At 62.9% G+C, this 115,343-nt stretch carries 94 protein-coding genes, 1 tRNA gene and 1 riboswitch (2 of these 96 cut by a window edge); of the genes, 45 read left to right on the top strand and 50 right to left on the bottom strand.

Annotated elements, in window-relative coordinates; translation table 11 throughout:
- Together QM609_RS09930 and QM609_RS09925 are read right to left on the bottom strand one after the other, a co-directional pair.
- On the bottom strand, nucleotides 1–520 hold the 5' portion of the coding sequence (locus tag QM609_RS09930) for an ABC transporter substrate-binding protein (RefSeq protein ID WP_283337275.1). Its footprint begins 155 nt before the window's first position; 520 of the gene's 675 nt are visible here — the first part of the coding sequence; the start codon lies at nucleotides 518–520; its stop codon lies off the left edge, out of view.
- Nucleotides 521–523: 3 nt separating this feature from the next.
- The gene (locus tag QM609_RS09925; protein WP_283337274.1) at nucleotides 524–928 is read right to left on the bottom strand and encodes an ABC transporter substrate-binding protein; all 405 of its coding nucleotides are present in this window, start codon (nucleotides 926–928) and stop codon (nucleotides 524–526) included.
- Between the two features lie 99 nt (nucleotides 929–1,027).
- Here QM609_RS09925 and QM609_RS09920 point away from each other — a divergent pair, with 99 nt between their 5' ends.
- Entirely contained in the window at nucleotides 1,028–1,483 is a 456-nt protein-coding gene (locus QM609_RS09920; RefSeq protein ID WP_054188021.1) for a MarR family winged helix-turn-helix transcriptional regulator, read from the top strand.
- A gap of 74 nt (nucleotides 1,484–1,557) precedes the next feature.
- Here QM609_RS09920 and QM609_RS09915 read toward each other — a convergent pair whose 3' ends face one another.
- Nucleotides 1,558–3,216: a GMC oxidoreductase gene (locus QM609_RS09915; protein WP_054188022.1), complete on the bottom strand. Its 1,659-nt coding sequence runs from the start codon at nucleotides 3,214–3,216 to the stop codon at nucleotides 1,558–1,560.
- Between the two features lie 152 nt (nucleotides 3,217–3,368).
- Complete coding sequence (gene purD, locus QM609_RS09910; RefSeq protein WP_007734401.1) at nucleotides 3,369–4,625, bottom strand: phosphoribosylamine--glycine ligase; 1,257 nt, start codon at nucleotides 4,623–4,625, stop codon at nucleotides 3,369–3,371.
- Nucleotides 4,626–4,796: 171 nt separating this feature from the next.
- Here purD and QM609_RS09905 point away from each other — a divergent pair, with 171 nt between their 5' ends.
- The 6 genes from QM609_RS09905 (at nucleotide 4,797) to QM609_RS09880 (ending at nucleotide 11,202) form a co-directional block, all read left to right on the top strand.
- Nucleotides 4,797–6,419 carry an ABC transporter substrate-binding protein gene (locus tag QM609_RS09905; RefSeq protein WP_054188023.1) on the top strand — a complete coding sequence of 541 codons (1,623 nt, stop codon included), beginning with the start codon at nucleotides 4,797–4,799 and terminating at the stop codon, nucleotides 6,417–6,419.
- On the top strand, nucleotides 6,416–7,450 hold the full coding sequence (locus tag QM609_RS09900) for an ABC transporter permease (protein ID WP_007734398.1): 1,035 nt from the start codon (nucleotides 6,416–6,418) through the stop codon (nucleotides 7,448–7,450). Before QM609_RS09905 ends, QM609_RS09900 begins: the two co-directional genes overlap by 4 nt.
- Entirely contained in the window at nucleotides 7,443–8,264 is an 822-nt protein-coding gene (locus tag QM609_RS09895; RefSeq protein ID WP_054188024.1) for an ABC transporter permease, read from the top strand. Before QM609_RS09900 ends, QM609_RS09895 begins: the two co-directional genes overlap by 8 nt.
- On the top strand, nucleotides 8,261–9,178 hold the full coding sequence (locus QM609_RS09890; protein ID WP_054188025.1) for an oligopeptide/dipeptide ABC transporter ATP-binding protein: 918 nt from the start codon (nucleotides 8,261–8,263) through the stop codon (nucleotides 9,176–9,178). The genes QM609_RS09895 and QM609_RS09890 overlap by 4 nt, the downstream gene beginning before the upstream one ends.
- A 1-nt stretch (nucleotide 9,179) precedes the next feature.
- Nucleotides 9,180–9,827 (top strand): ABC transporter ATP-binding protein, encoded by a 648-nt coding sequence (locus QM609_RS09885; RefSeq protein WP_054188026.1) that lies wholly within the window; start codon nucleotides 9,180–9,182, stop codon nucleotides 9,825–9,827.
- A gap of 70 nt (nucleotides 9,828–9,897) precedes the next feature.
- The gene (locus QM609_RS09880; RefSeq protein WP_076948586.1) at nucleotides 9,898–11,202 is read left to right on the top strand and encodes an HNH endonuclease signature motif containing protein; all 1,305 of its coding nucleotides are present in this window, start codon (nucleotides 9,898–9,900) and stop codon (nucleotides 11,200–11,202) included.
- 85 nt (nucleotides 11,203–11,287) lie between these two features.
- On the opposite strand, the gene QM609_RS09875 is transcribed toward QM609_RS09880, so the two are convergent.
- On the bottom strand, nucleotides 11,288–13,426 hold the full coding sequence (locus QM609_RS09875) for an ArnT family glycosyltransferase (RefSeq protein ID WP_054188099.1): 2,139 nt from the start codon (nucleotides 13,424–13,426) through the stop codon (nucleotides 11,288–11,290).
- Nucleotides 13,423–14,664, bottom strand: coding sequence for a bifunctional glycosyltransferase family 2/GtrA family protein (locus QM609_RS09870; protein ID WP_007734387.1), 1,242 nt, complete (start codon nucleotides 14,662–14,664; stop codon nucleotides 13,423–13,425). The genes QM609_RS09875 and QM609_RS09870 overlap by 4 nt, the downstream gene beginning before the upstream one ends.
- 87 nt (nucleotides 14,665–14,751) lie before the next feature.
- Between QM609_RS09870 and QM609_RS09865 the strand changes: the two genes are divergently transcribed.
- The 3 genes from QM609_RS09865 to QM609_RS09855 all read left to right on the top strand — a co-directional run bounded on the left by QM609_RS09865 (nucleotide 14,752) and on the right by QM609_RS09855 (nucleotide 17,107).
- Nucleotides 14,752–15,180, top strand: a complete 429-nt coding sequence (locus tag QM609_RS09865) for an HIT family protein (RefSeq protein WP_054188098.1) — start codon at nucleotides 14,752–14,754, stop codon at nucleotides 15,178–15,180.
- A gap of 238 nt (nucleotides 15,181–15,418) precedes the next feature.
- Nucleotides 15,419–16,054, top strand: coding sequence for a ScbR family autoregulator-binding transcription factor (locus QM609_RS09860; RefSeq protein ID WP_007734383.1), 636 nt, complete (start codon nucleotides 15,419–15,421; stop codon nucleotides 16,052–16,054).
- A 156-nt stretch (nucleotides 16,055–16,210) separates the two neighbouring features.
- Nucleotides 16,211–17,107, top strand: coding sequence for a serine hydrolase (locus tag QM609_RS09855; protein ID WP_054188096.1), 897 nt, complete (start codon nucleotides 16,211–16,213; stop codon nucleotides 17,105–17,107).
- Between the two features lie 71 nt (nucleotides 17,108–17,178).
- Here the strand turns inward: QM609_RS09855 and QM609_RS09850 are convergent, their stop codons facing one another.
- The 7 genes from QM609_RS09850 to QM609_RS09820 form a co-directional block, all read right to left on the bottom strand.
- On the bottom strand, nucleotides 17,179–18,798 hold the full coding sequence (locus tag QM609_RS09850; RefSeq protein ID WP_058039306.1) for a PucR family transcriptional regulator: 1,620 nt from the start codon (nucleotides 18,796–18,798) through the stop codon (nucleotides 17,179–17,181).
- Between the two features lie 47 nt (nucleotides 18,799–18,845).
- Nucleotides 18,846–19,961 carry an o-succinylbenzoate synthase gene (gene menC / locus QM609_RS09845; RefSeq protein ID WP_058227615.1) on the bottom strand — a complete coding sequence of 372 codons (1,116 nt, stop codon included), beginning with the start codon at nucleotides 19,959–19,961 and terminating at the stop codon, nucleotides 18,846–18,848.
- Complete coding sequence (locus QM609_RS09840) at nucleotides 19,958–20,830, bottom strand: GNAT family N-acetyltransferase (protein WP_063836232.1); 873 nt, start codon at nucleotides 20,828–20,830, stop codon at nucleotides 19,958–19,960. Before QM609_RS09840 ends, menC begins: the two co-directional genes overlap by 4 nt.
- A gap of 68 nt (nucleotides 20,831–20,898) precedes the next feature.
- Nucleotides 20,899–21,993, bottom strand: a complete 1,095-nt coding sequence (locus QM609_RS09835) for a M20 family metallopeptidase (protein ID WP_051649497.1) — start codon at nucleotides 21,991–21,993, stop codon at nucleotides 20,899–20,901.
- A gap of 143 nt (nucleotides 21,994–22,136) precedes the next feature.
- Nucleotides 22,137–22,994 (bottom strand): tryptophan 2,3-dioxygenase, encoded by an 858-nt coding sequence (locus tag QM609_RS09830; RefSeq protein WP_019747028.1) that lies wholly within the window; start codon nucleotides 22,992–22,994, stop codon nucleotides 22,137–22,139.
- A gap of 14 nt (nucleotides 22,995–23,008) precedes the next feature.
- Nucleotides 23,009–24,289 (bottom strand): MFS transporter, encoded by a 1,281-nt coding sequence (locus QM609_RS09825; protein WP_037132270.1) that lies wholly within the window; start codon nucleotides 24,287–24,289, stop codon nucleotides 23,009–23,011.
- A 208-nt stretch (nucleotides 24,290–24,497) separates the two neighbouring features.
- A complete protein-coding gene (locus QM609_RS09820; RefSeq protein WP_054188092.1) occupies nucleotides 24,498–25,343 on the bottom strand; it encodes a M55 family metallopeptidase in 846 nt (281 codons plus the stop codon).
- A 203-nt stretch (nucleotides 25,344–25,546) separates the two neighbouring features.
- On the opposite strand from QM609_RS09820, the gene QM609_RS09815 reads away from it, so the two are divergent.
- Complete coding sequence (locus QM609_RS09815) at nucleotides 25,547–27,022, top strand: amidohydrolase family protein (protein WP_054188091.1); 1,476 nt, start codon at nucleotides 25,547–25,549, stop codon at nucleotides 27,020–27,022.
- An 86-nt stretch (nucleotides 27,023–27,108) separates the two neighbouring features.
- Nucleotides 27,109–28,380 carry an alanine racemase gene (locus QM609_RS09810; RefSeq protein ID WP_228232448.1) on the top strand — a complete coding sequence of 424 codons (1,272 nt, stop codon included), beginning with the start codon at nucleotides 27,109–27,111 and terminating at the stop codon, nucleotides 28,378–28,380.
- A gap of 25 nt (nucleotides 28,381–28,405) precedes the next feature.
- Here the strand turns inward: QM609_RS09810 and QM609_RS09805 are convergent, their stop codons facing one another.
- Nucleotides 28,406–29,857 carry a sensor histidine kinase gene (locus QM609_RS09805; RefSeq protein ID WP_003945873.1) on the bottom strand — a complete coding sequence of 484 codons (1,452 nt, stop codon included), beginning with the start codon at nucleotides 29,855–29,857 and terminating at the stop codon, nucleotides 28,406–28,408.
- Nucleotides 29,854–30,570 carry a response regulator transcription factor gene (locus tag QM609_RS09800; protein WP_007734368.1) on the bottom strand — a complete coding sequence of 239 codons (717 nt, stop codon included), beginning with the start codon at nucleotides 30,568–30,570 and terminating at the stop codon, nucleotides 29,854–29,856. Before QM609_RS09800 ends, QM609_RS09805 begins: the two co-directional genes overlap by 4 nt.
- Nucleotides 30,571–30,734: 164 nt before the next feature.
- On the opposite strand from QM609_RS09800, the gene QM609_RS09795 reads away from it, so the two are divergent.
- The 5 genes from QM609_RS09795 (at nucleotide 30,735) to QM609_RS09775 (ending at nucleotide 35,070) form a co-directional block, all read left to right on the top strand.
- The gene (locus tag QM609_RS09795) at nucleotides 30,735–31,235 is read left to right on the top strand and encodes a hypothetical protein (RefSeq protein ID WP_054188090.1); all 501 of its coding nucleotides are present in this window, start codon (nucleotides 30,735–30,737) and stop codon (nucleotides 31,233–31,235) included.
- Nucleotides 31,222–32,493 (top strand): hypothetical protein, encoded by a 1,272-nt coding sequence (locus QM609_RS09790; protein ID WP_054188089.1) that lies wholly within the window; start codon nucleotides 31,222–31,224, stop codon nucleotides 32,491–32,493. The genes QM609_RS09795 and QM609_RS09790 overlap by 14 nt, the downstream gene beginning before the upstream one ends.
- Before the next feature lie 43 nt (nucleotides 32,494–32,536).
- A riboswitch (guanidine-III (ykkC-III) riboswitch) is annotated at nucleotides 32,537–32,602 on the top strand.
- Between the two features lie 14 nt (nucleotides 32,603–32,616).
- Nucleotides 32,617–32,931, top strand: a complete 315-nt coding sequence (locus QM609_RS09785) for a DMT family transporter (RefSeq protein ID WP_007734365.1) — start codon at nucleotides 32,617–32,619, stop codon at nucleotides 32,929–32,931.
- A gap of 47 nt (nucleotides 32,932–32,978) precedes the next feature.
- Nucleotides 32,979–33,794, top strand: a complete 816-nt coding sequence (locus QM609_RS09780; protein WP_003945831.1) for a hypothetical protein — start codon at nucleotides 32,979–32,981, stop codon at nucleotides 33,792–33,794.
- A 478-nt stretch (nucleotides 33,795–34,272) separates the two neighbouring features.
- Nucleotides 34,273–35,070: a GAF and ANTAR domain-containing protein gene (locus QM609_RS09775; protein WP_003945473.1), complete on the top strand. Its 798-nt coding sequence runs from the start codon at nucleotides 34,273–34,275 to the stop codon at nucleotides 35,068–35,070.
- Between the two features lie 70 nt (nucleotides 35,071–35,140).
- On the opposite strand, the gene QM609_RS09770 is transcribed toward QM609_RS09775, so the two are convergent.
- Nucleotides 35,141–35,212, bottom strand: a tRNA-Thr gene (locus tag QM609_RS09770).
- 122 nt (nucleotides 35,213–35,334) lie between these two features.
- Here QM609_RS09770 and QM609_RS09765 point away from each other — a divergent pair.
- A complete protein-coding gene (locus tag QM609_RS09765) occupies nucleotides 35,335–36,762 on the top strand; it encodes a threonine/serine exporter family protein (RefSeq protein ID WP_007734361.1) in 1,428 nt (475 codons plus the stop codon).
- 83 nt (nucleotides 36,763–36,845) lie between these two features.
- Here the strand turns inward: QM609_RS09765 and QM609_RS09760 are convergent, their stop codons facing one another.
- From QM609_RS09760 to QM609_RS09745, 4 genes are all read right to left on the bottom strand, one after another.
- On the bottom strand, nucleotides 36,846–37,094 hold the full coding sequence (locus QM609_RS09760; RefSeq protein ID WP_003945538.1) for an MbtH family protein: 249 nt from the start codon (nucleotides 37,092–37,094) through the stop codon (nucleotides 36,846–36,848).
- Nucleotides 37,091–38,437 carry a lysine N(6)-hydroxylase/L-ornithine N(5)-oxygenase family protein gene (locus QM609_RS09755; protein WP_007734359.1) on the bottom strand — a complete coding sequence of 449 codons (1,347 nt, stop codon included), beginning with the start codon at nucleotides 38,435–38,437 and terminating at the stop codon, nucleotides 37,091–37,093. Before QM609_RS09755 ends, QM609_RS09760 begins: the two co-directional genes overlap by 4 nt.
- 150 nt (nucleotides 38,438–38,587) lie before the next feature.
- Nucleotides 38,588–55,297, bottom strand: coding sequence for an amino acid adenylation domain-containing protein (locus QM609_RS09750; protein ID WP_502942715.1), 16,710 nt, complete (start codon nucleotides 55,295–55,297; stop codon nucleotides 38,588–38,590).
- Nucleotides 55,298–55,382: 85 nt separating this feature from the next.
- Complete coding sequence (locus QM609_RS09745) at nucleotides 55,383–55,967, bottom strand: class I SAM-dependent methyltransferase (protein WP_054188087.1); 585 nt, start codon at nucleotides 55,965–55,967, stop codon at nucleotides 55,383–55,385.
- 143 nt (nucleotides 55,968–56,110) lie between these two features.
- On the opposite strand from QM609_RS09745, the gene QM609_RS09740 reads away from it, so the two are divergent.
- The 3 genes from QM609_RS09740 (at nucleotide 56,111) to QM609_RS09730 (ending at nucleotide 59,132) form a co-directional block, all read left to right on the top strand.
- Entirely contained in the window at nucleotides 56,111–58,258 is a 2,148-nt protein-coding gene (locus tag QM609_RS09740) for an MMPL family transporter (protein ID WP_076948584.1), read from the top strand.
- A gap of 103 nt (nucleotides 58,259–58,361) precedes the next feature.
- Nucleotides 58,362–58,772 carry a DUF302 domain-containing protein gene (locus tag QM609_RS09735; RefSeq protein WP_003945447.1) on the top strand — a complete coding sequence of 137 codons (411 nt, stop codon included), beginning with the start codon at nucleotides 58,362–58,364 and terminating at the stop codon, nucleotides 58,770–58,772.
- Between the two features lie 90 nt (nucleotides 58,773–58,862).
- On the top strand, nucleotides 58,863–59,132 hold the full coding sequence (locus QM609_RS09730; protein WP_054188085.1) for a metal-sensitive transcriptional regulator: 270 nt from the start codon (nucleotides 58,863–58,865) through the stop codon (nucleotides 59,130–59,132).
- Nucleotides 59,133–59,192: 60 nt separating this feature from the next.
- Here QM609_RS09730 and QM609_RS09725 read toward each other — a convergent pair whose 3' ends face one another.
- Nucleotides 59,193–59,996 (bottom strand): alpha/beta fold hydrolase, encoded by an 804-nt coding sequence (locus QM609_RS09725; RefSeq protein ID WP_003945829.1) that lies wholly within the window; start codon nucleotides 59,994–59,996, stop codon nucleotides 59,193–59,195.
- Between the two features lie 110 nt (nucleotides 59,997–60,106).
- Between QM609_RS09725 and QM609_RS09720 the strand changes: the two genes are divergently transcribed.
- Entirely contained in the window at nucleotides 60,107–61,042 is a 936-nt protein-coding gene (locus tag QM609_RS09720; RefSeq protein ID WP_007734348.1) for a methionyl-tRNA formyltransferase, read from the top strand.
- Between the two features lie 44 nt (nucleotides 61,043–61,086).
- Here QM609_RS09720 and QM609_RS09715 read toward each other — a convergent pair whose 3' ends face one another.
- Together QM609_RS09715 and QM609_RS09710 are read right to left on the bottom strand one after the other, a co-directional pair.
- Nucleotides 61,087–62,874 carry an ABC transporter ATP-binding protein gene (locus QM609_RS09715; RefSeq protein ID WP_257216403.1) on the bottom strand — a complete coding sequence of 596 codons (1,788 nt, stop codon included), beginning with the start codon at nucleotides 62,872–62,874 and terminating at the stop codon, nucleotides 61,087–61,089.
- 11 nt (nucleotides 62,875–62,885) lie between these two features.
- A complete protein-coding gene (locus QM609_RS09710) occupies nucleotides 62,886–64,640 on the bottom strand; it encodes an ABC transporter ATP-binding protein (protein ID WP_083471214.1) in 1,755 nt (584 codons plus the stop codon).
- A gap of 156 nt (nucleotides 64,641–64,796) precedes the next feature.
- Here QM609_RS09710 and QM609_RS09705 point away from each other — a divergent pair, with 156 nt between their 5' ends.
- Together QM609_RS09705 and QM609_RS09700 are read left to right on the top strand one after the other, a co-directional pair.
- Nucleotides 64,797–64,970: a hypothetical protein gene (locus QM609_RS09705; RefSeq protein ID WP_164490548.1), complete on the top strand. Its 174-nt coding sequence runs from the start codon at nucleotides 64,797–64,799 to the stop codon at nucleotides 64,968–64,970.
- A gap of 103 nt (nucleotides 64,971–65,073) precedes the next feature.
- Complete coding sequence (locus QM609_RS09700) at nucleotides 65,074–66,537, top strand: alpha,alpha-trehalose-phosphate synthase (UDP-forming) (protein ID WP_085989962.1); 1,464 nt, start codon at nucleotides 65,074–65,076, stop codon at nucleotides 66,535–66,537.
- A gap of 88 nt (nucleotides 66,538–66,625) precedes the next feature.
- On the opposite strand, the gene QM609_RS09695 is transcribed toward QM609_RS09700, so the two are convergent.
- From QM609_RS09695 to QM609_RS09640, 12 genes are all read right to left on the bottom strand, one after another.
- The gene (locus QM609_RS09695; protein WP_007734345.1) at nucleotides 66,626–67,174 is read right to left on the bottom strand and encodes a hypothetical protein; all 549 of its coding nucleotides are present in this window, start codon (nucleotides 67,172–67,174) and stop codon (nucleotides 66,626–66,628) included.
- Nucleotides 67,171–67,974, bottom strand: coding sequence for an Rv1363c family protein (locus QM609_RS09690; protein ID WP_083471213.1), 804 nt, complete (start codon nucleotides 67,972–67,974; stop codon nucleotides 67,171–67,173). Before QM609_RS09690 ends, QM609_RS09695 begins: the two co-directional genes overlap by 4 nt.
- Nucleotides 67,974–69,368 (bottom strand): MCE family protein, encoded by a 1,395-nt coding sequence (locus QM609_RS09685; protein ID WP_019747002.1) that lies wholly within the window; start codon nucleotides 69,366–69,368, stop codon nucleotides 67,974–67,976. The genes QM609_RS09690 and QM609_RS09685 overlap by 1 nt, the downstream gene beginning before the upstream one ends.
- On the bottom strand, nucleotides 69,365–70,612 hold the full coding sequence (locus QM609_RS09680) for an MCE family protein (RefSeq protein WP_007734342.1): 1,248 nt from the start codon (nucleotides 70,610–70,612) through the stop codon (nucleotides 69,365–69,367). Before QM609_RS09680 ends, QM609_RS09685 begins: the two co-directional genes overlap by 4 nt.
- Nucleotides 70,612–71,916 carry an MCE family protein gene (locus tag QM609_RS09675; RefSeq protein ID WP_083471212.1) on the bottom strand — a complete coding sequence of 435 codons (1,305 nt, stop codon included), beginning with the start codon at nucleotides 71,914–71,916 and terminating at the stop codon, nucleotides 70,612–70,614. Before QM609_RS09675 ends, QM609_RS09680 begins: the two co-directional genes overlap by 1 nt.
- Nucleotides 71,913–72,971: an MCE family protein gene (locus tag QM609_RS09670; protein WP_003945728.1), complete on the bottom strand. Its 1,059-nt coding sequence runs from the start codon at nucleotides 72,969–72,971 to the stop codon at nucleotides 71,913–71,915. The genes QM609_RS09675 and QM609_RS09670 overlap by 4 nt, the downstream gene beginning before the upstream one ends.
- Nucleotides 72,968–73,987, bottom strand: a complete 1,020-nt coding sequence (locus QM609_RS09665) for an MCE family protein (protein WP_054188084.1) — start codon at nucleotides 73,985–73,987, stop codon at nucleotides 72,968–72,970. Before QM609_RS09665 ends, QM609_RS09670 begins: the two co-directional genes overlap by 4 nt.
- A complete protein-coding gene (locus QM609_RS09660) occupies nucleotides 73,987–75,171 on the bottom strand; it encodes an MCE family protein (RefSeq protein ID WP_003945815.1) in 1,185 nt (394 codons plus the stop codon). Before QM609_RS09660 ends, QM609_RS09665 begins: the two co-directional genes overlap by 1 nt.
- An 11-nt stretch (nucleotides 75,172–75,182) precedes the next feature.
- Nucleotides 75,183–76,034, bottom strand: coding sequence for an MlaE family ABC transporter permease (locus QM609_RS09655; RefSeq protein ID WP_003945759.1), 852 nt, complete (start codon nucleotides 76,032–76,034; stop codon nucleotides 75,183–75,185).
- A 64-nt stretch (nucleotides 76,035–76,098) separates the two neighbouring features.
- Nucleotides 76,099–76,863 (bottom strand): MlaE family ABC transporter permease, encoded by a 765-nt coding sequence (locus QM609_RS09650; RefSeq protein ID WP_003945687.1) that lies wholly within the window; start codon nucleotides 76,861–76,863, stop codon nucleotides 76,099–76,101.
- A gap of 502 nt (nucleotides 76,864–77,365) precedes the next feature.
- Nucleotides 77,366–78,283, bottom strand: coding sequence for a 3-oxoacyl-ACP reductase (locus tag QM609_RS09645; protein WP_054188083.1), 918 nt, complete (start codon nucleotides 78,281–78,283; stop codon nucleotides 77,366–77,368).
- A 109-nt stretch (nucleotides 78,284–78,392) separates the two neighbouring features.
- Nucleotides 78,393–78,584, bottom strand: a complete 192-nt coding sequence (locus QM609_RS09640) for a ferredoxin (RefSeq protein WP_007734330.1) — start codon at nucleotides 78,582–78,584, stop codon at nucleotides 78,393–78,395.
- 265 nt (nucleotides 78,585–78,849) lie between these two features.
- Between QM609_RS09640 and QM609_RS09635 the strand changes: the two genes are divergently transcribed.
- The 3 genes from QM609_RS09635 (at nucleotide 78,850) to QM609_RS09625 (ending at nucleotide 82,858) form a co-directional block, all read left to right on the top strand.
- On the top strand, nucleotides 78,850–80,031 hold the full coding sequence (locus QM609_RS09635; RefSeq protein ID WP_003945878.1) for an acyl-CoA dehydrogenase family protein: 1,182 nt from the start codon (nucleotides 78,850–78,852) through the stop codon (nucleotides 80,029–80,031).
- 12 nt (nucleotides 80,032–80,043) lie between these two features.
- Complete coding sequence (locus tag QM609_RS09630; protein ID WP_054188082.1) at nucleotides 80,044–81,165, top strand: acyl-CoA dehydrogenase family protein; 1,122 nt, start codon at nucleotides 80,044–80,046, stop codon at nucleotides 81,163–81,165.
- 61 nt (nucleotides 81,166–81,226) lie between these two features.
- Nucleotides 81,227–82,858, top strand: coding sequence for a long-chain-fatty-acid--CoA ligase (locus QM609_RS09625; protein WP_007734324.1), 1,632 nt, complete (start codon nucleotides 81,227–81,229; stop codon nucleotides 82,856–82,858).
- A 9-nt stretch (nucleotides 82,859–82,867) separates the two neighbouring features.
- Here the strand turns inward: QM609_RS09625 and nagB are convergent, their stop codons facing one another.
- From nagB to QM609_RS09580, 9 genes are read right to left on the bottom strand one after another with little or no spacing between them, the layout of a single operon-like run.
- Nucleotides 82,868–83,647: a glucosamine-6-phosphate deaminase gene (gene nagB, locus QM609_RS09620; protein ID WP_054188081.1), complete on the bottom strand. Its 780-nt coding sequence runs from the start codon at nucleotides 83,645–83,647 to the stop codon at nucleotides 82,868–82,870.
- A gap of 11 nt (nucleotides 83,648–83,658) precedes the next feature.
- A complete protein-coding gene (locus QM609_RS09615) occupies nucleotides 83,659–84,840 on the bottom strand; it encodes an N-acetylglucosamine-6-phosphate deacetylase (protein WP_073512001.1) in 1,182 nt (393 codons plus the stop codon).
- On the bottom strand, nucleotides 84,840–85,532 hold the full coding sequence (locus tag QM609_RS09610; protein WP_042449509.1) for an SGNH/GDSL hydrolase family protein: 693 nt from the start codon (nucleotides 85,530–85,532) through the stop codon (nucleotides 84,840–84,842). Before QM609_RS09610 ends, QM609_RS09615 begins: the two co-directional genes overlap by 1 nt.
- On the bottom strand, nucleotides 85,529–86,236 hold the full coding sequence (locus QM609_RS09605) for an N-acetylmannosamine-6-phosphate 2-epimerase (protein ID WP_054188079.1): 708 nt from the start codon (nucleotides 86,234–86,236) through the stop codon (nucleotides 85,529–85,531). The genes QM609_RS09610 and QM609_RS09605 overlap by 4 nt, the downstream gene beginning before the upstream one ends.
- A complete protein-coding gene (locus QM609_RS09600; RefSeq protein ID WP_007734314.1) occupies nucleotides 86,233–87,162 on the bottom strand; it encodes an ROK family protein in 930 nt (309 codons plus the stop codon). Before QM609_RS09600 ends, QM609_RS09605 begins: the two co-directional genes overlap by 4 nt.
- A 1-nt stretch (nucleotide 87,163) precedes the next feature.
- Nucleotides 87,164–88,093 (bottom strand): dihydrodipicolinate synthase family protein, encoded by a 930-nt coding sequence (locus QM609_RS09595; protein WP_007734313.1) that lies wholly within the window; start codon nucleotides 88,091–88,093, stop codon nucleotides 87,164–87,166.
- Between the two features lie 46 nt (nucleotides 88,094–88,139).
- On the bottom strand, nucleotides 88,140–89,198 hold the full coding sequence (locus QM609_RS09590) for a Gfo/Idh/MocA family protein (protein ID WP_054188078.1): 1,059 nt from the start codon (nucleotides 89,196–89,198) through the stop codon (nucleotides 88,140–88,142).
- Nucleotides 89,195–90,190 carry a Gfo/Idh/MocA family protein gene (locus tag QM609_RS09585; protein ID WP_076948581.1) on the bottom strand — a complete coding sequence of 332 codons (996 nt, stop codon included), beginning with the start codon at nucleotides 90,188–90,190 and terminating at the stop codon, nucleotides 89,195–89,197. The genes QM609_RS09590 and QM609_RS09585 overlap by 4 nt, the downstream gene beginning before the upstream one ends.
- Complete coding sequence (locus tag QM609_RS09580) at nucleotides 90,187–91,245, bottom strand: Gfo/Idh/MocA family protein (RefSeq protein WP_054188076.1); 1,059 nt, start codon at nucleotides 91,243–91,245, stop codon at nucleotides 90,187–90,189. Before QM609_RS09580 ends, QM609_RS09585 begins: the two co-directional genes overlap by 4 nt.
- Nucleotides 91,246–91,519: 274 nt before the next feature.
- Between QM609_RS09580 and QM609_RS09575 the strand changes: the two genes are divergently transcribed.
- The 6 genes from QM609_RS09575 (at nucleotide 91,520) to QM609_RS09550 (ending at nucleotide 98,062) form a co-directional block, all read left to right on the top strand.
- Nucleotides 91,520–93,145, top strand: coding sequence for an ABC transporter substrate-binding protein (locus QM609_RS09575; protein ID WP_007734285.1), 1,626 nt, complete (start codon nucleotides 91,520–91,522; stop codon nucleotides 93,143–93,145).
- Nucleotides 93,146–93,188: 43 nt separating this feature from the next.
- A complete protein-coding gene (locus QM609_RS09570) occupies nucleotides 93,189–94,148 on the top strand; it encodes an ABC transporter permease (protein ID WP_003945671.1) in 960 nt (319 codons plus the stop codon).
- Nucleotides 94,148–96,226, top strand: coding sequence for a dipeptide/oligopeptide/nickel ABC transporter permease/ATP-binding protein (locus QM609_RS09565; protein ID WP_054188075.1), 2,079 nt, complete (start codon nucleotides 94,148–94,150; stop codon nucleotides 96,224–96,226). The genes QM609_RS09570 and QM609_RS09565 overlap by 1 nt, the downstream gene beginning before the upstream one ends.
- Nucleotides 96,223–97,041 (top strand): ABC transporter ATP-binding protein, encoded by an 819-nt coding sequence (locus QM609_RS09560; RefSeq protein ID WP_042449495.1) that lies wholly within the window; start codon nucleotides 96,223–96,225, stop codon nucleotides 97,039–97,041. The genes QM609_RS09565 and QM609_RS09560 overlap by 4 nt, the downstream gene beginning before the upstream one ends.
- Nucleotides 97,042–97,101: 60 nt before the next feature.
- Nucleotides 97,102–97,839, top strand: a complete 738-nt coding sequence (locus tag QM609_RS09555; protein WP_007734278.1) for a FadR/GntR family transcriptional regulator — start codon at nucleotides 97,102–97,104, stop codon at nucleotides 97,837–97,839.
- A 67-nt stretch (nucleotides 97,840–97,906) separates the two neighbouring features.
- Nucleotides 97,907–98,062, top strand: a complete 156-nt coding sequence (locus tag QM609_RS09550) for a hypothetical protein (RefSeq protein WP_003945810.1) — start codon at nucleotides 97,907–97,909, stop codon at nucleotides 98,060–98,062.
- Between the two features lie 55 nt (nucleotides 98,063–98,117).
- Here QM609_RS09550 and QM609_RS09545 read toward each other — a convergent pair whose 3' ends face one another.
- Both QM609_RS09545 and QM609_RS09540 read right to left on the bottom strand, forming a co-directional pair.
- Nucleotides 98,118–99,233: an NAD(P)H-dependent flavin oxidoreductase gene (locus tag QM609_RS09545; RefSeq protein ID WP_003945863.1), complete on the bottom strand. Its 1,116-nt coding sequence runs from the start codon at nucleotides 99,231–99,233 to the stop codon at nucleotides 98,118–98,120.
- A complete protein-coding gene (locus QM609_RS09540) occupies nucleotides 99,233–100,906 on the bottom strand; it encodes an acyl-CoA synthetase (RefSeq protein ID WP_039973409.1) in 1,674 nt (557 codons plus the stop codon). Before QM609_RS09540 ends, QM609_RS09545 begins: the two co-directional genes overlap by 1 nt.
- A 79-nt stretch (nucleotides 100,907–100,985) precedes the next feature.
- Here QM609_RS09540 and QM609_RS09535 point away from each other — a divergent pair, with 79 nt between their 5' ends.
- On the top strand, nucleotides 100,986–101,810 hold the full coding sequence (locus QM609_RS09535; RefSeq protein WP_007734275.1) for a crotonase/enoyl-CoA hydratase family protein: 825 nt from the start codon (nucleotides 100,986–100,988) through the stop codon (nucleotides 101,808–101,810).
- A 137-nt stretch (nucleotides 101,811–101,947) separates the two neighbouring features.
- Here QM609_RS09535 and QM609_RS09530 read toward each other — a convergent pair whose 3' ends face one another.
- Nucleotides 101,948–102,922 carry a hypothetical protein gene (locus tag QM609_RS09530; protein ID WP_042920440.1) on the bottom strand — a complete coding sequence of 325 codons (975 nt, stop codon included), beginning with the start codon at nucleotides 102,920–102,922 and terminating at the stop codon, nucleotides 101,948–101,950.
- A gap of 173 nt (nucleotides 102,923–103,095) precedes the next feature.
- The gene (locus QM609_RS09525) at nucleotides 103,096–104,133 is read right to left on the bottom strand and encodes an LLM class F420-dependent oxidoreductase (protein ID WP_019746980.1); all 1,038 of its coding nucleotides are present in this window, start codon (nucleotides 104,131–104,133) and stop codon (nucleotides 103,096–103,098) included.
- Nucleotides 104,134–104,206: 73 nt separating this feature from the next.
- Between QM609_RS09525 and QM609_RS09520 the strand changes: the two genes are divergently transcribed.
- The 6 genes from QM609_RS09520 (at nucleotide 104,207) to QM609_RS09495 (ending at nucleotide 109,320) form a co-directional block, all read left to right on the top strand.
- Complete coding sequence (locus tag QM609_RS09520) at nucleotides 104,207–105,184, top strand: Zn-ribbon domain-containing OB-fold protein (RefSeq protein ID WP_019746979.1); 978 nt, start codon at nucleotides 104,207–104,209, stop codon at nucleotides 105,182–105,184.
- A gap of 10 nt (nucleotides 105,185–105,194) precedes the next feature.
- Nucleotides 105,195–106,265: a thiolase family protein gene (locus QM609_RS09515; RefSeq protein ID WP_007734273.1), complete on the top strand. Its 1,071-nt coding sequence runs from the start codon at nucleotides 105,195–105,197 to the stop codon at nucleotides 106,263–106,265.
- Entirely contained in the window at nucleotides 106,265–107,446 is a 1,182-nt protein-coding gene (locus QM609_RS09510; protein WP_007734272.1) for a thiolase family protein, read from the top strand. Before QM609_RS09515 ends, QM609_RS09510 begins: the two co-directional genes overlap by 1 nt.
- 36 nt (nucleotides 107,447–107,482) lie before the next feature.
- On the top strand, nucleotides 107,483–108,346 hold the full coding sequence (locus tag QM609_RS09505) for a TIGR03619 family F420-dependent LLM class oxidoreductase (protein WP_283337272.1): 864 nt from the start codon (nucleotides 107,483–107,485) through the stop codon (nucleotides 108,344–108,346).
- A gap of 9 nt (nucleotides 108,347–108,355) precedes the next feature.
- The gene (locus QM609_RS09500; protein WP_007734269.1) at nucleotides 108,356–108,766 is read left to right on the top strand and encodes a nuclear transport factor 2 family protein; all 411 of its coding nucleotides are present in this window, start codon (nucleotides 108,356–108,358) and stop codon (nucleotides 108,764–108,766) included.
- 173 nt (nucleotides 108,767–108,939) lie between these two features.
- On the top strand, nucleotides 108,940–109,320 hold the full coding sequence (locus tag QM609_RS09495) for a VOC family protein (protein WP_020906296.1): 381 nt from the start codon (nucleotides 108,940–108,942) through the stop codon (nucleotides 109,318–109,320).
- A gap of 194 nt (nucleotides 109,321–109,514) precedes the next feature.
- On the opposite strand, the gene QM609_RS09490 is transcribed toward QM609_RS09495, so the two are convergent.
- Nucleotides 109,515–110,765, bottom strand: a complete 1,251-nt coding sequence (locus QM609_RS09490) for a cytochrome P450 (protein WP_007734267.1) — start codon at nucleotides 110,763–110,765, stop codon at nucleotides 109,515–109,517.
- A 174-nt stretch (nucleotides 110,766–110,939) separates the two neighbouring features.
- On the opposite strand from QM609_RS09490, the gene QM609_RS09485 reads away from it, so the two are divergent.
- From QM609_RS09485 to QM609_RS09470, 4 genes are all read left to right on the top strand, one after another.
- Nucleotides 110,940–112,103: a steroid 3-ketoacyl-CoA thiolase gene (locus QM609_RS09485; RefSeq protein ID WP_003945509.1), complete on the top strand. Its 1,164-nt coding sequence runs from the start codon at nucleotides 110,940–110,942 to the stop codon at nucleotides 112,101–112,103.
- Between the two features lies 1 nt (nucleotide 112,104).
- The gene (locus tag QM609_RS09480; protein ID WP_050655745.1) at nucleotides 112,105–112,593 is read left to right on the top strand and encodes a nitroreductase family deazaflavin-dependent oxidoreductase; all 489 of its coding nucleotides are present in this window, start codon (nucleotides 112,105–112,107) and stop codon (nucleotides 112,591–112,593) included.
- Nucleotides 112,594–112,650: 57 nt separating this feature from the next.
- The gene (locus QM609_RS09475; protein WP_042449485.1) at nucleotides 112,651–113,064 is read left to right on the top strand and encodes a hypothetical protein; all 414 of its coding nucleotides are present in this window, start codon (nucleotides 112,651–112,653) and stop codon (nucleotides 113,062–113,064) included.
- 94 nt (nucleotides 113,065–113,158) lie between these two features.
- The gene (locus QM609_RS09470) at nucleotides 113,159–113,830 is read left to right on the top strand and encodes a GNAT family N-acetyltransferase (RefSeq protein WP_050655744.1); all 672 of its coding nucleotides are present in this window, start codon (nucleotides 113,159–113,161) and stop codon (nucleotides 113,828–113,830) included.
- A gap of 67 nt (nucleotides 113,831–113,897) precedes the next feature.
- On the opposite strand, the gene QM609_RS09465 is transcribed toward QM609_RS09470, so the two are convergent.
- Nucleotides 113,898–114,812, bottom strand: coding sequence for an SDR family oxidoreductase (locus QM609_RS09465; protein ID WP_003945561.1), 915 nt, complete (start codon nucleotides 114,810–114,812; stop codon nucleotides 113,898–113,900).
- Nucleotides 114,813–114,914: 102 nt separating this feature from the next.
- On the opposite strand from QM609_RS09465, the gene echA20 reads away from it, so the two are divergent.
- On the top strand, nucleotides 114,915–115,343 hold the 5' portion of the coding sequence (gene echA20, locus QM609_RS09460; protein WP_003945611.1) for a (7aS)-7a-methyl-1,5-dioxo-2,3,5,6,7,7a-hexahydro-1H-indene-carboxyl-CoA hydrolase. The gene runs 348 nt beyond the window's last position; 429 of the gene's 777 nt are visible here — the first part of the coding sequence; the start codon lies at nucleotides 114,915–114,917; its stop codon lies beyond the right edge, outside the window.

Raw genomic sequence — 115,343 nt, 5'->3', positions numbered from 1 at the left:
GGTCCCCGCCCTGCACGCCGTAGAAGATCCAGTCGGCGTCCGCCACGTTCAACTCTTCTTCACTGATGTCTCGGGAAGTGTCGTCGAACTGCTGCGACTGCGGACGGGTCAAGCCGGCATCCTCGGCGATACTGCCGGTGAACGAAGGAATACCGAAGATGCGCAGACGATTTCCGTTCTGGCGCGTGAACGACACCGTCGGCGGCGACGAGAGGGAAGCACCGAGGGCCGCGGCATCGGTATTGAAGGTATCCAGCAGTGCCGCCGCCTGCTGCGTCTTACCTACCCCGTCGGCAACCAGCAGGAAGTCCTGCTTCCAGTAGACGCCGGTTCCCTGTGTTGCCACCGTGGGTGCGATGGCGGAAAGCTGGTCGTACAGCGAATCAGCGTCCTTTCCTGCAACATTCATCAAGATCAGGTCAGGATCGAGCGTGACGATCGCTTCGAAATTCGGTGTGAAGCGTCCACCTGCGTCAACGACATCACTTAGCTGAGTACGGAATTCGGGGTACGCAGACAACAATTACGGAGGCACCAGGTCCGCACCGTCACCACGCGTCGAACCTGCGGGCACGACACCGAGCGACAGGAGTGCATCTGCTTGCCCGGTCGAGATGACAACAACCTTTTCGGGCTGCGATTCGATCGTGGTGTCCCCTTTGAAGTGTGAGACGGTACGAGGGAACTCGCCGTCCGACTTTCCGCTCCCCATTCCAACCGGGACTTCTCGCGGAGCGACAAACGCAGAGTCCGCCGGAGCCGACGCACTGATCTCGGCATCTGTGGGCGACGCGTCCTCGCTCGAGCAGCCACTGAGAGCTGCCACCAATGTCAGTGCGCCGATCAGCATTACACTGCGTGACTTCTTTCGAAAATTCATGATCGTGTCCCGTACGTCGTGAAGCATGACAGCTTCATCTTCCGTCATGGTTAGGTGACCCTACCCTATGAAGAACTGTAAACTATATCTGTGTCAGATACAGTTCCAGGGCGAGGATCACACGGGGTCGATCGCTACTCTGATCACGTGCCCACCGCGGAAGAAGCATCGAGATCACTCATCGCTGCGGCGTTCGAATTGCGTCGAGCGCTGCGGGAATACATGGATACGTCGGGTACCGACGCGACTCTGCCAGAGGCACAATCCGAAGTACTTCACGATGTCGCACACCATCCGGGCACTCGCATCGGGGCCGTGGCCGATCGTCTCTCCAGACGCCCGAACACCGTCAGCACGCTGGTGCGCACACTCTCCGACAAAGACCTGATCGAACGGCGACCCGATCCCACGGACGGCCGAGTGAGCACACTTTTCGTGAAGGACGAGCGAAGCGCGCGACGAGACCGTCGATCCGAACTACGCATCGGCGTTCTCGCCGAAGAATTGGCGTCCCTCGACGAGGGCGCCCTCGACACATTGACCACTGCCGTCGGTATCCTCGACCGAGTCAATCGATCATTGCGAGATCACGCGCCGCGATGACACTCCGGGACATACAGAAGCGGTGCGGTGCAGCACCTGCCGCACCGCACCGCACCTGCTGACGAGTTACCGCCCTAGTTCATGTCGTTCGCAATGATGTTCTCGATATTCCGTTCGGCCAGAGCGGTGATGGTGACGAACGGATTGACTCCCACATTGCCCGGTACGAGGGATCCGTCCATGACGTACAGACCCGGGTACTCCGGCAGACGACCGTAGCCGTCGGTCGCCTTGCCGAGCACACAACCGCCGAGGGGGTGGTACGTCAACTGATCGCCCCACGTCTGCGTCGGGCCGAAGAGGTCGGTCCGGTAGATCGTGCCTTCCTTCTTGTTGATCTTGTCGAAGAGCTTCTTCGCCATGTCGATCGACGGCTGGTTCTGCGAGCGCTGCCAGTTCAATCCGACCTTGCCTGTTGCCGAGTTGAATTGGAACTGAGCACGTTGCGGATTCTTGGCAATCGCCAAGTACAGGCTGACCCACAGTTCGGTACCGGCCGGGAAGGGTGCGATTTCCGCAAAGACGGGAGCGGATGTGTCGGCCCAGTTGTCGATACCCATCACGGGGATCGCCGACTGCTTCGCACCGGTGGCGTCCCACATGTGATTGGCGCGGCCCACCATCACGTTGCCGTTGTGACCCCATTCCTGTCCAACTGCACCCGGCAAATTCGCCAGCTGCCCTTGCGCTTTCATCGCGACCAGGAGCTTGCTGGTCCCGATACTGCCGGCCGCGAAGAAGACCTTGTCCGCCGTCACTGTCTTGGTGCCGACGGTATTGCCCTGCTCGTTGATCTGGTTCATCACCACTTGATAGCCACCGCCGGTCGCGGCCGGGGAAACCGAGGTCACGACGTGCAGAGCTGAAATGGTGAGCTTGCCGGTGGCGGATGCCGCAGCGAGGTACGTCTTGTCCAGAGATTTCTTTCCGGCATTGTTGCCGTAGATGACCTCACTGACCAGAGCGGACTTGGTGACCTGGCCGGCAGCTTCTTGCTTCATGTAGTTGAAGTCGTAGACATTCGGCACGAACGTTGTTGTGTAACCGGATCTCTCAGCGGTCTTTCGCCCCGTCCGCGCGAACTTGTAGTACTCGGTCGATTCGAACCAGGCCGGGTCGATGTTGTTGACTCCGAGCGCAGCGTTCGCGCGCGGGAAATACGTCGAGTACATCTCGTTGGAATCGACACCGGGCAGGATCTCTTCGAAATAGTTACGCTTGGGTGTGACGGCCATACCGCCGTTGACCAGCGACCCACCGCCGACCCCTCGGCCCTGGTAGACCTTGATCCCGCCGAAGTCCTCGGCGTCGAGAACACCGACGTAGCGGCTGATGTTCTTGTCCACCGAGCCGCCGGAGAAGTGTGAAACCGGTTGAACTGTACGGTCTCTGAGCCAGAAGGACCGACCGTCGGGCGAGAGCATCGGGCAGAAGATCTTGCCGTCGGACCCTGGTGTGGTCCACGACTTCCCCATCTCGACCATGTGCGTGTCGATACCGGCCTGTGTCAGGCGAAGTGCCGCAACGGCACCGCCGTATCCACTGCCGATCACGAGCGCGGGGACACGGTCTCCGTCGTTCAATGCTCGTCTGGGCGCAGCGGCCGCCGTGGTCCACGAGGACGAGAGTGCGGCGGCCCCCACAGCTAATCCTGTTGCTGCCAAGAAGTTTCTACGCGAGAGCGTGGAATTGGTACGTGCGTGCCGTTCGTTGGATCCAGCGCGAATGCTCAAGTGTGCCCTTCTCTTTCCGTGACCCCCGCGCTGAGATATACCGGGAGAAACCGAACGAGAAGTCCATACTCGTGGGTAACTTCAAGGAACCGTTGATTTTCCATGAAAAGGGCCGATGAACAGAAAGTTCACCGGCCCTCCGAAAGAACGAGTCAGGGAATTGAGATGCGACCTTCGACGGCGCCGAGCCCGATGTCCTTGCGGAAATGACCGCCGGGAAGCTTGACGTCGGCGATCTTTGCGTAGGCGTCGTCGCGAGCTTCGGTCAGATCCTTGCCCACTCCGACAACACTCAGCACACGCCCGCCGGCCGAGACGACGGCACCGTCTTCACGCTTCTTGGTACCGGCGTGCAGGACTCCGTCGGCGTCGGCTCCGGTGATCACGTCGCCGGTGCGTGGGGTTGACGGGTAGTTCTCCGCGGCAATCACGACCGTGACAGCGGAACCGTCGCGCCACTGCAACGGACCGACCGAATCGAGTGTTCCGGTCGAGGCCGCATTGAGTAGACCGCCCAGCGGCGTTTCGAGGAGAGCAAGCACGGCCTGAGTTTCGGGGTCACCGAACCGGCAGTTGAATTCGACGACGGCCGGGCCGTCGACACCGATCGCCAGACCGGCGTAGAGAAGGCCGGAGAAACTGCTACCGCGCGCGACCAACTCGGCAGCGACAGGCTTGACGACGTCGTCGACGATCTGCGTGACCATCTCGTCGGGCAGCCACGGCAATGGGGTGTACGCGCCCATGCCGCCGGTGTTGGGTCCGGAGTCTCCGTCGCCTACTCGCTTGTGGTCCTGAGCCGGGAGCAGCGGGATCACGGTTTCGCCGTCGACGAGGCAGAAGAGCGAAACTTCCGGACCGTCGAGGAAGGACTCGAGGAGAACCGGGTGTCCGGTCTCGAGCAGTTCTGCGGCATGATCGCGCGCGGCGAGACGATCCGTCGTGACGACTACGCCCTTACCCGCGGCCAATCCGTCGTCCTTGACCACCCAGTTGGGACCGAAGCGGTCGAGTGCTTCGTCGAGCTTGGCCGGATTGTCGACGATCTCACTGTGAGCGGTCTTGACGCCGGCGACAGCCATCACGTCCTTGGCGAAAGCCTTCGATCCCTCGATGCGGGCGGCGTCGGCCGAAGGCCCGAAGCAGGCGATACCTGCTGCGCGCACCGCGTCTGCGACACCGAGGACCAGCGGAACCTCGGGTCCGATGACGACGAGGTCGGCTTCGACCTTCTGGGCCAGCGCGGTAACCGCGTCACCCGAAGCGACGTCGATGGGGTGCTGCTCGGCGATTTTTGCGATCCCGGCATTGCCAGGCGCGCAGATCAGGGCCGTGACACCTGGATCGCGAGCAAGAGAGAGAAGGAGGGCATGTTCACGGGCTCCGGAGCCGATTACTAGTACGCGCACGGTGAACAGACTACGGCCTGCGATAACAGGGCTCTCGGAGTGCCACTGGCGGGGCCAAGGTCCCAGCGTTCGGCCTTTGTGCGAAATATCCGTTTCGAGATGAGATCATATGAATACCTGAATAGGTGAACAGATGTTTTCGTACACCTGTCCACCAAGGAAAGGACACCCGTGAAACTCCACAAACCAGGCGTTCTGACGCTCACCGCAACCGCCGCAATCGGCGCACTTCTGATCACGTCGTGCAGTAGCCCGACTGGCACCGACTCCTCGGGCAACAGCGACGGCCTGGTCTTGGCCGACGGCTACGAGCTGGGCGGCTACAACCCGGTCGCAGGCTTCGGCGCTGCCGGTGAGGCCAAGATGTACGACGGCCTCGTCCGGCTCACCGGAGGGACCGGCATGCCGGGATTCGAGCCGTCTCTGGCCGCGGAGATGCCCACTGCCAATGCCGACGCGACAGTCTGGACGGTCAAACTCCGCGACGGGGTCACCTTCTCCGACGGGTCGACCTTCGACGCCGACGACGTGGTTGCCACGTACAAGGCGATCCTCGATCCCGCTTCCGCCTCCGAAGCGCGGTCGTCGTACGACATGATCAGCGACGTCGTGGCCGTCGACGACAGCACAGTCGAGTTTCGTCTCGCCTACTCGTATGCGCCCCTGCTGACGAAGATGCTGATCGGCATGGTCCCGTCGGAATCCCTCGCGACACCCGGACTGGCCGCCGAATCGCCGTTGAACACCGCGCCTGTCGGTACGGGTCCGTACACACTCGTCGATCTCTCACCGGATCGAGCGGTCTTCGAGGCGAACGAGAACTACTGGGACGGTGCACCGGAGATCAAGAAGCTCACTCTCCTCTACGTTCCGGACGACAACACCCGCGCCCAACGTATGGTATCCGGCGAGATTGACGGAACCAATCTCCCTCCACTGCTTGCCAATACGTTCTCGGGCAAAGACAACATGTCGGTGACTGCCCATCAGTCAGCGGACTGGCGCGGTCTCTCACTTCCGACGAACAATCCCGTGGCAGGCGACAAAGCCGTACGGATGGCGCTCAACCTCGCCGCCGATCGCCAGTCGATGATCGACAACGTCCTGGGCGGACACGGCCGCGTCGCCGCCACTCCGATCCCCGAGGTCTACGGCGATTCGTACAACCCGAACGCAACCTTCGCCTACGACCCGGCCGAGGCCGAGCGAATTCTCACCGAAGCGGGCTGGATCGAAGGTGCCGACGGAATCCGTTCGAAAGACGGTCAGCGGGCGCAGTTCACGATCATGTACAACTCCGTCGACACCGTTCGACGTGATCTCGCTCAGGCATTTGCCTCCGATGCTCTCGCTGTCGGCATCGAGGTGGATCTCGAAGCGCTCTCCTGGGACCGCATAGACCCTCGAATCAACCAGGATTCGACGCTTCTCGGTGGTGGAGACGAACCTTTCGATCCAGACACGCAGGCGTACGACGCGCTGAACTCGAAGTACATAGCGCCCGGGGTCGGCAGCATCTACGACAACGCCAGCGACTACTCCAATCCAGCAGTCGACGCAGGCTTGGAAGTAGGACGCCGCAGCCTGGATCAGGCAACGCGTGACGCCGCGTATCGCGACGTGCAGCAGGCGTACGTCGAGGATCCCGGATTTGTCATCCTCGTATTCCTCGACCATACGTACGTTTCGAAGGATTCCGACTGGCAGATGTCCGGACCTGTACTCGAGCCACACTCACACGGTGTGACCTGGGGCCCGTGGTGGTCACTGCAGACGTGGGCCAGAGGGCAATGACAGCGGTCGACGTTCGGGTAGACGCGCGGCAATCGCTCGACCACCGTGGCAACTCCCGCCGAAAGGCCATCCTCACGATGGTCGGTCGGCGGGCGTTGTTCATCGTGCCGGTGATCGCCGTGGTGTCCGCGGGACTCTTTGCCGCCGCCGCGATCTCACCGTTCGATCCACTTGTCGGCTACCTGGGCACGCGATACATGACGACCAGCGACGCGGACAAAGCGTTGATCGCCGATCAGATGGGTTTCGACAACCCCTGGTACAGCACGTACTGGAATTGGCTCCAGGGCGTGTTCACCGGTGATCTCGGGATCTCCAGATCGTTCAATCAGCCTGTTTCCCAAGTTATCTCCGAGCGTCTGCCATGGACCCTGCTGCTGGTCGGTATCTCGCTCCTCATCGCGATTCTCGCCTCGCTGACACTCGGTGTTCTCGCCGGAATCCGCAGTGGAGGATTCTTGGACAAGACCGTGTCCGGGCTGAGCGTCGTGGTCCAAGGACTTCCGCCGTTTGTCTTGTCGCTGGGTGCCATCGCGCTCTTCGCGTTGACTCTCGGCTGGCTCCCGGTCGCCGGGTTGACCGACGGGGGTGCCGATCCCACACCGGGACAGGTGATCCGGCACTTGGTCCTACCGGTGACGGTCCTCTCCATCTCGCAGATGCCGTGGCTCCTACTCGCGGTCCGAGAATCCGTCGTGGGTTCGAAAAGTGAGGGATTTGTCGCGGGCGCCGTAGCACGCGGAATCCCGACGCCGACCATCACGAAACGCCACATACTGCCGACCTCACTGGCGCCTTTCGTGAACATCGTCGGCGTGCGACTGCCCGAGCTGATAGTCGGGGCAGTGCTGGTGGAAGAGGTCTTCAGTTGGCCAGGGATCGCCGGCGCCATCGTCTCGTCAGCCCGTGACCTCGACATGGCACTGCTCGCGTTCCTCACCGTCGGTACGACATTGACGGTCATGCTCGGCTCACTAATTGCCGACGTCCTCGTTGCAGTACTCGACCCGAGAGTGAGTACCGATGGCTGAACGACGCTTCAAGATCGCCGTCGGCGTGCTGATCCTCGTGGCGCTGTACGCGGCGTTGGTCCCATGGTTGGCCGACGTCGACGACCGAGTCACAGACTTCTCGGCGGCTCGCCTGGCTCCGTCGTTCGATCACCCGTTCGGAACTGACTCGGCGGGCCGAGATCTATTCGTGCGCATAGCTGCAGGCATCAGAACCTCACTTCTGATCGCACTCGCCTGCGCACTGCTCGCCACGGTGATCGGCGTCGCCGTCGGCACTACGGCCGGACTGGTCGGCGGCTGGGTGGACAGGTTCGTCATGCGCGGCACCGATGCCGTCAACGCACTCCCCCACCTGTTGCTCGGCATCGTCATCGTCGCGATGTTCCGTGGAAGCATTGCCGCCATCGTGCTTTCGATCGCACTGACCCACTGGACCCAAGTGGCCCGGATCATCCGCTCCGAGATCTTGAGTCTGCGCGAGCGTCCCTACATCGACGCCGCCATTCTCGCGGGAGCCAGTCGACGTCACGTGATCATGCGCCACCTCGTGCCGGCGACGGCGCCACAGGCTTTGATCGCAGTCGTTCTCCTGCTGCCCCACGCCGTCTGGCACGAATCGACGTTGTCCTTCCTGGGATTCGGCCTTCCCCCGCACAAGCCCAGTCTCGGGACGCTTCTCGAAGAGGCACGCAGTTCTCTGCTCCTCGGCGGTTGGTGGACGCTGGTATTCCCCGCCACAGTTCTCGTGATCGCCACCGTCGCAGTTGCCGTCGCCGGTTCGGCCCTGCGGTCGATGCTCACGCCCCCTCGACCTTCGGAGTTGCGACTGTGAACCACGGCCTGCGCATCGAATCTCTCACCGTCAGGATCCCTCTACTCGGAGGATCGGTAGTTCACGCTGCGAGCGACATCGACCTCGACGTTCAAGCTGGCACGGTGACCGCACTTGTCGGGGAATCGGGGTGTGGCAAGTCGATCATCGCCACCTCGGTCATGAACATGTTGCCGCCGAATGCTTCTCGAACCGGAACGGTCACCGTCGGAACACCGGACCTCGAGATCGACGTCTTCTCCGGCGCCGCGTTCCGTGGGCGGCACGTGGCTCTCGTTCCACAATCCGCCGCAACACATCTCACCCCCGTCCGCACTGCGCGATCGCAGCTACAGGAGACGATCGACGCACTCGGCAGCGATCACACTTGCGATGCCTTGGCACTTCGCGTCGGACTCGAACCGTCGGCCCTGGACTGCTACCCGCACGAACTGTCGGGCGGCATGGCGCAACGCGTGGCCATTGCCGGTGCGCTGGCCGGGAATCCGTCGGTGATCGTCGCAGACGAACCCACCGCCAACCTCGACCGCGAACTCACCGACCACGTCATGGGATTACTTCGAGAGTGCGCGGACGCCGGAGCGGCGGTCCTGCTCATCACCCATGACCTGGCATCCCTCACCCGCAGCGGTGTCGCTGATCGACTTGCCGTCATGTACGCATCACGCATCATGGAGACCGGCCCGGCCGCGCTGGTGTTCAAAGATCCGCTTCACGATTACACCCGAGACCTTCTCGGCGCCTTACCTTCCAGAGGTTTGACTCCCATGCCGGGATCGCCACCGCAACTCACCGATCTCCCCGAGGAGTGCGTCTATCACCTACGACGCCCGGAGTCGAAACAATCCGGTGGCCCGACCGAACTCGTCACATTGGGTGACCGCACGTACCGAACGCTGCGGAAGGTGGGCTGACATGAGTTTGCAAGCTCTGGGAATTACCAGCGGTTACCACCGGAACCGACCGGTGCTCGAGAACGTCTCGCTCGAAATTCCGCCGAGAAGGCTGATCGGCCTGAGCGGGACTTCGGGCACCGGAAAAACAACACTTGCAAGGATTCTCGCCACGTTGGACGCACCGTGGTCAGGCGAGGTGCGGATCGACGGATCACCCGTTGTGGGTACCAAATTCTCGGTACCCGCGGCACTACGCGGCACGGTGTCCATGCTGTTTCAGTCACCTCGCGCATCGACCGACCCTCGGCAGACGCTCGCCTCGATCATCGGCCAACCCGGTGACATTGCCAGTAGGTCAATCGATGTGGCCGCGCTGGCAGCAGAAGTGGGCCTCACTCCCGATCTCTTGTCGCGCAGACCACACCAGGTGAGCGACGGCCAACTACAGCGCGCCTGCCTGGCGAGATCGCTGGCGCAACAACCGAAATACCTCATCTGTGACGAGGCGACGGCGATGCTCGACGCCGCCACGACGGCCGCGCTCATTCGGTTGATCGAGAGTCGCGCCGCCGAAACCGGCGTCGGCGTATTACTCATCAGCCATGATCGCGAATTGCTCGGCGCCTGCTGCGACGTTGTCCACGACCTCGACATTATTAGCGCTTAGCCCCTGCGAAATCGGCCCTTGACTCGAACACGTGTTCGAGTATGGTTTGGGGAGGGGATCGGGGGATTCAATGAGCGTCTTGTTGTCGGATGTGGTGTCTGGTTCTGCGGTGGGGTTACGCGGACGCCTGTGGCAGTTGACTGCTGCCGAGTTGCGTGCTGCTGCTGTCGAAGCGAGTGCGGAGATTCTGCGTCTCGAGGCTGTGCGGGTGGCGGTGGTGGACGAGTTGTCGTTGCGCCCGGATGATCAGGTGATTGCCAGTCGCGGGGTGGGTGCGTGGTTGGCGGCTAACACGATGCTGCAGGTTCGGGACGGGAAGAAGATCGCCGCGTTGGGTGCGGCGTTGCGGCCGTTTCCGGCGGTGGCTGCTCGGTTCGATGGCGGGGATTGCTCGTTCGATCATGCTGTGTTGATCGTGGCGTTCTGTGAGTCACCGCCGAAGGGGATGCCGGAGGAGGCGCTACCGAAGTGCATCGATTTGTTGTTGGCGGCTGCGTCGGGTGTGGAGGCGACGACGACGAAAGTGCGGAACGTGATCGCGACGTTGGAGCGGTTGTTCGAATCGGATGAGATCCCGCCCGCCGAGGATGTCGATCTCAACGAGTTGCGGATCGCGTCGACGTTGAACGGTCGGGTGGTGGTGCGTGGTGATTTCGATGCCCTGACCGGTGAAATGCTGCTGTCGGCGTTGTCGAATCTGACGATGCCCACCCCGGCACCGGATGGAACCCCGGATGCTCGGTCGGCGGCCAAGCGGACGGCCGACGGGTTCACCGAACTGATCCGCCGGTACCTCGACTGCGCCAAAACCGGCACCGACGGTGGTCAGCGCCCGCACGTGAACGTGCACATCAACGCCCGTGATCTCGCTGAGCATCGGGACTGCGCCGCAGCACCCTCCACTGCTGATGACGGAATGGCTGTGTCGGATCTTGATGTCGGGCACATGCCCTGGCTCGGACCGCTGTCGGTGTCGCAGACCAGGCTTCTCGGGTGTGATTGTTTCCTGTCGACCGTTCTGCTCGACGATCATGGGGCACCGCTCGATGCGCAACCAGGAAAACGGTTGGTCACCGCCGAACAGCGAGTGGCGTTGATTGCCCGAGACAGAGGCTGCGCGTTCCCGGGCTGCACATGCGTGCCCGCGTGGACTGATGCGCACCATATCCGGCACTGGGCGAACGGTGGCCCGACGGTGATGAACAACCTGGTGCTGCTGTGCCGTTCACATCATCGGTTGATGCACCGAAAAGCCGGGTTCGTCGGGAAATGGGTGATCCGAATCGGTGTCGACAACAAACCGTGGTTCATCCCGCCACCCTCGATCGACCCGCAGCAGCACCCACGGCCGGCGAACACCACCTTCAAAACCTGAGGACGAACCTCAGGCATACAACTTCACGCCAGGTCCGCATCGGAGGAAGCACCTCCGATGCGGACCTGGCGTGCGTTCCTGTTGGTCAGCCTGCAACCGTCAAGTCGTAGAGGGTTACTCCGTCCACCGTTGTGGCGGTGAAGTTTTCGGTCACCCACGTCGAGATAGCGGTAGCGGTGCCTTCGGCGTTCATACCGCCACCCATCCCACCGCCGGCGATGAAGAAGTGAATCTTGCCCTCTGCCACGTACTGCTGGAACTGCGCGAGCGTCGGCGACGGATCGCTCCCGTTGAACCCTCCGATAGCCATGACCGGTGACTGCGTCGCAAGCTGATAACCCGATGCGCTGTTGGACCCGATTGCCGCGGCTACCCACGTGAACTGGTCGGAGTTCTCTTCGAGAGTGGACACAACAGCGGCTCCCGGCGTGCTGCCCTGCAGTAGACCACCGGCACCGCCTCCCATTGCGCCCCGCGTTCCGTCGGTGGTCGGCGTGGTACCGCCCGGAACTGTTGCACCACCGGGCATCTGACCCATTCCTACAGGGGGCGTGCCCGGCATTCCGGTCCCAGCCCCGTCAGTCCGACGGTTACCGCCATCAGCCGTGCCACCGAATCCACCGAAGCCTCCGCCGGGCCCGCCCATTCCACCTTCGACGCTCGGTCCGGCCGAAACTATGGAACCGGTATGCGGAGTGTTGATCGTGTCGATCGCGTATGCAGTCGGACCTGCCAGACCGGTGAAGATCGCTGCGAGAATCACTGCCACAGCCAATCGACCTCGCGTCACTGCCGGAATCAGCACTGCCACGGCACTGACGATGCCGACCACCAGAATGGTCCAGCGAAGCCACGGTACGAACGAAGGCGAGCGTCCGAGCAGTACCCACGCCATCGCGACGGTTGCGGCCAAGGACACCGCCAGAATGATGCGAACCCAGAGGACGTCACGATGACGCCACGCCACTACCGATCCTGAACCGATCAGCGCGGCGATCGCCGGCGCCAGCGCAACGGTGTAGTAGGCGTGGAAGATTCCCGCCATGAAACTGAAGGTCAGTCCGGTCACCAACAGCCAGAGCCCCCAGGCGATGAATGACGCACGCTGCGTGTCAGCGCGGGGTGCCTTGCCTCGCAGCACGATTCCAGCCACCAGAAGTATCAGTGCAGCAGGAATCAACCAGGCGATCTGTCCGCCCTGGGCCGATTCGAACAGTCGGGTAATGCCGGTACTCCCCCACATACCACCGCCGGCCCCACCACCTGGTGCCATACCTCCCCCGGCCATACCACCTGCGGCCTCGCCCATGCCGGGGAAACCGCCCGCAGCAGCGCCGGCCGCAGCATCACCAGCACCGCGCATTCCGCCGCCGCCGACGCTTCCGGTCTCGTTGCCGCTCAAGCGCCCGAGCCCGTTGTAGCCGAGCGTCAGTTCGAGAATCGAATTGTTCTGTGAACCACCGATCCACGGACGCGAGTCGGCCGGCCACAGTTCGACGATTGCCAACCACCATCCGGCGGAGACGATCAGTCCGCCCAGTGCCGCGAACAGTTGGAGTACGCGCTTACCCAGTTTCGGCGGTCCGGCGATCAGATAGGTGAGCGCCAGCGGTGGAACCACCAACATGACCTGTAATTGCTTTGTCAGAAAACCGAATCCGCAGAAGATACCGACCAACACGAGCCAGCGGGTGCGGCCGTCCTGCACGGCGCGCATCATCGCCCACACTGCTGCGATCATCAGGAGCACCAGCAGAGCATCCGGGTTGTTGAACCGGAACATCAGCGCCGCTACGGGTGTGAGCGCAAGTACCAGGCCTGCGAGGAGGCCGGCGGCCGCACCGAAATACCGTCGAACCGTTCCCCACAACAGTGCAACCGATCCGACCCCGAGGAGTGCCTGCGGCACCAACATCGCCCAGGAATTGAGTCCGAAGATGCGAACCGACAGCGACATCAACCACAGGGACATGGGCGGCTTGTCGACGGTGATCGAGTTTGCAGCGTCCGAGGAGCCGAAGAAGAAAGCCTTCCAAGACACCGAACCTGCCTGTACCGCAGCAGCATAGAACGAGTTGGCCCATCCGGACGCGCCCAGGCCCCAGATGTAGGCGACTCCGGTGCCCACCAACAACACTCCCAGTGCCCACGGTTCCCAGCGCACCTGACGTTGCGGTTCCGGCGCCGGCAGCGGCGCGGCGAGTGTCTCTGCAGTGGCGGTCATCGATTGGCTCCTACGGATTGTGCGGTGCGAAACACCCAGCGCAGTGCGATGAATCGACTGACTGTGGCAACAAGATTGGCGATGACGAGTACGGCAAGCTCCACGTGCTTGGAAGCATCGGGCGCCATGACGTCGAGCACGAACAACGATCCGCTGGTGAGCAGTAGACCGAACCCGAACACGAGCAGGCCCTGCATCTGGTGACGAGCGGATCCTTCCGACCCTCGGATCCCGAAGGTGAAGGCCCGGTTGGCGGCGGTGTTGAATACCGCGGTCACCAGCAATGCGACGGCGTTGGCCCACTGCGCACCCATGATCGAGTGCAGAGCGAGGTAGAGCAGCGCGTACGCGAGCGTCGAAATGACTCCCACCACGGCAAAGCGTGAGAGCTGCCCGACCATTCCTCGTGGAACTCCGGGAACCAACGGTTCACGTCCGAAACTAGCCCTGAGCTCGGCCAATGGAAGGGAACCAGTAGACAGTGCTCGCCCGACACGGACCACACCTTTGAGGTCGGCAACTGCCGTGGCAATGATGTCCACCCGGCTGTCCGGGTCGTCCACCCAGTCGACAGGGACCTCGTGAATCCGCATGCCCGCTCGCTCGGCCAGCACCAGCAATTCGGTATCGAAGAACCACCCGGTGTCCTCCACCAGCGGAAGTAGTTGCCGTGCAACATCGACGCGCATGGCTTTGAATCCGCACTGGGCGTCGGAGAAGCGAGCATGCAGTGCGCTTCGGAGGATGAGGTTGTAGCTACGTGAGATGAACTCACGCTTGGGGCCGCGCACCACGCGGGACGATCGTGCCAGCCGGGAACCGATGGCGATGTCCGAGTGTCCGGAGAGCAACGGAGCAATCAACGGCATCAGGGCGTTGAGGTCGGTCGAGAGGTCGACGTCCATGTACGCGACCACGTCGGCATCGGAGTCGCTCCATACCTGCCGCAGTGCTCGACCACGACCCTTCGCATCCAGGTGGACGACCCGGACGTCGTCGAATTCTTCGGCGAGGGAACGGGCGAGTGCCAACGTGCCGTCGACACTGGCGTTGTCCGCGATGGTAATTCGTGCAGAGAATGGCACCTGCGTGCGTAAATGCCGGCGCAGGCGCCGCACGCACGTCTCGAGGCCTGCCTCTTCGTTGTATACCGGGACGACCACGTCCAGCACTACAGTCGTCGCGGAGACCTCCTCTGCGTCCGTGCTGCCCGCGGTCTGCATGGCTTCTGTCGTCATGCGTCCTAGATTTATCGGGCCGGCTCCGACGAACCTGCGTCCAGCCTGGGAGTTTCCTGGCAACCGGACGCGGGCTAATCTCGGGATATGCCTTCAGTCTTCAGTGCCATCATCAACGGGGATCTACCAGGACGTTTCGTGTGGGAGGACGAGGACGTCGTCGCGTTCTTGACCATCGCGCCGGTAACGCAGGGCCACGTGCTTGTGGTTCCGCGAGCCGAGGTCGATCAGTGGCAGGACGTGGATCCTGAACTCTTTGCCAAGGTCACCGCTGTTGCCCGCAACCTCGGCCAAGCCGTGCGTAAGGCGTTCGACGCGCCTCGGTCGGGTCTCCTCATCGCAGGTCTGGAAGTTCCGCATCTTCACGTTCATGTTTTCCCCGCATACGACATGGGGAACTTCGACATCAGTGGCGCCGACACCTCGCCGTCACCCGAATCTCTCGACGAGGCACAGTCCAAACTCAAGTCGGCGCTACGCGACCTCGGCTTCGAGGCAACTGTCTCGACTCGTTGATCGCATACCTTCGACCGAATTTCGCTGGCCGATAACTGGACTCCCCGCCGCAGCCTCCAACGGAGGTTGCGGCGGTCGCATTTGTCGCTCCTACCGACCGTGACCTGCGATTGCACACCGAACAGTCCGTTTCGCGCTGTCGCGCGAGCACGAGATTCGCTGCTACCGTGGGTCGCTGGTCCGGGACCTAGGGCCCTAAAACTGGTTCACGTGTTAACAGTCGGAGGACAAGGGAGCAATGCAGGAACGTGCCAAGATCAGTCGCCGACAGATTCTTCAAGGTGCTGCTGATCGGTTCGAAGTCACGGGGTACGGCAGCACGAGCATGAATGACATCGTGTCCGCGGCGCAGATGACCAAGGGCGCGGTCTATTTTCACTTCTCGTCCAAAGACGAACTGGCTCAGGCGGTGATCGAAGAACAGCACCAGATCTCGATCAGTGCCTTCACCGCAGTTGCAGCCACAGGCGCACCGGCACTGGAACAGCTCGTTATGGTGTGCCATGAGATGGGCCGCCAACTCGTCGCAGAACCTATTGTTCGTGCGGGAATCCGACTTACCCTCGAGTTGGCCTCTGCCGACGGTTCGCAAGGCCCGTACGTCGCGTGGATCCGCGAGCTTCGAAAACTGGCCGAGGCCGCGAAGCTCGAAGGCGACATCCGCGACGATGTGGAGCCGGAATCGGTGGGTCGCGTGGTGATCTCGGCATTCACCGGCGTTCAACTGGTTTCGAACGTGCTCACCAGACGAAGCGATTTGAACGACCGTATCGACGAATTGTTCACCCTCCTGTTGGCAGGCGTGGTCTCCGACAAGCGACGCAGCGCCGTCGCCGAACTGGTCGGATGTCGCCTCGAAACTTATGCGTCCTGATCCGGAGAACACCCCGACGCCCGGATGATTCGGCGCATCAGCACCGAACCGTGCGCCAACCTTCGTCGATTCGTACAAGACCCCCCGTCGTCGACTCACTATCGTCAGATCCACGAATAACCCAGATACATGGATACCGACGAAAGGGCTTCTCGAATGACCGAAACCGCCACGTACGTTGAGAGCGCACAGCAGGAGATCGCTGCTGTACTCGCCGAAGCGAAGACCGATGCCTACGTCCACGCACGCGACATCGATTCCGGCGAAGAGTTCGGCTACGGCGCGGACGAAGGTGTCATCCTCGCCTCCGTTTTCAAGATTCCTGTTGTGCTTCAGTACGCCCGTGAAGTAGCGGCAGGCACCCTTGATCCGACCGAGCACGCCACGGTGACCTCCGAGTTCCGCTCCGGCGGCATCGGTATCGGCGGCTGCGCCGACGACGTGACTGCAAGCTGGCGAGACCTCGCCCTGCTCATGATGAGCTTCAGCGACAACGCCGCCACGGATTTCTTGTACGAACGTCTCGGACTCGACAACATCGTCGCAACGCTGCGCGGGCTCGGTTTGGAGAAGACCAACTTGGTCCGTGACTGCCGAGGCCTCTTCAAGACGGTCTACGACGACCTCGGCGTCGACAAGGGCACCTTGCTGGAAATGCCCCCCATCGAAATTCTTCGGACAATTTCCGTCATGGATCCCGCCCGCTCCAATTCCAGTACTCCTCGTGAGATCACAATGTTGCTGGCTGCAATCTGGAGGGACGAAGCCGGCCCCGCATCGGCTTGTGAAGAGGTCCGAACCATCATGAGCAAGCAGGTCTGGCCGCACCGCCTTTCGTCCGGTTTCCCCGACGAGGTCACTGTCGCCGCCAAGACCGGAACGCTGGGACTGGTACGAAACGAAGCCGGCGTCGTGGCGTACCCGGACGGCAAGCGTTACGCCGTCGGTGTCTTCACCAAGTCCCACGAGCTCACCCACCGCGCCCCGAAGATCGACGCCTCCATCGGAACCGTCGGCCGCATCGCTGTCGAAGCACTTCGCAACAACAGCTGATCCGAACCCACTGACAAAGAATGCGGGTCGCGCTGAGAAATCAGTGCGACCCGCATTTTTCGGCTTTCGAGCTAGCGTGGACCGCGCAGACGAAGATGCACCATCAACCGGAAGCGGACGTTGGGGTCGTCGAGATCCAACGCGGCCATACCCTTCAACTTGCTGAGACGATACCGAAAGGTGTTGGGGTGCACGTGCAATGACGCCGCGGCGTCACCGACATCACCGAACGCGTTGAGCCACGCATCGAGAGTGTCCACGAACGAGGTCGCATGAGCGGCGTCGTGGCTGGCGATCGCCTCGATCGGTCCGAGGTCCGAGAACCCTTCGGCTGCAGCTTCCGACGCGATCTCCAACAGGATGGCATCGACGTGGACGCTACTGAAGGTGGCGACGCTGCCCGACGCTCGTCCCGCCAACAACACTTCGAGGGCATGTTCGGCGTCGCGCTTCGATCGGCTCAGCTGCGCCGGTCTGGTCACGACCCGGCCGATCCCGATGATCGTGTCGCCGGACGCTCCGGTGCGGTCCAGGAAGTCCGAGGCCACACGGAACGCCTGCAACTCGGCTTCGGCCGGGGAATGCCCTCGCACAGACAGCACCGCGTAGCCGGTTCCGTTGACCAAGGCTGCCGCCGACTGCGAGTGGACGGCGCCGAGGTGCATGGCCAGAGCGTCGGTCAGTCGCACCACGTGGGCGGCATCGTCCGGCTTCGACGATCCTTCGAAAGACCTACGACCCAAAGCCATCACGAGTGCGGGACCGGTCCCGAGACCGAGGCGATTCATCGCGTCGACCGCACCTGACCCACCGTCGAGAAGGGTTGCGATCAGGTCTGCGCGCAGTCGGCGCTCGGCGTCGGCGCCGCCGCGCAACCGCAACATCTGCAGCGCGATCAACCCGGCTGAATCGCGCAGAGCACGCATCCGGTCGTCGGACATCGGCTCACCGGTTGCCACCCACATGGAGCCGAGGAACTCGTCGCCGGCTCTGATGGACACGGCGATACGACCCATTTTGGTACCGAGGGTCTCGGCCGAGACCCACACCGGATCGTCGCTGCGATAGAGCCGGTCGAAGACCCCGGCCTCTTCGAGCACTCGAATGTACTGGTCAGGAACTTGCCGCTCCAGAACGGTCGCGATACGTGGACCGTCTCCTTCTTCCTGGCGGCCGGAGAAGGCGATGACCCGTGAGCTTCGGTCCTCGATCGTGATCGGCGCATCGAGAAGTGCGCTGACAGCGTTGGCGAAGGCGAACAGATCGCCGGCCGGGCCACCTCCGCGTGAGTGGATGTGCCCGACTTCGTTTCGGGCCGAGAGCACCGAATGAAGCAGGCTTGTCAGCTGAACCCACGAGACTCCACGCGCCAAGGCCAACAGCACGACGCCCGAGGCGATGACGGATTCGCGGTCCGCATCGCTGACCTCGGCGGTCACTCGCGCGACCACCACGCGTACTCCGCGCTCGGCCAGGCCGGCCACGGACTCCGCGATACGTTCGCCTCCGGTGACGCCGACGAGCAGCACCATGGAGTCCGGTGTCGAGGGTGAGTCGTCGTCGGGGTCGTGAATGACCACCGAGGCGATCTCCTGGACCGCCTCCGGGTCGCCGACAACCGGATTCAGCACCGTAGTTCCCACGTCTTCGAGAAGCCGCACCAAACTGATGCGAGGTCGTACGGTGCCCACGTCTATCACTCCTTCGTCCGGTGAACGAAGTGTGTCATAGTGATTCGTCAAAGCCGATCCATGCCGATCCATTCGACCGACGTGGTAATTGCTTCGAGCAGGTCGGGGATCGGTTCGACGCCGATACCCGGTCCTTCCGGAACCTTCACGTAACCGTTGTCGAGTACGAACGGCTCGGTGATGTCTTCGGCGAAGTACCGGTCGGAAGCCGATGTATCGCCTGGTAGGACAAATCCGGGGAGCGCGGCAAGCGCGACGTTGGCGGCCCTGCCGATTCCGGTCTCGAGCATTCCGCCGCACCACACGGCAATTCCGTTGGCCTTGCAGACGTCGTGGATACGACGCGATTCCAGATAACCGCCCACACGTCCCGGTTTGATGTTCACCACGCTGCACGCACCGATTGCCAGCGCGTCGGCGGTGACCTTCGCGGAGGTGATCGACTCGTCGAGGCAGACCGGCGTCCGCATCATCTCGGCCAGCCTGGCGTGGCCGCGCAGTTCCTCTTCGGGAAGCGGCTGCTCGATCAGCAGGAGGTCGAAGTCGTCGAGCCGCTGGAGATGGCGGGCGTCAGCCAGGGTGTACGCGGTGTTCGCGTCGACCTGGAGGAGTACGTCGTCGCCGAACCTCTCGCGGACTGCGCGAACCGGCTCGATGTCCCAGCCCGGTTCGATCTTCAGTTTGATGCGCAGGTATCCGGCATCGAGGAACCCGCCTACCTCCTCTAGCAGCTCATCGATCGAATTCTTGATACCCACCGAGACACCCGCGGGTACGCGATCGACCACCGCGCCCAGGTACGAAGACATGCTCGTCCCGGCAGCCCGTAACTCGGCGTCGAGAAATGCGGTTTCCAGTGCCGCTTTGGCCATGGGGTGCCCGGCGAACTGTTCCATCGTCGCGCTCAGTGCGTGCACGTCGGGATCGGTGAGTTGACCCAGAGACGGAATCAGGAACTTACGAAGGACTTCGGCGGCGCCGTCCGTGTATTCGGAGCAGTAGCGAGGCTCGGACATCGCCACGCACTCGCCCCAGCCCTCCGACTCCGAGGTGACTACCTTGACGAACAACACGTCCTTGGTGGTCTCGGTGCCGAACGAGGTACGGAACGGCGCTTTCAACGGCATTGCCGCCCGGCGTAATTCAACTCCGTCGATCTTCACGATGTAACCTCCGCTGTTGTCCTGCCTGCCTGTGTTCCCGGCGCACGGTCCAGCACGTACTTTCCGGTTCTGGTAACTGCGAGAACCACTCCGTTCTCGGCGAGCACACCACCGAGAGTCTCGCGGACTGCCAGGCGCCAGTCGTTCGCCGCCGCCGGGTCCGACTTACGCAGTGTGTACACGTCATTCGGTGTAGCCACCGTGACGAATCGATTCTTGGTCGACTTCAACACGGGCAGGCCGGCTTCGGAGACGGACAGCAGTTCGCTCGCCCCCAAGGACTCGGGAGTCGGGACTTCTCCCGAACCGGCGACGACGTCGGAAACCTTGCTGCTACCGATTTCCCAGTCGATCAGCAATCGGTCGCTGTCTGCGCCGCCGTTGAGACTGTCGTTCATCGGCGCGTAGAAACGCGGCAGATACTGGATCGGGAGCGCACCGAGTTTCGAGACGTTGAAGTAGGCATTGCGTGCGACGAGCGGGTCGAAAGTCCACCGCACGTGGAGAATTCCCCGTTCCAGTGCCCACGCTCGCTGGAACAGTTTCAACGCGAGGCCGATGTGCCCGTTCTGCACGTTCGGGAGGATCCCCGTGATGTGCGAATGCAAAGAACGATGTTGCGGTTCCTCGAAGAATGCAACCGAGCCGCCGATCAAGTCGCCGCCACGAAACGCGCCGGCGACGTAGTTACCGGAGTGTGCGAGCGCTTTCATCATGTCCCGATGGACGGGAGGGTTACCGCTCTCCGGCTGCCATACCTTCTCGAACAGACCGAATACCTGTTCCAACTCGGCATGCCCGGTGACGGTTTCGATAGTCACACATGCAAGCAGGGCGGCCTGCTCGGCTTGGCTGATTGCTTGCCGCATCCGTGAAGGCGATACACCTCCGAATGGTTGAACGGTCTTGCGTTGGACATTGTTCGGCGACGTCATAGTCACAGTCCTCCCTCCAGGATTCGAGTCACCAGACCGGCCAACAAGGTGGCGCGCGGGATCATCTGATCTATCTCTACGTGTTCTGTCGCTGCGTGGGCGCCACCGCCGACGGCACCGAGGCCGTCCAACGTGGGAGTTCCTACTGCGGCAGTGAAATTTCCGTCCGATGCACCGCCGACGGCGCAGTCGCGCAGCATCCCCAAGCCGCTCTCACTGCTGACCTGGTGAGCGAGAAAGTACAGCTTCTCCGAAGACACTGATTCAAGTGGTCCACGGTTGGGGCCTCCGGACACCGAAATTCGACTTTCGGCCAGCGCCGGTGTCAGTGCACGGATCGAACGGTCGATGCGTTCCTGTTCCTTCGCCGACCACATGCGAACGTCACACCACAGTTGCGCTTGCGCTGCAACAGTATTGGTGGTCGTGCCGCCACTGATCACGGACGGCACCACCGACGTTCCCGCCACCGGGTCCGCGAGCTCCACCACGGCCTGAATCTGGTGTGCGAGCTCCACTACAGCGTTCACACCTCGTTCCGGTTCCAGTCCGGCGTGTGCAGCGCGTCCCTCGATGTCGACGCAGTACAGCGACATACCCTTGCGCGCGGTCTTCACTGCGCCGTCGGCTGCGGCTTCGAGGACCAGCACCGCGTCGACCTGACGTGCTTGCTCCTCGATCAGTGCGCGCGAGGTCGGGGAGCCGATTTCCTCGTCGGAATTGAGGAGCACGACCACCCCGTCGAGCGACGGAAGCGATGCGAGCGCGTGGAAGAGCTGGACGATGCCGGCCTTCATGTCGAAGACTCCGGGTCCGGTGGCGATGTTGTCGGTGACAGACCAGGGCAACTCCGCGAGCGTTCCGAGAGGCCAGACGGTGTCGAAATGGCCCAGGAGCATCACCTTCGGCTCCGCGCCGAACGACCAACGCAAGTGCTGGCGCCCGTCGATGCGGATACGTTCGGGGGTGCTTCCGAGGTGGCGTTCGCCGATTTCGGCCACCACGTCCGCACATGCATCGACTGCGCCGAGATCGGAACTGGGCGACTCGGCGGTTACCAACGCCGCCAGGTCTGCCACCATTGATTTCTTGTCCACTCCGACGCTCTCCTGTCACCGACTTGCAACTTCGCAGTCAAGCTTGGTCGAAGCGACCCTGTCGGATCTTGTCCAAGACTCCTGTCCTTCGTGCTCGGATTCGTCGTGTGTCACGAACAGCTGGGTGTCATCAAGCAGGTGTGTCAGGTACCGATCTCTGTTCGGGCGGCAAACAGCTCGGGAAAGAAGCTCAACTCCAGCGCACGTTGCAGGAAGCCGGCACCACCACTCGAACCGCCGGTCCCCTTCTTCATGCCGATCACCCGCAGCACGGTCCGAAGGTGCCGGAACCGCCACAGCTGAAAGCTCTCCTCGAGGTCGACCAACTCCTCGAACGCCTCGTACGCCGTCCAGTGCTGTTCGACGTTCTCGTAGATTGCTTTGACCAGCGGAATCAGTTCGTCGTTTCGCACGTAGGGCGCGCTGACGTCTCGTTCGAGAGCCGACGCCGGAACGTCGTACCCCTGCCTGGACAGGTACCGCCAGAACTCGTCGTACAGTGTCGGCTCCCCGAGCAGGGTCTCCAACAATCGATGGGCGGACGGATCCGATTCGAACACCTTCAGCATGCCCGCGTTCTTGTTTCCGAGCACGAATTCCACGGCGCGGTACTGGTACGACTGGAACCCCGATGAGTTGCCGAGAACGCCCCTGAACTCCGCATACTCCGCCGGCGTCAGTGTCGCCAGCACCGACCACTGCTCGGTCAAGGTGGCCTGAATGTGTTTGACACGTGCGATCCGCTTGAACGCGACCCGAATGTCGTCGGCAGCGATCGCTGCTCTGGCCGCCCGTATCTCGTGGAGAAACAGCTTGAGCCACAACTCGCTGGTCTGGTGCTGAATGATGAACAAGAGTTCGTCGTGGTGTTCCGGCTCGCTCACCGGGTGCTGCGAATCCAGGAGGGTATCGAGTCCGAGGTAGGCCCCGTAACTCATCTTCTCGGAAAAATCGGTGACGACGTCGTCTTCGATCTTTCGTGTGCCGTCCGTTGCCGACATCTTCGGTCTCCTTGTCAGAATTTCGCCGGGGTCTGCGGAACGATCATGGCCACCAATGCGGCAGCGCTCGTCGCTCCGACCAGGACTCCGAATGCAGCCATGTACGAGAACTGGTCCACCATCCATCCCATCACGAGCGGGGTGATGAAACCGGCGAACTGACCACAACCGTTGATCAAACCCATTCCGGAACCGAGGAATTCGGCCGGAAGTGCCCGCAACGGCATCGCGAAGATCGACATCGAACACAGACCGCTGATGCCTAGAGCCAACGTCTCGTAGAACGTGAACATCGCGACGGTGTCAGCGGTGGTCATCAGGAACAAAAGGACTGCCGACGTGGCCATACACGGAACCAGAAGGATCCTGGCCCGGTCGTGGAAGTACTTGTCCACCAACCGCCCGCCCACAATCGTGGCCAGCGCCGTGACGATGAAGGGAATTGCGGCAAAGATTCCCGTGTCGATCAGCGAGAGTCCCTTGTCGTTGAGCAGATAACTCGGCACCCAGGTCATCAGCCCGTACGCGGACATGTTGGCCAGGCAGAACAGAATCGCGAACTTCCACACCGACGCGGACTTGAACACGGCGGCGCGAGAGTGCTCGCTCGCCAGAGGTTGCAAGGCTGCCTCGGGATCTTCCGAGATTTCCGTGTCCAGCGGTGCGGGCAGCACCAACCACACCACCGTGCCGATCACTGCGCCGACGATCGCCACCAGCCAGAACGCGTCACGCCACCCCACGGCCATGAGGACCGGCGCGATGATCAGCGGTGCGATGCCGGGGCCGAGGTTGTTGGCGCCGAGCATGAAACCCATCGCGGTCGCCCTGGTTTTCGGACGGGTCCGCTCAGCCAAAGCCTTGAACGACGCCGCTGGAAAGAGCCCCTGGCTGATGCCGAACATCGCACGCATGACCATCAGCGAGACGAGACCCCACGCGAACCCTGTCAACGCTGTGAACACCGACCACAGGATCAAAGCAACGATCAACAGTGGCCTGGGTCCGAAGCGGTCGGCCAACATTCCGCCGGGGACCTGCCCGAGCATGTAGAAGATCGCGAATACCGAGACCACGCCACCCAACTGCGTACTGCTGAGCGAGAATTCGTCGCCGATCATCGGAAGCGCAAGCCCGATCATGACGCGATCCACCATGTCGATCAACCAGATGGTACTGAGCAGCCCCACCGTAACGGTGGTCGTACGACGAATCGACCTGTTGTCCATCATATTTCGAACCGGACCGTCGCTCGCCCGCGACGGTCCTTCCACTGTGACGCGTTCCGCCTTCATCAAGCCTCCCGAATTGTCTTGTGCCGCATGGACTGGAACATTGAAAAGACTGATGAAGTGTGACAGCGAACACGTCTACCGCATTGGTCCGTTTCACCAATAGCCGAAGCAACGTTTGGTCGGTCGGAACATGTTCTGCCCCAAGAGATGACAAATGCCGCCGGCGCACACGGCGTCGGCGGCATTTCGCGATGGAGTCGCTACTTCACTACGTGCGATTGGCGACTGCCACGATCGTCGAGACGCCTGCGGCTGCAAGCCGGGCATTGACAGTGATCAGACCGAGAATGTCGTCGACGCTGCCGAGTGTGTGCGAAATCGTACGATCCGAAATCCGTCGCGAGCCGGGAACAGCCTCGGCGAGTTCAGCTCCCGTGGTGGTGGGGTGAACGATCTCGAGGGTCCATTCGTCACGCAGCTCGACCGGCTTCAGTGTGTCGGCCTTACGCACTGCGCGCTCGGCTCCTGCTCGGATCTGCTCGCACGCCAGCGACGGCGGCAGCGAATTGGTTGCCGACCATCCATGTGCCTTCTTGACCTCGACGGTCTCGGTTGTCGGCGAGGCCGCGTCGACCAAGCCGCAGATGATGTCGTCACCCGTCACCAGGCCGACGGGAACGCCCTGGGTGGCAGCGTAGAGGGTGTTGACGTCGGTCTCCGAGACGGACTTGCCGTCGAGGCGGACGTCGGCGAACAAGCTCGAGAACGTGTGCGCCAGGACACCGGGCCCACCGGCGGGTGCGTGATAGCCGACAAACAGCGCGACGTCGTGATCGGACGTCAGTCCCTCCGCCATGCACTGCATCTTCGGTGTTCCGAAGATCAGACGCGCCCGTGGATCCAGGTCGGCGTGAAGCAGATTGTCCATCGTTCCGTGGCTGTCGTTGACCAGGACGCTCGTCGCACCGGCGTCGAACGCACCGGCGATCGCGGCATTGGTCTCGGCGGTCATGAGCATCTGCGCACGGTGGTAGCCGCCACCGCCGCGGATCGTCTGATCGAGCGTCGCGATACCCGCGATACCCTCCATGTCCACCGAAACATAGACGTGCATTCCTGTCCTCCATCGATCTCAATCGGCTGAATTGATAACTTCGCTTTCACCTTCACACTCGAGCGCATCCGTTTCTTGTCCGCTCGAACGGTGAGTCGGCCTCCATTTGGGACGTTCACACCAGAATCCGATACCCGAGCCGTGAAACCATCGGGACATTCGCCGGGCCAGGCGGTTCGACCAACGACAGGAGTGCAGCGCTGATGCAGGTCCACGACATCGTGTTCACCGGCGGCCGTGTCGTCGATCCCGCATCGGGGACCGACGAGGTTCGAGGCATCGCGATCACCGACGGCAAGGTCTCGGCGTGGGGTCGCGACGCGATCGAAGCCCGGCAGACGATCGACGTGACCGGTCAGGTCATCTGCCCCGGATTCATCGACCTGCACAGCCACGGACAGGAAATCGCCGAGCAGCGACTTCAGGCATTGGACGGAGTCACGACGGCCCTCGAACTGGAAGCCGGCGTCATTCCTGTTGCAAAGGCATATGCCCGGGCCGGCACCGAGGGCCGCCCGATCAACTACGGCTACGCGACGTCGTGGGCGCACGCCCGAATGATCGAACTCTCAGGGGCCGATCCCGACGGCGACATCAGAACGCTCCTGCACCATCTCGGTTCCCCGAGCTGGCAGGGCGAGCCCACCGCCTCTCAGCGCGCCCACATTCTCGAACTCCTCGAAAACGATCTGGCCGCAGGCGCTCTCGGCATCGGCGTGGTGGTCGGGTACGCGCCGAAATCCGATCCGGTGGAGTACCTACAGGTGGCGGATCTCGCGGCCCGAGCCGGTGTTCCCACCTATACCCATGCGCGCCCGCTCATCTCGGCCGATCCGTCGAGCCCGGTGGATGGTGCCGTCGAAATCGCCCGTGCAGCAGCTGAAACCGGCGCACACATGCACTACTGCCACGTCAACAGCACCTCGGGAATGCACGTCGACCACGCGCTGTCGGTGGTGGCACAGGTTCAGGCAGCCGGATCGCGCGTCACGACGGAGGCGTATCCGTACGGTTCCGGGTCGACGGCCGTCGGAGCTGCGTTTCTCGATCCCGACAAGCTGCACCTGATGAATCTGACACCACGGTCGCTGACATTCGTACCCACCGGTGAACGTATCGCGGACCGCAAGCAGCTGGAACATCTTCGGGCCACCGACCCCGGTGGGTTGGTGCTGGTGGAGTTCCTCGACGAGAACGACACCGTGCAGCGCGAATTCCTCGAACGGGCGATGACTTTCGATCGCGCCGCCATCGCGAGCGACGCGATGCCACTGACCTGGCCCGGCCGTTCGCCTGCCGACTCATTGCAGTGGCCACTGCCGAAGAAGGCACTCGGCCACCCCCGCGGCGCCGGCACCTACGCACGTGCGATTCGTACGCTGTACCGCGAGCGTCGGCTGCTGTCGCTGTCGGAGATCATCGCGCGCTGCTCGTTGATCCCTGCGCAGATTCTGGAGGAGTCGGTTCCCTCGATGGCGACGAAAGGCCGGATCAGCCCCGGTAGCGACGCGGACATCCTCGTTTTCGACCCCGAGCGAATCACCGACAACGCCACGTACATCGACGGCACCCGCCCCTCCACCGGTATCAGCCGCGTGCTGGTCGGCGGAGTACCCGTCGTCGAAGACGGTGTCGTGGTCCAGGACGCGTTGCCTGGTCGCCCGGTACGCCGCTCGTAGCCGGATCTCATTCTGACCTGCATAGTTCTGACAGAAAGTCACCACACATGAACACATCGTCTGCAATCAACGGCACAATCGATGCCATGACGGATTTCGCGAACCCCCCGATCGGTTGGCAGCACAAGGCCTTCGGCACAGACCTCGAAGGTCGCGACGGTTCCGACCTCGAGCCGCTGGGGATCTCGGCACTCGACGGCAACCTCCTGCTACCCGTGATGACACTCAACCGTGCAGCGATCGCGCACAATGTCGACCTCATGGCGCAGTTCTGCTCCGACCACGATGTGGATCTGGCGCCTCACGCGAAGACCACGATGAGCCCCGAACTGGTTCGACGGCAACTCGACGCCGGGGCTTGGGCGATGACAGCCGCAACCGTTGCGCAGGCACGCATTCTGCGTGAGTTCGGTGTGGACACCATCATCATCGCCAGCCAGGTTCTCGATCCCGCCGGTATTCGGTGGATCTGCGACGCCCAGGCCACCGACCCCGATTTCTTCGTCACCACCCTCGTGGACTCGGTCGAGAGCGTCCGCCTGATGGAACAGTTGATCGCGAAAGTCTCACCGGCCAGCCGTATCCGGGTTCTCGTCGAACTCGGCTACGACAGCGGACGCGCGGGCGCTCGCACTGTCGAGCAAGCACTCGACGTCGCACGCGCAGCATCGCAGGCACCTTCGTTGATACTCACCGGAGTCGAGGGGTTCGAGGGCATGATGCCCGGAGCCTCGGTAGCAGCCCGCCGTATCTCCGTCGATTCGTATCTCAAATCCGCGCGGGTTTTCACGGAAATCTGTGTGGCCGAGAACCTGTTCGAGAACAACTCCGCAAAGGCTCCCCAGCCACTGGTCACTTTCGGCGGCAGTGCGTTTCACGATCTGGTTGTACGCGAGCTGGCCGGCCGATGGGCACTCGACAACGGTGTACGCATCGTGCTGCGCAGCGGTTGCTACATCACTCACGATCACGGTCTCTATGCCGAAACTTCGCCGTGGGCTGACGGTCCGCGAACTCTGCAGGGAGCCGCAGAGGTCTGGGGCGTAGTGCTCTCCATACCTGAACCCGGACGGGTGATCCTGGGCTTCGGCCGCCGCGATGTCGGTTCCGACGCAGGCTTTCCCATAGTCCTGTGGCGCCGACGCGACGGATCCAACCGATCAGCGCGAGAGCTGACGATCACCGCACTCAACGACCAGCACGCGTACGTCGACGTTCCGGATGACTTCGACGTGAAGGTCGGCGATCTGCTCGGTTGCGGAATCTCGCATCCCTGCACCACATTCGACAAGTGGTCACTGATTCCCGAGGTCGATTCGGATTACCGCGTCGTCGGCACGGTGCACACCTACTTCTGAGGGGACCGGTTGCGGCAATCCGGCGTCAGTCGTCCTTCGGGTCACGCGGCAATTCGACGCGGAACGTCGTCCCCTGCCCGAGGGAGGTCTCGACGCTGACGGTTCCGTCGTGCGCTGCAACCAAAGCCGAAACGATGGACAGGCCGAGACCGGCGCCCCCGGTCTCACGGGTGCGAGAGGTGTCGGCGCGGTAGAAACGCTCGAAGATCCGCGCGGCATCCTCGTCACTCAAACCCTGACCGGTATCCGAAACCTCGACCACCGCGGAGTTCTCGGTCGTACCGACACGAACGGTGACCTGCGCATCCGGCGGCGTGTGTTTGATCGCGTTGCCCACCAGATTGGCAACTACCTGACGCAGTCTGGCCTCGTCACCATGCACTTCGGGCAGGCCTGGGCCGCCGGTCATCTGAAGTTCGACAGTTCGATCCGGTGCGATCGCTCGTGCCGCCTGTACCGAATCCGCCGCAACTGCAAGCAGATCCACAGGCTTGTTCTCGAGTGGACGCTGTTCGTCGAGTCTTGCCAGCATGAGCAGATCTTCGACCAGAAGTCCCATCCTCGACGCCTCGCCCTCGATCCGGTTCATCAGCGTTTCCGTATCAGTCATGGCGCCTTGGCGATACAACTCGGCGAACCCACGAATAGTCGTCAAGGGTGTGCGCAACTCGTGGCTCGCGTCGCCGACAAACCTACGCATCTTCTCCTCGGAACGCCGGGCCGATTCCTCCGAAGCCTCGGTCGCGGCAAATGCGTGCTGAATCTGCGCGAGCATTCCGTTGAGCGCCACGGACAGTCGACCGACCTCGGTGCGGTCATCGCGCTCCGGAACACGTCGATGAAGGTCGCCGGCGGCAATGGCAGCGGCAGTTTCCTCCACCTCGACCAGCGGACGGAGGCTCCGACGAACCACGAAATACGCTGCGCCGCCGAGGATCAGCAGGACAACCAGGCCGATGCCGAGTTGCAGGCCGACCAAGTCGTCGACGGTCTGCTCGTTATCCGTCAGTCGCACACCGATAGTCGTGGTCGTGCCGTCGCGGACCGTCGTGAGAACCCGCCAGTTCACGTCCGAACCGTCGCTCGATCCGACGGTGATCGGGCCGTTGGTGGAATCTTTCGACAGGTCGGGTTCGGTCGTCGTCGACTTGTCGTTCAGGATGATCACCCGTCCGTCCGGGGTCACGGTCCGAACGAAGAAGGGGCTGGGTGGGCGGGTGCCCGGGCCGACGTCACTGGGCGGCTGCAGATCTCTGCTGTGCGGCTTTGCCCAACCGTCGACCGCTTCGTACAGCGTTTTGTCGGTTCGCTGGGTCAGTGAATTCTCGAGAGCAGAAGTGACCGCTACACCCGACGCCAACAGACCCAGCGCGGCCAACACCAGCAAGGCCGCAACAAGGGTGAAGCGCAGCGGCAGTGAATGGAGACGGAAACGACCCCGCTTCGGAAGCTGATCGTTTTCCGCGGCGGCGATCATTGCCGCGGTTCACGCATCACGTAGCCGACCCCACGCAATGTGTGAATCAGCGGTGTCTCCCCCGTGTCCACCTTGCGCCGCAGGTAGGAAACGTAGGACTCGACAACTCCGACCTCCCCACCGAAGTCGTAATTCCAGACGTGGTCGAGAATCCGCGGTTTGCTGAGAACCGTCCCGGCGTTGACCATGAAGTATCGGAGCAGTGTGAACTCGGTGGGCGAGAGTGCAACCAACTCGCCCTTCTTCCAGACCTCGCGGGTGTCGTCGTCGAGTTCGATGTCGGCGAACTTCACCCGCGGCGACTGCTCCGGCGCGACCCCGCGACCGGCGCGGCGCAGGATGACCCGCAACCGCGTCACGACTTCTTCGAGGCTGAACGGCTTGGTCACGTAGTCGTCCGCGCCGAGGGTCAGGCCGCTGATCTTGTCGTCGAGCGAATCCTTCGCCGTCAGAAACAGGACGGGCGCGTCCACACCGTCGGCGCGCAGGCGCCGAAGCAGACCGAAGCCGTCCATCCCGGGCATCATGACGTCGAGAACGATCGCGTCGGGACGGAATGTCCGTGCGACGTCCAGGCCTTGGGCGCCGCTCGAAGCAGTTGCCACCTCGAAACCCTGGAATCGGAGGCTCACGGAGAGCAACTCCACGATGGTGGGTTCGTCGTCGACAACGAGGATGCGGGCTTCGGGGGTCTTGTCGGTCACGAGAACCATCTTCTCCCCTGCCACTGGATTCCCGCTGTATGTTCCCTGGGAGCTTCCTGTGAACGGCCGGGTGCATGTGATGGACTGAGTACAGGTGAAAAGCCAGGTGCAGGTGAAAAGCCGGGTGCAGCTGAAAAGCTGGGGTGCAGGCCCACGAACCGGAAGGATGCGGCATGTCACTACCCCCACTGTGGAACATGGAGTGCTTGACCTGGCGTATTCCTCTGTTCACCAACAACTCCGATACCGGCGAGGATCCCGGCTTCGCGCCACCGGAGTCTTGGGCACAGGCCCTCGCAGGTGTTGCCCAAGATCTGCGTTGCCTGCGATTCGGACCTGAAGTTGTTGTCGACCGTTTGATCTGGGAATTTTCGATCAACAGCGACTACAACGTCACGATCGGCTGGCAAGGCACACGTGACATCAGCGGATTCAGCTACTTCAACGCACTGTCGATGGAGACTGCATTCGCGGACGCTGCGGTGTGGGTCGCCGACGCAGTTCAGACAAATTTGGCCGGCTACGACTTCGTTCAGTGGCCGAGTCGAGGACGCCATCTGCTGGTTCCTCGACTTCGAGACAGGGAACCGGTGTGGATGGATCCGCACGGCGATGTGACGATAAGTCGTATCGGCGAGTTGTGCAAGAATTCGACGAATTATGCAGCAACGTAGCCCAGTTCAAATCGCTCAGCTCTACGGTCCTGTGGCGTCCGCGCTGGTCGGCGGTGTGGTGGCCGCGTACGCAGTGGCCGAGTCCCGAGTTGACGACTTCTCCTTCTCCGACGCCGGCGTTATCTCGGTGGTGATCACGCCGCAGTGGGCGGGAGCAACTGCCGCTGTGGTTGCGGCCGTCGGCGTAGCGCTACTGCATCGCTGGGGACGTGGCGGTCTCGCGAGTGTCTTCGCTGTAGTCGGCGCCCTCGCCATCGCGCTACCTGCATTCGTCCCCGTCTCCGCCCAGATTTCGGTGACTCTGAACGCAGTCGGAGCAGGCGCTTTCCTCGCGGCAGCGGCATTTCCGACGAAGGGTCACCGCGGAGCACAAACCGCTCTCGGACTCGGCGTAACCACGACGACCCTGTACTTCGGCGCAGCGGACTTATGGCGCGATCGCGTCCCCAGGTGGTCGCTCACACTTCCGGGCGATTCCTACCCCGTGCCGTCCACGGTTCCCGTCTGGATTCTGCTCGCCGCAACTCTTCTCGTGGGTGGAGTCGCCGCACTCGCACGACCGAATCAGGAGCCGGGCGACATCGACGCACGCCTGGTGAAGCTGGGAGTTGTTCTGCCCCTGGTATTCACGGCTCCCTATGTGTGGTTGGGCTCGACGACATCACCTGGGTCATGGGTGATCGCGGTGGTATCGGCGGTTGCCGTTACCGTCGCACTGGCTTGGCGGTTGCCGCCACACGACGGTCGTTTCGTACTCGTCGGACTGGCAGTCAGCGCGGTTTCGGTCAGCTCGATTTCCTTTCCATCCGACTGGACCTGGGCGATGCCCGCGGGAGCTGCTGCCCTGGCGTTGGGCGTCGTCGTCGGCTGGAGAAGACCGATGCCGCAACTCGGGCTGGGACTCCTTGCCGTGACTGCACTCTCGGGATTGCTGGATGCCGCCCCGACCACGGTTGCCTACGTCCTCATCCTCCCGCTTGCGCTGGGACTGGCCGTCACGTCATGCATGCCTGTTGCCGTCGAAGCAGTCTCGAGCGGGGCGATGCTGCCCGTCGCTTTCACGTTGTTCTCGGTTTCACCGACCTTCTTGGACCCGGGCTCGCGGGAATTCGGGTGGTCTACCGGTGTGCTCGTCGAACACGGACCGGCCGCCGTGAACACGCCGATTCCTCTGACTGTTCTCGCTGCGACGGCGACGATCGTGGTGTCCGTGTCGACCATCCATCTGAAGAGAGTTCGAACGGCGGTGGTGACCTAAATCGCCAGCTGATCGGGTCGGAACGCAGAATTCTGTTGCTATGGTTGGGTGGTCAACGACGACATCCGGACGAGCGCACCGTACCCGGCCAGCGAAAAGACGGTGCCTTGGGAGTTGTTCACCATGGCATGGATCGTGCTCGTCATTTCCGGACTTTTCGAAGCTGTCTGGGCTACCGCACTCGGTAAGTCCGACGGATTCAGCAAGATGTCGCCCACCATCGTCTTCGTCCTCGGCCTGATCGTCAGTATGGCCGGCCTCGCGTATGCAATGCGTACCCTTCCCATCGGGACTTCCTACGCGATCTGGGTCGGCATCGGCGCCGCCCTGACCGTGGGATATGCGATGATCACCGGCGCGGAGTCCACGTCGATCGTCAAGATACTGCTGATCCTGGGCATCGTCGGCTGTGTCGTCGGTCTGAAGGTCCTTCACTGACCGGCGATCCTGGTGAGTGTTTGTGTGTTACCGGTTACAGTTAACGCATGAAACTGCTGGAGATGCTCACGCTTCCCCTACGCGCGGGCATTGCAGCCGCAGAGATCAGTTTGGGAATCGCCGAGCTGACGGTCACGACAGTTCGTATCGCCGTCGGTAATACCGGCGCCGTGACGGCGGGTGCTGCCGGCTTGGCAAGCCCCCGCGGACCCATGCAGATGATCCAGCAGTTGTCATCGCTCACCGCTGACGATCGGCCCATCGGGCAGGCCTTGGCCCCCGGTGGGCCACTCGATCGACTTCTCTCTCCCGGCGGCCCGGTCGACAAACTGACTGCACCCGACGGCACTCTCGAACGACTACTCGCTCCCGGCGGACCACTCGAAAGACTTCTTGCCCCCGGCGGACCGCTGGATAGGGTGCTCGCCGAGAACGGCGCATTGGAACGCTTGCTCGCGCCGGACGGTCTCCTCGACCGAATGATGGCGGAGGACGGTCCGCTGGAACGCCTGACAGCGCAAGACGGTGCCGTCGAACGCCTGACTGCCAAGGACGGTGTCATCGATCGCGCACTGGCCGAGAACGGCATCCTCGAAACACTCCTGGCAGAGAACGGCGCCTTCGAACGGCTCATCGCCGAAGGCGGCCCGCTTGACCAGATCGTTGCACTGTCCGACACCTTGACTTCCCTCGCCCCCAACCTCGAGCGGATGAGCGCGAGCATCGAGGTCCTTCAGGAAACCGTCGGAATCCTCAGCGCTGCAGTCGGTCCACTCGGAGAACTTGCCGGCAAACTTCCCAATCGGTGGCTCAAGAGCAAGAGCGACCGCCCAGGGCCGGACCTTCCGATCGAATCGGCATAACAAACGGTTACTCGCCGATTACGCGGTCAGTTGTTGATCACGATGTTGAGGTTGATGATGATTCCGCCGAAAGTCAGGATCGTGTTGGCCAAGCCAACGGTCATTCCACTGTTCAGAGCCGCGATCAGTCCGTTCATCGTCGTATCCCCTTCACTGTCTACGGGTTACGCGTACAAGATTGTGCGCTGGCGCTGACAATAGGCCAAGTTCGTGACCTGCGCGCCATTGCGGAGAAAACTTGTACCCCGGTCGCAGTTTCCACGTTAACTGTTGCAGGACAACATAATTCCAAGATCGGCGCACTACCCGCTAACGGCCGAATCAAACATCACGATTGGGCATACGCAGACCACTTCACATAACCGTCCGCCCCATCAGACACTTGTCCACCGAAACAGAGTGCACAACAGTTAGTCCGGTGCAACAATGAGACGAATCGGACATGCCTGCGACGTGATGGGGAAGGGTGGTTGAGACAATGACGGCGCCGCGCATCGCCAGAGGACACCGCGGCCCCACCGGGGGCCGAAATTCCGCGTCGCAGGACAGCCTGGACGCCGCCTCGGACGCCCTGCAATCGCTGTACGCGCACCTCGATCCACATGCCCAGGCCGAGCAATTTCTCGAACAAGTCTGCAGGCATGCCGTCGATCTCATCGCCGACGCCGACATGGCCGGAATTACCATCGGCGGTTCGGACACGACATTCCGAACCGTCGCCGCCACCCACCAACTTGTTCGCACCGTCGACTCGATCCAATTCCGACTGGACTATGGACCGAGTGTGACGTCGTCACGCACGGGAACCGTTGTCCGCGCACATGCCAGCGAAGCCCACAGCCGGTGGCCTCAATTCGCAAGCGCGGCAAAGGCAGTCGGCGCCGTCAGCTTCTTGTCCATGCCACTGCCTGGCCGGGAACGCCCGCTCGGAACCCTCAATCTCTACAGCCACGACCTCCGAGGTTTCACCGGCGCCGACGTGGCATTGCTCCAACTGTTCGCCGTGACCTCGGCCTACGCGCTGCACAGCTCGCAGCGCCTCGACATCGCCAGAAAGCACGCGATGGACCTCGAGCGAGCACTCGAATCGCGAGGCGTCATCGAACAGGCCAAGGGCATCATCATGGGCACCCACCACGTCGACGCCGACCGAGCCTTCCGCATTCTCATCCAGGACTCGCAGCGCAGCAACGTCAAACTGCGAGTGATCGCCCAGCAGTACATCGACGGCGCGATCGACCCGCGCCAGGCTACGAACAAGCCCGAGACCAACTGAACCGGGCGCCTATCGGCACCTCAGCAAATACAGAGGCACCCACCACGTTGGTGAGTGCCTCCTCTTTCGGAGCCTCCTGTCGGGATTGAACCGACGACCTTTCGCTTACAAGGCGAGTGCTCTACCACTGAGCTAAGGAGGCGAAGACCGACGCGTTGCCGCGACTGACTTTGCGGAGCCATCATATCCAAGCCGTCACGGTGGCCGCGCGCGGGTCACGTTAGATAGCGTGGGCCCCATGCGCAACTCCCACTCCGCCCCCTGATGGCGAAATTCACCGAAGTACTCACACGCCTGACGGGAAACCGGCAAGCCACCGTCGACACGGTCACGTCGGCTCCCGCACCGCTTCAACCGATCGACCTGACAGACGACGCCGTCGTCGCAGAGGTCCTGGACCTCGCGGTTCGGGTGGGCGAAGTCCTCCTCGCATCCGGAACCGCGGCCATGGACACCGCTGAGCAGGTGCAGTTCATCGCCGCCACGTACGGCCTTGCCCAGTGTGACGTCGACGTCACTTACAACTCGATTGTGCTCTCTGCCTATCGCGGCCCGACGCGACCGCCGGCGAGCACGATGCGCATCGTCCACTACCGCTCGATGGACTTCACGCGGCTGGCGGCCGTCGACCGTCTGACACGTCGTATCCGCCGTGAGGCGATCACACCGGACCAAGCGCACGACGCGCTCACAGCCATCACGACGGCGCCGCACCCGTACAACCGATGGACCGCGACCATGGCCTGGGCTGCGATGGCGGCTTCGGTCTCCGTCCTGCTCGGCGGCGGGTTCCTCGTTGCCACAGTCGCGTTTCTGACGACGATGGTCATCGATCGAGTCAACCGCGTACTGAACCGGTTCGGCCTGCCGTTCTTCTTCCAGCAGGTTGTCGGTGGTCTCATCGCGGCTGCGCCCGCCGCCACGCTCTATACATTTCAGGACCAGCTGGGGATCAGTATCCGGCCGTCGTTGGTCATCGCGGCCGGAGTGGTCGTTCTGCTGTCCGGGCTGTCGTTGGTGGGCTCGGTCCAGGACGCGATCATGGGTGCACCCATTACAGCTGTCGCGCGATTCTTCGAAGTGGTGATGATGACGGGCGGCATCATCGCGGGCGTCGCAATCTCGTTGCGAATGACCGGGATGTTGGGTTCGACGCTTCCACCGATCAATGTGGAAGTCTCCACCATCACGCAGTTGCCGATCCTCATGCTCTCCGGTGCGTGTGCGTCGGTGTTCTACGCGCTCGCCTGCTACGCCGAGAGGCGTGCACTCACCGCGGCGTTCCTGGGCGGTGCGGCAGGCAGTGGTGTGTCGATCTTCGTGCAGACACTCGACGTCGGTCCCGTGATCGCCGCCGCAATCGCCGCAACCGTGGTCGGTCTTGCCGGTGGTCTGATGGCTCGCCGCGCACTGACGCCTCCGCTGGTTGTCGCGGTCGCAGGCATCACTCCGCTGCTCCCCGGTCTGTCGCTGTACCGAGGCCTGTACGCGCTGCTCAACGACCAGGTACTGATCGGATTGACTGCCTTGCTGTCGGCCTTCGGCATCGGCTGCGCCCTGGCCGCGGGCGTCACGCTCGGCGAATGGGGAGCGCGCACGCTGCGTCGTCCACGGATTCTGATGCGCGTGGACTCGCTACGTCGCCCGATGGTCCGCAAGCGCAGGCGTCGAGTTCCCGTCACCGAGAAGTAGGCGTCGTTCAAGCAGAAAGAGCTGGGCACCTGACGGTGCCCAGCTCTTTTCTGTTCACTCGGGGGTTCCGAGCGGTGAGAGAATCAGCTCTCGACTGCGTGCTTTCCACCGGCAGCCTGATCGGCTTCCATGGCCTCACGCAGGCTCTTCGGACGCATGTCGGTCCAGTTGGCCTCGACGTATTCGAGGCACGCCTTGCGGCTGTCTTCACCGAACACCACTCGCCAGCCGGCGGGGACCTCGGAAAACGTGGGCCACAGCGAGTGCTGGTCCTCGTCGTTCACCAGCACGTAGAAGCGGCCGTCTTCGTCATCGAAAGGGTTAGTGCTCATCTCGCCTCACTCGTTACGTACGTGTCTTGTGCGCCCAGACTAGCAAGCGCACCAGTTCGGTTCTGGTGGCTCAGCACCGACGCCAGAATCTCCCCCGCCCGCACTGCCACGTTCGACAGCAGCGACGACGTCAATCCGTGAGTCTGTTCTGTCCCACCCTGCAGATAGATACCGCCTGTCACGTCCTCCGTTACAGCCAGTCGATAATCCCGACTGACGTTACGCGGAACGGACGAATCCGGCACGAGTTCACCCAACAAATCGTCCAGAGGTGCCGGGGTGAAACCCGTGGCCAGAATGAGTGCGTCGCACGCCAGCGTGTCGGTCAAGCCGTCGAGATTGCTACGGACAGCCAGTTCGATGCCGGATTCGGTCTCCACGGCACTCGTGATCTCCGAGGCCCGACGCATGAACAGTCGCCGCGGCCCACGAACCATCTCCTGATATTCGGTGGCATACAGCTTGTTGATCAGTTCGATGTCGACGACCGAGTAATTGGTACTGCGGTGCAGATCGAGCAGTCGGCGTCGTTCCGCGGCGTCTGCACCGTGCAGCTGATCGACGGCTTCGGGATCGAAGATGCGGTTCGCGTACGGGCTGTCGTCTGCCGGGCTGTAGCCGTAGCGGGCAAAAACACTGTGAACTTCGGCGTTCGGGTAGTTCGCGTGCAGGTAGTCCACGATCTCCGCGGCACTCTGGCCGGCGCCGAGAACGACGAACCGGTTGTGTACGGGCTCCGGCATTGCTTCGAGATGGAAGAGGAACTGGTGATTGTGGAAGCACCGCGACGAAGGCGTCGCCCACTCCGGGATCCGCTCTTTCAGTCCGGCTCCGACAACGATGTTGCGCGCGATCACCGTTTCACCGTCGGCGGTGCGAACCGCAAAGCGATCGACAACGCCGTCGGAGTTCTTGATGCCCTCGACCCCGTCGACGGTTGTACCGAACTGCACGTCCGCGTCGACTCGTCGAGCTGCCCAGCACAGGTAGTCGTTGAATTCGTGGCGCGTGGGGAAGAAGGTCTGGTGGTTGACGAAGTCGACCAGTCGACCCTGCTCGAACAGATACGAGAAGAAGCTGTATCCGCTCTGTGGATTCCGGAACGTCACCAGGTCCTTCGGAAACGCGATCTGCATGGTGGCACCGTCGAGCAGCATCCCGGGATGCCACGCGAACTGAGACTGCTTTTCGAAGAACCGCGCGTTCACCCGATCAACGGCCGCACAATTTGCATTGTGTTCTTCGACAGCAATGGCCAACGCGAGGTTGGCCGGACCGAACCCGACGCCGACGATGTCGACAATGGCAGGTTCGGCGCTGGAGTCTCTTGGTGATTCACTCATTACAGGTAGTCCATCCCCGACGGAACGACCTGGTACGGCCGCCAATCGATGTCCCGAAGTAAGTAGCAAAGGCTACCCTTAATGAGGTGAGGGTATCAACACTGTGAGCCCCCGTATAGCGGTCGACCCCACGGAGCGATGCGACGTATGTCATAGTTTTGCCCCCTCGCTCGCGTCATCCCCTTCGGCGGCGACTGCAGCCTCGATCACGTCGACCAATTGACCTGCCCATACGCGGACTGCACCCGCATCGACGCGGTCGGCACGGAACCCGAGAGTTGCAAAGACAGGCCCATCGCCCACCGGCTCGTAAAAACTCAACGTCACATCTGCCTCGGGCACTCCCACCGGAATCGGTACGAGAGAACCGAAGTCGCCGAGCCCGTCCAAATCGGCCTGTTGATGATGGATCACCATCACCTGAGGCCTCATGGACGCCGGATTACCCAGCGCCTGCTCGACATACACATATGAGACGTCCTGATTGCTCAGCGCTTCCAGATTGTTTTCCCGGATGCGAGCCAGCAAGTCTGCAAACGTCGGACTACCGGACGTATCCGTGCGCAGGAGAACAACATTGAAGAACGATCCGATCATCGGTTCGAGACGGGGATCCGACCTGCCCGCAACCAATGAACCGATGGGAAGATCAGTACCCGCGCCGGCCTTCGTGAGAACGCTGGCCAGTGCGGCCTGCAGGACCATGAACATACTCGTGCCGGTGCGCGCAGCCAGGGCGTCGATTCCGGCGTGCAGACCCGCGTCGATGTCGACGGCGATCACGTCACCTCGAGGCTCCGAGTCACCTTCCGGCAACGGAAGATTCACACTGGTCGGTATTCCGTCGAGCGCATCCCGCCAATATGCAAGTTGCTTCGACGCACGGCTGTCGACGTCTCGGGGGTCTCCCAACAGCTCGTCCGACCACACGGTGTAATCGGCGTACGTCAATGCAAGCTCGTCCCAAACCGGTTGATCTCCCTGCGACCGGGCTGCATAAGCAGAGACCAGATCTCCCAACAGCGGCACTACTGACCACTCGTCGACGGCGATGTAGTGCATGACGAGAAGCAGTGTCCTAGAGCCGTCTTCACCGAGCACCAGATGAACCCGCAACGGTGATTGCTCACGCAGATCCATCGGAAGTTGAGCCAGTTCGAACACCACTCGACCCACATCGCCGGCGCCGACATCGACCACATCGACAGTCGGACGCACCGATTCTCTTGCCACGACGATGCCGTCGACCTCGACGAAGGTGGTCCGCAGGGGTTCGTGCCGCGAAGTGACATCGTCCAAGGCGTGCCCGAGAATCTCCGGATCGATCTTCGATTTCAGGGTCAGCGCCAGAGCGTGGCTTGCTTGCGGTTGCGCGCCGGACGCGCGGAACAACTCCCATTGACGACGTTGCGGCGCAGACAGACCCATCGTCTCGGGACGTTTCACCGCCGGCGCCAGGATCGGCCGCCTACCTTCCGAACGCGCGACGACGGCCGCCAACTCCGCAACACTCGGCGCGTCGAATACGTCTCGAATACTGACGTCCACGCCGAACGCTTCCCGAATGCGACCGACCAGTTTCATCGAAGCCATCGAATGGCCGCCGAGTTCGAAGAAACTGTCGTGGACTCCGACGCTCGGTAGCTGCAGGATTTCCGCGAACGCAGCCGCAACCGTGGACTCCACTGCCGTGCGAGGAGCAACATCACCCGCCAGCTCCGACCAGTCCGGAGTGGGCAACGACTTGCGGTCGAGCTTTCCGTTGGGCGTCAACGGCAGCGGACCGTCAAGGGCGACAACCATGGTCGGAACCATGTAGTCGGGCAACGACAGTGCCGCGAGGTTCCGCACTGCCGTCGTGTCGACGACGACACCGGGTTCCGGTGACACGTAACCGACCAGGCGCGTGATTTCGCCCTGCCGATCCGCGACGACCGTTGCCTGCTTCACCGAAGGATGAGCACTGAGAGCTCCGATGATTTCGCCCAACTCGATTCGGAAACCGCGGATCTTGACCTGATCGTCGACGCGGCCGAGGAAGTCGATGTTCCCGTCAGAGCGCCACCGCGCGCGGTCCCCGGTGCGATACATGCGATCGCCCGCGGTGAAGGGATCGGCGATGAATCTCTGTGCCGTCAGATCGAATCGGCCCAGATAGCCTCTCGCCAGGCCGCGTCCCGCGATGTACAGCTCGCCGGATACTCCCGGCGGAACCGGACGCAGTTGATCGTCGAGCACGTACGCCTGTTCGTTGGGGTCAGGGATTCCGATGGGCACGGGACCGTTCCAACCGGGTTCCGCCTGCCACAGTGTGTTGTTCACCGTGGCTTCGGTGAGTCCGTACGCGGCAAGCAAATTCAGCCGCTCCGCCCATCGCCCGATCAGCTCCGGTGGCACCGTCTCGGTTCCGACCAACACGGTGCAGCCCTGCGGCACTTCACATCCTGCCGGCAGAGCGGCCAGCAACGAGGGAGGGATGATCGCGTGGGTGACACGATTGCTCGTCATGAAATCGGTCAGCGCCGGACCGGCAACTCGTGCATTCTGCGGCACGATCACCAGGGTGCTGCTCGTGCACAGTGCCATCGCCAGCTCGAATACCGCGACGTCGAAGCCGACCGAAGCGAACTGCATCACCACCGAACCCGGTACCAGTCGCATCCGAACCTCGGCTGTGGCAACAAGACTCGGAATACCGTCATGGGAGAGGACGGCTCCCTTCGGCTTGCCGGTCGATCCCGAGGTGTAGATGACATAGGCAGCGTGGCTGACGCCAACTGGTGGCCGGGGAGTTTCGACGATCACTGCCTCGTCCAGTTCCGCACGGATCAGCGGATCGTCCAGGAGGATTCGCTCGACGCCGACCACATCCTCGATCCGCGAGCTTTCCTCCGCAGTGGACAGAAGTACCGAGGCGCGGGAATCGGTGAGCATGTATGTGATGCGCTCGCTCGGGTGACTCAAATCCAGGGGTAGATACGCGGCCCCCAGCTTGAGCACGGCGAGGACCGACGCGACCATTTCCACCGAGCGCGGGACGGCAAGCCCCACCACGTCTTCGACCGACACTCCGCGGCGATACAGCACGCCGGCGATCCGATCACACTGCTCGGAGAGTTCGCGGTACGTGGCCTGCCCCGCCTCGTCGCGCACCGCAATCGCCTCGGGCGTAGCAGCGACCCCACGCGCGAAAGCGTCGTAGAACGTCTCTTCCGGCACGTCGACGGCGGTGTCGTTGAACGAGGTGACAACTTGCTCGAGTTCGCCTGGCAAGAAGATGTCGATGTCGCCGATCTCGATGTCGGCCGATTCCACGACTGCCGCGATCACCGATTCCAATCGGTTCGAAATTCGCTGTGCTGTTTCGCGATCGAAGAGGTCGCTGCCGTATTCGAGTCGGACGTCGATGCAGCCTTCGTCGCCTAGGTACTCGGTGAAGTTGAACACCAGATCGAACTTGGCTGTGTACTCCTCGAGTTCGAACGGATCCCCTCCCATCTCCTCGCGGCTGTGATAGCCGACCATGACTTGGAACAGCGGGTTGCGTGCCAAAGTACGCGACGGATTGAGGCGTTCCACCACAGTTTCGAAGGGAACGTCGGCGTTGGCGAAGGCCTCGAGGTCTCTCTCACGAACGCGATCCACCAACTCCCGGAACGTCGGGTTACCTGACGTATCCGTGCGCAGCACAATCGTATTGACGAAGAAGCCGACCAGTTCGTCGAGTCCCTGCTCACTACGTCCGGCGACGGGAGCGCCGAGGGGAAGGTCCTCACCCGCTCCGAGCGCAGTCAGCAACGCCGCCGACGCCGCGTGCAGAACCATGAACATCGAACTCCGGCTCTCGCGCGCCAGATCTCGCAGTGCAGCAGTTGTCTCCACGCCCAACCGTGTCACCACTGCACCACCGGAGAAACTCGGTCTGGCCGGTCGACTCCGGTCGGTGGGAAGCAGCAGTTCTTCGGGGGCTCCGTCCAAACTCTTCGCCCAGAAGTCCAACTGCGTGCTCAGGATGCTCGACGGATCTTCAGGGCTGCCCAACAATTCCCGTTGCCACAGAGTGTAATCCGCGTACTGAACCGGAAGCGGTTCGAAAATTGGATCTTCGCCCTGGATCCGAGAGGAGTATGCCGACATCAGATCGCGCAGGAATGGCCGATCGGACCATTCGTCCGTAGTGATGTGATGCAGGACGATCACGACCACTACGGCACCGTCCACCTCGGCACCGTCCACCCGGATCAGACGTGCGCGGATCGGAATCTCGTCAGACAGGTCGAACGGACGACCCGCTGCCACGGCAATTTCACCGGCGACACCGGATTCGTCTCGATGAACTGTCTCGACCGGAATCGTCGCCGATTCGAGAATTATCTGCTCCGGCGATCCGTCCACCAACCGGAACACCGTACGCAGGGATTCGTGTCGTTCAACGACGTCGCCCAGCGCCGCGGCGAAGACGTCCGCGTCCAATGCACTGTCCAAGCGGAGCACGATCGGGAAGTTGTAGGCCGCGGAGTTCTCTTCCATCTGTCCGATCAGCCACAAACGCTGTTGAGCGGCAGAAAGTGGAAGGTGGTCCGGCCGCGGCTTCGCTACCAGCATCGGTCGAGTCGATCCCTGCTCGGCCACAATGCGTTCCGCGAGTTCCGCGACGGTCGGCGCTTCGAAGAGATCACGCATGGTCAGACTGTTCGGAAGGGCGATCCGAGCTCGACTGATCAGTTTGGTGGCCAGAAGCGAGTGCCCACCGAGGTCGAAGAAGTTGTCGTCGACCCCGATATCGTCCACATCGAGTACGTCGGAGAAGAGGTCGCAGAGGACCTCTTCCGTGTGGTTACGCGGTGCGATCGACTCCCCACTCCGCTCCCCCAGCACCGAATCGGCGGTGGGCAGTGCCTTGACGTCGAGCTTGCCGTTGACGGTCATCGGTAGTGTCTCCACCTCGATCACCACGGCCGGAACCATGTAGTCGGGTAGGAGAACTCGCGCCTGCGCGCGGTAGTCGTGCCCGGCGCCGAGTCGCACGGGTGTCACGTAGCCGACGAGCCTCTTGACTCCACCTGCCCCGACGTCGACCACCACTGCCGCTTGCCGCACATGTTCATCGGATTCGAGAACGGAGACGATTTCGCTCGGCTCGATGCGGTGACCTCTGATCTTCACCTGATCGTCGGTGCGGCCGAGGAAGTCCAGGTTGCCGTCACCGCGTCGCCGCACGAGATCCCCGGTGCGGTACATACGTCCTCCGGTCCCAGCCGGATCTGCGACGAAGCGCTCGGACGTGAGCGCGAAGCGTCCGAGGTAGCCGCGAGCCAAACCGGCTCCGGCAATGTACAGTTCGCCGGCAACTCCATCGGGGACCGGACGCAGCCAGCCGTCGAGAATATGCGCGGCGGTGTTCCAGATCGGTTTGCCGACGGTCGGGGTGTCGCTGTCGAACGTTCCGCCACCGAGCGTGTTGATCGTGTATTCCGTCGGACCGTAGAGGTTGTAGCCCCCGGTTCCCTCGGTGTCGCGCAGCCTGTTCCACACCGAATCCGGAACGGCTTCACCGCCGAGCAGGACCAACGGCGGGCGGTGGTGTCCCACACCGTCGTCGAGAAGCCCGCTGTCGATCAGGTGCGTCGCGTAGGTCGGTGTCACGTTGACGACGTCGATGTCCAGTGCGTCGCAGTATGCAACGAGTGCCTCGGCATCACGACGCAGATCCTCGTCGCAAATGTGCACCTCGTGGCCTTCCACGAGCCACAGAAGTTCCTCCCACGACATGTCGAAGGCGAAGGACACGGTGTGCGCGATCCGCAGGCGCCGGCCCGCCGCGGCGATCACGGGTTCGAAAATCGCCTCGCGGTGGTTGAACTGCATGTTCGTCAAGCCGCGGTAACCGGTGACCACGCCCTTGGGCTTGCCGGTCGAACCGGAGGTGTAGATGACGTACGCGGGGTGGTCGAGTCGATGCGGTGCCCCCGGAGCGAATGCTCCGAGTTCCGACGCGGAGAGTGCCCGCGCCGAGATCGTCAGTCTCCTTGCTGCTGTATCTGGTTCGTCGATCACGATAGTGCGGACGTCGGCTCCTTCGAACCTCGGTGAGGCCGAAACGGTTGTCAGCAACACGACAGGATCCGCGTCGTCGATCATCACGGCCAACCGTTCGGCCGGATGGTCGAGTTCGAGGGGTAGGTAGGCAGCACCCGTGCGCAATACCGCGAAGAGCGCGACGACCATGTCCACCGAACGTGGTAGGCCAAGAGCGACAATCTTTTCCGGGCCGGCGCCGCAATTGATCAGCAACCGCGCCATCCGGTTGATCTCGCCGTCGAGATCGGCGTAGGTCATCCGGCGCTTCCCGAACACGAGTGCCGTGTCGTTCGGTTGCGCCGACGCGACTTCTTCGAACAGGTCGGCAATGGTGCGCTCCGGCAACTCCCGGATCTGCGTCTGCTGCGCTACTGCGGGAACCGGAGACGCAACAACCGATCCCGCCATGTCCTGCGACCAACTCTGCAGCAGGTCGACGAAGTGACGCAGTAGGTCCTCGGCCCGGCGCGCGGTCACCAGATGCGGATGGAACTCGAACTTGACGTTGACGGTGGCACCCGGTGTGACCACGACGGTCAGCGGATAGTGCGTGTGATCGATACTGTCGCTTCCACTCACGTCGTGAGCGGCGTTGAGCGCGTGGACTTGCCTCTCGTCCACGAAGTTCTGCAGGACCATCAGCACGTCGAAGAGTTGACGATGCTCGGAAACACGCTGGATCGATGCCAGACCGAGGTAGTCGAAAGGCATCAGCGAAAGTCGATCCGCCTGTGTCCGACGAAGAAGTTCCTCGACGCTCTCGTTCGGATCCAGTTGCAGCCGAACGGGAACGGTGTTGAGGAACATTCCCACCACGGTGTCGATTCCCGGTACCTCCGGTGGCCGTCCGGCAACCGTGGAGCCGAAGACGACGTCCTGTCGACCGGTGGCCGACGCCAGCACGAGGGCCAGCGCTGCATTCAGTACCGTGTTGAACGTGACGCCGGACGCGGCAGCGCGCTCACGCAACGCACGCGAAAGCGTTTCCGACAGAACCGCATCGCGGCGATCCGGAAGCTGAACTTCGACGCCGGGCATCGGCTCGGCAACAAGCGTCGGCTCCTCGAGTCCTGCGAGCGCTCCGCGCCACCCCTCGTCGGCGGCTGCACCGTCGCGATCGGCCAACCAGGCGAGGTATGTCTCGAACGACCCCTCGGGTTCGCCGAATGCGCTGTCGTCGCCGCCGGTATCGTAAAGCGCCAGAAGCTGACTGACGACAAGGCCGTTGGACCAGCCGTCCCACAGCAGGAACTGCCTGTTGATCACCAGACGATCCTGGCCGCCGGGCAGATGCAGCACACTCATACGCCACAGCGGCGGCGCGGTCAGGTCGAATGGCGTCACTCGGTCTTGGGCGGCGACGGCCTCGGCACGCTCACGAGCAACCGAGACGTCGAGTTCACGGAGATCGTGGACGACGACCGGAACATCGAGTCCAGCGCTGAAGAACTGCACCGGCTCGTTCAGCCCTTCGCTCACGAAACCCGCTCGCAACGTGGGATTTCGTCGTTGAAGTGTCCGGGCGGCCGCAGCCAACCTGTCGACATCGAGGGTGTGCCCGAAGTCCATCGAGAACTGTGCCGTGTAGATGTCCCCACCACTGCTGCTGTCGCTGCTGCCCGCGTAGCCGGCTTGGAAGTACAGGCCTTCCTGCAACGGTGAGAGTGGGAGGATGCTGCTGACACCTGCCGGACTCGCATCGGCTATCGCGTCGATCTCGGTCTGACTCAGGTCGAGCAACGTCACATCGGACGGGGTCAGAATGGGAGGCCCGGCGTGACGCGCGGCCGCAGCCGCCAGATCGCCGAGGGCCGAAACCCAGCCGTCGGAGAGTGACTGCGCGTCCTCCTCGGACAAATCTTCACTTGCCCAGGCAAACTCGGCGCGGAGCCCCGAATCCACGCTGACGACATTCACGATCAGTCGGTACGGGCCTCCCATGTCTGCGTCGGGATCGGTGGACAAGGCTTCGGATTCCGCTGCCAAGGACCATGCTGTCGATCCAGCTGTCGTCGTACGTCCGAGATAGTTGAACAGGATCTGAGATTCGGAGCGCCCCGCCAATGTCGATGCCGTGCGGGCATTCACGTATCGCAGCATCCCGTAGCCGATACCGCCGTCCGGAGCCGCCCGCAGGCTCTCCTTCACCTCGCGTAGCGTGTCCACCGGGTCGATTCCGCCGTGCAGCCGCATCGGGGCAATCGTGGTGAACCAGCCGACTGTTCGCGACAGATCGATGCCCGCCACCAACTCCTCGCGGCCGTGCCGTTCCAGATCGACCAGCAGTTCGTGCTCACTGCGGCCGGTGGAGCGGCGCCAGCGATCGACCGACATCGTCAGCGCTGCCAACAGAACATCCGTCCCCTCGGCACCCACCATTGCCGCAACCGATCCAAGTGCTGCCTCGGAGATTGCTCCGTCCACGGTGACCGTCCGCCTCGAGCCCCCGGATACGACGGCATAGCCCGCGGCATCGGGGATCAACTGCGCGCCCGGAGCGGTCACGGTCAGCCAGTGATCGAGTTCGGCAAATCGATGGGCACTGTGGGCGTGTTCGGCCACAGTGCGGGAGAAGGTGCGCAGCGAAGTTCCGACGGCATCCAGTGCGGCGGACTCTCCGGCTTCGACCGCCACCCAGGCCATCGCGAGATCCTCGAGCAGGGTTCCCCAGGAAACCCCGTCCACGACCAGGTGATGGGCGACGATCGCGAGCCGGCCCAGATTCTCCGCGCCACAATCGAACCAGACCACCGAGACCATACGCCCTGCAGACGGATCCAATCGACTGGTCGCTGCTTCGGAGTGCTCCGCAATGAGCGTTCGCAACTCGCCGTCGTCCAGTCCTTGCGCGTCGACTCGGGCGACCACGTCCGCTGCACGGACACTGCCGGGTTCCTCGACCCGCGCCGACCACATGCCGCGGTCGTGTCGGATCAAGGTTTGGCGAAGCCCGTCGTGGTGATCGAGCACTGCCTGCAACGCACTGGTGATCGAACCGAGAGATGTTGCCGGAGAGTGGATCAGAACTGCCTGGTTGAAGCGGTCGGTACCACCCGTCCATTCGGACAAGCGGTGAACCACCGGCAGCGGAACCAGCTCACCCACGCCGATGTCGGCCGTGACGGTGGCATCCGAGGTGGCGACATCACCCACCGCTGCAGCGATCGCAGCGGGAGTGCGCAATTCGAAGATCTGACGCGGGGTCAGCACTACCGAATCACGACGAGCCAGGTTGACCAGTCGGATCGCCAGGATACTGTCGCCGCCGAGAGTGAAGAAATCGTCGCGCACCCCGACACGGGGCAGTCCGAGAACCGTCGCGAAATGCCCGGCGAGGAGGTCTGCAACGCCCGAGGAAACCACTCCCGTCAAGTCGCCCACCTGTGCCGCAAAATCCGGTGCAGGTAGTGCTTTTCGGTCGAGCTTGCCACTCGGGCTCAGCGGCAGCGACTCGAGCCGCACGAAGGCACTTGGCACCATGAACTCCGGTAGCACTGACAACAACTGAGCTCGAACCGCAACATCATCAGCATCTCCGACCAGGTAGGCGACCACCTGTGCGCGGTTGCTCGGACCGTCGGTTCGGACGATCACGGCACTTGCCGTGACTCCGGGGCACAGCGCCAATTGCGCTTCGATTTCGCCGAGTTCGATTCGGAATCCACGAACCTTCACCTGCTCGTCGGCACGGCCGAGGTACTCGAAAACGCCGTCGGCATTCCACCGCACGATGTCACCGGTCCGGTACATCCGCGAGCCGCCGTCGCTGTACGGATTCGCCACGAATCGTTCGGAGGTCAATCCCCCACGTCCGTGGTAACCACGCGCCAGTTGTGGCCCTGCCAGATAGAGCTCACCGGTGGCACCGGCCGGGACGTTCTGCAGGTAGGGATCGAGAACCAACAGGCCGGTGTTGGCGGCAGGTGCGCCGATCGGGACGCTGACGGCGTCTGCCGGAGTTTCCTGCACCGACGGTTGCCAACTGACGTCGACGGCGGCCTCGGTGGGGCCGTAGAGGTTGTCCACCAGAGTATTCGGCAGGATCTCGGCGACCTTGCGTGCAACGTGAACGGGCAGTGCCTCACCGCTGCAGTTGACGATCTGGAGCGAAGAGCACAGTGCTGCTTTCGGCTCCGCGAGAAACACGTCGAGCATCGACGGAACAAAATGCACTCGGGTCACGGAATGTTCGACGATGACGTCGGCCAGATAGCCAGGGTCCTTGTGCCCGTCCGGCTCGGCCATCACGAGAGTTGCCCCCACCAGGAACGGCCAGAAGAATTCGGGAACGGAGACGTCGAAGCTCGACGGGGTCTTCTGCAGCATCCGGTCGGAGACGTCCATCGGACGTATCTGCTGTGCCCAGAGCAATCGGTTGACCACACCCTCGTGGTTGACCACAACGCCTTTGGGGCGACCGGTCGAACCCGAAGTGTAGATCATGTACGCGGCATCCGCGGGCGATCCTGGGACACTCAGCGGATCGGCGGGGAACTGCGCCGACTCCGATACCGTCACCCGCGGAACCGAACCCGAATCGAGTGAAGAATCTTCCGACACCACGACGCACACAGGATCGGCGTCACCCAGCATGTACGTCAGCCGCTCCGCCGGGTAGCCGGTGTCGAGGGGAACGTATGCTCCCCCGGCCTTCCCGATGCCGAGTATCGCGACCATCAGATCAAGAGAGCGAGGCAAGGCCACCGCTACCAACGATTCGCGTCCGACGCCACGTTCGCGCAGCAGATGCGCAAAACGATCAGCGCGAGAGTGAAGTTCGGCGTAGGTCAACGACTCTTCACGGAAGATCACTGCGGTGGCTTCGGGCGTACGCCCGGCTTGATCCTTCAGCAGCTCGGTCAGCGTTGCGCGCGGCCGATCCAAGGCCGTGCCGACGCTCCCCGGCTGTGCGGGTGCCAGCGCGATCCGGCCGATGACCTGATCGAGATCGCGCGAGAGCTCGGTGAGTACGACTGCGAGAGTTTCGGCCAGCGACGCAGCGGCGTCGCCGTCCACCTGAGCAGCGTCGTACTTGAGCTCCAACGCCAATCGATCGCCGGGGACGACGATCAGGGTCAACGGGTAGGCCGGTCGCTCGTCGAATCGAATTCCCGTCAGTCGCACCGAGTTCGTCGGATCAGCGATTGCCGTGTCACCGAGTGGATAGTTCTCGAACACTACGAGTGATTCGAAGTCCTGCTCCAGTCCGCCGGTCCGTCGCAGTTCGGGTAACCCCAGGTACTGATGGTCGAGTAGTTCCGATTGTTCCCTCTGCCAACGGGAAAGCGCTTGCGCGGCTGTCTCTGCCGGATCGAACCGCAACCGAGCCGGCACGGTGTTGATGAACAAGCCCACCATGGACTCGATCCCGGGCAGGTCTCCACCGCGTCCCGATACGGTCGATCCGAACAGCACGTCTGTTCGGCCGGTCATTCGGCCGAGCACCAGCCCCCAGGCGCCGTGCACGAGCGTGCTCAGCGTCAGGCCATGGGAGCGTCCGTTGATCGCCAGTGCGCGAGTATCACTGTCGGACAGCTCGACTCGGGTGGCACAGACGCCGCTGCTGCCCGCGCTCGGCGCGGGAAGTTCGACCGCGGGCCCGGGAGAGTTCAGCGCTTCTCTCCACACCGCTGCCGAGGCCTCGTGATCGTGGCGGGCCAACCATTCGAGATAGCTGCGGTACGGCGCCGGAGTCGGGAGCACCACGCCGGAGTCGCCAACGCTGTACGACGCCATCAGCTCCCGCAGCATCACCGGAACCGACCATCCGTCTGCGACCGCATGGTGAATCGACTGCAGCAGAAGGTACTTCTCCGAAGAGGCACGGACAAGCGTGTAACGGACGAGCGGCGGTTGCGCCAGGTCGAACCCGCGCGCGCGGTCGGCGGAAAGCAGTTCATCGACATCGGCGCCGGCCACCTCGACTACCGCCATCTCCACGACAGCGCTCGGGTGCACCACCTGCACGACCCGGCCGTCACCCAGGACCGAGAATCCGGTGCGCAGCGCCTCATGCCGATCGACGACGGATTGCAGCGCGCGGTGCAGCGCCGCACTGTCCACGGCTCCGGTCAGTTCCACAACCTGTTGCACGACATACTGATCGGCCCCCGGATCGGCAAACGCCGAATGGAAGTAGATCCCTTCCTGCAGCGGAGTGAGTGGGAGAATCTCTTCAGCCTTCGGTAACCCGTCCACGTCTGCCTGAGCGAGCGCCACCAGAGGGTAGTCCGAGGGTGTGGCTCCGCCGAAGGCTGCGAGCCCGGACACGGCCTCGAGCGAGTCCAGCCACAACCGCGCAAACTTGTCGATATCGCTACGCAGGAAGATGTTCGACGCCCAGGTCAGGGTGGCTCGCAGGCGTGGTCCACCGGCGGCGTCCTCGGCTACGACGTCGACAGACAACGCGTGACCCATCGGCATGGACGGATCGGCAGCACCGTCCATCGACACCGGGAACCAGTCCCCCTCCGCTGCGGCAGTGCGTCCCAGATAGTTGAGCACCACCTCCGGCGCTGCGAAACTACGCAACTGATCCGAGCCGCCGAGGTATCGCAATGCTCCGTACCCGAAGCCGGCGTTCGGGACCCGTCGAAGTTGCTCCTTGACGCTCTTGAGAACCCCCGCCAACTCGCCGCTCGCGTCGAGATCCGGAGCGGCTGTACCGATCTCGAGCGCCACCGGAAACACTGTGGTGAACCATCCGACGGTACGAGTCAGGTCGACGTGCGCATCGCCGTCACCGCGAACGATGTCCTCGTCGCGTCCGTGCCCCTCCAGGTCGATCGTCACCGATCCGGCACCGCTCCAACGGGTCAGCGCCACGGCAAGTGCGGTGACCAGCACTTCGCTCACATCGGCTCCGAACGCCCGTGGGACACTGCCCAACAGCTGATCTGCAAGTTCTGGAGGTAGGGTGATCGACCGCGCCGCAGCGGTGCGCGCGAGGTCAACTGCCGGGTCGAGTGCCCGACGGCCGAGAGATGCCCGTTGTGCGGACGTCACCGAGTCCCAGAACTCGATTTCCGAGTCCAGTCGCCCGGCTCCGACCGCCTCCGAGACGAGTTCGGCGTACCTTCGCACCGACGTGCCGACCGGAGCGAGTGCGGGTTCGTCGCCATTCATCGCTGCGATGCCGGCGCGCGCGAGGTCCTCGAGGATGATGCGCCACGAGACGCCGTCGACCACCGCGTGGTGGATGACAAGCAACAGCCGTCCGGGACCGGTCACAGGGCGGAACAGAACAGCGCTGACCATCGTGCCGTCGGCTGGATTCAGACGGCCGACAGCTCGCTCGGTCTCGGCGACGATCAGCGGTCCGCATTCTTCGAGCGGTGCCGGTAGTGCACGGGTCTCGAAGACCACAGCCGCTTCGTTTGTCTCCGGAACAAGCAGCGTTCCTTCGGAAGTCAACGTCGCACGAAGTGCATCGTGGCGCGCCACCAGGGCGTCGAGCGCCGACTCGGCGTGCTCGGAGGTCAAAGCTGACGGGGTCTGAATCAGCGCTCGCTGGTGGAAGGTTCGTACTGCGTCCGACACTCCGAGAACCTTGGCGGCAATCGGCGTCGTGGCTACGTGGCCGATCGGTTGGTCCGCGTGGTCGACGATCTCAGCCACTCGGGAGGACTGGGCACGCGCCATAGCCTCGGCGGTGCGCAGTTGGAACACCTCGCGAGGACTGATCGACAAACCGGCAGCACGAGCCGCGGTCACGAGTGAGATCGCGACGATGCTGTCGCCGCCCAGTGCAAAGAAGTCGTCGGTAACGCCGACCGAATCGAGGCCGACTGCCGACGCGATCAACGTGCAGAACTGTTGTTCGACTTCGTTTCTCGCAGCGACATGTGCACTCAGTTCGGCGAGATCGGGCTCGGGTAGCGCGCGACGGTCGAGTTTGCCGTTTGCCGTGAGCGGAAACTTGTCGAGGACGGTGACGGTGGTCGGGACCATGTAGTCGGGCAGCTTGCTCGCAGCCCACTCGCGAAGCTCACGTGAGTCGATCGCGAGGTTCGTCCCCGACGCTGCGCTCACGTAGGCGGCGAGATACTTTGCACCGGTTGGTGCTTGGCGCACCAGAACTGCCACGTGACGCACTGCGGGGTGCGAAATCACGGCGGCTTCGACATCCTCGAGTTCCAGGCGCATGCCACGAATCTTCACCTGATTGTCCGTGCGTCCGAGGAAGTCGAGGGTGCCGTCCGGGGCCCATCGGGCCAAGTCACCGGTGCGGTACATCCGGGATCCGGCCAGATCACCTGAGACGAAGGGATCCGCGACAAAACGAGATGCGGTCAGTGCCGACGCGCCGACGTATCCGCGTCCCAGCAGGAAGCCCGCGGCGTAGAGTTCGCCGCCGGTGCCGATCGGAACCGGCTGCAGGTCGCCGTCCAACACGTACAGGCGAGTGTTGGGGTTCGGCCGCCCGATGGAGGTCGCGATTCGTTCCGCGTCCTCTCGGTAGATCACATGGGAGACACCGATGGTCGCTTCTGCCGGCCCGTAGCCGTGATACAGCGTCGTGGACAGTTGGGCACGGAACCGGTCGAAGAGTTCAGGCGTGAGAACCTCACCGCCGCACCACACGTGCTTCAACGAATCTAGCTGATCGGTCTCGTTCGCCAGGTCCAGCAGTATGTCGAGCATGGACGAGACCAGGTAGACGAAGGTGACCGATTCTCCGGCGATCAGGTCGAGCAGGTATTGCGGGTCGCGTTCCCCCTCGGGCTTCGCGATCACCAATCGACCGCCGGAGACGAGCGGGAGCAGGATCTCGTTGATCGAGATGTCGAACGAGAGTGGGGCTTTGAACAAGGAGGCATCGCCGGACCCGAACCCGAGAATCCGCTCCCGTTGCCACAGCAACCTTGCGCAGATTGCCTCGTGGCGGATCATGGCGCCCTTCGGACGTCCGGTCGAACCGGACGTGAAGATGACGTATGCGAGTTGGGCACCGTGAATACGAATGTCGGAGGTCATTGTCTCGGACAGGTCCGAGGGCCCGTCCTCGTACGCCCACGCGGAGAGATCGACCGGAACGAAGTCGTCTACACCGTCCGAGGTGAGCACCAGTGTGGCGCCCGCGTCGGCAAGTACCGATTCGCGGCGTTCGGCAGGCCATGACGGATCCAGCGGAACGAAGGCACCACCGGCACACATGACGGCCAACAACCCCACCACCATCTCGGCGGATCTCGGAAGCCCGATCGCCACAACGGTTTCGGTCGCGACACCGCGAGAGATCAAGTGCGCGGCGAGCTGTGATACCCGACTTTCGAGTTCGCCGTAGGTCAGCCGGACGTCGCCGTCGACCACGGCGACAGCGCCCCGATCGGCAGAGAAGCTGCTGCGCAACAAATCCGGCACCGTCGTGATTGGCTGCGGCTCTGCGGTGTCGTTCCACCCGTGGAGCACGAGTTCTCTCTCCGCGAGCGACATGGGGTCGAGTGCCGAGATCGGAAGCTGCGGCTCGGCTACGAATCGATCGAGGAACTGTTCGATTCTCGCGGTGTGATCGGCCAACTCCCTGTCGAATCCGGCCGGGGCGCGGACGTCGATCTCGATCGGCTCCCCGTCCTGACCACCGCGCACACTCAGATCCAGGTCACTGACTCGACCGGTTACCGAATTACGCACGCGCACCGGGCATCCGCCGAAGGTGAGTGTGTGTTCGAACATCATCGAGTTGATGCCGGGGCCGAAGACCTGACGGTCGGGATCGATCGCCCGAATGTCGCGAGCAAGATCCTCACCTCGGTACCGCCCGTGCTTGAGAATCGAGACCAGGGCGGTGTCGAGACGAGTTGCCAACTGGCCGATGCTTTCCGAGCGTTCTACCCGAATACTCAGCGGCAAAATCGTCGACGCCATCGAAGGAGTGCGACGCATGTCGCGCCCCACCCGAGCGGCCATCGGTACCGAGACGACAACGTCGTGCTGTCCCGTGGTCCGCGCAATGTACGCGATCAGCGCGGCCATGGGGAGACGAGTTCGTCGAATCCCGGCGTCGGCCGCATAGCGATAGAGCTGTGCCGCGCGATCAGCGTCGAGCGTGAGCATCGCTGAGATCGGCGGCAGCGAATCATCCACCTGCCCATGCAGAATCCGCGTCGCTTCCGGTCCGGATTCAACGCGCTCGGCCCAGTACTGACGGTCGGTCTGGAATCGCGGAGAGTTCCGGTAATCCAGATCGGCTGCAACCACGGCGTCGAGTGACCACTGCGGCGCGGCAGTCCCGAGATTCGGATCGTCGTATCGCTCGGCGACGTCGGCGACGATGAGCGAGATGCCGTACCCGTCGACCACGCTGTGGTGATAGCGCTGATACCAGATGACTCGGTCGTCAGCGGTCAGCAGAAGCACCTGCCGGAACAGCAGATCGTCCGGACCGAAGACCCGAGCCATGTCGGTGTCCATCCACGACTGCGCAGTCGAATCGGGATCCGCCTCGGCCCGAAGGTCGAGAATTTCCACGTCCCAGCGCGCATCCGGAATCGGCACCTGGATCAGCTGGTTGTCGGCATCGACCTCGAAGTGCACGAACAGCGCTTCGACGCGTCCGACGCTGGCCTCGATCGCCGCTGCCGCGCGCTCGATGTCGATCGTGCCGTCGACCTCGACGACAAGTCCGATGTTGTAGACCGGACTGCTCGGATCGACGTTCTGAGCAACCCACACCTCACGCTGAGCGGCCGTCGCCGGGAGCGCTGCGTCCAGATCGGCACCGCCCGATACCGCCGGGTGAGCTACCTGAGAGTGGTCAGACATCAAGAATCCGATCATCGTCGTTCATGCTCATCGAACGACGAACACCCTCGCAAGTTTAGGGTAGGCTACCCAGGAACGTGAAGGTGCGCTCCCGCCCTTGTCAGACCTGTTCCCACGGACCGAATTCGAGCAAAACGTCAATTGCTGTCTTACCGTCTTGCGGCCGAACGACATGTTCGAGGGCATAGACCCTCGATCCCTCCGCAGCGCGAGCGAGATCGGAAATACCGGGCAGAATGGTCGGTTCGGGTGGACCGCCCACACCACGATGGAAGTTCTCGATGGAATGCCCCAAATAGAGGACCCGTCCGCCGGGCGTCAGCCACTCCCCGACGCGATTCAAGGTTGCGGCCAGATGGTCGACCTCGAGGTGAAGAAAGCTGACCAACACTAGGTCGACCAGCCCTTCCGGCTGCCACTCGGTCGCGTCGCCGACCTGCCAGTCGACAGCCTTGTCCCCGTCACTCGCCCGTGCCAGATCGATCGCCACCGACGAGTAGTCGACCGCAGTCACCGACCAACCTTGCCCAGCCATCCACCGCGCGTGACGGCCGTCGCCGCAGGCCAGATCGATCGCGGTGCCCGGTCTCAGATCGGAAATTCTTGTTGCGACGGTTCCCGCCGGGTCGACTCCCCATGGCTCCGTCACCGCTCGGTATCGCTCGTCCCAGTCGCGTGCGTCCATGATTGCTCTCCCATATCCGTTTCACCGTTTCAGATCGGACGGTGCCCCCAGCAGCATAGAGAACCCTCGAATGTGACAGATCGATACCCCTGGGGGTATACAGGTGACGGACAGGAATACCCCCACCCGTATCAGGAGTGAAGATGTCAGCGACCAGAACAGTCACCGCGGACCCACCCACCCGAGCCGACGGCATACTTGCGCGTCTCGGTCGATCGATGGCGACTCACACCCACCTCGTCGTCGGCGTCTGGTTGATCGCGTTGATCGCACTCGGCGCCGCAGCACCCAGCGTCTTCACCTCCCTGGCCGGCGCGGGTTGGCAGGCAAACGGATCCGAATCCGTGCAAGTTCGCGAGTTGGCCGAGCAGCATTTCGGTGGAAATTCCTCCGCCGCAGTACAAGTGGTCGTTCACTCGGATTCTCTACCCATCACGGATCCGTCGATGCAGCAAACCCTGGCCGCGGCAACGGAAATCTTTTCCGCGGACCCTCGCTTCGGCGAAGTGATCGCCCCGCAGCCCGGTATGACCATCAGCCCGGACGGACATACCGGCATCATGGTCGCGGGCGCCAACGCGAGTACCGACGAGATGGTCAGCGCGGTAGACGAACTCGGCAAGAAGCTCACGGGCTTGTCCACCGACACGATCGAGGTGTACCCGACGGGTGCGTCGGCGTTGTGGAGCGATTTCAACAAGGCCAATCACGAAGCCATGATCAAAGCCGAAATGATGTCGTGGCCCGTCACTCTCGCGATCATGGTGTTGGCCTTCGGCTCCCTGGTTGCCGCGGGTCTACCACTACTGCTGACGCTTGCGGGCCTGGTCGCTTCGGCGGGCGGGCTTGTAATCCTCAACGAGATCACGCCGATTTCCGTGTGGGCCATGAACTTCGCGATGATGTTCGCTCTCGCGCTGGGCATCGACTACGCACTCTTCCTCGTCGCCAGGTTCCGGGATGCATTGCGAGCCGATCCGGATCCAAGGGCCGCCGTGGCTCAAACCATGGACACCGCCGGCAAGGCTGTGGTCCTTTCCGGCCTCACAGTTCTGGTCAGTTTGTCTGCGGTTCTCATCGTTCCAGCCCCGGCCGTACGCACGATGGCTGTCGGAATCATGCTCGCTGTGATCTTCGTTCTCGCCGCAACACTCACCCTGTTGCCTGCCGTGCTCGGCAGGATCGGCGCGAAGGTCAACGGCGGTTCTCTACCGTATGCAAAGCGCCAGCAGCACCGCTCCCCGATGTTCGCAGGTTGGGCATCATTGCTGCACAAGCACCCGTGGCCATTCGGCTTCGGCGCCTTACTCATCCTGATCGCACTCGTTGTTCCGGTCTTCGGACTGAAGGTGGCAATGCCCTCCATCGCCGTGGTTCCCGAGGACGACCCGGTTCGCCAGGGCTATGAACTGGTGCAGCAGCAATTCGGGGACGGCGCCCCGGGGATGTTGCAGATCGTCACGTCCGCCGACGATGCAGCCGACACCTCACGAATTGCCATGAGCGTTGACGGCGTGGCCATGGTCACCCCAGCGCAACAAGCTGCCGACGGGTCCGATCTTGTTATGCTGCAAGCAGTTCCCACCGTCGACCCGTCAGATCCTGCGATGGAAACCATCCTTGCCGACCTTCGGTCGCAACTGCCGGAATCGGCGCTCGTCGGCGGCGCTCCGGCCGAAAATCTCGACCTTCAGCAGGCACTCGACGACTACCTTCCCATCGTCGTGGTCGTGATTCTGACGCTCGGATTCCTGTTGCTGCTGATCGCCCTCCAGGCGCCTTTGATCGCCTTGATCGGCACGCTGGTCAGCCTGCTGTCCACTGGGGCCGCATTCGGAATCGCGAAGCTGATCTTCCAGGACGGTCACGGAGCAGGCCTGCTCGGCTTCGATCCCCAGGGGTTTCTCAACGGGTGGGGTCCGGTCTTCTTCTTCGCCATGATCTTTGCGATCGCGATGGACTACACCGTGTTCCTGCTTTCGAGTGCCAAGGAGCACTACGAACGCACAGGTGACCCCGAGATCGCACACATCGACGGCCTCGCGCATTCGGGTCGGGTCATTGCGGCGGCAGCAGCGGTGATGGTTGCGGTCTTCTTCACTTTTGCGCTCGCAGATCCGCTGCCGCCCAAGGAGATGGGCATCATCCTCGGCGTAGCTGTGCTCCTGGACGCAGTGCTCGTCCGCTTGGTGCTGCTGCCCGTTCTCCTACGCCTCACCGGCCGGGCAGCCTGGTGGGCGCCGGCATGGCTGCGTCGCGTCCTGCCGAACATCAGCTTCTCGCATGGCTGATCGTGTACCCGACATCACTGTCCTACTGATACCCCCAGGGGTATGATGGGGACAAGAGAAATCAAAGCCGGCGACAGTGACAGCCCACGACGAGGAGTGCGCAATGACAACACCCACAGAACCGATAGCGATCGCAACCAAGGTCACCGGAACCTTCGACGACGTCGTCACCCGCACGCGTGGCGCTCTCGCCGAGCAGGGCTTCGGCATCCTGACCGAGATCGACATGCAGGCAACACTCAAGGCGAAGCTGGACGAGGACATGGAAAAGTACCTGATCCTGGGTGCCTGTAACCCGCCGTTGGCCCATCGGGCAGTTTCGGTGGATCGTCAGATCGGCCTCCTGCTGCCGTGCAACGTCGTCGTCCGCGAAGATACGACTACCGAGAATTCGTTCTTCGTCGAAGCGATGAATCCTGCTCTCATGGTTCAGGTTTCCGGCGAACCCGGCCTGGAGTCCGTGGCGGCCGACGCAGCCGTCAAGTTGCGCGCGGCCGTCGACTCGTTGATCTGACACCGCAGCCGGATCAAACACTGAATCAAGCAGTGACATGCCCCCAGGGGTACCCTTGACCGCAGCACGAACACTCGAGAAGGGGCCACCATGACCGGCGACGAAGAGAGCATTGCGCTCGTATTGAACAGACTGCGTCGTGCCCACGGCCAACTTGCCGGGGTCATCTCGATGATCGAGAACGGCCGCGACTGCAAGGACGTCGTCACGCAACTCGCCGCCGTGTCCAAGGCGCTGGACCGAGCAGGGTTCAAGATCGTCGCTTCCGGGCTGCGTGAATGCCTGAGCGGTGGCAGCGCGGAAGGTCAGGAACCGATGACCGAGGCCGAACTCGAGAAGCTGTTCCTGGCACTGGCCTGAAACATGAGAAGGGCCTGACCTGCAGTTAGCAGGTCAGGCCCTTTCTCGCGTGCGAAAGAACTACTTCGCCAGGAAGTCGATCAGCACCTTGTTCACGGCCTCCGGACGCTCGAGGTAGCCGTAGTGCCCGGCGTCGGGAATCTCTTCGTACGACGCCGTAGCGATGCAGTCCGCCACCTCGCGGGAGAGGTAGGGCGGGATCATGCGGTCGTCGGCGAAAGCGACGGACAGGCACGGGCGCATGATCGACTTGTACGCACCCCGTCGATCGAAGGCGCGGTCCATACCGAGCTGTGCGCGAACACCCGGTGACGTTGCGCCGCCGGTGAACTCGAAGATATCCATCCAGTCGCGCGCCGAGTGATCGTCTGCCAGCGTGGCCGGCGAAAGGTTCATCACCGCGGTCACTGCGGCACGGTACTTGGCCGGCAGAGCGACGCCACTGTCGAACAACTGGCGCTCACCCTCGGTCAGGACCTGCTGGAAATGATCCATCCGGGCGTGACCGGCGAGGAACACTGCTTTGCGAACCAGATCGGGCCTGGCGAGCGTCAGTTCCTGCGCCACCCGGGCGCCCATCGAGGTTCCGATGACATGGGCCGGACCGCCACCGAGGTGCTCGATCAGTCCGGCGGTGTCTGCGACCATGTCGGGCATCGTGATGCCGCCGAGGCTCTCGCCGGACGGTGCGATTCCGCGGTTGTCGAACGTGCAGACTCGGTAGCCTGCGGCCACTAGTGCCGGGGTCTGGTGCAGATCCCAGACGCGGCCGGGGCTGCCGGTCCCCATGATGAGCACCACCAGATCTCCATCACCCTTGACCTGGTAATTGATGGGGATTCCGTTGATTGTGGCGACCGTCATGTCAGCCTTCCTCCTCGTACGTGTGATCAACAATTTTGGTTGGATAGCCTAAGCTGATGGGCGGTCGTGTGACCGCAACCCCAGCCCATGCTCGTCCAGGAGGACCCCCGTTGAGAGTCGCTACGCTCGGATACCAAACCTGGGGCCACCGTACCCTGCAGGCCTTGATCGACTCCGATCACGAGGTCGTGCTGGCAATCACACACCCGAAGAGCGAACACGTCTACGAACAGATGTGGGCGGACTCGGTTGCAGATCTGGCGGCCGAGAACGGTGTACCCGTTCACGTGGCGAACAAGCCTGACGACGCCTTCAAAGCCGCGCTGGCCGAAGCAGCTCCCGACATCATCGTCGCCAACAACTGGCGTACCTGGTTGCCTGCGGAGGTCTTCGACGCACCCAAGTACGGCACCCTCAACATCCACGATTCGCTGCTGCCCAAGTACACGGGATTCTCCCCGCTCATCTGGGCTCTGATCAACGGCGAAGAAGAAGTCGGGCTCACGGCGCACCTGATGGACGAGGAACTCGATGCGGGCGACATCGTGCTGCAGCGTTCGACGACGGTCGGCCCGACCGACACCGTCACCGATCTGTTCCACCGCACGATCGACATGATCGGCCCCATCACACTCGACGCCCTGGATCTGATCGCGTCCGGCCGTACCGACTGGACGCCGCAGGACCGATCGCAGGCCACGTTCTTCCACAAGCGCGCACCGCAGGACAGCCACGTCGACTGGTCCTGGCCCGCCGAGGTCATCGAGCGTTTCGTCCGGGCACAGTCCGATCCGTACCCCAACGCTTTCGCCGAGTTCAAGGGCCAGCGCATCCGCATCCTGAAGGCGTCCGTCTCACGCGGGCACTACGGCGGAACCCCCGGCCGAGTGTTCATCCAGGAAGACGACGGCATGGTGATCGTCGCGGGCCCCGACGCGTGGTCGGGCAAGAACAAGGGACTGCGGATCGAGCGCGTCCGACTCGACGACGGCAGCGAGTACACCGCCGCCGAGTTCTTCCCCCACGGCGGCGGGTACCTCACCTGATCGCCGGATCAGACCCCCTCAGTACAAAACCCAGTACAAACCCCTCAGTCGCGACCTTCCCAGGCCGCCCACAGTTGTGCGTAACGCCCGCCCGCGGACACCAGTTCGCGGTGCGGGCCTTCTTCTACGATCTGTCCGTGTTCGAGCACGATCACTCGGTCGGCGCCCGCGGCCTGGGTAAGCCGGTGTGCGACAACCAGAGTGGTGCGGCCCTCCGTAGCGGCGTCGGCAGTCGCTTCCAGTTCCCGCGCTCCGGCGCTGCCCGCCTCCGCTGTTGCCTCGTCCAGTACGGCGACGGCGGGATCGGCCAACACCAGTCTCGCCAAAGCCAACTGCTGCGCCTGCGCCGCCGTCATCTCGTGCCCGCCTTCGCCGACTACGGTCAGCATTCCCTCGTCGAGAGCCTCCACCCACTCGTACGCGCCGACCGTCCGCAGTGCCGCGGCAACGTCCTCGTCCGAGGATTCGGGAGCCGCCAATCTCAGATCCTCGATCAGGGGTCCGGCAAAGACATGGACCTCCTGACTCACGATCGCGATGTGGCGTCGTAGGTCGTCGAGGTCGGCAAGCGGGACACCGCCGATCGACACCCGGCCCGACGTCGGAGTGATCGAACCGGCAGCGATCGCCGCGAGCGTCGTCTTTCCGGCTCCGGTCGAACCGACGAGCGCCACGCGCTCCCCCGCTCGCAGTGTGAGGCTCACTCCGTGGAGAACCTCATGACCACCGTCGTAGCTGTGCCGAATGTCATCCAGACGCAGCGAACCGTCGGCCGGAACGGAACCTGCATCCGTCGAAGGCTCCGTTTCCTCGATCTCGACGACGCCGACCAGTCGCGCGAGGCTGGCGCCGGCCGACTGCACTTCGTCGAAGGTGTAGAGCAGTGAGCCGATCGGGTTGAACAGGCGGTGGAACAGCAGGGCAGCAGTCGTCGTCTGGCCGACTGTCACGACGTCCTCACGGACCAGCAGGAATCCGACGACGAGAATCATGGACAGGCCCACGAATTCGGCGCGGTTACCTCGACCGGCGAACCTCGTGAACAGGCCGAACACTCCGACTGCCAGATCGCGCGCTTTTGCCGACGCCGCATCGATCTGCCCGAGGTGTTCCTTCTCGAGGCTGTACGCGCGGACCGTCTTCGCACCCTGGAGACTGCTGATCAGCGCTTGTGAACGAGCGCCCATCGCTACCCGCTCGGCTGCGTAAACAGGAGCCGAGCGTGGCAGGTACCACTTGAGCGCCAGCGCGTACATCGGCAGCGCGACCATTCCGGCCAGACCGAGTCGCCAGTCGAGTCCGAGCATGGTCACCATGCTCAGAGCCACGAGCAGAACCGCCGCGATCATGCCGGGAACCACGTCGGCCACGGCCTTGGCGATCACCGACACGTCGTCGCCGACACGCGAGAGCAGATCGCCCTTGCCGACCTTCTCGACGGTCTGGATCGGCAGTCGCAGTGCCCGGTCCACGGTCCGCTCTCGCAGATCCGCCAGGATCGTCTCACCGAGCCGCTTGATCAGATAGGCAGCCACACCGGTGAACACACCGCCCACGATTGCGGCAGCGGCGATGATCACGACCACCCCGACGATCGTCGACGTGGGCGCGTTGTCCCGGACCCGGTCGACCAGGACGCCGAAGACGTAAATCGGCACCAAGGCCATCGCCGACGCCGAAGCCGCGACGATCAGGACCAGCAGGCTCTGCATCCGGTGTTCGGTCAGCGCCGCCCGCAACCACTTCCAGGTCTGGCGACCACTCGCGATCGGCAACAACTCGCGCTCTGTCACCTTCTCGGCGTTCTCCCCGGCCGGCATTTTGGTTGTCATGTCCGTGGCCGTCACCGCAGCACCGCTCCTCGGTAGTTCGCGTCGCCGCGAGAGAGTTCGGAATGTGTGCCGATCGAGGCGATCACTCCGTCGTTCAACACGATCACTCGATCCGTCACGGCCAGCAAGGCTGGGCTGCTGGTGATCAATACCGTCGTGTGGATGCCACCGGCACCCTCGTGCCGCAGTTGTGCGATTCCTTCGGCGATCGACGCCTCGGTCACCGCGTCCACCGCCGTCGTCGGATCGTGCAGGACCATCACGGGTGCCTGTGCCACCAGGGCGCGCGCGAGGGCGACGCGTTGCCGCTGGCCTCCCGACAAACTGGCGCCCCGATCGGTCACTTCGAGGTCGAGACCGTCCGGATGTGCGTCGACGACATCCGCCGCTGCCGACGCCACGAGAGCACTCTGGATGTCGAGAGCAGCGCCATCACCGGCGCCCGCGGTGACGTTCGACGCAAGCGACCCGGAGAACAGATCGGTGATGTGCGGCTCCACCAGCACCGTCCGACGTGCCAATCGCAAGTCCATGTCGGACAGGCTGATTCCGCCAACCCTCACCACTCCGCGATACGCGTCCTGCGCCAGCTGACCGGACAGGACCGCGACAAGAGCGTCGGCGTCCTGCGGCTGGTAAGCCACGACGCCCAGCAGTTCTCCGGCAGGCAGATGCAGGTCGATGCCCTTGAGTGACTTGTACTCGACTCTGTCGAGAGTCAGGTCGGTGCCTTCGAGTTCGGTCTGCGAACCCGCGCCACGCAGTGGCTCCGCGTCCAAGACCAGTGCCAGTCGATCCGACGACGCCCGCGCCACCGCGAAGTATCCGGGAATGGACGCAAGCAATCCGAGCGGTTCGATGATGAACTGCGCAAGCCCCACCACGGTGATCAGTTCACCGACCGTGATCCGGCCCTGCAACGCGAAGTATCCTGCGAAGCCCGCAACACCGACCGCGAGCAACGCACTGATGGTCGCGGCAACGCCGGTGTAGATACCGGTCGCCTTGGCCGTGCCGATCGTCGATGCGAGCGCTTGACGGCTGACCGTGCGGTAGCGCGCCGACGCGGTCTTCTCACCGCCGATACCGCGCAGCGGACGCAATCCGCTGACCAGATCCGTAGCCATCGCCGACGCCCGAGCGATCGACGCCTGCTGACCGGTGGCCCTCGACGTGATGAGAGGCGCCGCCAATTGCAGCAGACCGAGAATGACCGGCGTTCCGATCAGAACGGCCAGCCCCAGCCAGAGGTCGATCCACACCAACGCCACCGCCGACGCCACCGCAGCTGTCAGGGCCGCAGCGGCGCGCGGGACGATGTCCGCGATCCACGAAGTCTGCTCGGCATCGGATGTCGAGACTGTCAGCAATTCACCCGAACGCAGATCGGTGCGCACCCCACGCGGATCGAGGACGCGGTGCGCCACCTCGAGCCGGAGGCGATGAGCCTCCTGCTGCATCGCGGTGACGATGAAGCGTGCGCCGAAGCGCCAGGCGGCCGTCAGAACGAGAAAGAGAGCCGCGAGACCGACGATGGAGACGATCAGGGCCGTGGTGTCCGAAGTCTCCACCGCACGGTCGATGATCACACCGATGGAGATCGGCACCGCCGTCTCGGTCAGTTGGTGCAGACAGACCAGAACCGTGCCGATGGCGAGCGGGCCACGGTTACGGACGAGGACACGTCGCAAAATCGCAGCACCGCTGTGATTGCCACTATCCGGCTCGTCCGAGTCGACGGTCACACTCGAGGGGGTCGAACTCATGGAACTCCAAGCATCGATGGAAGCGATAAAGTTGAGTACAGAGATAAGTAAGTCGACCCTAATACATGAGCAACTAGCGTCGACACGCCCAGTTCTCATAGAGTCGCGAGTAAGAACCATTGCTTGCGCCGTGCAGGCAAGCACGAGAGGAACATGATGGCTGAGAACACGACCGTCGAAACCGAGATCGCGGACGAGGACCTCGAGCCCGTAGCGGACGAAACTGCTCGTCAGGCACAGCGCGTCGTCGCTGCCTACGCGGAAGATGCCGACGAGTGCAGGATGCTGCTCTCGATGCTCGGTATCTCCCCCGCCGCCAAGCTCGACTGAATCTTTCCCTCACCGACCGAGAAGGAACCACGTGCCTGTCAGTCCGGATTCGACCAGTTCAACCCTTTCTGACAGCGCACCTGCTTCTTCGACCGGTGAAGCCGTGTCCGGGCAGGCTGAGTTCGTTGTCGTAGCGAACCGCCTGCCCGTCGACTTGGAACGGCTTCCCGACGGCACCACCCGCTGGAAGCGAAGCCCCGGCGGACTGGTCACCGCTCTCGAGCCGATCCTGCGCAGCAATCAGGGCGCGTGGGTGGGCTGGGCGGGGGTGGCGGACGCCGAGCTCGACCCCATCGTCGAAGACGGACTCGAGCTCTACCCCGTGCCGCTGAGCGCCGAGGAGATCAACGAGTACTACGAGGGATTCTCCAACGCCACCCTCTGGCCGCTCTATCACGACGTCATCGTCAAACCCGAGTACCACCGCGAATGGTGGAACGCCTACGTCGAGGTGAACCGGCGATTCGCCGAAGCCACCTCCAAGGCAGCGGCACAGGGCGCGACAGTCTGGATCCAGGACTACCAGCTGCAGTTGGTACCGAAGATGCTGCGGATGCTGCGCCCCGACCTGACCATCGGCTTCTTCCTGCACATTCCGTTTCCCCCGGTCGAGCTGTTCATGCAGATGCCGTGGCGCACCGAGATCGTCGAAGGCCTCCTCGGCGCCGACCTCATCGGCTTCCACCTTCCGGGTGGCGCACAGAACTTCCTGTACCTGGCCAGACGCCTTGCCGGGCAACAGACTTCACGCGGAACCGTCGGCGTCCGCTCCAAACTCGGTGTGGTGCAAGTAGGTTTCCGTAGCGTCCGCGTCGGCGCCTTCCCTATCTCCATCGACTCCGGCAAGCTCGACGAGCTCTCGCGCACCAAGGCAATTCGAGACCGCGCCAAGCAGATTCGCAAAGAACTCGGAAACCCCAAGCACATCATGCTGGGCGTCGACCGCCTCGACTACACCAAAGGCATCGACGTCAGGCTCGCTGCGCTCCACGAACTTCTCATGGAGAAGCGCATCGATCCCGCCGACACCGTCATGGTGCAGCTGGCGACCCCGAGCCGCGAACGCGTCGAAAGCTACGTACAGATGCGCGGAGACATCGAGCAGAAGGTCTCCCGGATCAACGGCGAGTTCAGCGAAGTCGGCCGCCCCGTCGTCCATTACATCCATCGGCCGATCCCACGCGACGAACTGGTCGCGTTCTTCGTCGCCGCCGATCTCATGCTCGTCACGCCGCTGCGTGACGGCATGAACCTCGTCGCGAAGGAATACGTCGCCTGCCGCAGTGATCTGGGTGGTGCATTGCTGCTCAGCGAATTCACCGGTGCCGCAGCAGAACTCCGCCAGGCATTCCTGTGCAATCCTCACGACCTCGACGACGTCAAGGATTCGATGGAGAAGGCCCTCAATCAACCGCGCGAGGACGGCCGGCGCCACATGCGTGCGCTACGTCGTCAGGTCCTGACGCACGACGTCGACCGCTGGGCGCGCTCGTTCCTCGACGCGCTCGCACACGGCGGTGCCGCAGGCCCGGCGCTGATCGCCCCGGCCGAAGCACAAGACCACTGAGGACAGTGCACAAAGGCTGGGGCCGCGGAGAGTGAATCTCCGCGGCCCCAGCCTCTTTCGTACCCGGCTCCAGCCTTCGTGTGTTTGATCAGAAGGGTTGGACGTTGTTCACGAGCCAACGTCCGTCCTGCTTCTCCAGACTCATCTTCACGCGACTGCCACTGGCAACGGCTTCGGGCGATTCCGAAGACGTGGTGATCTGATTGAGGAACAGCATCGTCGTCGCACTGTCCGCCTCCGCGTCGAGAACCGCGGCGCCCTGGACGACGACCTGAACGGTCAGCGACTTTTCCTTGGCTCCCGGAATGATCACCGATTCGATCAGATTGGTGAACGTGCCTTGAAAATCGCCCGTCAAACCGTCTGTGGCTGCATGCAACTGCTGGTCGACGTTGTTGTAGTCGTACTGGAACATCGCTACCGCCTGATCGGAAGAGGCCTGTGCCACTTCGTCTCTGGTCTGATCGATCGCTGCGGTGTCACGCGTTCCGTCCGGACCGAAGTAGAGATACGCCGACACTGCCGCCAACGCGATGGCCACTGCACTGATGACGCACAGGATGATGGCGAGCGGTGAGGCGCGCTTCGGCTTCGGCGAAACTTGCTTGGACGTCTCGGGGTTCACTTCTGGGGTCATGGCACAAACTCCACATTCGAGGCAAGCAACTGCCCGTCGACGTCGCACATGGTGATTCGGAGTCGGTAGTTGCGTTCGGCGGGCGCTTCGTCGCCGTTCTTCTGCATCGCGCGCACCGCGACAAGAGAAGTCCCGCAATCACCGTCCGACTTCTCGAACCCGGCTTCGAGCACCTCGCCGTCGGTTTGAACTCCGGCCTGCCCGAGGACGTTGACGAACGAATCCTTGCGTCCGTCGAACTGCGACTTGAACTCGTCGGTGGTGCCGGCGAGAAACTTGTCGAGGTCGGCAGCCGCTGTATCCGCGTGCAGTGTCGTCAGATTCAGTGCGGTGGTCCGGGCACCGGCCACGTAGCGGGCTCGGTCCTCGTCGGCATTGGACGCCTTGTTCCGGTCGACGAGAAGAAACACCGTCAGGGCCGCAAGAGCAACAGCGATCACCGAAGCAATGGCGATCCCGACTACCAACCCGGCCTTGGGCTTCGAACGAACAGGGGTGTCCACAGATGTTTCTGCGGGGGTTTCGGCGGTACCGGTCGGCTCAGCCTTGGTCGCGACCTGATCACCGCTGACGACCTTCTCAGGTGGAGTATCGGGCTTGCCCAAAGCAACTGGCGCCGCCGCCTTCTGCTCAGCTGACTTCTGCTCGGCCGGCTTCTGCTCGGCTGGCTTCTGCTCGGCCGACTTCTTTTCGGTGGGCACTACTACCGCGGCAGCGTCTGCATCCGCACCCGTGGGTCCGGCGCTGCGAGACGCGCGACGGCGCACCCGCTGCCCGGCCTGTGGATCTTCGTCTGTCATCAACCCTGCTGACCCTTCATGAACTGTTCGAGACTGACGTCGCCGCCACCGAGGTTCGGTTGCGAGTACGTCCTTCCGTCCGGCCCGATGTACGTGCCTGTAATCGGATCGTACCGACGAGCCGAGACCGAAGGCGTCGACGTGTACGAGCTCGGGGTCGCGGTAATCGGTTCCGGAGGCCCGGATTGCGGGTTCGTGCCCATCGGTACGTAGCCGGAACGGCACTGTTCGACCGTCGGCGCACGACGTCCCGGATACTCCTCGCAGGGAAGGTTTCTCGCGCCGCGCACGGCGATCGGCGAATCCTGGGCAACCTGACAGAAGAGATCCGACGGCGTCTCGATCGGTGATTCGTCCTTCGGACTGCGCCACTGCTCTGCGGGCAGGAATCCTGTAGTGCACGGCGGCGGGTCGTTGACCTCCATGTGGAAGTCCACCAGTGCACCATCCGCAGCCGGGCCGGAGCCTGCCACCGTGACCAGCGCCGCGGCCAGCGGCGGGTAGATGACCAGAATCTGCTCGATCGCGTTGTTGTAGATCACGCCGACCTGTCCGACGGACACGAGGTTCGCCAGAAGAATCGGCAATGTCGGCTGCATGTCTTGCAGAAGAGCATTCGCCTCCGCCGCTGCGGCCGGACCCTTCTGGATGACGGCACGCAGATCAGGGTCGCTGGCGCGGAGCTGGTCGGTGAACGTCACCAGATTGCTTGTCCAGGAACGGATGGCGTCGCTGCTGACCACCTGGGTGTCCAGGAGTGGACCGGCCTGCTCGATCAGGGTCTTGGTCGCGTCGGAGTTGTTGTTCGCCTCTTCGACGAACAGCCGAGCCGAGTCGATCAGCTTCTGCAGATCCGGGCCGGCACCGTTGAACGCCTTGAAGGATTCGTCGATGACGGTCTTGAGCTTGGTGTCGGAAATGCTCTGCAGCAACAGATCTGCCTGATCGAGCATCGCGCCGACATCCTGGGGAATGCTGGTTCGGTCTTCGGGAATCACCGATCCGTTTTCCAGATGCCCGTCGACCACGATCGCTCCGGAGCTGTCGGTGTGCGGAATCAGATCGACGAACTGCTCGCCGATCGCCGACACACTCTTGACCGCAGCGTCGACGTCCGAGGGCACCTTGACGCCGCTCTCGAGAGACAGACGCGCATTCACGCCCGTTTCCGACAACTCCACCGCGTTCACGACGCCGATGGTCTGACCGCGGTAGGTGACGTTCGAGTTCTTGTACAGCCCACCGGTGGCGGGCAATTCGACGGTGACGTCGTATCGGCCGATACCGACCATAGCGGGAACACGCACGTACTGAGTGGCCATCACGATCAAACCGACGACCGTCAAGACGGCGAAGATGGTGAGCTGGATACGGACGAACTTTGTGAGCATCATGGTGCCGGTGCCCCCTGAGGAAGTCCTGGAATGTTGATCGGCGGAAGTCCCGGAATCTGAATGGTATTCGGATCCGCTGCCGGGGCCTGCGCAGCGGGAGCCTGTCCGGCGGGAGCTTGGGCCGGCGGTGCGGCAGGCTTGAGCGGATCGCTCAACGGGTTGCCTGTCTGTCCGGCCAGCCCAGCCTGCTTACCCAACACGCCTTCCGGTCCGGAGAGCGTTCCGGCCAACGGAGTTCCGGTGAGGAAGTTCGCGTCCAGCCGGGGCAGCGAGATGTCGATGGTCATGGCCAGGTTGGCGTAGTCACCGCGAATGACGTTGTCGATTCCGTTCTGTGGGAACGGGAACGTCAAGAGGACTCCGAGAACCTGAGTGAGAGCGTTACCCGAATCCGCCAAGGCCTTCAGAGTCGGCGAAAGAGCCCGAACGTTGGTCGCGAAATCGTCGCCGCTCTCCTGGATGACACGGCTCGCCACCTCGCTGAGACCACCGAGTGAGGTCAACGCGTTGGTTATGTCCTGACGCTGAGCGACAAGAATCTCGAGTGCCGGCGGAATACCTTCGAGCGCTTTGTTCAAGGTGTCGTGCTGGGCCTGGACGGTCGAGGACAGTCGATCGAGTCCTTCCATCGCCGAAACGATGTCGCCTCGTTGCTTGTCCAGACTTCCGACCAGCTGATCGAGCTGAGGCAGGAGGTCTCGAACGGAATCTTCACGCCCACCGAGAGCGGCGTTGAGTTCCTTCGTGATGTCCTGAACCTGAGCGAGACCGCCGCCGTTGAGAACAACCGACAGCGACGACAGCGTCTGTTCCGTCGTCGGGTAAGCGCCCGCCCGCTCGATCGGAATCAGGTCACCGGCTTCGAGTCGGCCCTCGGGCTCCTCCCCTACCGGCGGCGCCAACTCGATGTGCTGAGAGCCGAGCAAGCTGGTCTGACCGATTTTTGCCGTCGCGTTGGCCGGCAACTGAACCTCGGGATTCAGCGACACCGTCACCAGAGCGTGCCAGCCTTGAACCTCGATGTTCGAAACGCTTCCCACTGCCACGTCATCCACCCGGACGGGCGAATTCTGCGACAGTGTAGTCACGTTCGGCATCTCGATCTGAACCTCGTATGCGCCTTCGCCCCGGCCTTGAGTGCCTGGCATCGGCACCGAGTTGAGACCGTTCCATTCACAACCGCTGGCGCCGAGTGCCACTGCCGTGGCCAACACGGCAACCGTGGTCTTGCGAGCTACCCGCATCAGTTCCCTCCGCCCATGTTGAAGAGTTCGGCGAGATCCTTGGGAACACTCGTCATGGGAGCACCCGACATCGGTCCTGCGACGGTTTCCGGCTGATTCTGACTTGCCGCTTCCAATCCCGGTTCGGTGTAGACGATCTGATCCGGGAAAGCCTGCACGCCCGCGACCGGGTTGAACAGGAATCCGGGGTAGTTGCCGATCATCGTGCTGAGCACCGGCCCGAGGTACTGCTTACACAGGTCGGCACTGTTCTGGGAGTTACCACTCTCGATACCTTCGATGGAACCACAGATCCACTGGATCGGATTCTTGAAGTTACTCAGTGCAATTGCGCCGGTCATACTGCCCTGAGCCGGCTTGTAGATCTGATAGAAGTTGGCAAGCGACGTCGGTCCGGAGTGCAGAACCTGCTCGATCTCCGGGCGCTTGTCAGTCAGTACCTGAGTGGCATCGGCGAGACGCGCAACCGATTCGCTCAGTCCCTCGCTGTTGTCCTTGACGAACCGCTGGACGTCGCCGACGGCCAGGTCGAGATCACTGAGGGCGGTACCCAACTCGTCGGAGCTGCTTGCGAGAACGCTTGTCACCGAAGCGAGGTGACCGCTGAACTGCACGATCTGCTCGTTACTCGAGGACAACGCAGTGACAAATGCCTGCAGGTTCCGAATGGTGGAGAACAAATCGGTCCGGCCTTCGGACAGCGTGTGCATCGTGGCCGAGAGTTCGCGCAGCGTCGACCGAATCGACTCACCGTTACCGTCGAGGTTCGTTCCCACGGTGTCGATGAATCGACCGAGGGAACCCTGATCGTCCAGACCCTCCGGTCCGAGTGCGTCCGACAGTTTGGTCAGTTCGGTCTTGATCTCGTCCCACTCCACCGGAACGGCGGTGCGCTCGATCGGGATCTCGCCGCCGTTGGGCATCTGTTCCCCGCCGGAGTACACGGGGGTCAATTGCACGAAGCGTGCGGACACGAGGCTTTGAGCAACGATGAGCGCCTTGGCATCTGCCGGAACGTCGACGCTCGAGTCGATCTTCATCTCGACGTACGTGTCCCGATCACGCGGTTCGATCTTCGTCACCTTGCCGACGTTGACACCGAGCACTCGCACGACATCGCCCTCGTAGAGACCGGTGGTCGAGACGAAGTGCGCAGAGATCTTGGTCTTGCCCAGGCCAGGGATGAAGAGGTAGGCCGCACCCGCCACGAGCAGCGCGACCAGCACACCCGCTCCGATCAGCACCCACTTCTTGCGTGGGTTGGTGGAGCCCTGTGAATCCTGTGAAGTCATGGTCTCGGTCATTCTCCCGGCCCCCTGATCGTCGGTGGAATACCGGGGAAGAAGTCTTCCAGGTCGCCCGGAACCTGCTCGGGCGCGACGCTGGTGTCCACCAGGGTCTTCCACCAGTTGCTCGGCAGAATGTTGATGATGAAGGCGTCGAAGAACGGGCCGCTGGCCACGGTCTCACCGAGCGCGGTGATGTACGGTCCGAGTCCGTCGAGCGCTCCCGCGATGTTGTCCTTGTTCTGCTGGAGAACCTCGGCGACCGAATTCAGCTTCTCGAGGGTCGGCCCCATCTGAGCCTCGTTCTCCTGCACCAGCGCTGACAGTTGACGTGAGACTGCGCCGGTGTTGACGATCAGTTCGCTGATCGCGTCACGCCGCAAGCTCAGTTCGGCAAACAACTTGTTGCCGTCGACCAGCAACGAATCGATCTGACCGCTTCTGTCGGAAAGGATCTTGGTGACATCTTCGGCCCGCGAGAGCAATTGGAGCAGGCTCTCGTCGCGTGAGTTGATACTCTGCGAAAGCCGCGTCATTCCGTCCAATGCGGTGCGAAGTTCTGGCGGAGTATCGGCCAGGGTGTCCGAGATCGCGTTGAGCGAATCGTTGATCTGTTCCGTGTCGAGTTCGGACACCGTTGTCCCGAGGTCACCCAGAGCGTCGTTGAGCGAGTACGGGGAGTTGGTGCGTTCGACCGGAATCGGCGTGTCCGTCCGCAGCAGTCCGGATCCTTCCGGCCGCACCGCTAAAGACTTTCGGCCGAGAACCGTGTTGGTCTTGATATCGGCCGCTGTCTGCTCGCCCAGGGCGACGCCGTCCTGAACGGTGAAGGTGACCAACACCTTCTGGTCGTCGAGTTCGACGTCGCTGACCTTGCCGACCTTCACGCCGGCCATGGTCACGTCGTCGCCGGTGACCAGGCCGCCGGCATCTTGGAAGTACGCCGAGTAGCGAATGCCACCGTTGATGAACTGGAGTTGATCGTATTGAAGCGCGGCACCGACGGTTGCCACCGCCAGGACGAGACCGATGACACCGATCTGTACCGGATTACGTTCACGGGTAGGGGTCATGAGACTTTTGCGCACCTTCCCGTGTCCTGAACTGCCGTGGGCAAGATGATCGTCGTCCCGTCAGGTCCGGAGAACTTGAAAGTGTTGGCGCACAGATAGAACTGGAAGAACGCTCCGTACGTGCCCACTCGGATCAGCTTCCGGTAGTCGGACGGCAGACGATCGAGAGCGGTGTTGATGTCGTCCTTGCCCAGGTCCAGCTGCGTCATCGTTCGGTTGGTCTCCCCGATCAGCGTCTGGATGTCCGGACGTGTCGCCTGCAGCAACGACGCGAGATCTCCCGTGGCACCGGCGATCTCGGTGATCGAGTTGCCGATCGGGCCACTGTCCTTCGCCAATCCACTGACCAACTGCTGGAGCTGATCGATCGTGGTAGAGAACTGATCGCCCTTGTCGTTGATGGTGCCGAGTACGTCGTTGAGATTGGTGATGACGTCCCCGATCAGCTGGTCTCGGTCCGCCAACGTGCTGGTGAACGAACTGGTGTTTCCCAGCAACGAAACCAGCGTTCCGCCCTGGCCCTGGAGTACCTGCAGCAGTGCCCCGGAGAGGTCGTTGACCTGCTGCGGGTCGAGCGAACGAAGCAGCGGCTTGAATCCGCCGAGCAGCAGATCCAGATCGAGCGCGGGCGACGTCTGGTCGACTGGAATCGATCCACCTGACGAAAGCGTCTCGGTGGAACCAGCGCCCTCGAGCAGTTCCATGTAGCGGTCGCCCACCAGGTTCTCGTAGCGCACAGTCGCTTTGGTGCTCTTCATCAGTGAGTACTTGGTATCGACGTCGAACTCGACCTCGGCCTGGTTGGAGTCACCGATGGACACTCCGGTGACCGACCCGACCGGAACACCGGCGATGCGGACCTTGTCGCCGGACTTGAGTCCCGAGACGTCCGAGAAGGTGGCGTGAAATCCGTTGCTGCTGCTGAAGCGCACCTGACTGAAGACGATCGCCAGTCCGGCGAAGATGACCGCCATGACGACGGTGAAAATCAGCAGCTTGACCGTGGTCGGTCTCATCACTTCCCGTCTTCCTGCTCGTAGGAGTCACCGAAGAGATACTGGAAAATGGTCGGCACGGTAACGCGCAGTTCGGTGTTGGGAACGAAGGGCACGTTGCCGGTGTTGGTGACTGCGAACGGTGCATGCCCGTCGACCTTCGGATCGAATTCGGGCAGACCATAACAATTGGGTCCGCCGGAGGCCGCGACCTTGGGGAGAGATTGCGGATTCTGGTACGCCTCGGCGCCGTACATGAAGCTCGCACTCAGCATCAGCGCCGCTTTGTCCCCGGTGCCTGCCAGTGGCTCGAACTTGATCCGACCGTCGTTCAATCCGACGATGAAGCACGTCAGACCCGACGAGTACTTGTCGAGCAGGGTCGTCGTCGCGGTCAGAGTGTCGAGGGCGGTGGTCAGGTTCTGCTCGTTGTCGGTCAACAACGCGTTGCCGGTGTCCGCGAGGCCGGTGACGTTGAGTAACAGCAAGTCGAGGTTTGCCTGCTCGGCCACGATCGATCCGCTTGTCGCGGTGGCATTGTCGAGGATGCGCATCAGATCCGGTGCCACGTCGGCGTACAGATTGGTGACATCGGCGGCGCCGACCAAGTCTTCCTGGAGCTGCGGTAGAACCGGATTCATCTTCTTCAGATAGGTGTCACCGAGCTCGAGAACCTCACCCAGCGACTCGCCGCGCCCGTTGAGTGCGGTGGAGATCGCGCCGAGTGTGGCGTTGAGCTTTTCCGGTTCGATCTTCGCGAGTACGTCCGAAAGATGTTCGAAGACACTGTTGAACTCGACGGTGACGCTGTCCGAAGCGATGACAGCACCCTCCTGGATCGGCTGGGTCGACGGATCGTCGGGGATCACGATGTTGACGTACTTCGCACCGAACACCGTGGTGGTCTTGATCTCCACCCGGGCATTCGACGGAATCTTCGACATCTGGCCCGGGTCCATCGCCAACTTCAGGTTTGCCTGGTCCCCGACGAGGGAGATCGACTCGACGCGGCCGACCTGCACTCCGCGCAACTTCACCTTGGCATTGGGTTCCATGACGAGGCCGGCACGCGTGGACGTCACGGTGATGGGCGTGCTCTTGGTGAACCCACCCGAGAACATGGTGAGAGCAACGGCGACGATCGCCACGAGTCCGAGGACCAGGCCGGCTGCGGCCAACTTCTTGTGCCATCTGGGTACGGTCATCGCTTGCCCGCCTATCCCGACAGGTTGAAGTTGCCGGACCCGCCGTAGATGGCGAGTGAGATGAGCAGGGTGACCGTGACGACCGCGATCAACGAGGCGCGCACTGCGTTACCCACCGCGACACCGACGCCGACCGGGCCACCGGTTGCGTTGAAGCCGTAGTAGGTGTGGATGAGCATGACGGCCAGCGCCATGACTATCGCCTGGGCGAACGACCACAGTATGTCCGTGGGTATCAGGAAGGTCGTGAAGTAGTGGTCGTACACGCCGCCGGACTGGTTGTAGAGGAACACCGTCGCAAAGCGGCTGGCGACGAACGACGCGATCACCGCCAGTGAGTACAGCGGGATGATCGCGATCATGCCGGCCATGACGCGGGTGCTGACCAGATACGGAATCGACGGGATCGCCATCGTCTCCAGCGCGTCGATCTCTTCGGAGACGCGCATCGCACCGAGCTGCGCGGTGGAGCCGGCGCCGATGGTCGCGGCGAGGCCGATTCCGGCGATGACCGGCGCTGCGATGCGAACGTTGATGAAGGCGGCGAAGAAGCCCGTCAGTGCTTCGACGCCGATGTTGCCCAGCGAGCTGTAGCCCTGAACGGCGATGGTGCCACCGGTGAACAGTGTCAGGAATCCGACGATCACGACGGTGCCACCGATGACGGCGAGCGCACCGGTGCCCATGCTGATCTCGGCGATCAGTCGCAGAGTTTCACGTGGATAGCGCATCAGCGCCTTGGGAGCGTGACCGAGAGCCTTCGCGAAGAACAGCGCTTGATCACCGATGCTGTCGATACTGCGAGAGATCGAACCGATCTGTCGACGTGTGCGCGGGAAGCGTCCCGCTGCGGCCAACGCCATCAGATCTCCTCCCGTCTGTCGTTTGTCGTTCTGTCCACTTCGATCTCTCCGACTGCCGTGGGCCTCATCCGGCCGTCAACTTGATACCGATGGTCGTGATGAGCACGTTGACGACGAAGAGCGCCATGAACGCGAACACGACGGTCTGGTTGACCGCGTCACCGACGCTCTTGGCGCCGCCTTTGACGTTGAGTCCGAGGTAGGCCGCAACCAGGCCGGCGATCATGCCGAACAGCCCTGCTTTGACCATGGAGAGCATGAGCTCACCGAATCCGGTGAGCAGTGTGATGCCGTTGACGAACGCGCCGGGGTTCACGTCCTGGATGAACACGGAGAAGACGAAACCGCCGAGGATGCCGATGGTGCAGACCAGTCCGTTGAGGAGCAGCGCCACACCTGTCGACGCGAGCACTCGGGGAACGACCAACCGGTGGATGGGATTGATCCCGAGCACCTTCATGGCGTCGATCTCTTCGCGGATGGTTCGGGCCGAAAGATCCGCGCAGATGGCGGTTGCGCCGGCGCCGGCGACGATCAGCACGGTGACGATGGGGCCGACCTGCGTGACGGTGCCGAGGGCAGCTCCGGCACCACTGAGGTCGGCTGCACCGATCTCGCGCAAGAGAATGTTGATGGTGAAGCTGACCAGCACAGTGAACGGGATTGCGACCAGCACCGTCGGCACCATCGAGACTCGGGCCACGAACCAGGCCTGATCGATGAACTCTTGCCGCTGGAAAGGGCGGGAGAAGACTGCCCTCAAGGTTTGGGCGGACATCTGAAAGAAGCCACCGACCGCTCGTAATGGCACCTCGACGAGGTCTACCATTCGCCCTCCTCGTCCTTGGTTGCCGCAGTACTGTCTGTTCTCATAGTCCAGCCCCCGACAGCTTGTGACTCAGGTCATATTAACTAGAACGTGTTCACCTGTCAAAAACAAGTGTCCAACTCTAAGGAGTAGCCTCACGGCGCCGATCCGAAACCGGAAGATCGGAGACATGGGAAGCATCCCTTTTCGATGCGATTTTCGCCGAAATATCCTGGAAATTAATACTTTTGAATGATCGGCGCCTTTCGGCGCCAGGTTCGAAATTCAGCCATGCGAGAGCCTTGACTGGGCACGCCGATCGAATATCGCATCGTTCGCAGGAATGCAAAATTGGAACACAGTCCAGTTTTTTCGAGACCGTTGGTCTCGTTACAGAACGCAGGCAAACTGCCGCGCCCACCGACTCGTGAACACGCTATTTCTACCAGGAAGTGGACACGTAGACCGTCTGAGTGTGAACAACGGTTCTACGTGTCGCGCACCCGAGAATCAGCGCCGTCGATCAGCCCAACGCGCGCAGGGCCGCCGATGCCGAGAACATCTTTGCCGGGTCACGGTCAGCGAAGTAGTCACCCATCACCGCGGACAGCGTTTCCGGCGACCAAGAATCTCCCTCGGCGTCGAACCGCTGCTCGACGACGGGCGCCGCCATCAGCGCAACCATCGGTCCGTACACCACGAATACCTGACCGTTGACGGCGTCGGCCGCTGGTGATGCCAGGTACGAGACGAGCGAAGCCACGTGCTCGGGCGAGAGCGGATCCATGCCGTCGGCCGGCGCGTCGCCGAACACGCCTTCGGTCATCGACGTCCGTGCCCGCGGGCAGATCGCGTTGGCCCGTACGCCGTAGCGCGAGAGCCCACGTGCGGCCGACAACGTCAGCGCCGTGATTCCGGCTTTTGCAGCGCCGTAGTTGGGCTGCCCTTCCGGTCCGAGGAGACCCGCCTCCGAAGAAGTGTTGACGATGCGCCCGTACACCGGCGCCCCGGCTTCCTTGGATTTCGCCCGCCAGTAGGCAGCGGCGTTGCGGCACAAGAGGAAATGGCCGCGAAGGTGCACTTCGAGTACGAGATCCCAGTCTTCGTCGGACATGTTGAACAGCATCCGGTCGCGTACGACCCCTGCATTGTTGACGACGATGTCGACACTGCCGAACTGACCCTGCGCTGCTTCCATCAGTGCGTCGGCAGTAGAACGCTCACCGACGTTGCCTGCCACGAATTCGACCTTGGCACCGAGACCACGGATTTCCTCGAGCGTCGCTTCGACGGCCTCGTTCGGGGCCAGATCGTTGACGACCAACGAAGCACCGGCCTTCGCCAGACCGATGGCCTCGAACTTTCCAAGCCCCGATCCGGCACCGGTCACGATGGCGACCTTGCCTTCGAGACTGGTTTCTGGGCTGTTCACAGCATTCATCGAAGCGCTCTCCCGGTTCTCTGCGGTCGTGTGTCGAGTTACCCGGCTCGATTGCCGTGACCCACGAGTTCGCAACTTTAGAACGTGTTCTTGTTTTGGGCAACCATCGTCATGGATGTTCGGTCAGTGCCGCGCGCGGGCACTGAGCGATCGCGGAACGGACATCCTCCCAGCGATCCTCCGGTGGGCGCACAGAACTGATCACGAGCTCCTCGTTGTCGTCGAGGTCGAAAATATCGGGCGCGATCCCGACGCACACACCGTTTGCCTCGCAACGGTCCAGATCAACCCTGACCTCCATGGCGATTCCTCTTCTCTACTCACAACTGCTCACACGAACACGGATACGAAACGAGTGCCGCAGGGCTGTGCCGCACACCGTTCCTGGCGATAACACTAGAACCTGTTTCAGTCGTGTGCAATGATTCGAAAAAGTACCGAGAACGGACGTCGAACGATCCGCCGGCGACGGCGAGGGCGCCCCTTGTCGCCGATGTACGCATCGATAGAACCTGTGTCAATCGAATGGTTGACGCTTTGATTCGTATCTCTATGGAGAGGTAACCATGCACATCACCTACACCCCTGAGCAGCAACAGCTCCAGGAGGAGTTGCGTGCCTACTTCGCACAACTGATGACTCCCGAGCGGCGTGAAGCGCTCGCCGCCACGACGGGTGAGTACGGCGAAGGCAATGTGTACCGCGAAGTCGTCGCGCAGATGGGCCAGGACGGCTGGCTCACGCTGGGTTGGCCGAAAGAGTACGGCGGACAGGAACGCTCCGCGATGGACCAGCTGATCTTCACCGACGAAGCTGCCATTGCCGGTGCGCCCGTGCCGTTCCTGACGATCAATTCCGTAGCGCCGACAATCATGCATTTCGGGACGGACGAGCAGAAGGCCTTCTTCCTGCCCAAGATCTCCCGCGGTGAGCTCCACTTCGCGATCGGTTACTCCGAGCCCGAGGCCGGCACCGACCTGGCGTCTCTGCGCACGTCGGCCGTCCGTGACGGTGACGATTACGTCATCAACGGGCAGAAGATGTGGACGAGCCTGATCCAGTACGCCGACTACGTGTGGTTGGCGTGCCGCACCGATCCGGAAGCCAAGAAGCACAAGGGAATCAGCATGCTGATCGTCCCGACCACCGCAGAAGGCTTCTCCTACACCCCGGTTCACACCATGGCCGGCCCCGACACCAGCGCCACTTACTACCAGGACGTACGGGTCCCGGCGTCGTCGATAGTCGGCCAGGAACACGGCGGCTGGGCACTGATCACCAATCAGCTCAACCACGAGCGTGTTGCCCTCACCTCGGCCGGACCGATTCTGACCGCGCAGCGTGAGGTCCGCGAGTGGGCACAGAACACCAAGCTGCCCGACGGCCGACGCATGATCGACCAGGAATGGGTGCAGATCAATCTGGCTCGCGTGCATGCCAAGGCCGAGTACCTGAAGTTGATGAACTGGGAAATCGCCTCCGCAACCGATCACGCTCCCGGCCCCGAAGCGGCGTCGGCCAACAAGGTGTTCGGTACCGAATTCGCCACCGAGGCTTACCGCTTGCTGATGGAGATCCTCGGATCCTCCGCCACGATCAGGCAGAACTCCCCCGGCGCTCTTCTGCGTGGACGCATCGAACGCATGCATCGTTCTTCGCTGATCCTGACGTTCGGCGGCGGTACCAACGAAGTGCAACGCGACATCATCGGAATGACAGCTCTGCGGCTTCCCGCATCGAAGCGATAAGGACCAACGATCATGGAATTCACCCTTACCGAGGCCCAGCAGGACCTGTCCAGACTGACACGATCCGTCGTCGCCGAACTGGTCACCAACGACCGCCTTCGTGAACTCGACGCCGCCGAAGACCGTTTCGACGCCCTCTTGTGGAATGCTCTGGCCTCGGCCGGCGTTCTCGGCGCGGCTCTTCCGGAATCGGTGGGCGGCGACGGATTCGGTGTCCTCGAGCAGTGCAGCATCCTGGCCGAACTCGGCCGCGGCGTCGCAGCTGTTCCGTTCCTGACGTCCATCGTCGGGTCCGCCGCAGCGATAGCCGAATTCGGCTCGGACCAACAGCGAGACGAATGGGCGAGCGCTGCCGCTGCCGGTGAGAAGATACTCACCGCGGCCCTCGCCGAGGAATACAACGACGACCCGGCGCACCCGATCACGCGTGCCGAGAAGACCGCCGACGGTTGGCGCATCGACGGAGCAAAGATCACCGTCGACAGTGCTCCGCTCGCAGATCTGTTCCTCGTCCCCGCCATCACCGAGGACGGTGTCGCGGTCTTCCTCGTCGAACCGTCGGACGCGGGCGTGAGCATTACCAGGCAATCGACCACGGATTTCTCGAGTGCGGCCCTGGTCGAGTTCGATTCGGTGCAGATCCCGGCCGATCGTGTTCTCGGCTCGGTTGCCCAAGGATCCGACATCGCGGCATGGATCGTCGAACGAATTCAGCTCGGTTCCAGCGCCTACCAGTACGGGGTGCTCGATCAAGCGCTGAAGCTGACCGCCGAATACGCCACCGAGCGTGTGCAGTTCGGCCGTCCGATCGGTAGTTTCCAGGCAGTGGCCCAGCGCCTCGCCGACGGATACATCGATGTCAAGGGCGTGCGCCTGACTCTCTGGGCCGCAGCGTGGCGTCTGAGCGAAGGACTTCCGTCCGACGGGGCCGTACAGACGGCCAAGTTCTGGGCTGCAGATGCGGGACACCGCGTCGGGCACACCGCTGTTCACGTTCACGGCGGTGTCGGTCTGGACGAGGACCATCCGGTTCACCGCTACTTCCTCGCGGCCAAGCATCACGAGTTCCTGCTCGGCAACGCAACAGATCAGCTTCGCGCACTGGGCAAGGAACTCGCCGCAGTCCCTGCCTGAGTGCGTCCCACCGAGTGGAAATCCATGACCTGGTCCGAGACGAATCGATGATGATGCAGCTATGAGTCAGAGCCCCACTGTTTCCGATCTACTCCTCGGAGTCAGCGAGATCGACGACCGCGGTATCCGTTTCGAGGACCAGGTCATCACCTGGCGCGAGCACGTTCAAGGCTCGTTCGATCGAGCAGCGCTGCTGGACACGCTGCTCGATCGAACGCGCCCCAGGCATTTCGGACTTCTGATGGAGAACGTCCCCGAGTTCTCGCTGCTGCTCGGAGCGGCATCGTTCTCGGGTTCGGTCGCCGCCGGGCTGAACACGACCAGGCGCGGCCCGGCATTGGCGCGAGACATTGCGCTCTCCGACTGCCAGGTCATCTTCACCGAGAACAACCAGGCACATCTACTCGACGACGTCGATCTCGGCGACGTCCGGGTGATCAACGTGGATTCTCCGGCCTGGGCGGAATTGTTGGCGCCCTTCGCCGATACGCCGGCCTACGCATCGACGGCGCAGCCCGACGATCTGTTGATGCTCATCTTCACTTCCGGAACCAGCGGTGATCCCAAAGCGGTTCGGTGCACGCACCACAAGTTGGCCTCTCCCGGGGTCATGCTTGCCGATCGTTTCGGGCTCGGCGCCGACGACGTCGTCTACATGGCGATGCCCATGTTCCATTCCAACGCGATGATGGCGGCGTGGACGGTCGCGCTGCACGCTCGTGCGGGAATTGCCATGCGACGCAAGTTCTCCGCTTCGGGTTTTCTACCCGACGTTCACAAGTACGGAATCACGTACTCCAACTACGTCGGAAAGCCGTTGTCCTTCATCGCTTCCACCCCCGAGGTGCCGAACGAGCGGGACAACACCTTGAAGATCATGTACGGCAACGAGGGTTCGGCGCCCGCCGTCGCCACCTTCGTCCGGCGCTTCGACGCTCGCGTCATCGACGGGTTCGGTTCCACCGAGGGCGGCATTTCGATCTCCGCGGCACCGGTTCCCCGGCCAGGCGCCCTCGGACTGCTCCCGGACGGCGTCAAGATCCTCGATCCCGAGACCGGAGCGCCATGCCCGCCTGCAGTCTTCGATGCCGACGGCCGGATCACCAACGCCGACGAGGCAACTGGTGAACTGGTCAATGTCACCGGCCCAGGCACATTCGCCGGGTACTACAAGAACCCGGAAGCCGACGCCGAGCGAATGCGCAACGGCCAGTACTGGAGTGGCGATCTGGCGTACACCGACGTCGACGGTTACGTCTACTTCGCGGGACGCAGTTCCGGTTGGCTGCGAGTGGACGGCGAGAACATCGGTGCCGCACCCATCGAACGCTCCCTGGTCGGTTACCCGGGCTTCGCGCAGGTGTCCGTGTACGCAGTCCCCGACAGCGACGTCGGCGACCGCGTCATGGCGTCGGTGATTCCGGTCGGCGATGTCGACAACTTCGACCCGGCAGCCGTGGCCGAATACATCGATTCCCGGCCGGAACTCGGGCCGAAGCAGAAGCCGACCTTGATCCGAGTGTGTAGTGAGTTCCCGAGAACGGCGACGTTCAAGGTGGTCACTCGAACGCAGAGCGCCGAACGCTGGAACACCTCCGATCCGGTGTGGATCCGTCGGCGTGGGGAATCCGACTTCCAATTACTCACTCCCGAAATGGCACTCGGACTCGAGAAAACGCGAGAGCCCGTCTAGTCCGATGTCTCAGTAGTGCTGAGCAAGCGGTTTGTGCGCCGACACCGTTTTGTAGAACTCGGTGAGCCGAAGCTGTGATGCCGCTGCCTCGTCGATCACCACTGTCGCGTGTGGATGCAGTTGGAGGACCGATGCCGGGCACACCGCGGCCAGCGGCCCCTCGACGGCAGCGGCAATCGCAGCGGCCTTGTGCTCGCCGGTCGCGATCATCACCAGATGCTTTGCTTCGCAGATAGTTCCGAGGCCCTGGGTGATCACGTGCCGTGGTACGTCGTCCGGACTCTCGAAGAATCGGGCGTTGTCGGTTCGAGTCTGTTCCGTCAGCGTCTTGACCCTGGTCCTCGAATTCAGTGAGGACGTCGGTTCGTTGAAACCGATGTGACCGTTGCCGCCGATGCCCAGAAGTTGTACGTCCACCGGACCATTCGACGCAATCGCCCGGTCGTAGGCTGCCGCGGCGGCAAATGGATCCGGCGCGGTTCCGTCGGGGCTGAATACCCTTGCCGCGTCCAGGTCCAGGTGATTCACCAGCTCGGTGCGGATCACCTGGGCATACGACTCAGGGTGGCCTTCCGGCAGGCCGACGTATTCGTCCAACAGGAACGCCTGCACGCCGGCAAAACTCAACCCTTCCTCGCGGTGACGGCGCGCGAGTTCGCGGTACACCGAGAGCGGTGAAGATCCTGTCGCCAGGCCCAAAGTCCGTGCACCTGAATGCACCGCGTGTTCGAAGATGTCGGCAACAACGGTGCCGGCCGCCTCCGCACTGTCGACAATGACAATTTCCATCGGTTGATTCCTCAGCTTTCGGTGTAGTTCATGAGCCAGTTCCCAGCGGCCATGACGGCGCGGGTTTCGAGTTCTGGACCGGTGACGATCAGATCGGCGCGGCAACCCGGCACGAGATCGCCGACCATTCCGGCCAGCCCCATCAGCGAAGCAGGCGTTGCCGTCGCTGCGATGACAGCCGAAAGCAGATCGACGCCGGCGTGATTAACAGCCCGGCGGACTATGTCCATCAACCGACTCGTCCCGCCGGCAATGGCCGTTTCCCCCTGGCCGGCCAATCGCGCCACGCCATCGATCACGTCGACGTCGAGAGGCCCGAGTGGGTAACGGCCGTCGGGCATTCCGGCGGCAGCCATCGCGTCGGAGACCAACGCGATCTGATGCGGACCGACCAGATCGAACACCGTCGCCACCGTCTCGTCGGCGAGATGTACTCCGTCCCCGATCAACTCGACCACCATCTGTCCTTTCGCGGCCGCGGCAAGACACGCCGCCACTGCGCCGGGAGCGCGATGATGCATCGGAGCCATACCGTTGAACAGGTGAGTGGCACTGAGCGGTGCATGCGCCGAGTGTGCGATCGAACGTGTCGCAATCGGGTTGGACGCATCGGTGTGTCCGATACTCACGACGGCCCGGTGACGCTCCAGCAATGAGGCAAGTTCGCCGAAGTGTGCTGTCTCCGGAGCGATCGTCATCGAGCGGATGTGCCCGCGGCCGGCTTCGAGCAGCGACTCGAGCAGAGCCGGGTCGCCGTCGAGAATGCTGTCGGGATCCTGGGCGCCACAACGGAGTACCGACAGGAATGGACCTTCCAGGTGAATTCCGGCCAGCGTGCCCTCGTCCACCAGTCCTGCCAGGAGCTCGATGCGACTGCGCAGGATCTGCGGCGGCGCGGAGACGAGCGAGCCGATCACCGAGGTCGTGCCGTTCGTCCGGTGGTGATCGGCAGCCACGGTGGATCCGAACTCGTCTGCCTCGGGGAAACCGAATCCGCCGGCGCCGTGGCAGTGAACGTCCACCAACCCCGGGATGATCGTTGTCCCCGCAGCTGCCCGTTCGGGTAACGGGTCGGTTCGCTGCGACGCGGGCCCGGCCCACACCACACGATCACCGGAAATCTCGACGACACCGTCCGGAAGCAGTTGCCCACCGGTCACCAGTTGTCCACGAAGAATTTGTCCACGATGCATCACGACATCACCTGCGGTACAACGGGAACTTCGGTATCCGCGATCGACAACTCACGGAGCACGGCGTCCGCGAGCACGTAGTGCCCTTGTTCGTTCGGATGGAATGCGTCAGCCAGGAGAGCCGGCGGTGGGCCCTCGGGAGAATGGGCCGTCCACTGCGCGTAGTGGTCGACGAACACCACGCGCGTCGAGGCGGCAACCTGCCGCACGACCTCGACGTACTGAACCAATCCCGCTCTGGTGGGCGCATTCTCGACGTCGATCGGTGGCGGCGTCTGCAGGATCGGCACCGCACCGATCGCTCGTGTCCGGAAGATCGTGTCCAAGAGGTCGTCTCGAAACCGCTCCAGTCCTTCTTCGCCATCCAATGCGTCATTCGTACCGAGCATGATCAACACCACCGAGGGTTCGAACACCTCGATGCGGTGTGCGAAACCCGCACGCACATCGGAGGATCGATTGCCGCTCACCCCGGTGTTGACAAGGACGTGGTTGAACAAGGAAAGCTCACCACGGATGCGCTCGGCGCAGTGTTCGACGTAACTTCGATGACCGTCGGTGTGCGTCAATCCCTGAGTGATGCTGTCGCCGGTGAAGACCCACCGTATCGGCGTCGAGGAGTCTACGAGCAAAGTCTCCAGCCGAATCCGTTCAGCGGTCCTGGATTTCAGAGCCTTCGACGTCGGGGTCACACCCTCGACCTTTCGGCGCCCGATACTGCCGCTGCGAACGTCGACGTGATGAACGCCGGATCCGTGATTGCGGTTCCGACAACCACCGAGTCTGCACCCAGGGCGATGGCGCGTGCCGCATCCTCCGGGCTGTGGTATCGCCCCTCGGCAATGAGGACTGCATCTGGAAGTGCCTGCCGCAGTTCCGAGATCAGCTCCAGGTCCGGGCCGGCCAGCCGTCGGCTGTTCTCGGTGTATCCCGCCAGTGTGCTGGAGATGATGTCGGCGCCCGACGCGGCGGCAGCGACGCCGTCCTCGAGTGTTCCACAGTCGGCCATGACGAGGCCGCCGCGATCATGGACCGCGTCGACGGTGTCGGCAAAGGTCAGCCCATCCGGACGAGGTCGCAGCGTGGCGTCGGCAGCCACGATCTGCGCACCCGAATCCACGACTTCGAGGGCTGATTCCCTTGTCGGCGTGATGAACACGCCCTCCGAGCCGATCTTCGTCAAACCGATCACCGGTACCTTCACTGCCGACACGACTGCGGCGACATCCGGGGTTCCGCCCACACCGCCGCAGCGGATAGCCACCGCTCCCCCGTCGACCGCAGCGCGGGCCATCCTCTCGATGGTCCCGGTGTCGCGCAGGGCATGGCCGTGTCCGGCCTGACAGGACACGATCAGCTTCCCGCTGATGATCGTGAGCAATTCTTCGACAGTCACGGTGTTACCTCGATTCGTGTTGCGGCGGCCAGGAGCGCAGCGCCGACGAGCGGCGCATCGGTCCCCAAACGGGCAGGAAGAATGGCGGTTTCGGCAATGGGGCCCATCGCTTCCACCCGGAAAGCGGACGTCAGCGGAGACAGGAGGTCGGCTCCGATCTGGGCTGCGCCGCCGCCGATGACGATCACCTCGGGATCGAATGCAGTCGCGATGCCGGCCAGGACGCGGCCCAGCAGAGTACCGGCGTCGGAGACCACGGCACGGGCGATCGGATCGCCCGAGTGCATGAGCGCCACCACTGCCTGTAACGGTTGAGTGGGCACACCCGCCCGCGCTGCGTACTCGGCTGCCATCGCCGGGCCAGACGCGACTGCCTCGAGGTGATCGGTTCTGCCGCAACCGCAACCTATCGCCCCGGAGACCGGAACCAACAGATGCGCGAGTTCGCCGGCTGTTCCGTGGGCACCGTGGTACAGCTGACCGCCCACGGTCAACGCGCCACCGATTCCGGTACCGATCGAGACGAACAGTGCAGAGGTTCGACCGCGTCCGGCGCCGATCATGTTCTCGCCGTGGGCCATCGCGCGCACGTCGTTGTCCACCGTCACCGGTAGGCCTGAGTGTGCCTCGAGTTCTCCGCGAACCTCGGCGCCACTCCATCCGGACAGAATGTCGGAGGCGAAGACGACGCGGCCACGCACCCGATCGATGATTCCCGGTGCACCGACTCCGATTCCGGCTACCGTGTGATTCGCCCTCAGACGGTCGATCAACGCGGTAGCGGTCCCGAGAACGGCTTCCCTACCCGCCGTCGGTGTTGCCGCACGAACGGTGTCGATCACGTCTCCGTCGGACGTCACCACCGCGGCAGCCACTTTGGTGCCGCCGATGTCGATACCGATCCATCGCTTCTGCCCAGATGTCATGTCAGAGGAGCCCGGCCTGTTCCAGAACGACCTTGATCGTTGCGGTCTCGGACTCGTCGAGCGAGAGCATCGGCGCGCACATCGTGTTGCCGGTGATGACGCCGCGCAGGGCCAGAGCCGTCTTGAACGCGCCCAGACCCGCGGCACCGGCACTGACGCGACCCGGTGTCGGCGCCTCGACGATGGAGAACAGATCGGTGAGTCGATCCTGCTCGGCCTTCGCTGCGGCCCAGTCTCCTGCCTGCGCAGCGCGCCACAGTCGTACGTAGCCGTGCGGGTCCACGTTGGCCAGGCCGGGCACTGCGCCCGAAGCACCCATCAGCAGGCATCCGTCGACGACTACCTCGTGCCCGGTGAAGACGGCGAAGTTTTCGAGCCCGGCCGACTGACGGAGCAACATACGGAAACTGACGTCGTCGCCGCTCGAATCCTTCACGCCGGCGATGACTCCCTCGCGACCGAGCTCGACCAGCATTGCCGGGCTGAGCTTGCTGTGGACACGAACCGGGACGTCGTAGGCGAACAACGGAAGATCCACTGCGGCGTGGATGGAGCGGAAATGCGTTGCCGTCTCGGCTGCATCGGTGATCGCGTAGAACGGCGCCGTCGCGACGATGGCATCCGCACCAGCCTCGCGCGCCTGCTCGGCGACGGCGATGACCCGGTTGGTGGTCATGTCGTTCACTCCGACGAGGACCGGTACCTGGCCGCCGACGTGACCGATGGCCGTCTGCACCACCTGGGCGCGCTGAGCGTCGGTGAGGTAACCGACCTCACCCGAGGAACCGAGGACGAACAAGCCGTCGACTCCGGCTTCGATCTGCAGTGAGAGCAGGCGTTCGAGCGACGTGGTGTCGACCTCGCCCTCGAGCGTCAGTGGTGTGACGATCGGCGGGACGATTCCGCTGAAGGTGGTGGTTTCCGTGCTCATGGAGTCTCCATTTGTTGGTTGTCGGATTGAGTTGTGGGTGCGGCTGTCAGGGAGAAACGGAGACCGGCTGACCGCTCGAGGCGGACAGATAGGCAGCATCGATCACGCGCATCGACGCGCGGGCGTCTGCCACGGTGTAGTCGGGTTCGGTCCGTGTGGGAAGTCGATCGAGCACGTGAGAGAGAAAGCTCGACACCGCGTTGTCCGAACCGAAGCCGCCGATGGGTAGTGCGGTCACGTCTCCCGAGGCCGCGAAGTGGGTCACCGCGGGTTTGTCGTCGTCGGAACTCGCGTATCCGTGGGATCCGAGGACGCGAACCGTCGCGGTATTCGCGCCGAAACCCGGTGCTGCGGGGATTCTTCCGACGGTCACCGTCGCGGTGACGCCGTTTTCCAGGGCGAGCGAGATCAACGCCGTGTCTTCGACTCCGAACTGCTGGTGGGCCCCGCCGTAGAGTGTGCTCGTCTCGGCGTACACCTCGGTGACGTCCAGGCCGGTGAGGTATCGGAGGTAGTCGGCGGCGTAACCGGCGAAGTTCACTACTTCTCCCCCGCCGGAAAGCGCGGGATCCACCACCAGTTCGGGACGCTCGACAGACGTCGCGAAATGTGTTCCGCTTGCGAGGAACTCGATGTCGACGTGGCGCGGCAGTCCGAGATTTCCGGCGTCGATCCATCGGCGCAGTCGCCGGAGCGCAGGTGAATGAGTGCGGTTCACCACCGTGCAGATTCGCCCGTTCGACCGTGCAGCTTCCTCGACCGCCGCGGCCTCCGACTCGTCGATACCCACCGGCTTGTCCACCAGGACGTCGAGTCCCGCGTTCAGTGCGGAAATCGCAAGCCGTGCATGCCTGGTCGGCTCACTGCAGATGATCGCCAGGTCTATCCGTTCGGGGTCGAGCAGCTCGCCGAGTTCGTCGATCCACTCGATGTCTGCGGCCTTTGCCATCGCGATTCCGTCCTCACGAATCCAATCGGGGACCGAGGATTCGTCGGAGGCCCCGACCAGGCTCACTCGAGGATCGGATCGCAACAGGTCCGCATAGGAGCCGGCATGCCTGACGCCGCTGACAAATCCGACGCGGATCGAACCGGTGCCGGTCATAGGTTTTCTCCGATCGAGACAGCGCGGCCGGTGTCGAGCGATTGCTGGGCAGCGATGGCAGTCGCGAGAGCTGCACGCACCTGCCAGTTCTCGACTATCGGGCTCGCGGAACCGTCGAGAGTGGCGATCCAGTGACGCATCTGATGCGACATCGCGTCCTCGATCGACGACGGCGGCGCGTTGGTCGTGTCCGTCATCAGTCCCGGGTCGTCGCCGGTGTCGTGCGCGAGCGTGCCGGAAGTCCCCGACACCACGATCCGACGCACCATCTTTCCCGATTGTGGTAGCGCGTAGGCCAATTCGATCAGAGCCAGCGATCCGTCCTCGAAGCGAACGGTCAGATGGAAGCTGTCGTGCACGGGCATCCCCGCCGCGAAGGTGGGGAAACTACGAGCGAACACACGGGTCGGACGACGACCGATCAGCCACGTCACCAGATCGAGTGCGTGGGTTCCGTTGTGAACGGGGTGACCACCCGAACGTTCCTTGTCGTGTTGCCAGCCTCGCCAGCCCCCTGGCCAGACATGGCCGGTGTACCAACTGAGATGGATCAACCGGGGGTCGCCGATGGCACCTTGTGCAACCGAGTTTCCGATCGAGGTGATCGACGGCTGGAATCGTACGGTCTGTCCGACCATCAGTGAGGTGCCGTTACCTTCGGTGGCCTCGACCATGGCGTCGAAGTCCGCGACTGTCAGCGCGGCCGGCTTCTCCACGTGCACATGCTTTCCCGCGCGGCCCGCGGCTATCGTCACGGGTGCGTGGTCGGGAGTGGCCCCGACGACGTTGACCGCCTGCACGCTCGGGTCGGCGAGAATCTTCGCCAGATCGGTACTGGCCTTCGCGCCCGGCGCCAACGCCGCAACCGATGCGGCCCGGTCCAAGTCACTGCCGAATACGTAGGCGACTTCGACCGACGGGATGCGCGCCAAGGCGCTGACGTGGTCCCGCGCGATTCCGCCGCTACCGATGACGGCTACACGCACCGTCACTTGGCACTTCCCGAGAGCGCTGCCGGTTCGCCGCCACCGAGTCGCACCTGTTCGGCGACGACGAGTGCGCGTTCACGTGCGTACGTCAACGGCGAGTCGGGATCAGCCTTGCCGTCGAGAACTGCTGCCATCTCGTCGATTTCGTGACGAATCGCAGCCTGCATCCACAGCGAGGATCCTCCGTTGCCCGAGTTGTACTTCTGCGTCCTGCTCGCAGCGTCGATCAACGATTGGTTCTCGGCGTCGACGTCGAAGATCGGCCACGACTCTACGACCTGTCCCCCGCGCAGTCGGCTGACCCGGCCGGTGTGGAAGTCCGCGTGGACCGAACCTTCGGTGGCATCGACGGTCAGCTGCCACGACGAAGTGTGTGAACGCGTCGAGATGGTGTGTCTGCCGATCGCGCCGCCGGCGAACGACACCACTGTGTTGCGGAAGCCGTCGTCCGCGGTGGCGATGCTCGACACGGCAGTCACCTCGCCGCCGAGCCAGCACATCAGGTCCAGTTCGTGAATTTCGTGAGTCAGTTCTCCACCCGTTCGGCTCTTGTCGAGCTTCCACCACTGTGGATCTGCGCCGTCGGTGTCGATCCAGCGTGAGCGAGACGTTTCGATCGCAGCGACCTCGCCGAGCTCCCCCGACGCCAGCAGGTCCGCCAGACGTCGTACACCCGGCATCATCCGCATGATGTGCCCGACCATCAACGGCGAACCGCTCGCGTCGGCGCTCGCGATCATGTTCTGCGCATCGACCAGTTCGACGGCGAGTGGCTTCTCGACAAAAACTGCCGTGCCGTGTTCGAGCGCCGCGATGGCAGGTTCGGCGTGCGCGTGATTGGGCGTCGCGACGACAACGAGGGCCAACTCCGGGTGAGCGGCCACCGCGTCGTGATCGTCTGTCGGGGTTGCCGAGAACTCTGCGGCGACGTCCTTGGCCCGCTCGAAGTCACGGTCGCACAGCATCGTCAGTTCGAAACGTGGATGGGCAGCCAGCTCGCGAGCGAGGGAACTACCGAAGAATCCGCAACCGACCACACCGACTTTGTATCGGGTCATGAAGTCTCCAAAGATTGGATGAGGGATGTCCTATGTTATACGGCCAGCGTCATCGCTCGTCAATTCGACGCCGGTAACACAGTCTTCATCTATGCAGGTGAGCGCACTATTTTCGGCTCGAAACCGGCGAAACGTCGAAGTTCGGCGCCGCCAGTTCCGAAGATTCTCTAGACGCTTTCTGATCCACAATGTAAGTTACGCAACATCGGACGTCGAACATAGGACATCCCCTATCCACTCCCTTGATGTCCCGCTCCCCGCCTTGGAGGCCGCCTTGAAGAACGAACGACCGCTGAGCTCCGCGTTCACCCGCCGAGACCTGTTCCGGTACACCGGGCTACTGGGAGCTGCAGCAGGTATCACCGCGACTCTCGCGGCCTGTGGCGGCGGGCCGTCGTCGACCTCGGTTGTCGGCGGTTCCGCGAGCACCGGCGATCTGACCACCGCCATCGGATACGGCAACGACCAGAGCTTCGACCCGATGCAGACTGCATCCGGTTTCCTCATGGCAGCGGTCAACCACGTCTACGAGGGACTGCTCGAAAACGATCCAGGCACCGGTGAGACGTATGCGGCGCTCGCACAGGCCGTCCCGACCGACGCCACCGCCTCGAGCTGGACCATGAAAATCCGCGAGGGAGCAACCTGGCACGACGGCACTCCGGTCACCTCGGACGACGTCGTCTTCACCTTCGATCGCATCCTCGATCCACAGCAGAACGTACTGATCCGCTCCTTCTTCTCCTCCTGGCTGCAGTCCGTCACCAAGGTCGACGACCAAACGGTGACCCTGAACTTCAACTACCCGTTCAGCGCTGCCGCACAGCGTCTCTCGATCGCCAAGATCATGCCCAAGCACGTCTTCGACGGCCACTGGGACGAGGCCAAGTCCGGAACGCTGGTCGTCGGTTCCGGTCCGTACAAGCTCAAGAGCCACACCCCCAAGAGCAACACAGCTTTCGAGGCCTTCGAGGCGTACAACGGGCCGCGTCCGGCCAACTTCGCGACCATGAACTGGCTCTCCATCGTCGACACCTCCTCACGCATCGCGCGCGTCTCGGGCAACAATGCCGGTGCACAACTCGCCGACAACATCCCCGTCGCCAACGTCCCCACTCTGACCTCCGGTGGGCGCACCGTCGAGGGCAACCCGGGCATGAACCTCATGTACCTGCTCTTCGACACGACTCAGGCACCGTTCGACGACGTTCGTGTTCGCCAGGCGATGTTCTATGCGATCAACACCCCGAAGATGATCGAGATCGCCCTCGGCGGCAAGGCAGCACCGGCCACGAGCTACCTGTACGAGCGCAACCCCGACTACGCGCGAGCGTCCACCGTCTACTCGTACGATCCGGACAAGGCCCGCTCGCTCCTCGCTGCCGCCGGTGTCAGTGGCCTCGACCTGACGCTGCTCTCCACCAACGTCAGCTGGTTGGCCGACTGCTTGCCGACCATCAAAGAGTCTTGGGACGCAGTCGGATTCAACACGACACTCGAACCGCAGGACACCAGCGCCATGGTGAGCAAGCTCAACAGCGGCCAGAAGTTCCAGATCGCCGCCGGTACGTCCAACCCGCAGGCATTCGGCAGCGACGTCGACCTTCTCGTCCGCTACACGTACAGCAAGGGCGGCTTGTGGACGAAGACCTACGCCAAGTGGGACGACACCCCCGAAGCGCAGAAGATCTACGCCACCATGGACGAAGCCACCCGCGAGACCGACCCGGCAAAGCGCAGCACCCTCGTGCAGTCGTACCTGAACCAGATCGCCGAAAATGCTGTCTACTACCCGGTTCTCCATCAGGAGCTCCTGACTGCGTGGGATCCGAAGAAGATCGCCGACGTCACTCCGCTGCCGTACCCCGGCGTCAACCTGCTTCAGGCGAAGCCGGCCTGATACCCGCCCGCTCGGCCGTTTCCCACAACTGAGAGATCCCCCGATGGCAAGAGTCCTCCCCATGCTGATCAGGCGATTACTGATACTGATCCCCCTGATCCTCGGCATCATCGCGTTCGTCTTCATCGTGATGCAGTTCGCGCCCACCGATCCCGCAACCGCGGCGTTCAACGGTGGCAACCCGACTGCGGAACAGTTGCAGCAGTTCAAGGAAGAGAACGGACTGCTCGATCCGCTTCCGCTGCAATACGTTCACTTCGTGACCGATCTGGTCAGCGGCAACATGGGTGACAGTCTGATTTCCGGTACCCCGGTGTTGGATTCGATCTCCACCGCTCTGCCACTGACCATTCAGCTCACGGTTCTCGGACTGGTGATCGCCATCGTGCTCTCGCTGATCTTCGGCGTCACCAGCGCACTGTTCCGCGATCGTTGGCCGGATCAGGTCATCCGAGTGATCTCCCTCGGCGGTGTGGCGGCACCGTCATTCTGGTTGGCACTGCTGATGATTCAGTACCTTGCTGTCCAACTCGGATGGTTCCCTACCGGTGGCTACGTCAATCCGAGCGACTCCGTCAGCGACTGGCTCTGGTACATGGCGCTCCCGGCGCTGTCCCTGTCACTGCCCGTCGCAGCACAACTCACGCGCATCATCCGCACGTCGATGGTCGAGGAGTTGGACAAGGACTACGTCCGGACCGCGATCGGCAGCGGCCTGCCCTATCACGTGGTGATCGGACGGAATGTGTTGCGTAACGCGCTGATCAACCCGCTCACCGTCCTGGGCCTCCGTGTCGGTTACCTCCTCGGTGGCGCTGTGGTCATCGAGCAGATCTTCGGCCTGCCCGGCATGGGTCAGCTCATGATCAACGGCGTCACCAACGGTGACCCCGCAGTCGTTCAGGGAGTTGTCATCGTCATCGCGGTCGGCTTCGTCGTCGTCAACCTCGCCGTCGACATCCTCTACCTGCTCGTCAATCCACGACTTCGGAGCGCAGCATGATGAGAAGAAAACTCACCGAGAAGCTTTCGCGACCCGGCATCACCTTTTCTCGCTTCCCCCTCTCGGCCTGGCTGTCGATGGCGGTTCTCGCGATCATCGTGCTCGCCTGCCTCTTCGCGCCGCTGATCACGCAGTACACCCCGCTCGAACAGGCGGTGGGTACCGCGGGCCCCAGCGCCGACCACTGGTTCGGTCAGGACAGTCTCGGTCGAGATCTGTTCAGCCGCTTGCTCTACGGCGGACGCTGGTCGCTGACCATCGGTCTCGGTTCCACCTTCCTCGCACTGTGCGCCGGCGCTCTCATCGGATCGGTGGCCGCAACGAGCCGAAAAGGCGTCGACGAGACCATCATGCGTGTGCTCGACGTGGTCATGGCGTTCCCGGGCATTGCGCTCGCTGCCGTACTCGTCGCGGCCTTCGGTGGTTCGATCCCGGTTCTGATCGTCACTATCGCGTTCCTCTACACACCGATGGTGGCTCGCGTCGTTCGCGCGAACGTTCTCGCTCAGTACGGTGAGGACTACGTCGCGGCCGAAAAGGTCATCGGCGCAAGAACTTCACACATCGTCGTCAAGCACGTCGTAGCCAACTGTGCTGCGCCCGTTCTCGTCTTCTGCACTGTCATGGTCGCCGACGCCATCGTGCTCGAGGCCAGCCTGTCGTTCATCGGAGCAGGTGTCCGTCCCCCGGATCCGTCGTGGGGATCGGTGATCGCCGACGGCAAGAACATGGTCCTTCTCGGTGGTTGGTGGGCAACGGTGTTCCCCGGTCTGCTGATTCTTCTGACGGTGCTATCCCTCAACGTGCTCGCCGAGGGCCTGACGGACGCGATGGCCGATCCGAGTCTGAAGAAGACCAAGAAGACGCCCTCCGCACTCCAAGCAGCGCAGACCGCCGCAGCGGAGGAGACCTCCAACGAACTCATTCTGGAGGACGAAGCCGCATCGGTCGCCAACACTCCGGAGTTGATCGACGACTTCGCCGACCCGAGCGTCGTGAAAGATGTCCTGAAACCGGCCGCCGAGCCGACTCCTCTCGAAACTCACCTGAAGATCCTGGCGGAAACCGAGCGATCTCGGTCCGATCGTCTTGTGTACGAGGGCGATGCCGCACCACTCCTCGAGGTCCGCAATCTCACGATCCGGTTCCCGGAACGCTACGGAGACACCGCGATCGTCGACAACGTGAGCTTCACCGTCCGTCCGAACGAGACGATGGCGCTCGTCGGCGAGTCCGGTTGCGGAAAATCGCTCACGTCGCTGGCGATCATGGGTCTGCTACCCAAGACGGCAGTGGTGACCGGCGAGATCCTGTTCGACGGAGTCAACGTCCTCGAGCTGAACAACCGAGAGCGAAACAAGCTGCGCGGGCACGACATGGCCATGATCTACCAGGACGCGCTGAGTTCACTGAATCCGGCGATGCTGATCCGCGCGCAGTTCAAGCAGCTCACCAAGCGCGGCGGTACCCGCACAGCCGAGGAACTGCTCGAACTCGTCGGACTCGATCCGGTGCGCACTCTCTCCAGCTACCCACACGAGCTTTCCGGTGGTCAGCGTCAGCGCGTTCTGATCGCCATGTCGCTCACCCGCAGTCCGCGGTTGATCGTCGCGGACGAGCCCACCACCGCTCTCGACGTCACCGTCCAGGCCCAGGTCGTGGACTTGCTCAACGATCTTCGGGAAAAGCTGGGATTTGCAATGGTCTTCGTCAGCCACGACCTGGCACTCGTAGCCTCCCTGGCCCACAAGATCACGGTGATGTACGCCGGTCAGGTCGTCGAGTCGGCGCCCACGAGTGATCTGCTCGTCGATCCCCGCCACGAATACACCCAGGGCCTTCTCGGTGCCGTTCTCTCTATCGAGGACGAAGCGCCGCGACTGCATCAGATTCAGGGAACTGTTCCCTCGCCCGGAAACTTCGCGGCGGGTGACCGTTTCGCCGAGCGTTCCACTCGCCCGGACTCCGACCCCCTCCGTAAGCCGGAGATGGTCCGGGTCGACGGGACCGAGCATTGGTTCGCCAACCAGTCCGCGACTCCCGTACGTACAGAATCGGAATTGGAGAGCGTGCGATGACTACAGCTGAAGCACCCATCCTGGAACTGAAGAACATTCACGTCGTCCACAAGACCCGTTCGGGATCACTGTTCAAACCCGGCACGGTTCACGCGGTCAACGATGTCAGTATCGACGTACGACGAGGGACGACGATCGGCATCGTGGGCGAGTCGGGTTGTGGCAAGTCCACTCTGGCCAAAGTCATGGTCGGACTGCAGAAACCGACGTCGGGCGACGTGGTCTTTCGCGGCCGAAGCGCTCTGACCCGGTCGGCCGGCGTGCGCAAGGAGTTCGGCCGGGCGATTTCGATCGTCTTCCAGGATCCGGCTACCGCGCTCAATCCCCGAATGACGGTGGCCGACATCCTCACCGATCCACTCGACGTCCACGGCATCGGCAACCGCGCGAGCCGGACCGCCCGAGTTCGCGAGCTGGTCGGTTTGGTCGGACTCCCCCAATCTGCGCTCGAAGTCATCCCGAGCCAGATCTCCGGCGGTCAGCGGCAACGTGTCGCGATCGCGCGTGCACTCGCGCTCGAACCTGACGTCATCGTGGCCGACGAGCCGACGTCGGCGCTCGACGTCTCGGTGCGAGCGCAGATCCTGAATCTGCTCAGCGACATCAAGGCTCGGTTGGGGCTCGGCATGGTGTTCATCTCGCACGACATACAGACGGTGCGGTACGTCTCCGACACCATCGTCGTCATGAACGCCGGGCGGATCGTCGAGCAGGGAACGGCCCAGGAAGTATTCGACAACCCGTCGGATGCGTACACGGCCAAACTGCTGGGTGCGGCGCCCAGCCTCCTGCAACGCACCGTTGACGTGGGTTGACCAATGGAGCGGATGACCGGACATAGGATGAAGGACGTTCGTATCAGAAAAGGGGAATCGATGTCTGTCCGGAGTGGCACACAGGGCGCTCGTTTCAGCGCGCAAAACCGCATGCGCGCACTTCAGACGGACATCATGAACTTGATCCTCGAACGCAGGCTCTCCCCCGGCGACCCGATGCCCACCGAGGCCGAACTGTCCGAGGAATTGGGTATCGGCCGAAACACGCTCCGGGAGGCGCTCAAGGTTCTGCAGGCCTTGGGTGTCGTCGAGATCCGTCACGGCTTCGGAATGTTCGTCGCCCCTAGCAACTTCGACGCTCTCGCCGACGGCCTGACCTTCCGTGGCCGGTTGTCCTTGCAGGGCACCGGGCACGAGGCGATGGAACTGGTCGACATTCGTCAGGCACTCGAGACCGGACTGATCGGTGCGGCGATGGCCGAGATGACGTCGGCCGACCACGCCGACCTCGACGAACTCGTCACCGGCATGGAGGTCCGTGCCGCAGCCGGGAAGAACTTCTCCGACATCGACGCGACCTTCCACTCCCGCCTGTACTCCCCGCTGGACAACCAGGTCCTCGCTCAATTGATGGACGTCTTCTGGCAGGTGTACAGCGAGATCCAGCAGGCCATCGGGCATTCGGATACGCCACTGATCGACATCGCGTCGAAGCACCGTGCGATTCTCGACGCGATCCGTACGGGTGATGCAGTCGAGGCGGCGCACACTCTCGATGTGCACTTCGGTGGCCTGCGCGAGCGGATCGCCAGTCTCCATGCGTCGGAAGCGCAGTAATTTCGAAACACGTGATTTTGCTCCGCTGGCTCACCATCGCGCCCGTTCTTCCGGCAAAATTACGGGTATGAAGAACCCGAACCTGACGCCTTCGCGCGTTCTCGCAGTTGTCCTCGCTGCCGCCCTGGTCATTTTCGTGATCGCACGCCGCCGCGACGACGGCGCCCTCAGTCGCGGAGAATGGTTGTCGGACACCGTCGGACCGGACGACCTCGCCGGCTGAAACGACGTGTGCCCTCGGCCGAAACTCGGCCGAGGGCACACGCACGTGTCATCTACTACTTCATCGAATCCAGTCGGGTTCGCGCGTCTTCGAACCCGGACACCAGCTCTGCCATGACCTCGGCGACCGGGCGGATCTCGTTCATCCGTCCCACGATCTGACCGACGGGCATTGCCACAACTTCCGGGTTCTCCGATGCAGCGATTCTCTGATGAGCGTCGCTGACCAGAAGGTTCTGCAGCGGCATCGGCAATGGCGCCGGTGCTCCCGGGTTCGACCAGGCTTCCGTCCACTTGGTCTTGAGCAACCGAGCGGGCTTACCCGAGTAGATGCGCGAACGAACGGTGTCGGCCGACGTCGCGCCCAACAGTGCACGCTGAATAGCGGACGGGCCCTCGCCCGATGCACTGCCGAGTTTGTATTCGGACGTGGTGAGCCAGTACGAGCCCATCCACACTCCGGACGCACCGAGTGCAAGTGCGGCAGCCACCTGACGGCCGCTACCTATACCGCCGGCAGCCAGTACGGCAGCTGAATCACCCAGTGCATCAACGATTTCCGGAACGAGAACCATCGATGCGATTTCGCCGGTGTGACCGCCGGCCTCGTAGCCCTGCGCGATCACGATGTCGACACCGTTCTCGACGTGACGACGTGCATGCTCGACGGCGCCGGCCAGCGCTGCTACCGGTACGCCCTTCTCGTGTGCCTGATCGATGACGTCCTTCGGCGGTGATCCCAGTGCATTCGCAATCAACGCAATCCGGTGTCCCAGAGCAACATCGACGTGTGACCGCGCCACCGAGTGAAGCCATCCCAGTACGCCGGTCGCATGCTCGACGTCGTCGGAAAGCGGCGGCACACCGAGCTCGTCGAGCGTGCGGTTGACGAAGGCGCGGTGCTCCTCCGGAATCAGCTTGTCGAGATCGACGGCGCCGCCCTCGGTCGGCACCTTGGCCGGCATGACGATGTCGACGCCGTACGGCTTACCGTCGGTGTTCTCGTCCATCCACGTCAGTGCGGCTTCGAGCTCTTCCGGGTCGTTGAACCGGACGCAACCGAGCACGCCCAGACCTCCCGCGCGGCTGATCGCGGCCGCGACGTGCTCGGAAGGAGTGAATCCGAAAATCGGGTATTCGATGCCGAACTTGTCGGCGAGATCCGAACGCATCAGGCTTCCACGCTTTCGTTTGCGGACGCCACAGGAGCGCCGTTTCCGTTGTGATCATCGGCCTCGCGCGATTCCGTTTCGGCCTTCGCCCAGCGGTAGTCGGGCTTGCCTGCCGGGTTGCGCTTGATCTGGTCCACGAACCACACGCTGCGCGGAACCTTGTATCCGGCAATCTCTTTGCGTGCTGCGGTGGCGATGTCGTGCAGCGTCGGCGACGTGCCTTCGCGTACCTGGACCACTGCGGCAACGCGCTGACCGAAGCGCTCGTCGGGGATACCGACCACCAGGACGTCGAAGATGTCCGGGTGCGCCTTCAAAGCGCCTTCGACCTCTTCCGGGTACACCTTCTCGCCGCCGCTGTTGATCGACACCGAACCGCGGCCGAGCATCGTGACCGTGCCGTCGGCTTCGACCTGCGCATAGTCGCCGGGGATCGAGTAGCGAACGCCGTTGATGGTGCGGAAGGTTTCGGCGGTCTTGACCTCGTCCTTGTAGTAGCCGAGCGGGATGTTGCCCTTGCGAGCGAGCATGCCGCGCTTGCCCGATCCGGGTTCGACCTCGTTGCCGTCGTCGTCGAGAACCGTTGTGGAGGCGTCGATCTTGACCGTCGGACCGCCAGTGTGCTTCTGCCCCTTGCTCAGCACGGCCAGTCCGCCGAAGCCGGTCTCGGATGCTCCGATGGAGTCCGTCAGCAGGCGGTTGGGCAACAGTTCGAGGAACTGCTCCTGGATACTCGGAGAGAAGAGTGCAGCACTGCTGGCCATCACGTAGAGCGTCGAAAGATCGTACGGCTCACCGGTCTCCGGGTTTCCGGCGATGAGTGCGTCGAGCATCGGACGGCCCATCGCGTCACCCGTGATGAAGATCAGGTTGACCTTGTGCTTGTCGATGTTCTGCCACACCTCGTGGGCGTCGAATTCCGGGTGCATCAAACAGGTTCCGCCGCCGAAGAGGCTGTGGAATACCGCCGACTGCGAACCGCCGTGAATCATCGGGGGGATCGGGTAGCGGATCATGCTCGGGTTGGCGGCGCCGACCTTCGCCATCTCGTACTCGTCCTCGACCGGAACTCCGGTGACGAAGTTGATGCCTCCGCCGAGAACACGCCACCAGTCCTCGTGACGCCACATGACGCCCTTGGGACTTCCGGTGGTGCCGCCGGTGTAGAGCATGAAGATGTCGTCGTTGCTGCGCTCTTCGAAATCACGCTCACCCGAACTCTGCGCGAGTGCGTCCTCGTAGCCGATGCCGAAAGCACTGAAGTCCAGATCGGTGCCGTCCTCGACCACGATGACGGACTTGACCTTGGGAGTGTTCGGCAGGACGTTCGCGACCTTGTCCGAGTAGCGGCGCTCGTGAATGAGCGCAACCATGTCGGAGTTGTCGAAGATGTACTGCAACTCGTTCTCGACGTACCGGTAGTTGATGTTGACCATCACGGCCCGGATCTTGAAAACCGCGACCATGGCCTCGATCGCCTCGATGACGTTCCGGCAGTAGATGCCGACCTTGTCACCCGGCTGAACGCCATGTTCACGCAGGTAGTGGCCGAGGCGGTTTGCTCGGTCCTCCAACTGTGCATAAGTCATCTCGCGGTTGTCCGAGACCAGCGCAACGCGGTCCGGAACGAGGTCGATTGCGTGCTCTACGAAGTCTGCGATGTTAAGGGCCACGAGTTCAAAGTAGAACGTGTTACCGTTTCTGGCAAGACCCAATTTGAGAGCCAGCTCACAGACCCGCCAGGAGCCATCAGTGTCCACTTCGACGACCGAAAAATCAGACATTTCGGAAACCGCGCCGCATTGCCTCGTGGAGAAGCGTGGCCACGTTCTCATCGTGACCATGAATCGCCCCGAGCGTAAGAACGCCATCACCGGCGAGATGATGGCGATCATGGTCGACGCCTGGGATCAGGTCGACAACGACCCCGAAATCCGTGTCGCCATCCTCACCGGTGCGGGCGGCGACTTCTGCGCCGGCGCCGACCTCAAGAACATGTCCGCCAAGCCGCCGGGAGATTCCTTCGCGGGCGGTGGCGTCGACATGTCCAAGATCGAAGGCCTCCTCAAGGGCCGTCGGTTGACCAAGCCACTGATCGCCGCCGTCGAGGGTGCAGCTATCGCCGGCGGAACCGAAATCCTGCAGGGCACCGACATCCGCGTCGCGGGTGAGAGCGCCAAGTTCGGCGTCTCCGAAGCCAAGTGGGGGCTCTTCCCGCTCGGCGGTTCCGCAGTGCGTCTGGTGCGACAGATTCCGTACACGATCGCGGCGGACATCCTGCTCACCGGTCGTCACATCAAGGCTCCGGAGGCCAAGGAGATCGGGCTCATCGGCCACGTGGTCCCGGACGGCCAGGCCCTCGACAAGGCGCTGGAGCTCGCGGACCTGATCAGTGCCAACGGCCCCCTCGCCGTGCAGGCGATTCTCAAGACCATCCGCGACACCGAGGGCATGCATGAGGAAGAGGCCTTCCAGATCGACGCACAGCTGGGCATGAAGGTGTTCATGAGCGCCGACGCCAAGGAGGGCCCGCGAGCCTTCGGTGAGAAGCGGGCGCCCCAGTTCAAGGGCGTCTGACCCACCCCTGTCTGAGCCACCCCCGTCTGACCGACCCCCGCCTGAGCCCCCTTTCCCGTCCGCTCTCGGTCCCACCCACCCCCTTTTCGAGCGAACGTACCTTTCGGCGCCTTCAGTGCGCCGAAAGGCACTTTCGCTCAGCCGGTTTCGTCCAATTTCACCCATCTCGACCTCGCGAACACCTGCGGCCGGGGACGTGACTGCGCCAATCTGTAGTGCGCACGCAGGTCCTCGATCACGCGATCAGGGTCCGTTCGCAGTGCACTGGGCACCGTCGGCAACACGATGATTCCCGCATTCTGCATACGCGTCCGACGCTCCACCGTGCGCTTGTAGTCCGTCGGCGCGGCATGCCATTCCAAGGAGTCGATGTCCCACGCGAAGGCAACCGAATCGATCCATCCGTCCGGAACTGCGATGAAGTCCCCGTTGGCATCCCGGATCTCATGGTTGAACAACATTTCCGGCAGCCCGCTCCGCTGCCACAATTTTCGCGCGTGAACCTCCGGAACCGAGTGGACGTTCGCGTTCACTTCGCGCAACACGACCCGAGGTAGCGCGGAACCCCGACTGCTACCGGCTTCGAGTTCCTTCGCAAGTTCGCGCACCGAGACATCGCCGCGCTGAACAGCCTCAGCGATGAGTGCCCGTGTGGGATCGAGCGCCTTGTACCGCCTCGCAGCGTCGAGTAACGCTCGCGGCAGCGGAGCACAGCGCAGACCGTTCCGAATCTCCGGCTCGGGCAGTCGAACAGTGCGCTCCACCGTGACGAACCCAACCGATTGAACTCGACGGTCGATGGGGATGAGCACCTGCACATCCCCCGAGTGCGTTCGATATCCGTACTCCGACATGGCTGATCGCCCCGTCAGCAGGGAATCGTCACCGCTCAACATGAGCGCAGCGATCGAGCGTTGACGTGGCGTCGGTTGACCGTTTCTGAGCAGAATGACCCCCGGCAATATGCGCTGCCACGGTCCACCTACCCGACACCGGGTGTGCACTGCGGAGTTGGACACGCCCAATCGCGCCAACTCCGCCGTTCGGATCACTCCGCTTCGACTGACGCGGTAAATCGCGTCCAGATCATCGCCCCACGTTCCTCGCCGCATGGTTGCAGCATGACTCGAGCATCAGCGCGGGCCCCGGCGGCGAACTGGGGTTTCGGTGCGCCTGTGGATAACTTTGGGCGAGCGAAAGGTACGTTCAGCGCCTCAGATGCGCTGAACGTGCCGTTCGCTCGAAGAAAAAGGGGGGTACCGCTCGAAAATGGGGGGTGCCCCGCTCAACCACCCACCGCGGCCGCGAGCTCTCGCACATGGTCGGCGTCGCGGCAGGTCACCAGCAGCATCGTGACTCCGGCTTCCTCCCAACGCTTCACGTCTGCGCGCACCTCGTCGACGTTGCCGATGATCATGGTCTCGGTGACCATCTCGTCGGGGACGACGGCAGCAGCTTCGTCCTTGCGGCCCGACATGAAGAGGCGACCGATCTCGTCGACCTCCTTCTCGTAGCCCATCCGCTTGTAGACCTGCGCGTGAAAGTTCAACTCCGGGGCGCCCATTCCGCCGACGTAGAGGGCGGTCATCGGCTTGAGAGCGGCGATGGCAGCGGCGCGATCGTCAGTCACGATGACCTGGCACGTGGCGGCCACCTCGAAATCTTCGCGACTACGACGGGCCCCGGCGCGAGCGAAGCCTTCGTCGAGCCACTTGTTGTACATCGGGGCCAGGCGCGGGGTGTAGTAGATCGCCAGCCAGCCGTCGGCGATTTCACCGGCGAGCGCGACGTTCTTCGGCCCTTCGGCGCCGAGCCAGATCGGGATGTCCGCACGCAGCGGGTGCGTAATGGGCTTGAGCGGCTTGCCAAGTCCCGAACTGCCCGGTCCCGCATACGGCAGAGGGTAGTGGGGACCGGGACTGGTGACGGGCGCTTCACGGGCGAGGACCTGGCGCACGATCGAGACGTATTCGCGGGTGCGCGCGAGCGGCTTCTCGAACGGCTGGCCGTACCAACCTTCGACGACCTGCGGTCCGGATACGCCGAGCCCGAGGATCGTTCGCCCACCGTTGAGGTGATCGAGAGTGAGCGCGTGCATGGCACAGCTGGTCGGTGTTCGCGCCGAAATCTGTACGACGGAGGTCCCGAGACGGACGTTCTCGGTGCGCGATCCCCACCAGGCGAGCGGGGTGAAAGCGTCCGAGCCCCACGACTCCGCCGCGAAGACCGCGTCGAATCCGGCGCCTTCCGCGGCCTCGATCAGTTCCGGGGCGTTTGCCGGCGGCTGTGCGCCCCAGTATCCGAGTTGCAACCCAAGCTTCATCGCAGGCCTCCACATTGCCGGTGATCAGAAGTGACTCTTGCCACAATCTCTAGAACCTGTTCTACTCGATCTTGTGACCATCGGAAAGAGCGGGGTGGCCGACAAGCCCCTGAGCGCACCATTGAATCTCCATTTCGACTACACCAGATCGACGGGACCGACCATCGGCGCGTTCGTGACTGCCCTGCGTGATCGCAAGGTGATCGGCGCACGCGGGTCGAACGGTCGTGTCTTCGTGCCGCCACCGGAATTCGATCCGGACACGGCCGAGCCACTGACCGACTTCGTCGGAGTCTCCGACGGCGGAACGGTCGTGAGTTGGACGTGGATGCCCGAACCCATCGAGGGTCAACCCCTGACGAAGCCTTTCGCGTGGGCCCTGATCAAGCTCGACGGCGCGGACACGTCCATGCTCCACGCGGTCGACGTCGACTCCCCCGACGACATCAGCACCGGCCTGCGGGTTCGTGCTCGCTGGGCGTCGGAGCGGATCGGGCAGATCAAGGACATCGAGTGCTTCGAACCAGGTGAGAGCGAAAATGGAATCGCGACAGTCGATTCCAGCGCCGATCCTGTCACCATGATCACGACGCCTGTCGATCTGCACTTCATGCATTCCGCTTCGGCCGAGGAGAGTTTCTACCTCCGCGGTCTCGCAGAAGGCAAGCTCATCGGTGGTCGCAGCGGACCCGAAGACAAGATCTACATCCCACCGCGCGGCGCGAATCCCACCAACGGGAAGCCGACGAGCGAGCAGATCGAACTGCCGGACAAGGGAATTGTCACCACCTTCTGCATCGTCAACGTCCCGTTCCTCGGGCAGCGAATCAAACCGCCCTACGTGGCCGCCTACGTGCTTCTCGACGGGGCTGACATTCCGTTCCTGCACTTGATTCTCGAATGTGATGCCGCGGACGTACGGATGGGCATGCGCGTCGAAGCCAAGTGGAAGCCTCGCGAAGAGTGGGGTTACACCCTCGAGAACATCGAATACTTCCGGCCGACAGGTGAACCCGACGCCGAGTACTCCACCTTCCAACACCACCTGTGAGGCTCCTGAAATGACTTCTGCAGACATCGCAGTCGTGGGCTTTGCTCAGGCACCCCACGTCCGCGAAACCAACGGCACCACCAACGGCGTCGAGATGCTCGTCCCGTGCTTCCAGCAGCTCTACAGCGATCTGGGAATCACCAAGTCAGACATCGGCTTCTGGTGCTCCGGATCTTCCGACTACCTGGCCGGACGAGCGTTCTCCTTCATCTCGGCCATCGACTCCATCGGAGCGGTCCCGCCGATCAACGAATCTCACGTCGAGATGGACGCCGCGTGGGCCTTCTACGAAGCGTGGATCAAGATCTTGACCGGTGAGGTCGAGACCGCGCTGGTGTACGGATTCGGCAAGTCCTCCGCCGGGCACCTGCGCAAGATCCTGTCCATGCAGCTCGATCCGTACCTCGTCACTCCGCTGTGGCCGGACTCCGTCTCGATCGCCGGACTTCAAGCCCGACTCGGACTCGACGCGGGTAAGTGGACGCACGAGGACATGGCGGAGGTTGCCGCTCGTAGCCGTCGTCACGCGCTGAGCAATCCGAAGGCTCAGCTCGCAGGCGAGGTCGACATCGAGGCCCTTCTCGCCAGCCCCTTCCTCGCAGATCCGTTGCGCGCACACGATTGTGCGCCCATCACCGACGGCGCGGCAGCAATCGTCCTGGCCTCGGGTAACCGCGCCCGCGATCTCTGCGAGCGGCCGGCGTGGATCACCGGACTCGAGCATCGCATCGACTCCCCCAACCTGGGTGCACGTGACCTGACCACCTCACCGTCCACTACGTCCGCAGCCAAGGCGGCAACGGGCGGCGAGGTCGGCAACATCGACGTCGCCGAACTGCACGCACCGTTCACTCACCAGGAATTGATCTTGAAGGAAGCGATCGGCCTGACCGACGCCACCACGATCAATCCGTCCGGCGGTCCGCTCAGCGGCAACCCACTGTTCGCCGGTGGTCTGGAACGAATCGGCCACGCCGCCAAGGCAATCTTCGACGGCCAGGCGAATCGCGCTCTGGCCCATGCAACAAGCGGCCCTGTGCTGCAGCAGAACCTGGTAGCAGTCTTGGAGGGACGGAACTGATGGCCGGAACGCCTCAACTCGCGGCCGTGCTCGGCACCGGCCAAACTCACTACGTCGCAAAGCGTCACGATGTCTCGATGGCGGGCTTGGTTCGTGAAGCCATCGACGCCGCGATGCTCGACGCCAACGTCGGCTGGGACGACATCGACGCCGTCGTCATCGGAAAGGCCCCCGACTTGTTCGAGGGTTCGATGATGCCCGAACTCGCCATGTCGGATGCTCTGGGCGCCAACGGAAAGCCGTTGCTGCGTGTTCACACTGCCGGCTCGGTGGGCGGTTCGACGGCTATCGTCGCCTCCAGCCTGGTCAAATCCGGTGTCCACAAGCGGGTTCTGACGGTTTCCTGGGAGAAGCAGTCCGAGTCGAACGCCATGTGGGCGCTGTCCGTACCGGTTCCGTTCAACATGCCCGTCGGCGCCGGTGCCGGTGGATACTTCGCCCCGCACGTCCGTTCGTACATTCGTCGATCGGGCGCACCGGAGCACATCGGCTACCTCGTCGCGGTGAAGGATCGGCTCAACGGCAGCCTCAATCCGTATGCGCACTTGCGGCAGCCGGACATCACTCTCGAATCGGTACAGGCATCTCAGATGCTCTGGGATCCGATCCGATACGACGAGACCTGCCCGTCCTCTGACGGCGCGTGCGCTCTGGTGATCGGCAACGAGGAAGCGGCCGCACAGGTCGAGGCCGAGGGTCGTTCGGTCGCGTGGATCCACGCGACGGCCATGCGCACCGAGCCGACCTTCTATGCCGGACGCGATCAGGTCAATCCGCAAGCCGGCCGTGACGCTGCAGCAGCACTGTGGAAGTCAGCGGGAATCACCGATCCGCTGAACGAGATCGACTGCGCCGAAATCTATGTCCCGTTCTCGTGGTTCGAGCCGATGTGGCTCGAGAACCTCGGCTTCGCGGAGGAAGGCCAGGGCTGGAAGCTGACCGAGGCAGGTGAAACCGCGATCGGCGGCAAGCTCCCGGTCAATGCCTCGGGCGGTGTTCTCTCCTCCAACCCGATCGGCGCCTCGGGCATGATCCGATTTGCCGAGTCGGCGATGCAGGTCATGCACCGCGCCGGCGATCACCAGGTAGCCGACGCGCGCAAGGCTCTCGGCCATGCCTACGGCGGTGGCTCGCAGTACTTCTCGATGTGGGTCGTCGGCTCCGAACGTCCCACCACGTAAGCAGCAGCACACACGCCGATCAGGAAGAGGCCGAAGATGAAGTACACCGTCGGGGTTGCCATGAACCCCTTGGACCAGTTAGCCGGTATCGCCAAAACTGCCGAGGAATGCGGCTTCTCGTCGATCGCTCTCCCCGATTCACTGTTCTTCATGGAAACACAGGCGGCGGATTACCCGTACACCCCGGACGGGTCTCGGATGTGGAATGCCGAGACCCCCTGGGTCGATCCGCTCATCGCCGCGGCTGCAATGGGCGCGGTGACCGAGAAGATCGAGTTCTACACCCAGGTGCTCAAGCTGGGTAGCCGCAATCCCGTCCTGCTCGCGCGGCAGGTCGGTTCGGTGGCGGCATTGACGAACAACCGTTTCGGCTTCGGCGTCGGAATGGGTTGGGCTCCGGAAGAGTTCGAGTGGTGCGGCGCTCCGTACAAGCGTCGGGGCGCACGTGTGGACGAGATGATCGACGTCCTCAAACTGATCCTCGGCGGCGGCATGGTCGAGTATCACGGTGAGTTCTTCGATTTCGATCGCCTGCAGATGAGCCCGGCCCCCACCAAGCCGGTTCCGTTCTACGTCGGCGGCCACACCGAGGTCGCACTCAAGCGTGCTGCGCGAGTCGGCGACGGTTGGACCTCGGCGATGATCAAGTTCGACGACCTGGTGGGTGTGATCGCACGACTACGCGAACTGCGCGCCGAGTACGGCCGCGAGAACGAGCCGTTCGAAATCCAGACGGTGTGCATCGACCGTTTCGGCAAGGACGGTTACGCAGAGCTCGAAGATGCCGGCGTCACGGACATCATTACCGTGCCTTGGGTTTTCGACGGAATCGGATTCGATGCCCCACTGGAGGCAAAGCAGGATTCGATGCGCAAATTCGCCGAGCAGTACATCAACTGAGGAGCCGCGATGACCGACGAACACCCCGCCCGCGTCGCGGGTAACGCTTCGCGCGCCGCAGCGAGTGGCAAGAACAAGGAAGCCTGGCTGGACCTCTTCGCCGAGGACGGTTGGGTGGAAGATCCGGTCGGGCCTTCGGGCTTCGATCCCGAAGGCAAAGGCCATCACGGGCGCGAAGCGATCTCCAAGTTCTACGACATGACGATCGCGAACGCGGACAAGCTCGAATTTCTGATCGACGATTCCCTGGTGTGCGGCAACGAGAACGTCAACATCGGCAAGATCCGAACCACCATCGGCGGCTCGATCATCGACGCCGAGGGCGTGTTCGTCTACCGGGTGAACGACGACGGCAAGATCGCGTCGCTTCGAGCATTCTGGGAAGTGGACCGTGCAATGAAGACGGCACGCAAAGCCTGAGAACCCACAGTACGAGCGCGGCCCCGGTCATCGACCGGGGTCGCGCTCGTCGTATTCGAATCAGCCCGTCGTACTTGCACCGAGAAGCTCGAAATGGTTTCCTGGTTCCCAACGTCGCGTGTCGATGACGGACTGCGTCAGGCATGGAGGCGTCGTACCGCAAGGGGTCACTCATGACCATTTCGTTCAATCACACCATCATCGCCGCAAAAGACCGACAAGAGTCTGCGTGGTTCTTCACTCACATGTTCGGCCTTCCAGGCCCGGTCGAAGCCGGCTACTTTCTCGGCGTTGAACTCGAGCACGGCGTGACGTTGGACTTCGCACAGGTGGAAGAAGGCGCCGAGGTTGCGTCTCAGCACTATGCTTTCCTCGTCTCCGAGGATGACTTCGACGGCATCTACCAGCGGATACAGGCGCTGAAACTGGATCACTGGGCCGATCCGCGCCAGTCGAGTACCGGCTTCAACACCAACGACGGTGGGCGTGGGGTCTACTTCCTCGACCCGTCGGGACATTTCCTGGAAGCCATCACCAAACCGTACGGCGGCTGAATTGGAGATTGAACTACAAACGGCGGCGCCTACGGGAGATGAGGGATCCCGCAGACGCCGCCGCAGTTCCAGGTTGCCAACAAGTGGCTCCCCGGAACGTCTACTGTAGTTCTGCGTGTTCGAGAGTGCAGAGGCAACTCCCGAAAACTTACACAGAACCTACTCGCCGGTTACCAGGTCAGTATATGTCCGGATCAGTGTTTGACCGGGCAGCCCGATGTCTTGTAATCAACCTGAAACTCTTTGATGCCGTTGAGCCAGCCCGAGCGAAGGCGTCGGGGATCCCCGAGCCTGGTGATGTCGGGTAGGTGATCGGCGATCGCATTGAAGATCAGATCGATTTCCAGACGGGCCAAGTTGGCGCCGATGCAGTAGTGCGCACCGGTGCCGCCGAATCCGAGGTGCGGATTGGGGTCACGCATGATGTCGAACTTCGTCGGGTTCTCGAAGACGTCCTCGTCGAAGTTGGCCGACGCGTACATCATCACGACGCGATCGCCCTTCTTGATCTTCTGTCCGCCGAGTTCGGTGTCTTCGAGCGCGGTGCGCTGGAAGGAAGTCACCGGGGTCGCCCAACGAACGATCTCGTCGGCCGCCGTCTTGGGGCGTTCCTTCTTGTACAGCTCCCACTGGTCGGGATTGTCGAGGAAGGCAACCATGCCGTGTGTGATGGCATTGCGAGTGGTCTCGTTACCCGCGACCGCAAGCAGGATCACGAAGAAGCCGAATTCCTCTGGGGAGAGCTCATTTCCGTCGATGTCAGCTTCGATGAGCTTGGTGACGATGTCATCGGCGGGACACTTCTTGCGCTGATCCGCCATCTGGTACGCGTATCCCAGAATCTCCATCGAGGCTGCCTGCGGGTCGATGTCGAACTCGGGATCGTCGTACGACGTCATCTGGTTGGACCAGTCGAAGAGCTTCATTCGATCTTCCTGCGGCACACCGAGAAGCTCGGCGATTGCCTGCAGCGGAAGTTCGGACGCGACCTGAACCACGAAGTCACCGGCACCGCCGGCAGCCGCGGTCGTGACGATCTTTTCGGCACGCTCGGTCAGTTCCTCGCGCAGGCTGTTGATGGCGCGCGGGGTGAATCCACGAGATACCAGCTTGCGCAGCTTGGTGTGCTCCGGAGCGTCCTTGTTGATGAGAATGAATCGCTGCATCTCGACGTTCTCACGCGGGATGTCGTCGGCGAAGCGAGGAATCGCAGTGTTCTCGTGGGTCGAGAAGATGTCGCTTCGCTGCGAAACTTCCTTGACCTCTTCATGACGGGTGACCACCCAGAAGCCCTCGTCCTGGAATCCACCGATTTCCGGGGGCTGCGGATTCCACCACACGGGGGCCGTCTTCCGGAGTTCGGCGAACTCCTCGAACGGCATGCGTTCCGCGTAGATGTCGGGGTCCGTGAAGTCGATTCCCTCGGGGAATGCGGGCTGTGCCACTGATGTCTCCTGCCCTAAGCCTTTTCATCACAGGGGTGATGGGGATCCGTGATGTGTAACACGTTCTACTCTCATTGAAACACAAGCCTGCTTACTAGGAAAGGAAACGTCGGCAGGTCTTGCTTCCCGCAGAGAACCTGTTCTACTTTTTCATTACAAGGAAAGGAGCCCGCTGTGGGCACACCAGTAATCGTCGAGGCTGTCCGTACACCGATCGGCAAGCGCGGAGGTTGGCTCGCCGGTCTGCACGCCGCCGAGATCCTCGGAGCTGCACAAAAGGGAGTTCTCGACCGGTCGGGAATCGACCCGTTGCTGATCGAGCAGGTGATCGGCGGCTGCGTCACCCAGGCCGGCGCTCAGTCCAACAACATCACGCGCACGGCCTGGCTGCACGCCGGACTTCCGTGGCAGACCGGCGCAACCACCGTGGACTGCCAGTGCGGTTCGGCCCAGCAGGCGAACCATCTGATCGCCGGTCTGATCGCCACCGGCGCCATCGACGCCGGTATCGCCTGCGGCATCGAAGCCATGAGCCAGGTTCCCCTCGGCGCCAACGTCGGCGATCAGGCCGGACCGCGCCGACCCGCGACGTGGGACATCGACATGCCCAACCAATTCGAAGCTGCAGAACGCATCGCGCGTCGACGCGGACTGACCCGCGACGACGTCGAAGCCCTCGGCGTCCGCTCGCAGGCGCTGGCCAAGCAGGCTTGGGAGGAAGGACGTTTCGACCGCGAGGTTCTCGAACTCTCGGCACCCCAGGTCGACAAGGAAGGAAACCTCACGGGCGAGACCAAGGTCGTCAATCGCGATCAGGGCCTGCGCGATACGACGGCGGAGTCCCTTGCCCGACTGAAGCCCGTCCTCGAAGGCGGGATTCACACGGCCGGAACGTCTTCCCAGATCTCCGACGGCGCGGCCGCAGTCCTGCTCATGGACGAGGACAAGGCTCGCGCGCTCGGATTGAAGCCGCGCGCCCGCATCATCGCCCAGGCGCTGGTCGGCTCGGAACCGGAGTTCCACCTCGACGGACCGGTGCAGGCAACCAGCCGTGTCCTGGAGAAGAGCGGAATGAAGATCGGCGACCTCGATCTGTTCGAGATCAACGAAGCATTCGCATCCGTCGCACTGTCCTGGGCTCAGGTTCACGAACCTGACTTCGACAACGTCAATGTCAACGGCGGCGCGCTCGCTCTCGGCCATCCGGTCGGCAGCACGGGATCTCGCCTGATCACCACCGCACTGCACGAACTCGAGCGTCGCAACGGCTCGACGGCTCTGATCACGATGTGCGCCGGCGGCGCACTGGCCACCGGAACCATCATCGAGCGTATCTGAGATGACTACTCCCCCAGCCAAACCCAAGGGACTCGACGCTCCGGCGACGGTCAAGATCATCAAGTGGATGTCGAAGGCGAACGTCGCGATGTATCGCGCCACCGACGGGCGGCTGGGTAGCAAGTGGCGGGTCGGCAGCGCGTTCCCTCGCGGGCTGCCGATCTGCCTGCTGACCACCACCGGTCGCAAATCCGGCGAGGAGCGGATCAGCCCGCTGCTATTCCTCGAGGACGGCGAGAACGTGATTCTGGTGGCGTCGCAAGGCGGTCTTCCGAAGAACCCGATGTGGTACCTCAACATCAAGGCAGACCCGGTGGTGACGGTGCAGATCAAGTCTCGGATCCGCTCGATGAAAGCCCGCGTCGCGGCCGAGGACGAGCGCGCTCGGCTGTGGCCGATGTTGAGGGCGATGTATCCGGATTTCGACAACTATCAGGCCTGGACCGACCGGGTCATTCCCGTCATCGTGTGCGAGCCACTGAAGAGTTAAACGAACTGTTTACAACAAAACGTTTACATTGACCCGGGTTCGTGCCACCCTGGGTTCATGACCGATGACCAGTTCAGACCGATCGATTCCGGCCGCGAACGCGCACATCGCGAGTACGCCGGACTCTTTCGAATCAGCGAGCGCCACGGCGCGACCCCAAGCCAGCGCGCGCGGCAATCTCATCCGGAGATGCTCGAGCCCTACGGCGCGGTGCGCGTCGTGGCTCGTCTTGCGGGCGGAACCGACATACCTGAGCCGAACGAACCCGAGGTCGACGATGCCGACGTCATGGCTGCGTTGACTCTGATCCCCAAGGCCCGAGCCGAAATGGAACAGCTGGAAGCACTGTTCCTCGGGATTGCCCGCGAACGGGGCATGACCTGGCAGGACATCGCTTTCGGGCTGGGACTCGGAAGCACTCAAGCCGCCCGCCAGCGCTACGAACGGCTCGTTCGCCGCACCGGAGGCTGAACGCGTGCCATAACCGGCGAGTTGGAGCACTATTGACTCGTACGGTCCGCACGGCGTTTCGACAGAGCCTCGAACACAGCAAGGAGTCGCATATATGACGACGCATATTCAAGATCAAATCCTGGACCGACGCGAGATCACCTCAGCCCTCGTGCGTGCGCTGGAGCGTCGCCACGAGGTGCTGGACGCAGTGGTCGACAGCAAGGACCACCAGGAGGCACTGACCACCGTCGCGGAACTCCTCGGCACGTCGGAAGCAAATGCCGAAGCAGTTCTGAGCCTCAAGTTCAGCGCACTGACCAAGGCAGCGCGCGATCGCATCCAGGGCGAGCTGGAGAATCTCGACGCCACTCTCGAATGGACGACGCTCGATCGTCCCGCGAGCAGCGGGCAGAACTTCACCCTGCGTCCGTTCAGCGACAGCGCAGACGACAAGGCACTGTTCACGATTCGCTCGGCCGAGCAGCTCGGCGAAGACGGCAAGCCGTGGAGCGAGGATCGGATCGAAGCCGAGCGCGTCGGCGGTCTCGGTCGGATCGACGACGAGAGCGCTGCCTGGTTCGTCGCCGAGGACGTTTCCGGCGACGGCCCGAAGAGCGTCGGCCTGGTATTCGGCGAACTCGACGGCCAAGAGGTGAACGTGGCGATCTGGATCGCGCCGGAATCTCGCAAGAAAGGCTACGGCACCGCCTGCGTGAAGCATTCGCGGCGCGAACTCGCAGCTGAGTTCCCCGGCACCGTGTTGGTGGTTCGGGCGCCCGCGTAGGCGGCACGCCGCCTGTGAGTGGTTGAGGAGTCCCTGCACTCCTTAACCACTCACGGGGCCGGAGGCCCTACGCCCCGTACACCGGCGTCGGAATCTCCGCCTTCTCCAACAGCGTTGCCACGACGGGCCCGATCTCCTTCGGGTCCCAGCGATCTCCCTTGTCCTCGCTCGGGCCGTGACGCCAGCCCTCCGCGACGGTGATCTTTCCGCCCTCTACCTCGAACACCCTGCCCGTGACGTCCTTGGACTCGGCGCTACCGAGCCAGACGACCAGCGGCGAGATGTTCTCGGGAGCCATGGCGTCGAAGCCCTCTTCCGGAGCTGCCATCGCTTCTGCCATCGCCCCGCCCGCGCCGACAGTCATGCGTGTGCGCGCAGCAGGCGCGATCGCGTTGACACTGACTCCGTAATTCTTGAGCTCGGCGGCGGCCTGGATGGTCATCTCGGCGATGCCGGCCTTGGCCGCGGCGTAGTTGCCCTGGCCGATCGAACCCTGCAGTCCTGCACCCGAACTGGTGTTGATGATGCGTGCGTCGACGGTCTTGCCTGCCTTGGCCTCGGCGCGCCAGTAGGCAGCTGCGTGACGGAGCGGCGCGAAGTGCCCCTTGAGGTGCACGCGGATCACCGCGTCCCACTCGCCCTCGCTCATACCGACCAGCATGCGGTCCCGCAGGAAGCCTGCGTTGTTCACGAGTACGTCCAGGCCACCGAAGGTGTCGATCGCGGTCTTGATCAGATTCTCGGCGCCCGCCCAGTCGGCGACGTCGTCTCCGTTGACCACTGCTTGGCCACCGGCGGCGATGATCTCCGCGACAACCTGCTCGGCCGGACTCTCACCGGTCGCGGAACCGTCGGCACCCGCACCGATGTCGTTGACGACGACCTTGGCGCCCTCGGCAGCAAATGCCAATGCATGCGCACGTCCGATACCGCGGCCAGCCCCGGTGATGATGACTACGCGTCCGTCGACCAATCCACTCATATTTGTCTCCTAATGCACTCTGCTCGGGCTTGTCGGCTCCGCTTGTGTGCTAACTTACCAAGCAATCGCTTGGTTTGGTACACAGACGTAAGGAATCCCGATATGGGCATCAGCACCTCCTCCGACGGAACCGGCATCACCACGGTCACCATCGACTACGCGCCGGTCAATGCAATCCCGTCCAAGGGATGGTTCGAGCTTGCCGACGCCATCCTCGACGCGGGCAAGGATCTCAACACTCACGTAGTGATCCTGCGAGCCGAGGGACGCGGATTCAACGCCGGCGTCGACATCAAGGAGATGCAGGCCACCGAGGGATTCGACGCGCTGGTCGCCGCCAACCGCGGTTGCGCCGCGGCCTTCGCTGCCGTCTACGACTGTGCTGTACCCGTCGTAGTGGCCGTCAACGGATTCTGTGTCGGCGGCGGCATCGGACTCGTCGGCAACGCGGACGTGATCGTCGCTTCCGACGACGCGATCTTCTCCCTCCCCGAGGTCGACCGCGGCGCACTCGGCGCTGCCACACACCTC

Origin of the sequence: Rhodococcus sp. IEGM 1302, from assembly GCF_030056935.1 — a bacterium.
In the GTDB taxonomy this organism is placed as follows: domain Bacteria; phylum Actinomycetota; class Actinomycetes; order Mycobacteriales; family Mycobacteriaceae; genus Rhodococcus_F; species Rhodococcus_F qingshengii.
This window is presented reverse-complemented; position numbering and strand designations above follow the sequence as displayed.

Bases quoted from the DNA above. Each gene is read 5' to 3' on its own strand.
- QM609_RS09830 (WP_019747028.1), bottom strand. From the start codon at position 22,994: ATGTCGGCAACGGACGGCACACGAAAGATCGAAGACGACGTCGTCACC.
- QM609_RS09505 (WP_283337272.1), top strand. From the start codon at position 107,483: ATGAAGTACACCGTCGGGGTTGCCATGAACCCCTTGGACCAGTTAGCC.
- QM609_RS09820 (WP_054188092.1), bottom strand. From the start codon at position 25,343: ATGCACGTCTATGTTTCGGTGGACATGGAGGGTATCGCGGGTATCGCG.
- QM609_RS09925 (WP_283337274.1), bottom strand. From the start codon at position 928: ATGACGGAAGATGAAGCTGTCATGCTTCACGACGTACGGGACACGATC.
- QM609_RS09515 (WP_007734273.1), top strand. From the start codon at position 105,195: ATGACTTCTGCAGACATCGCAGTCGTGGGCTTTGCTCAGGCACCCCAC.
- QM609_RS09885 (WP_054188026.1), top strand. From the start codon at position 9,180: ATGAGTTTGCAAGCTCTGGGAATTACCAGCGGTTACCACCGGAACCGA.
- QM609_RS09855 (WP_054188096.1), top strand. From the start codon at position 16,211: ATGACCGAAACCGCCACGTACGTTGAGAGCGCACAGCAGGAGATCGCT.
- QM609_RS09670 (WP_003945728.1), bottom strand. From the start codon at position 72,971: ATGACCCCTACCCGTGAACGTAATCCGGTACAGATCGGTGTCATCGGT.
- QM609_RS09860 (WP_007734383.1), top strand. From the start codon at position 15,419: ATGCAGGAACGTGCCAAGATCAGTCGCCGACAGATTCTTCAAGGTGCT.
- QM609_RS09625 (WP_007734324.1), top strand. From the start codon at position 81,227: ATGAGTCAGAGCCCCACTGTTTCCGATCTACTCCTCGGAGTCAGCGAG.
- QM609_RS09550 (WP_003945810.1), top strand. From the start codon at position 97,907: ATGAAGAACCCGAACCTGACGCCTTCGCGCGTTCTCGCAGTTGTCCTC.
- QM609_RS09655 (WP_003945759.1), bottom strand. From the start codon at position 76,034: ATGGCGTTGGCCGCAGCGGGACGCTTCCCGCGCACACGTCGACAGATC.
- QM609_RS09810 (WP_228232448.1), top strand. From the start codon at position 27,109: ATGACGGATTTCGCGAACCCCCCGATCGGTTGGCAGCACAAGGCCTTC.
- QM609_RS09665 (WP_054188084.1), bottom strand. From the start codon at position 73,987: ATGAGACCGACCACGGTCAAGCTGCTGATTTTCACCGTCGTCATGGCG.
- QM609_RS09565 (WP_054188075.1), top strand. From the start codon at position 94,148: ATGAGAAGAAAACTCACCGAGAAGCTTTCGCGACCCGGCATCACCTTT.
- QM609_RS09775 (WP_003945473.1), top strand. From the start codon at position 34,273: ATGACGGCGCCGCGCATCGCCAGAGGACACCGCGGCCCCACCGGGGGC.
- QM609_RS09680 (WP_007734342.1), bottom strand. From the start codon at position 70,612: ATGCGGGTAGCTCGCAAGACCACGGTTGCCGTGTTGGCCACGGCAGTG.
- QM609_RS09710 (WP_083471214.1), bottom strand. From the start codon at position 64,640: ATGAGTTCGACCCCCTCGAGTGTGACCGTCGACTCGGACGAGCCGGAT.
- QM609_RS09480 (WP_050655745.1), top strand. From the start codon at position 112,105: ATGACTACTCCCCCAGCCAAACCCAAGGGACTCGACGCTCCGGCGACG.
- QM609_RS09545 (WP_003945863.1), bottom strand. From the start codon at position 99,233: ATGCGTTCGGATCTCGCCGACAAGTTCGGCATCGAATACCCGATTTTC.
- QM609_RS09500 (WP_007734269.1), top strand. From the start codon at position 108,356: ATGACCGACGAACACCCCGCCCGCGTCGCGGGTAACGCTTCGCGCGCC.
- QM609_RS09495 (WP_020906296.1), top strand. From the start codon at position 108,940: ATGACCATTTCGTTCAATCACACCATCATCGCCGCAAAAGACCGACAA.
- QM609_RS09525 (WP_019746980.1), bottom strand. From the start codon at position 104,133: ATGAAGCTTGGGTTGCAACTCGGATACTGGGGCGCACAGCCGCCGGCA.
- QM609_RS09805 (WP_003945873.1), bottom strand. From the start codon at position 29,857: ATGATCGCCGCCGCGGAAAACGATCAGCTTCCGAAGCGGGGTCGTTTC.
- QM609_RS09750 (WP_502942715.1), bottom strand. From the start codon at position 55,297: ATGATCGGATTCTTGATGTCTGACCACTCTCAGGTAGCTCACCCGGCG.
- QM609_RS09600 (WP_007734314.1), bottom strand. From the start codon at position 87,162: ATGACATCTGGGCAGAAGCGATGGATCGGTATCGACATCGGCGGCACC.
- QM609_RS09650 (WP_003945687.1), bottom strand. From the start codon at position 76,863: ATGGTAGACCTCGTCGAGGTGCCATTACGAGCGGTCGGTGGCTTCTTT.
- QM609_RS09645 (WP_054188083.1), bottom strand. From the start codon at position 78,283: ATGAATGCTGTGAACAGCCCAGAAACCAGTCTCGAAGGCAAGGTCGCC.
- QM609_RS09580 (WP_054188076.1), bottom strand. From the start codon at position 91,245: ATGACCCGATACAAAGTCGGTGTGGTCGGTTGCGGATTCTTCGGTAGT.
- QM609_RS09640 (WP_007734330.1), bottom strand. From the start codon at position 78,584: ATGGAGGTCAGGGTTGATCTGGACCGTTGCGAGGCAAACGGTGTGTGC.
- QM609_RS09840 (WP_063836232.1), bottom strand. From the start codon at position 20,830: ATGCGGCAAGCAATCAGCCAAGCCGAGCAGGCCGCCCTGCTTGCATGT.
- QM609_RS09560 (WP_042449495.1), top strand. From the start codon at position 96,223: ATGACTACAGCTGAAGCACCCATCCTGGAACTGAAGAACATTCACGTC.
- QM609_RS09815 (WP_054188091.1), top strand. From the start codon at position 25,547: ATGCAGGTCCACGACATCGTGTTCACCGGCGGCCGTGTCGTCGATCCC.
- QM609_RS09735 (WP_003945447.1), top strand. From the start codon at position 58,362: ATGACAACACCCACAGAACCGATAGCGATCGCAACCAAGGTCACCGGA.
- QM609_RS09785 (WP_007734365.1), top strand. From the start codon at position 32,617: ATGGCATGGATCGTGCTCGTCATTTCCGGACTTTTCGAAGCTGTCTGG.
- QM609_RS09870 (WP_007734387.1), bottom strand. From the start codon at position 14,664: ATGACGACAGAAGCCATGCAGACCGCGGGCAGCACGGACGCAGAGGAG.
- QM609_RS09615 (WP_073512001.1), bottom strand. From the start codon at position 84,840: ATGCATCGTGGACAAATTCTTCGTGGACAACTGGTGACCGGTGGGCAA.
- QM609_RS09800 (WP_007734368.1), bottom strand. From the start codon at position 30,570: ATGGTTCTCGTGACCGACAAGACCCCCGAAGCCCGCATCCTCGTTGTC.
- QM609_RS09725 (WP_003945829.1), bottom strand. From the start codon at position 59,996: ATGACGGTCGCCACAATCAACGGAATCCCCATCAATTACCAGGTCAAG.
- nagB (WP_054188081.1), bottom strand. From the start codon at position 83,647: ATGGAAATTGTCATTGTCGACAGTGCGGAGGCGGCCGGCACCGTTGTT.
- QM609_RS09865 (WP_054188098.1), top strand. From the start codon at position 14,752: ATGCCTTCAGTCTTCAGTGCCATCATCAACGGGGATCTACCAGGACGT.
- QM609_RS09900 (WP_007734398.1), top strand. From the start codon at position 6,416: ATGACAGCGGTCGACGTTCGGGTAGACGCGCGGCAATCGCTCGACCAC.
- QM609_RS09895 (WP_054188024.1), top strand. From the start codon at position 7,443: ATGGCTGAACGACGCTTCAAGATCGCCGTCGGCGTGCTGATCCTCGTG.
- QM609_RS09675 (WP_083471212.1), bottom strand. From the start codon at position 71,916: ATGACCGAGACCATGACTTCACAGGATTCACAGGGCTCCACCAACCCA.
- QM609_RS09470 (WP_050655744.1), top strand. From the start codon at position 113,159: ATGACGACGCATATTCAAGATCAAATCCTGGACCGACGCGAGATCACC.
- QM609_RS09755 (WP_007734359.1), bottom strand. From the start codon at position 38,437: ATGAGTGAATCACCAAGAGACTCCAGCGCCGAACCTGCCATTGTCGAC.
- QM609_RS09760 (WP_003945538.1), bottom strand. From the start codon at position 37,094: ATGAGCACTAACCCTTTCGATGACGAAGACGGCCGCTTCTACGTGCTG.
- QM609_RS09475 (WP_042449485.1), top strand. From the start codon at position 112,651: ATGACCGATGACCAGTTCAGACCGATCGATTCCGGCCGCGAACGCGCA.
- QM609_RS09590 (WP_054188078.1), bottom strand. From the start codon at position 89,198: ATGACCGGCACCGGTTCGATCCGCGTCGGATTTGTCAGCGGCGTCAGG.
- QM609_RS09745 (WP_054188087.1), bottom strand. From the start codon at position 55,967: ATGGACGCACGCGACTGGGACGAGCGATACCGAGCGGTGACGGAGCCA.
- QM609_RS09730 (WP_054188085.1), top strand. From the start codon at position 58,863: ATGACCGGCGACGAAGAGAGCATTGCGCTCGTATTGAACAGACTGCGT.
- QM609_RS09635 (WP_003945878.1), top strand. From the start codon at position 78,850: ATGCACATCACCTACACCCCTGAGCAGCAACAGCTCCAGGAGGAGTTG.
- QM609_RS09765 (WP_007734361.1), top strand. From the start codon at position 35,335: ATGGCGAAATTCACCGAAGTACTCACACGCCTGACGGGAAACCGGCAA.
- QM609_RS09705 (WP_164490548.1), top strand. From the start codon at position 64,797: ATGGCTGAGAACACGACCGTCGAAACCGAGATCGCGGACGAGGACCTC.
- QM609_RS09740 (WP_076948584.1), top strand. From the start codon at position 56,111: ATGTCAGCGACCAGAACAGTCACCGCGGACCCACCCACCCGAGCCGAC.
- QM609_RS09685 (WP_019747002.1), bottom strand. From the start codon at position 69,368: ATGATGCTCACAAAGTTCGTCCGTATCCAGCTCACCATCTTCGCCGTC.
- QM609_RS09465 (WP_003945561.1), bottom strand. From the start codon at position 114,812: ATGAGTGGATTGGTCGACGGACGCGTAGTCATCATCACCGGGGCTGGC.
- QM609_RS09875 (WP_054188099.1), bottom strand. From the start codon at position 13,426: ATGACCGCCACTGCAGAGACACTCGCCGCGCCGCTGCCGGCGCCGGAA.
- QM609_RS09780 (WP_003945831.1), top strand. From the start codon at position 32,979: ATGAAACTGCTGGAGATGCTCACGCTTCCCCTACGCGCGGGCATTGCA.
- QM609_RS09795 (WP_054188090.1), top strand. From the start codon at position 30,735: ATGTCACTACCCCCACTGTGGAACATGGAGTGCTTGACCTGGCGTATT.
- QM609_RS09695 (WP_007734345.1), bottom strand. From the start codon at position 67,174: ATGACCCCAGAAGTGAACCCCGAGACGTCCAAGCAAGTTTCGCCGAAG.
- QM609_RS09715 (WP_257216403.1), bottom strand. From the start codon at position 62,874: ATGACAACCAAAATGCCGGCCGGGGAGAACGCCGAGAAGGTGACAGAG.
- QM609_RS09555 (WP_007734278.1), top strand. From the start codon at position 97,102: ATGTCTGTCCGGAGTGGCACACAGGGCGCTCGTTTCAGCGCGCAAAAC.
- QM609_RS09660 (WP_003945815.1), bottom strand. From the start codon at position 75,171: ATGACCGTACCCAGATGGCACAAGAAGTTGGCCGCAGCCGGCCTGGTC.
- QM609_RS09570 (WP_003945671.1), top strand. From the start codon at position 93,189: ATGGCAAGAGTCCTCCCCATGCTGATCAGGCGATTACTGATACTGATC.
- QM609_RS09880 (WP_076948586.1), top strand. From the start codon at position 9,898: ATGAGCGTCTTGTTGTCGGATGTGGTGTCTGGTTCTGCGGTGGGGTTA.
- QM609_RS09595 (WP_007734313.1), bottom strand. From the start codon at position 88,093: ATGAGCACGGAAACCACCACCTTCAGCGGAATCGTCCCGCCGATCGTC.
- QM609_RS09630 (WP_054188082.1), top strand. From the start codon at position 80,044: ATGGAATTCACCCTTACCGAGGCCCAGCAGGACCTGTCCAGACTGACA.
- QM609_RS09790 (WP_054188089.1), top strand. From the start codon at position 31,222: ATGCAGCAACGTAGCCCAGTTCAAATCGCTCAGCTCTACGGTCCTGTG.
- QM609_RS09530 (WP_042920440.1), bottom strand. From the start codon at position 102,922: ATGCGGCGAGGAACGTGGGGCGATGATCTGGACGCGATTTACCGCGTC.
- QM609_RS09690 (WP_083471213.1), bottom strand. From the start codon at position 67,974: ATGACAGACGAAGATCCACAGGCCGGGCAGCGGGTGCGCCGTCGCGCG.
- QM609_RS09510 (WP_007734272.1), top strand. From the start codon at position 106,265: ATGGCCGGAACGCCTCAACTCGCGGCCGTGCTCGGCACCGGCCAAACT.
- QM609_RS09825 (WP_037132270.1), bottom strand. From the start codon at position 24,289: ATGAAGGCGGAACGCGTCACAGTGGAAGGACCGTCGCGGGCGAGCGAC.